This is a genomic window from Halomonas sp. LBP4 (assembly GCF_003202205.1).
In the GTDB taxonomy this organism is placed as follows: domain Bacteria; phylum Pseudomonadota; class Gammaproteobacteria; order Pseudomonadales; family Halomonadaceae; genus Halomonas; species Halomonas flagellata.
In genome coordinates, this window is the sequence record NZ_PDOG01000004.1 from 209,087 (window position 1) to 322,430 (window position 113,344).

Annotated in this window: 108 protein-coding genes and 1 pseudogene (2 of these 109 cut by a window edge); 44 read left to right on the top strand and 65 right to left on the bottom strand. The window is 67.8% G+C overall.

Translation table 11 applies throughout. The features are described 5' to 3' along the window. Both CR157_RS14370 and hmpA read left to right on the top strand, forming a co-directional pair. On the top strand, positions 1-1,058 hold the 3' portion of the coding sequence (locus CR157_RS14370) for a cytochrome D1 domain-containing protein (RefSeq protein WP_110284216.1). It extends 160 nt beyond the left edge of the window; only the last 1,058 of its 1,218 coding nucleotides appear in the window; the start codon falls outside the window, past its left edge; its stop codon occupies positions 1,056-1,058. 102 nt (positions 1,059-1,160) lie between these two features. Beyond that, positions 1,161-2,330 (top strand): NO-inducible flavohemoprotein, encoded by a 1,170-nt coding sequence (hmpA, locus tag CR157_RS14375; RefSeq protein WP_110284217.1) that lies wholly within the window; start codon positions 1,161-1,163, stop codon positions 2,328-2,330. Between the two features lie 82 nt (positions 2,331-2,412). Here hmpA and CR157_RS14380 read toward each other — a convergent pair whose 3' ends face one another. The 5 genes from CR157_RS14380 to CR157_RS14400 all read right to left on the bottom strand — a co-directional run bounded on the left by CR157_RS14380 (position 2,413) and on the right by CR157_RS14400 (position 8,929). Beyond that, positions 2,413-2,805: a ribonucleotide reductase subunit alpha gene (locus tag CR157_RS14380; RefSeq protein ID WP_110284218.1), complete on the bottom strand. Its 393-nt coding sequence runs from the start codon at positions 2,803-2,805 to the stop codon at positions 2,413-2,415. 106 nt (positions 2,806-2,911) lie between these two features. Next, complete coding sequence (locus CR157_RS14385) at positions 2,912-6,004, bottom strand: efflux RND transporter permease subunit (protein WP_110284219.1); 3,093 nt, start codon at positions 6,002-6,004, stop codon at positions 2,912-2,914. Beyond that, positions 6,001-7,368, bottom strand: a complete 1,368-nt coding sequence (locus tag CR157_RS14390; RefSeq protein WP_110284220.1) for an efflux RND transporter periplasmic adaptor subunit — start codon at positions 7,366-7,368, stop codon at positions 6,001-6,003. Before CR157_RS14390 ends, CR157_RS14385 begins: the two co-directional genes overlap by 4 nt. Next, on the bottom strand, positions 7,365-7,982 hold the full coding sequence (locus CR157_RS14395) for a TetR/AcrR family transcriptional regulator (RefSeq protein ID WP_110284221.1): 618 nt from the start codon (positions 7,980-7,982) through the stop codon (positions 7,365-7,367). The genes CR157_RS14390 and CR157_RS14395 overlap by 4 nt, the downstream gene beginning before the upstream one ends. Positions 7,983-8,500: 518 nt before the next feature. Beyond that, positions 8,501-8,929, bottom strand: a complete 429-nt coding sequence (locus tag CR157_RS14400) for a globin (RefSeq protein WP_110284222.1) — start codon at positions 8,927-8,929, stop codon at positions 8,501-8,503. Positions 8,930-9,127: 198 nt separating this feature from the next. On the opposite strand from CR157_RS14400, the gene ubiU reads away from it, so the two are divergent. The 7 genes and pseudogenes from ubiU to CR157_RS14435 all read left to right on the top strand — a co-directional run bounded on the left by ubiU (position 9,128) and on the right by CR157_RS14435 (position 15,775). Beyond that, a complete protein-coding gene (gene ubiU, locus CR157_RS14405) occupies positions 9,128-10,123 on the top strand; it encodes a ubiquinone anaerobic biosynthesis protein UbiU (protein ID WP_110284223.1) in 996 nt (331 codons plus the stop codon). 8 nt (positions 10,124-10,131) lie between these two features. Beyond that, the gene (locus CR157_RS14410) at positions 10,132-11,043 is read left to right on the top strand and encodes a U32 family peptidase (protein WP_110284224.1); all 912 of its coding nucleotides are present in this window, start codon (positions 10,132-10,134) and stop codon (positions 11,041-11,043) included. A 182-nt stretch (positions 11,044-11,225) separates the two neighbouring features. Further along, positions 11,226-13,190: pseudogene (locus tag CR157_RS14415) on the top strand (ribonucleoside triphosphate reductase). Between the two features lie 46 nt (positions 13,191-13,236). Then, positions 13,237-13,953: an anaerobic ribonucleoside-triphosphate reductase activating protein gene (locus tag CR157_RS14425; RefSeq protein ID WP_110284226.1), complete on the top strand. Its 717-nt coding sequence runs from the start codon at positions 13,237-13,239 to the stop codon at positions 13,951-13,953. 101 nt (positions 13,954-14,054) lie between these two features. Then, positions 14,055-14,186 carry a hypothetical protein gene (locus CR157_RS23075; RefSeq protein WP_258364181.1) on the top strand — a complete coding sequence of 44 codons (132 nt, stop codon included), beginning with the start codon at positions 14,055-14,057 and terminating at the stop codon, positions 14,184-14,186. Beyond that, entirely contained in the window at positions 14,183-14,929 is a 747-nt protein-coding gene (locus CR157_RS14430) for an anaerobic ribonucleoside-triphosphate reductase activating protein (RefSeq protein WP_110284227.1), read from the top strand. The genes CR157_RS23075 and CR157_RS14430 overlap by 4 nt, the downstream gene beginning before the upstream one ends. A gap of 90 nt (positions 14,930-15,019) precedes the next feature. After that, on the top strand, positions 15,020-15,775 hold the full coding sequence (locus CR157_RS14435) for a glutathione S-transferase family protein (protein WP_110284228.1): 756 nt from the start codon (positions 15,020-15,022) through the stop codon (positions 15,773-15,775). 20 nt (positions 15,776-15,795) lie between these two features. Here CR157_RS14435 and CR157_RS14440 read toward each other — a convergent pair whose 3' ends face one another. The 5 genes from CR157_RS14440 to hemN all read right to left on the bottom strand — a co-directional run bounded on the left by CR157_RS14440 (position 15,796) and on the right by hemN (position 20,959). Beyond that, a complete protein-coding gene (locus CR157_RS14440) occupies positions 15,796-16,539 on the bottom strand; it encodes a ribonucleoside-diphosphate reductase (protein WP_110284229.1) in 744 nt (247 codons plus the stop codon). 75 nt (positions 16,540-16,614) lie between these two features. Next, entirely contained in the window at positions 16,615-18,726 is a 2,112-nt protein-coding gene (locus CR157_RS14445; RefSeq protein WP_110284230.1) for an adenosylcobalamin-dependent ribonucleoside-diphosphate reductase, read from the bottom strand. Between the two features lie 33 nt (positions 18,727-18,759). After that, the gene (ubiT, locus tag CR157_RS14450; RefSeq protein WP_110284231.1) at positions 18,760-19,245 is read right to left on the bottom strand and encodes a ubiquinone anaerobic biosynthesis accessory factor UbiT; all 486 of its coding nucleotides are present in this window, start codon (positions 19,243-19,245) and stop codon (positions 18,760-18,762) included. 207 nt (positions 19,246-19,452) lie between these two features. Further along, the gene (locus CR157_RS14455) at positions 19,453-19,638 is read right to left on the bottom strand and encodes a helix-turn-helix domain-containing protein (protein WP_110284232.1); all 186 of its coding nucleotides are present in this window, start codon (positions 19,636-19,638) and stop codon (positions 19,453-19,455) included. Further along, positions 19,574-20,959: an oxygen-independent coproporphyrinogen III oxidase gene (hemN, locus tag CR157_RS14460; protein ID WP_110284233.1), complete on the bottom strand. Its 1,386-nt coding sequence runs from the start codon at positions 20,957-20,959 to the stop codon at positions 19,574-19,576. Before hemN ends, CR157_RS14455 begins: the two co-directional genes overlap by 65 nt. A gap of 434 nt (positions 20,960-21,393) precedes the next feature. Between hemN and CR157_RS14465 the strand changes: the two genes are divergently transcribed. The 9 genes from CR157_RS14465 to CR157_RS14505 all read left to right on the top strand — a co-directional run bounded on the left by CR157_RS14465 (position 21,394) and on the right by CR157_RS14505 (position 31,011). Further along, positions 21,394-21,837 carry an Rrf2 family transcriptional regulator gene (locus CR157_RS14465; protein ID WP_110284234.1) on the top strand — a complete coding sequence of 148 codons (444 nt, stop codon included), beginning with the start codon at positions 21,394-21,396 and terminating at the stop codon, positions 21,835-21,837. Positions 21,838-21,974: 137 nt separating this feature from the next. Next, positions 21,975-22,286 carry a c-type cytochrome gene (locus CR157_RS14470; RefSeq protein WP_240567768.1) on the top strand — a complete coding sequence of 104 codons (312 nt, stop codon included), beginning with the start codon at positions 21,975-21,977 and terminating at the stop codon, positions 22,284-22,286. 333 nt (positions 22,287-22,619) lie between these two features. Continuing rightward, positions 22,620-24,764 (top strand): transcriptional regulator NosR, encoded by a 2,145-nt coding sequence (gene nosR, locus CR157_RS14475; protein WP_110284236.1) that lies wholly within the window; start codon positions 22,620-22,622, stop codon positions 24,762-24,764. A 3-nt stretch (positions 24,765-24,767) separates the two neighbouring features. Then, positions 24,768-26,645: a TAT-dependent nitrous-oxide reductase gene (gene nosZ, locus CR157_RS14480; RefSeq protein ID WP_110284237.1), complete on the top strand. Its 1,878-nt coding sequence runs from the start codon at positions 24,768-24,770 to the stop codon at positions 26,643-26,645. A 50-nt stretch (positions 26,646-26,695) separates the two neighbouring features. Then, positions 26,696-28,009, top strand: coding sequence for a nitrous oxide reductase family maturation protein NosD (locus tag CR157_RS14485; protein ID WP_110284238.1), 1,314 nt, complete (start codon positions 26,696-26,698; stop codon positions 28,007-28,009). After that, on the top strand, positions 28,006-28,941 hold the full coding sequence (locus tag CR157_RS14490; RefSeq protein ID WP_110284239.1) for an ABC transporter ATP-binding protein: 936 nt from the start codon (positions 28,006-28,008) through the stop codon (positions 28,939-28,941). Before CR157_RS14485 ends, CR157_RS14490 begins: the two co-directional genes overlap by 4 nt. Then, positions 28,938-29,762, top strand: coding sequence for an ABC transporter permease (locus CR157_RS14495; RefSeq protein WP_110284240.1), 825 nt, complete (start codon positions 28,938-28,940; stop codon positions 29,760-29,762). The genes CR157_RS14490 and CR157_RS14495 overlap by 4 nt, the downstream gene beginning before the upstream one ends. A 32-nt stretch (positions 29,763-29,794) precedes the next feature. Continuing rightward, on the top strand, positions 29,795-30,334 hold the full coding sequence (locus tag CR157_RS14500) for a nitrous oxide reductase accessory protein NosL (protein WP_110284241.1): 540 nt from the start codon (positions 29,795-29,797) through the stop codon (positions 30,332-30,334). Between the two features lie 95 nt (positions 30,335-30,429). Further along, a complete protein-coding gene (locus CR157_RS14505) occupies positions 30,430-31,011 on the top strand; it encodes a hypothetical protein (protein ID WP_110284242.1) in 582 nt (193 codons plus the stop codon). A 40-nt stretch (positions 31,012-31,051) separates the two neighbouring features. On the opposite strand, the gene CR157_RS14510 is transcribed toward CR157_RS14505, so the two are convergent. Beyond that, positions 31,052-32,872 (bottom strand): putative bifunctional diguanylate cyclase/phosphodiesterase, encoded by a 1,821-nt coding sequence (locus CR157_RS14510; protein WP_110284243.1) that lies wholly within the window; start codon positions 32,870-32,872, stop codon positions 31,052-31,054. 385 nt (positions 32,873-33,257) lie between these two features. On the opposite strand from CR157_RS14510, the gene CR157_RS14515 reads away from it, so the two are divergent. Together CR157_RS14515 and CR157_RS14520 are read left to right on the top strand one after the other, a co-directional pair. After that, positions 33,258-33,863 (top strand): histidine phosphatase family protein, encoded by a 606-nt coding sequence (locus CR157_RS14515; protein ID WP_258364182.1) that lies wholly within the window; start codon positions 33,258-33,260, stop codon positions 33,861-33,863. Between the two features lie 37 nt (positions 33,864-33,900). Then, positions 33,901-34,266, top strand: a complete 366-nt coding sequence (locus CR157_RS14520; RefSeq protein ID WP_110284244.1) for a DUF6164 family protein — start codon at positions 33,901-33,903, stop codon at positions 34,264-34,266. Between the two features lie 56 nt (positions 34,267-34,322). Here the strand turns inward: CR157_RS14520 and CR157_RS14525 are convergent, their stop codons facing one another. Continuing rightward, positions 34,323-35,027 (bottom strand): OmpA/MotB family protein, encoded by a 705-nt coding sequence (locus tag CR157_RS14525; RefSeq protein WP_110284245.1) that lies wholly within the window; start codon positions 35,025-35,027, stop codon positions 34,323-34,325. Then, positions 35,020-35,835, bottom strand: a complete 816-nt coding sequence (locus tag CR157_RS14530) for a motility protein A (protein WP_110284246.1) — start codon at positions 35,833-35,835, stop codon at positions 35,020-35,022. Before CR157_RS14530 ends, CR157_RS14525 begins: the two co-directional genes overlap by 8 nt. A gap of 194 nt (positions 35,836-36,029) precedes the next feature. Between CR157_RS14530 and CR157_RS14535 the strand changes: the two genes are divergently transcribed. Beyond that, positions 36,030-37,229: an EAL and HDOD domain-containing protein gene (locus CR157_RS14535; protein WP_110284247.1), complete on the top strand. Its 1,200-nt coding sequence runs from the start codon at positions 36,030-36,032 to the stop codon at positions 37,227-37,229. 69 nt (positions 37,230-37,298) lie between these two features. On the opposite strand, the gene CR157_RS14540 is transcribed toward CR157_RS14535, so the two are convergent. The 33 genes from CR157_RS14540 to CR157_RS14695 form a co-directional block, all read right to left on the bottom strand. Further along, the gene (locus CR157_RS14540) at positions 37,299-37,997 is read right to left on the bottom strand and encodes an RNA polymerase sigma factor FliA (RefSeq protein WP_110284248.1); all 699 of its coding nucleotides are present in this window, start codon (positions 37,995-37,997) and stop codon (positions 37,299-37,301) included. Between the two features lie 57 nt (positions 37,998-38,054). Further along, positions 38,055-38,480 carry a flagellar protein FlhE gene (locus CR157_RS14545; protein WP_110284249.1) on the bottom strand — a complete coding sequence of 142 codons (426 nt, stop codon included), beginning with the start codon at positions 38,478-38,480 and terminating at the stop codon, positions 38,055-38,057. Next, on the bottom strand, positions 38,477-39,025 hold the full coding sequence (locus tag CR157_RS14550) for a hypothetical protein (RefSeq protein ID WP_110284250.1): 549 nt from the start codon (positions 39,023-39,025) through the stop codon (positions 38,477-38,479). The genes CR157_RS14545 and CR157_RS14550 overlap by 4 nt, the downstream gene beginning before the upstream one ends. Further along, positions 39,022-41,190, bottom strand: a complete 2,169-nt coding sequence (gene flhF, locus CR157_RS14555) for a flagellar biosynthesis protein FlhF (protein WP_110284251.1) — start codon at positions 41,188-41,190, stop codon at positions 39,022-39,024. Before flhF ends, CR157_RS14550 begins: the two co-directional genes overlap by 4 nt. Positions 41,191-41,212: 22 nt before the next feature. Further along, on the bottom strand, positions 41,213-43,294 hold the full coding sequence (flhA, locus tag CR157_RS14560; protein ID WP_110284252.1) for a flagellar biosynthesis protein FlhA: 2,082 nt from the start codon (positions 43,292-43,294) through the stop codon (positions 41,213-41,215). Then, positions 43,291-44,448 (bottom strand): flagellar biosynthesis protein FlhB, encoded by a 1,158-nt coding sequence (flhB, locus tag CR157_RS14565; RefSeq protein WP_110284253.1) that lies wholly within the window; start codon positions 44,446-44,448, stop codon positions 43,291-43,293. Before flhB ends, flhA begins: the two co-directional genes overlap by 4 nt. A 125-nt stretch (positions 44,449-44,573) precedes the next feature. Further along, positions 44,574-45,263, bottom strand: a complete 690-nt coding sequence (cheZ, locus tag CR157_RS14570; RefSeq protein WP_110284254.1) for a protein phosphatase CheZ — start codon at positions 45,261-45,263, stop codon at positions 44,574-44,576. Positions 45,264-45,300: 37 nt separating this feature from the next. Continuing rightward, positions 45,301-45,690 carry a chemotaxis response regulator CheY gene (gene cheY / locus CR157_RS14575; protein ID WP_110284255.1) on the bottom strand — a complete coding sequence of 130 codons (390 nt, stop codon included), beginning with the start codon at positions 45,688-45,690 and terminating at the stop codon, positions 45,301-45,303. 76 nt (positions 45,691-45,766) lie between these two features. Next, positions 45,767-47,470, bottom strand: coding sequence for a methyl-accepting chemotaxis protein (locus tag CR157_RS14580; protein WP_110284256.1), 1,704 nt, complete (start codon positions 47,468-47,470; stop codon positions 45,767-45,769). A 111-nt stretch (positions 47,471-47,581) separates the two neighbouring features. Further along, positions 47,582-48,643 carry a protein-glutamate methylesterase/protein-glutamine glutaminase gene (locus CR157_RS14585; protein ID WP_110284257.1) on the bottom strand — a complete coding sequence of 354 codons (1,062 nt, stop codon included), beginning with the start codon at positions 48,641-48,643 and terminating at the stop codon, positions 47,582-47,584. 122 nt (positions 48,644-48,765) lie between these two features. Continuing rightward, on the bottom strand, positions 48,766-49,635 hold the full coding sequence (locus CR157_RS14590; RefSeq protein WP_373681021.1) for a CheR family methyltransferase: 870 nt from the start codon (positions 49,633-49,635) through the stop codon (positions 48,766-48,768). Continuing rightward, a complete protein-coding gene (locus CR157_RS14595) occupies positions 49,632-51,815 on the bottom strand; it encodes a methyl-accepting chemotaxis protein (RefSeq protein ID WP_110284258.1) in 2,184 nt (727 codons plus the stop codon). The genes CR157_RS14590 and CR157_RS14595 overlap by 4 nt, the downstream gene beginning before the upstream one ends. Beyond that, entirely contained in the window at positions 51,805-53,178 is a 1,374-nt protein-coding gene (locus CR157_RS14600) for a methyl-accepting chemotaxis protein (protein WP_373681022.1), read from the bottom strand. Before CR157_RS14600 ends, CR157_RS14595 begins: the two co-directional genes overlap by 11 nt. A gap of 133 nt (positions 53,179-53,311) precedes the next feature. Continuing rightward, on the bottom strand, positions 53,312-54,979 hold the full coding sequence (locus CR157_RS14605; RefSeq protein WP_258364183.1) for a methyl-accepting chemotaxis protein: 1,668 nt from the start codon (positions 54,977-54,979) through the stop codon (positions 53,312-53,314). 98 nt (positions 54,980-55,077) lie between these two features. Beyond that, entirely contained in the window at positions 55,078-55,572 is a 495-nt protein-coding gene (locus CR157_RS14610) for a chemotaxis protein CheW (protein WP_110284261.1), read from the bottom strand. Then, positions 55,569-57,659 (bottom strand): chemotaxis protein CheA, encoded by a 2,091-nt coding sequence (gene cheA, locus CR157_RS14615; RefSeq protein ID WP_110284262.1) that lies wholly within the window; start codon positions 57,657-57,659, stop codon positions 55,569-55,571. The genes CR157_RS14610 and cheA overlap by 4 nt, the downstream gene beginning before the upstream one ends. A 33-nt stretch (positions 57,660-57,692) precedes the next feature. Continuing rightward, entirely contained in the window at positions 57,693-58,652 is a 960-nt protein-coding gene (gene motB / locus CR157_RS14620) for a flagellar motor protein MotB (RefSeq protein WP_110284263.1), read from the bottom strand. Further along, complete coding sequence (motA, locus tag CR157_RS14625) at positions 58,649-59,521, bottom strand: flagellar motor stator protein MotA (protein ID WP_110284264.1); 873 nt, start codon at positions 59,519-59,521, stop codon at positions 58,649-58,651. Before motA ends, motB begins: the two co-directional genes overlap by 4 nt. Before the next feature lie 216 nt (positions 59,522-59,737). Next, a complete protein-coding gene (gene flhC / locus CR157_RS14630) occupies positions 59,738-60,316 on the bottom strand; it encodes a flagellar transcriptional regulator FlhC (RefSeq protein ID WP_110284265.1) in 579 nt (192 codons plus the stop codon). Between the two features lie 3 nt (positions 60,317-60,319). Then, the gene (gene flhD / locus CR157_RS14635) at positions 60,320-60,637 is read right to left on the bottom strand and encodes a flagellar transcriptional regulator FlhD (protein ID WP_110284266.1); all 318 of its coding nucleotides are present in this window, start codon (positions 60,635-60,637) and stop codon (positions 60,320-60,322) included. 326 nt (positions 60,638-60,963) lie between these two features. Beyond that, positions 60,964-61,251: an EscU/YscU/HrcU family type III secretion system export apparatus switch protein gene (locus CR157_RS14640; protein WP_110284586.1), complete on the bottom strand. Its 288-nt coding sequence runs from the start codon at positions 61,249-61,251 to the stop codon at positions 60,964-60,966. Beyond that, positions 61,248-62,468 (bottom strand): flagellar hook-length control protein FliK, encoded by a 1,221-nt coding sequence (locus CR157_RS14645; RefSeq protein ID WP_110284267.1) that lies wholly within the window; start codon positions 62,466-62,468, stop codon positions 61,248-61,250. Before CR157_RS14645 ends, CR157_RS14640 begins: the two co-directional genes overlap by 4 nt. Continuing rightward, a complete protein-coding gene (locus CR157_RS14650; protein ID WP_110284268.1) occupies positions 62,465-62,863 on the bottom strand; it encodes a flagellar protein FliT in 399 nt (132 codons plus the stop codon). The genes CR157_RS14645 and CR157_RS14650 overlap by 4 nt, the downstream gene beginning before the upstream one ends. A 2-nt stretch (positions 62,864-62,865) precedes the next feature. Further along, positions 62,866-63,285 carry a flagellar export chaperone FliS gene (gene fliS, locus CR157_RS14655; protein ID WP_110284587.1) on the bottom strand — a complete coding sequence of 140 codons (420 nt, stop codon included), beginning with the start codon at positions 63,283-63,285 and terminating at the stop codon, positions 62,866-62,868. A gap of 284 nt (positions 63,286-63,569) precedes the next feature. Then, positions 63,570-65,252, bottom strand: a complete 1,683-nt coding sequence (locus CR157_RS14660; protein WP_110284269.1) for an HD domain-containing phosphohydrolase — start codon at positions 65,250-65,252, stop codon at positions 63,570-63,572. 176 nt (positions 65,253-65,428) lie between these two features. Beyond that, a complete protein-coding gene (gene cysC, locus CR157_RS14665; protein WP_110284270.1) occupies positions 65,429-66,055 on the bottom strand; it encodes an adenylyl-sulfate kinase in 627 nt (208 codons plus the stop codon). Beyond that, the gene (locus tag CR157_RS14670; protein WP_181422074.1) at positions 66,052-66,351 is read right to left on the bottom strand and encodes a hypothetical protein; all 300 of its coding nucleotides are present in this window, start codon (positions 66,349-66,351) and stop codon (positions 66,052-66,054) included. Before CR157_RS14670 ends, cysC begins: the two co-directional genes overlap by 4 nt. A gap of 35 nt (positions 66,352-66,386) precedes the next feature. Then, positions 66,387-67,208, bottom strand: a complete 822-nt coding sequence (locus tag CR157_RS22295; RefSeq protein WP_146218696.1) for a hypothetical protein — start codon at positions 67,206-67,208, stop codon at positions 66,387-66,389. Continuing rightward, positions 67,205-67,777: an acyltransferase gene (locus CR157_RS14675; RefSeq protein WP_110284272.1), complete on the bottom strand. Its 573-nt coding sequence runs from the start codon at positions 67,775-67,777 to the stop codon at positions 67,205-67,207. Before CR157_RS14675 ends, CR157_RS22295 begins: the two co-directional genes overlap by 4 nt. Positions 67,778-67,799: 22 nt before the next feature. Then, on the bottom strand, positions 67,800-70,703 hold the full coding sequence (locus CR157_RS14680) for an O-linked N-acetylglucosamine transferase family protein (protein WP_181422075.1): 2,904 nt from the start codon (positions 70,701-70,703) through the stop codon (positions 67,800-67,802). A 216-nt stretch (positions 70,704-70,919) separates the two neighbouring features. Beyond that, complete coding sequence (locus CR157_RS14685; RefSeq protein WP_110284274.1) at positions 70,920-71,741, bottom strand: flagellin N-terminal helical domain-containing protein; 822 nt, start codon at positions 71,739-71,741, stop codon at positions 70,920-70,922. A 268-nt stretch (positions 71,742-72,009) separates the two neighbouring features. After that, the gene (fliD, locus tag CR157_RS14690) at positions 72,010-73,368 is read right to left on the bottom strand and encodes a flagellar filament capping protein FliD (RefSeq protein WP_110284275.1); all 1,359 of its coding nucleotides are present in this window, start codon (positions 73,366-73,368) and stop codon (positions 72,010-72,012) included. 410 nt (positions 73,369-73,778) lie between these two features. After that, positions 73,779-74,279, bottom strand: a complete 501-nt coding sequence (locus tag CR157_RS14695; protein ID WP_258364184.1) for an EAL domain-containing protein — start codon at positions 74,277-74,279, stop codon at positions 73,779-73,781. Between the two features lie 127 nt (positions 74,280-74,406). On the opposite strand from CR157_RS14695, the gene CR157_RS14700 reads away from it, so the two are divergent. Together CR157_RS14700 and CR157_RS14705 are read left to right on the top strand one after the other, a co-directional pair. After that, positions 74,407-74,931: a hypothetical protein gene (locus CR157_RS14700; RefSeq protein WP_110284276.1), complete on the top strand. Its 525-nt coding sequence runs from the start codon at positions 74,407-74,409 to the stop codon at positions 74,929-74,931. A gap of 91 nt (positions 74,932-75,022) precedes the next feature. After that, positions 75,023-75,391: a flagellar protein FlaG gene (locus CR157_RS14705; RefSeq protein WP_110284277.1), complete on the top strand. Its 369-nt coding sequence runs from the start codon at positions 75,023-75,025 to the stop codon at positions 75,389-75,391. 57 nt (positions 75,392-75,448) lie between these two features. On the opposite strand, the gene fliE is transcribed toward CR157_RS14705, so the two are convergent. Next, entirely contained in the window at positions 75,449-75,778 is a 330-nt protein-coding gene (fliE, locus tag CR157_RS14710; protein ID WP_110284278.1) for a flagellar hook-basal body complex protein FliE, read from the bottom strand. Between the two features lie 258 nt (positions 75,779-76,036). On the opposite strand from fliE, the gene fliF reads away from it, so the two are divergent. From fliF to fliR, 13 genes are all read left to right on the top strand, one after another. Next, positions 76,037-77,761: a flagellar basal-body MS-ring/collar protein FliF gene (gene fliF, locus CR157_RS14715; RefSeq protein WP_110284588.1), complete on the top strand. Its 1,725-nt coding sequence runs from the start codon at positions 76,037-76,039 to the stop codon at positions 77,759-77,761. Further along, positions 77,754-78,755, top strand: coding sequence for a flagellar motor switch protein FliG (gene fliG, locus CR157_RS14720; protein WP_110284279.1), 1,002 nt, complete (start codon positions 77,754-77,756; stop codon positions 78,753-78,755). The genes fliF and fliG overlap by 8 nt, the downstream gene beginning before the upstream one ends. After that, entirely contained in the window at positions 78,748-79,506 is a 759-nt protein-coding gene (gene fliH, locus CR157_RS14725) for a flagellar assembly protein FliH (protein ID WP_110284280.1), read from the top strand. Before fliG ends, fliH begins: the two co-directional genes overlap by 8 nt. Continuing rightward, positions 79,503-80,897, top strand: coding sequence for a flagellar protein export ATPase FliI (gene fliI / locus CR157_RS14730; RefSeq protein WP_110284281.1), 1,395 nt, complete (start codon positions 79,503-79,505; stop codon positions 80,895-80,897). Before fliH ends, fliI begins: the two co-directional genes overlap by 4 nt. Beyond that, positions 80,894-81,355, top strand: a complete 462-nt coding sequence (fliJ, locus tag CR157_RS14735) for a flagellar export protein FliJ (RefSeq protein WP_110284282.1) — start codon at positions 80,894-80,896, stop codon at positions 81,353-81,355. Before fliI ends, fliJ begins: the two co-directional genes overlap by 4 nt. A gap of 18 nt (positions 81,356-81,373) precedes the next feature. After that, a complete protein-coding gene (locus CR157_RS14740; protein WP_110284283.1) occupies positions 81,374-82,681 on the top strand; it encodes a flagellar hook-length control protein FliK in 1,308 nt (435 codons plus the stop codon). 141 nt (positions 82,682-82,822) lie between these two features. Then, positions 82,823-83,296 carry a flagellar basal body-associated protein FliL gene (gene fliL, locus CR157_RS14745; RefSeq protein WP_110284284.1) on the top strand — a complete coding sequence of 158 codons (474 nt, stop codon included), beginning with the start codon at positions 82,823-82,825 and terminating at the stop codon, positions 83,294-83,296. Between the two features lie 21 nt (positions 83,297-83,317). Next, positions 83,318-84,364 (top strand): flagellar motor switch protein FliM, encoded by a 1,047-nt coding sequence (fliM, locus tag CR157_RS14750; protein WP_110284285.1) that lies wholly within the window; start codon positions 83,318-83,320, stop codon positions 84,362-84,364. Further along, a complete protein-coding gene (gene fliN, locus CR157_RS14755; RefSeq protein WP_110284286.1) occupies positions 84,357-84,875 on the top strand; it encodes a flagellar motor switch protein FliN in 519 nt (172 codons plus the stop codon). The genes fliM and fliN overlap by 8 nt, the downstream gene beginning before the upstream one ends. 5 nt (positions 84,876-84,880) lie before the next feature. Beyond that, the gene (fliO, locus tag CR157_RS14760; RefSeq protein WP_110284287.1) at positions 84,881-85,315 is read left to right on the top strand and encodes a flagellar biosynthetic protein FliO; all 435 of its coding nucleotides are present in this window, start codon (positions 84,881-84,883) and stop codon (positions 85,313-85,315) included. Between the two features lie 17 nt (positions 85,316-85,332). Further along, positions 85,333-86,064, top strand: coding sequence for a flagellar type III secretion system pore protein FliP (gene fliP, locus CR157_RS14765; protein WP_306766786.1), 732 nt, complete (start codon positions 85,333-85,335; stop codon positions 86,062-86,064). Positions 86,065-86,077: 13 nt separating this feature from the next. Then, entirely contained in the window at positions 86,078-86,347 is a 270-nt protein-coding gene (fliQ, locus tag CR157_RS14770) for a flagellar biosynthesis protein FliQ (RefSeq protein ID WP_110284289.1), read from the top strand. Between the two features lie 16 nt (positions 86,348-86,363). Beyond that, positions 86,364-87,164, top strand: a complete 801-nt coding sequence (fliR, locus tag CR157_RS14775) for a flagellar biosynthetic protein FliR (protein ID WP_110284290.1) — start codon at positions 86,364-86,366, stop codon at positions 87,162-87,164. Positions 87,165-87,259: 95 nt separating this feature from the next. Here the strand turns inward: fliR and flgL are convergent, their stop codons facing one another. From flgL to flgB, 11 genes are all read right to left on the bottom strand, one after another. Further along, complete coding sequence (gene flgL, locus CR157_RS14780) at positions 87,260-88,477, bottom strand: flagellar hook-associated protein FlgL (protein WP_110284291.1); 1,218 nt, start codon at positions 88,475-88,477, stop codon at positions 87,260-87,262. A gap of 18 nt (positions 88,478-88,495) precedes the next feature. Further along, a complete protein-coding gene (gene flgK / locus CR157_RS14785; RefSeq protein WP_110284292.1) occupies positions 88,496-90,184 on the bottom strand; it encodes a flagellar hook-associated protein FlgK in 1,689 nt (562 codons plus the stop codon). An 83-nt stretch (positions 90,185-90,267) separates the two neighbouring features. Continuing rightward, complete coding sequence (gene flgJ, locus CR157_RS14790) at positions 90,268-91,392, bottom strand: flagellar assembly peptidoglycan hydrolase FlgJ (protein WP_110284293.1); 1,125 nt, start codon at positions 91,390-91,392, stop codon at positions 90,268-90,270. Continuing rightward, positions 91,392-92,528 (bottom strand): flagellar basal body P-ring protein FlgI, encoded by a 1,137-nt coding sequence (locus CR157_RS14795; RefSeq protein ID WP_110284294.1) that lies wholly within the window; start codon positions 92,526-92,528, stop codon positions 91,392-91,394. The genes flgJ and CR157_RS14795 overlap by 1 nt, the downstream gene beginning before the upstream one ends. Positions 92,529-92,539: 11 nt before the next feature. Next, entirely contained in the window at positions 92,540-93,223 is a 684-nt protein-coding gene (locus CR157_RS14800; RefSeq protein ID WP_110284295.1) for a flagellar basal body L-ring protein FlgH, read from the bottom strand. 25 nt (positions 93,224-93,248) lie between these two features. Further along, positions 93,249-94,031, bottom strand: coding sequence for a flagellar basal-body rod protein FlgG (gene flgG / locus CR157_RS14805; protein WP_110284296.1), 783 nt, complete (start codon positions 94,029-94,031; stop codon positions 93,249-93,251). Positions 94,032-94,059: 28 nt separating this feature from the next. Further along, positions 94,060-94,815, bottom strand: coding sequence for a flagellar basal body rod protein FlgF (locus CR157_RS14810; RefSeq protein WP_110284297.1), 756 nt, complete (start codon positions 94,813-94,815; stop codon positions 94,060-94,062). Positions 94,816-94,839: 24 nt separating this feature from the next. After that, positions 94,840-96,096 carry a flagellar hook protein FlgE gene (gene flgE, locus CR157_RS14815; protein WP_110284298.1) on the bottom strand — a complete coding sequence of 419 codons (1,257 nt, stop codon included), beginning with the start codon at positions 96,094-96,096 and terminating at the stop codon, positions 94,840-94,842. A gap of 62 nt (positions 96,097-96,158) precedes the next feature. Further along, the gene (flgD, locus tag CR157_RS14820) at positions 96,159-96,851 is read right to left on the bottom strand and encodes a flagellar hook assembly protein FlgD (RefSeq protein ID WP_110284299.1); all 693 of its coding nucleotides are present in this window, start codon (positions 96,849-96,851) and stop codon (positions 96,159-96,161) included. A gap of 5 nt (positions 96,852-96,856) precedes the next feature. After that, positions 96,857-97,261 (bottom strand): flagellar basal body rod protein FlgC, encoded by a 405-nt coding sequence (gene flgC / locus CR157_RS14825; protein ID WP_110284300.1) that lies wholly within the window; start codon positions 97,259-97,261, stop codon positions 96,857-96,859. Positions 97,262-97,273: 12 nt separating this feature from the next. After that, on the bottom strand, positions 97,274-97,687 hold the full coding sequence (gene flgB / locus CR157_RS14830) for a flagellar basal body rod protein FlgB (RefSeq protein ID WP_110284301.1): 414 nt from the start codon (positions 97,685-97,687) through the stop codon (positions 97,274-97,276). Positions 97,688-97,855: 168 nt separating this feature from the next. On the opposite strand from flgB, the gene flgA reads away from it, so the two are divergent. The 3 genes from flgA to CR157_RS14845 all read left to right on the top strand — a co-directional run bounded on the left by flgA (position 97,856) and on the right by CR157_RS14845 (position 99,445). After that, complete coding sequence (gene flgA, locus CR157_RS14835; protein WP_110284302.1) at positions 97,856-98,569, top strand: flagellar basal body P-ring formation chaperone FlgA; 714 nt, start codon at positions 97,856-97,858, stop codon at positions 98,567-98,569. 142 nt (positions 98,570-98,711) lie between these two features. After that, positions 98,712-98,999, top strand: a complete 288-nt coding sequence (gene flgM, locus CR157_RS14840; protein WP_110284303.1) for a flagellar biosynthesis anti-sigma factor FlgM — start codon at positions 98,712-98,714, stop codon at positions 98,997-98,999. Continuing rightward, a complete protein-coding gene (locus CR157_RS14845) occupies positions 98,996-99,445 on the top strand; it encodes a flagella synthesis protein FlgN (protein ID WP_110284304.1) in 450 nt (149 codons plus the stop codon). Before flgM ends, CR157_RS14845 begins: the two co-directional genes overlap by 4 nt. Positions 99,446-99,492: 47 nt before the next feature. On the opposite strand, the gene CR157_RS14850 is transcribed toward CR157_RS14845, so the two are convergent. From CR157_RS14850 to CR157_RS14870, 5 genes are all read right to left on the bottom strand, one after another. Next, positions 99,493-101,187 carry an EAL domain-containing protein gene (locus tag CR157_RS14850; RefSeq protein ID WP_110284305.1) on the bottom strand — a complete coding sequence of 565 codons (1,695 nt, stop codon included), beginning with the start codon at positions 101,185-101,187 and terminating at the stop codon, positions 99,493-99,495. Between the two features lie 175 nt (positions 101,188-101,362). Continuing rightward, the gene (gene ahpF, locus CR157_RS14855) at positions 101,363-102,919 is read right to left on the bottom strand and encodes an alkyl hydroperoxide reductase subunit F (protein ID WP_110284306.1); all 1,557 of its coding nucleotides are present in this window, start codon (positions 102,917-102,919) and stop codon (positions 101,363-101,365) included. A gap of 322 nt (positions 102,920-103,241) precedes the next feature. Further along, positions 103,242-103,805: an alkyl hydroperoxide reductase subunit C gene (gene ahpC, locus CR157_RS14860; protein ID WP_110284307.1), complete on the bottom strand. Its 564-nt coding sequence runs from the start codon at positions 103,803-103,805 to the stop codon at positions 103,242-103,244. A 405-nt stretch (positions 103,806-104,210) separates the two neighbouring features. Next, entirely contained in the window at positions 104,211-105,536 is a 1,326-nt protein-coding gene (locus tag CR157_RS14865; RefSeq protein WP_110284308.1) for a four-carbon acid sugar kinase family protein, read from the bottom strand. A gap of 25 nt (positions 105,537-105,561) precedes the next feature. Continuing rightward, positions 105,562-106,608 (bottom strand): LacI family DNA-binding transcriptional regulator, encoded by a 1,047-nt coding sequence (locus tag CR157_RS14870; protein ID WP_110284309.1) that lies wholly within the window; start codon positions 106,606-106,608, stop codon positions 105,562-105,564. A gap of 136 nt (positions 106,609-106,744) precedes the next feature. Between CR157_RS14870 and CR157_RS14875 the strand changes: the two genes are divergently transcribed. The 5 genes from CR157_RS14875 to CR157_RS14895 all read left to right on the top strand — a co-directional run bounded on the left by CR157_RS14875 (position 106,745) and on the right by CR157_RS14895 (position 111,940). Next, positions 106,745-108,034, top strand: coding sequence for a ribulose-bisphosphate carboxylase large subunit family protein (locus CR157_RS14875; protein WP_110284310.1), 1,290 nt, complete (start codon positions 106,745-106,747; stop codon positions 108,032-108,034). A 49-nt stretch (positions 108,035-108,083) separates the two neighbouring features. Beyond that, the gene (locus CR157_RS14880) at positions 108,084-109,058 is read left to right on the top strand and encodes a TRAP transporter substrate-binding protein (RefSeq protein ID WP_110284311.1); all 975 of its coding nucleotides are present in this window, start codon (positions 108,084-108,086) and stop codon (positions 109,056-109,058) included. A gap of 75 nt (positions 109,059-109,133) precedes the next feature. Continuing rightward, positions 109,134-109,649, top strand: a complete 516-nt coding sequence (locus tag CR157_RS14885; RefSeq protein WP_258364185.1) for a TRAP transporter small permease — start codon at positions 109,134-109,136, stop codon at positions 109,647-109,649. Between the two features lie 2 nt (positions 109,650-109,651). Next, positions 109,652-110,944: a TRAP transporter large permease gene (locus CR157_RS14890; protein ID WP_110284312.1), complete on the top strand. Its 1,293-nt coding sequence runs from the start codon at positions 109,652-109,654 to the stop codon at positions 110,942-110,944. A 42-nt stretch (positions 110,945-110,986) separates the two neighbouring features. Then, positions 110,987-111,940, top strand: a complete 954-nt coding sequence (locus CR157_RS14895) for an NAD-dependent epimerase/dehydratase family protein (protein ID WP_110284313.1) — start codon at positions 110,987-110,989, stop codon at positions 111,938-111,940. A 108-nt stretch (positions 111,941-112,048) separates the two neighbouring features. On the opposite strand, the gene CR157_RS14900 is transcribed toward CR157_RS14895, so the two are convergent. Next, positions 112,049-112,819 (bottom strand): copper resistance protein B, encoded by a 771-nt coding sequence (locus CR157_RS14900; RefSeq protein ID WP_110284314.1) that lies wholly within the window; start codon positions 112,817-112,819, stop codon positions 112,049-112,051. A gap of 9 nt (positions 112,820-112,828) precedes the next feature. Continuing rightward, positions 112,829-113,344: the final stretch of a copper resistance system multicopper oxidase gene (locus tag CR157_RS14905; protein ID WP_110284315.1), read on the bottom strand. The gene runs 1,299 nt beyond the window's last position; only the last 516 of its 1,815 coding nucleotides appear in the window; its start codon lies beyond the right edge, outside the window — the gene reads right to left on this strand; its stop codon occupies positions 112,829-112,831.

The window sequence follows — 113,344 nt, forward strand, 5'->3', positions numbered from 1 at the left end:
TGGTCGACACCACCCGCAAGGCGGTGCTGCGCCATGTCGAGGGCTTCGGGGATCTCTCCCACGCCTCGGTGAAGTTCTCCCGCGACGCCCGTCACGCCTTCGTCTTCGGCCGCGACGGTGGCCTGACCCGGCTCGACCTGCTCACCGGCGAGGTCGACGGGCGCATCATCCAGTCGGGCAACAGCATCGGTGGTGCCATCTCCCAGGACGGCCGCTACGTCGCCGTGGCCAACTATGAGCCGGGCGGGGTGAAGGTCTTCGATACCGCGACCCTGGAGCTGATGGTCGACCTGCCGGCCACCTTCGAGAAGCCCGACGGCACCACCGACCGGGCCAAGGTGGTGGGCCTGGTGGATGCCCCCGGCAACCGCTTCGTGTTCAGCCTGTTCGAGGCCGGCGAGATATGGCTGCTGGACCTGTCCGGCGACGAACCGGCGCTGGAGAAACACCGCGCCGTGGGTAGCCTGCCCTATGACGCCCTGATCACGCCCAGCGGCCGCTACTACATCGCCGGCCTGTTCGGCGAGGATGGCATGGCCCTGCTCGACCTCTGGCACCCGGAGGCAGGGGCACAGCGCATCCTGCCGGACTACGGCCGCGGCGAGGAGCGCCTGCCGGTCTACAAGATGCCGCACCTGGAGGGCTGGGCCATGGCCGGCGACCGGGCCTACTTCCCGGCGGTGGGCCGCCACGAGGTGCTGGTGGCCGACACCCGTGACTGGACACTGACTGATCGCATCGAGGTCCAGGGCCAGCCGGTCTTCGTGATGAGCCGCCCCGACGAGCAGCAGGTGTGGGTCACCTTCGCCCATCCACACAACGACGTGGTCCAGGTGATCGACACCCGCCACCACGAGGTGATCGAGACCCTCTCGCCGGGCGAGTCGATCCTGCACACGGAGTTCACCCCCCGTGGCGAGCACATCTGGATCTCGGCCCGGGACAGCGGCCACGTCAAGGTCTACGACACCCGCACCTTCGAGGAGCTGGCGATCCTGCCGGCCGAGTCGCCCAGCGGCATCTTCTTCACCCACCGGGCCCACCGCATCGGGCTATAACGCCGAGTGCGACGAGTTGTCGCACCCGCGAGGGGATGATATCCGCCATGCCCAGATATAAGATGTATTTTCAATGAATCTTACAAGATCCCCGAGGAGCCCATGCTGACCCAGGACCAGGAACGACTGATCGCCGCCACCGCCCCCGTGGTGGCCGACCACCTCGACGCCATCACCCAGCGCTTCTATCCGTTGATGTTCGACCGCTACCCCGAGGTCAAGCCGCTGTTCAACGACGCCCACCAGCAGAGCGGTGGTCAGCCCCGCGCCCTGGCCGGTGCGGTGCTGGCCTATGTGCAACTGCGCTCAGACCCGCGGAAGGCCCGCGACACCCTGGCCACGGTGGTCAGCAAGCACGTCTCCCTGGACATCCGGCCCGAGCAGTACCCCATCGTCGGCGAGTGCCTGATGGCCGCCATCGGCGAGGTGCTGGGCGAGGCGGTGACCCCGGAGATCGCCGCGGCCTGGAGCGCGCTCTACGAGGAGCTCGCCGGCCTGCTGATCGAGCTGGAGGATCATCGTTACCGGGAATTCGCGCAGCGTCCGGGCGGCTGGCGCGGCAAGCGGCGCTTCCGTATCGCCGCGACCCGGCAGGAGAGCGCGGTGATCCGTTCCTTCGTGCTGGAGCCCGAGGATGGCGGTGCCGTCGCCGACCATCAGCCCGGCCAGTACATCGGCGTGCGTCTGGTCATCGACGGCGAGCCCGTCCATCGCCACTACAGCCTGTCGGATGCCCCCAACGGCAGGAGCTATCGCCTCTCCATCAAGCGCGAGCCGGACGGCCGGGCGAGCCGCCACTTCCACGACGTCCTGCAGGTGGGCGACACCCTGGAGCTCCTGCCCCCCGCCGGGGACCTGACCCTGGCGGAGGGGCACGAGCCGCTGCTGCTGGCCAGCGGCGGCGTCGGCCAGACCCCCATGCTGCCCCTGGCGCGCCATGCCCTGGCCCGGGGGCGCCGGGTGGTCTACCTGCACGCCGCCCTGGACGCCGAGCACCACGCCTTCGCCGACGAGGTCGCGGCCCTGGCGGCCGAGCATCCCGGGCGGCTGCAGACGGTGACGGTGCACGAGCGTGGCGATGGCGCCGACCACAGCGGCCGGGTCGACCGCGAGCTGCTGGCCCGTGTCCTGCCCGAGGGGGCGCACTGCTACTTCGTCGGCCCCCAGGGGTTCATGAGTGCCGTGGACCGCGCCCTGGCCGAACTGGGCGTGCCCGACGAGCGCCGCCACTACGAGCACTTCGGCCCCTCACGCCCCCTCGACGCGGCCTGATCGACTCCCGACGGCATACGCACGGGGCCCGGACGCATGGCGCCCGGGCCCCGTGCTTCTTGGCACCGGGTGAACGCCCGGTTCACTGGAACCCCACCACCTCTCCCGCCCGGTCGAATGCCAGGAACTGATCGACGCTGCCCATCTTCAGCGACTCCACCATGCGCTGGAGGTGCCGTTCGGCGAGTTCCGGCCCACCCTGGTCGGCCATGGCCGCCACGAAGACGATGTCCCACTCGACACTGGTCGCTTCCGACTCCGCCACCAGCGCCGCCATGTCGCTGAGCTCGTCGGGCGTCTTGTCGACGCAGAGCATCGGGGTCAGCACCCCGCCCTCGCCCTGCTCGAAGCGGCGACGCTGCTCCTCGCTGGGGTGGTCCGGCAGTTCGGCGCGGGTACAGACGAACAGCAGGCGCTGCGGATCGGGTTGACGACGCGCCTCCTCGAGCAGGTCGGCAAAGCTGGAAATGGCCACGGGGCCTCCTTCGGCTGATGGCAAGGGGGAAAATGGCAGCGTAACGGCCCGCCCCCCTTCGCGGGAAGGGAAAAGTCGGGAAGGGCCGGCCGGGAGGGGCCGGCGATCAACGCTGCGGCTGTCGCGTCCACCCCCGGTCGTCGAGCAGCACGTAGAGCGCCGGAATCACCACCAGCACCAGCACGGTGGAGGTGAGCAGGCCGAACACCACCGAGATCACCAGTGGCTTGATGGCCGCCGCCTGGGTGCTGGTCTCCGCCAGCAGCGGCAGCAGCCCGGCGATGGTAGTGGAGGACGAGATCAGGATGGCACGCAGCCGGTCGCGACTGGCCTGGCCGGCGGCGGCCACCGCATCGAGCCCCGCCTCGCGATGCTCCTTGGTGAAGAGGATCAGCAGGATGGCGTTGTTGACCACGATGCCGGCCAGGGACGCCGCGCCAACCAGCGAGGGCATCGACAGGTAGTAGCCCATGATCACATGGCCCCAGATGGCACCGAGGAAGGCCAGCGGAATCGCGGCCATCACGATCAGCGGCTCCACATAGCTGCGGAACTGGAAGGAGAGGATCACGAAGATGCCGACCAGCCCGGCCAGCAGGCTGCGCGCGATGGAACCGCCGGTCTCGGCGGCGCTGGCCACCTGCCCCTCGAAGCTCACCTCGGCCCCGGGGTGGCGGGTACGGAAGTCCTCCAGCCAGCCGCCCCGCAGGTCGTCGACGATCGCCTGGCCACTGGAGAGCCTCGCATCCACGTTGGCCTCCACGGTTACCGTGCGCCGCCCGTCGATGCGGGTGATGCGTGCCCACTCGCGGCGCTCGGCCACCTCGGTCACCACCGAGAGCGGCACCCGGCTGCCATCGGGCAGGGCGATGGTCTGGTCGAGCAGGTCGTCGAGGCTGTCGCGGTCTTCCGCGGCCTGACGCACCAGGATCTCGATGTCCCGGTCGCCGATGCGCTGGGTGTCGGCGATCTCGCCGAGCAGCGCCGCCCGCAGCTGGGAGGCCACCTCCTCGGCGGTCAATCCCAGGCCGTGGGCGCCCTCGGCCAGGGCGAAGGAGCGCTGGGGCTTGCCCGGACGCAGGTCGTCGATGATGTTGTAGACGGCGCGGTAGCCGGCCAGGTGCTCGCCCAGCTCCCGCGCCGCGGCGCCGAGGGCCTCCAGGTCCTCGCCCTGCAGGCGTACCTCCACCGGCAACCCGGCGGGCCCGAGCCCCGGCTCCTGGATGATCAGGCTCTGCAGGCCGCCGATCCGGCCGATCTCCTCGCGCCAGGCCTCGGTCAGTTCGTCCAGGGCGACCCGCCGGCGCTCGGCGGTGAGCAGGTCGACCATCACCGTGGCCACATGGGCCCCGGCTTCGCGGGCGCTGGGGTTGTGGTTGAAGCGCACCTGGATCGCCTCGACCAGGGGGGCGCCGCCGGGCTGGTCGGGGGTGAGGCGCTCGTCGAGGCGCCACATCGCCGCCTCGACCCGCTCGGCCACCGCCTCGGTGCGCGCCAGGGGCGTGCCCTGGGGCAGCAGGATACGCGCCTCCAGCACGTCGCCGTCGATGTCGGGAATCGCCTCGCGGCCGATATGGCCGCCGGCCATGAAGCCGACCGACCCCAGCAGCATCGCCAGCACACCGCCCAATACCGCATGGCGCCAGCGGATCGCGGCGTCGGTGACACGCCCCACCCGCTTGCGGAACCCGGTGAAGCCGCGCTCGAAGGCGGTGCGGAAACGCGAGTCATGCCCCTCGCCCAACCGCGAGATGCTGCCCTTCAGGTGATGCGGCAGGATCCAGAAGGCCTCGACCAGGCTGGCGGCCAGGGCGGCGATCAGCACCACCGGCAGCACCTCGAGCACCGCTCCCAGCTCGCCGGCGAGGAACGACAGGGGCGCGAACACCGCCACCGTGGTGAGAAACGACGACAGCACCCCGGGCAGCACCTGGCGGGTTCCCGCCACCACCGCCTCGAGCGGCGAGGCGCTCTCCAGGGCGTGGGCGGCGACGTTGTCGGTGATGACGATGGCGTCGTCCATGACGATGCCGATGGCCATCAGCAGCGCCACCAGGGTGATCATGTTGAGCGACAACCCGGTCAGGCCCATCACCAGGAAGGCCCCCATGAAGGCGGCCGGCAGCCCCAGTACCGCCCACAGGGCCAGCCGTGGCCGGAAGAACAGGCTCATCACCAGCAGCACCAGCGCCAGGCCCAGCAGGCCGTTGCTTACCAGCATCCGCAGCCGGTCGCGCACGATGCCGGTCATGTCCCGGGTCAGGTCGAGCCGGACCCCGCCGTCCCAGCGCGCCCGCTCGGCCTCGACCAGGGCGGTGAGGTCATCCATCACGTCCAGGGCATCGTCGCGCAGGGTCTTGCTCACCTCCAGCACCAGGGCGGGCTCGCCGTTGAAGCGGATCCGCTCCTCGGGATGCTCGCCGACTTCCGTCAGGGTGGCGATGTCGCCCAGGGTCAGCTCCCCGCCCGCCGCGTCGGAGACCACCACCAGGCTCTCCAGCTCGCGCAGCGAACGCCGCTGGTCGGTGAAGCGCAGCAGGATGTCGCGGTCGCGGGTCTCCAGGGTGCCCAGCGGCATGTCGAGGCTCTGCCGCGCCACCCGTGCCGCCAGCTCGCGGGCCGAGAGGCCATGCTGGCCGAGCACGTCGCGGGGCACCTCGACCTGCCACTGTCGCTGCGACATGCCCTGGATGGCCACGCCCGCCACCCCGGGCAGGGTCATCAGCCGCTCCTCGAGGGCCAGGGCATAGTCCTCCAGCTGGATCAGGGGCATGTCGCCCCGGACCGCCACCGCCGCCACCAGGTCGCTGCGGTGCCGCTCGCGCACCACCGGACGCTCGGCGCGGGCCGGCAGGTCGGTGATGGCATCGACCTCGGTATCCAGGTCATTGATGAAGCGGATCGCGTCGCCGCCGGCCTCCATGGTCGCCGTGGCGCTGGCCAGGTTGTCCTGGGCCACGCAGGCGAACTCGTCGAGGAAATCGATGCCCTTGATCGCATCGTGCAGCCGACGGCAGACGGCGTCCTCGACATCGGCGGCGCTGGCACCGCGATAGACCACCTCGATGCTCGCCTCGACGGCGCGGAAGTCGGGAAAGGTCTCGCGCTTGAGCCCGGGGGCGACGAACAGGCCGGCGGCCAGCAGCAGGAGCAGCAGCAGGTTGGCGGCGGTGGGATGGCCGGCGAACCAGCGGATCATGGCCGCTCTCCCGCGGCCAGCGCCCGCAGCCGTTGCGCCAGGGCATCATCATACCGCGGCGCCAGCGCCATGCCGGCGATCGCCGGCTGCAGGTCATCGACGATCACCCGTTCCCTCGGCGCGAGCCCCGCCGCGATCACCGTCAGGTCGTGCTGCTCGAAGGCGACCTCGACCGGGCGACGCTCCAGCCGGTCGTCGCCGTTCGCCAGGTAGACCTCGCCGCGATGCACCGCCGCGGCCGGCACCACCAGCCTGGGAGTGGCGTCGGCGGCCCACAGCGTCACCCGGGTGTACATGTCGCGCAGCAGCGGGGGTCGATCGGGTGGCCGGGCATCGCGATAGGGATGATCGACCTGCACCACCACCCGGGCGGTACGGGTGGCGGGATCCAGGCCACTGGCCACCCGCACCACGCGCCCCGTCCAGGCCACGTCCCCGGTCCCGACCAGTTCCACCTCGGCGCGAATCTCCGAGAAGTCCAGCCGCTCGCCGAGATCCAGGGCCCCCTCGGGCAGTTCCGGGAATGACACGACGCCCAGCAGCCGTCGCATCTGGGCGAAGGGCACATGCGCCTCGACCTCGGCGGCCGCCAGGTTGTCGGCCTGGAACAGTCGCTGGCCGGCCCCCACGAACTGGTGCATCTCCACCTCGACCTCACCGAGGCGCAGGTCATAGGGCGCCACGAAGCGGGTGTCCTCGAGGTCGCGTCGGGCCTGGGCCAGGCGCGTGCTGGCCCGCTCCACCTGGGCCCGATGCGACTGGCCGCGTGCGGGGACCAGCGCCAGCTGGTTCTCCAGCGACGCCACGGCCTGGCGCTGGGCCAGGGTCGCGCGGCGCTGCTCGTCGAGCTGGGAGCGCGAGACGGCGTTGCGGGCCGCCAGCCGCTCGAGACGCGCCAGCTCCTGCTCGGTCAGGCCGAGCCGCTCCCGCTCGAGCGTCAGCAGGCGGCGGGTGTTCTCCTCCTCCGTCTCGAGCAGCGTCTGCTCGGCGGCCAGCGTGGCCAGCTCGGCCTCGGCCTCGGCGATGGCCAGCTCATAGCGGGAGGGGTCCAGCGCCACCAGCAGGGTGCCTTCGCGCAGCAGGGTACCGCTGTCGAGTCCCGGATGGCGCTCCACCACCCGGCCGGCCACGTTGGCCACCGCCTGCCAGGTCTCGGTGGGGCGGGCCACGCCGTGGCCGCGGGCCTCGAGGCGGAAGTCCAGGGGCCGGGCCTCGACAATCCTGACCGGGGTGGCGGAGGTCGTCGCCTCCTGACGCTCGGGGGCCTGGCGGTTGGCCACGAACAGCACGGCCAGGCCGATGCCCAGCGCCAGCCCGGCCAGCACCATGACGGCGCGGCCCAGGCGACGGAGTCGGGGGGTCATGTCCGCGCCTCCCCGTCGGCGGCGATGCCGTGGCGATAGATCGCGAAGACACGCGGCGCCTGGTCGAGGGTGCCCGTGACCTCGCCGGCCATCAGCGACTGGATCACCAGCCCCTGGATGGTGCCGATGAACTGCATCGTCGCGGCCTCGAGATCCAGCCCCTCGCGCAGCTCGCCCGTGGCGCGCGCCTGCTCGAGCAGGCCGGCGATCCGCTCGCGGTAGCGAAACAGCAGCGACCGCACCATGCGCCGTGCCGGCGTGGGGCGGGCATGCTGCAGCTGTCCCAGCAGCAGCCGCGGCACCCCGGGATGCTCGGCGATGAAGGCGACATGGGCCATGAACATGGCCTCCAGCGCCTCGAGGGGGGTGTCGGCACGGGCCGCCGCGGCGTCCACCCGCTGCATCACCCGCGTGCCGACCCAGTCCACCACCGCCTCCCAGATGGCGTCCTTGCTCGGGAAGTGGCGGAACAGCGCCCCCTGGGTGACGCCCATCTGCCTGGCGATCTCGCCGGTGGTGAGCGTCGCCGGCTCGTCGCGGGCACACAGCGCGATGACCGTCTCCACGGTGCGCTCGCGGCGCGCCTCGGCGGTGAGGTGACGTTTCGCTGGCATGCTCGTCTCGCCAAAAGATAGTAATTGATTACTATCTTATGCCAGGTCTCCCTCGCGCGCCAGCGGCCAAGACCTGACGCGGTCGACCAGAAACACCAGCGCCATCCTCATCCGCTCATCCGGCTGCTGGTTGGCCAGGGCCCGTGTACTGGCCGAACAGCCGATCATGGAAGTCGTGAAGCCATTCGAGCAGATCTTTCACCTGTCGAAAGGCCATCTCGCACTTACTGCGGTGGGTATCGCATCACTGCGGTCAGCTGCCACGCACCAGCAGCATCGCCTTGATCTGGTCGATGGCACGCATGGGGTTGAGCTCCTTGGGGCAGCCCCAGCTTCCAGTGGCTCTACCGGAAGATCGCCGATCACCACACCGGGTTGCGCCTGGGCCACGACGAACAGGCCGACTTCTGCCCGCTCTGCGATGCCAGGCCGGCCCACTCTTCTTGATTCAGCCATCAAATGAATCCACCGCATCGGCTCCCCATGGGCACCGCCCATGGGGGGCTCGTTGCACGGGTCTAATCGGAGCGGACACCCCGGTCGTAATGGAACGTCATGAAGACGATGCCCGGCGTCATCACCAGCCGCCAAGCCAGCTCCACCTCGTCATCGAACTGCTCGTCGAAGGTTCGAACCGTGTCGATCAGGGTCTCTAGCCAGAGGTCATACAGCCCGGGACGTATGTCGAGGTGCGCGCGATCGTGGCTGATCGCCACCTCCTGCAGGTAGTAGTCGGCATGGCTCGACGCGTAGAACGCCAGAAGGTGATAGAAGGCCTTTTTCAGCATGGCTTGCTGGCGAGCCATGTCGGTATGGCGAAACTTCTCTGCGACCTCGGGGGAAGCCGCGAGAAAGCGCTCATAGAAGGCCACGAAGAACGCCCGTCCCTCGACCTCTCGGCTCAGTACCCGCACGTAACTCGCGTCGAACAGGCGTTCAATGTCCATGACCACCCCGCATGGTGCGCGTGTCTATACCAAGACTAGGCCAGAGGCTCCCGCAAGGCCTCGTCGGGAGTCCTCCTCATGGCCCCGGCATGACCTGGATCACGCCAATCGTGAATGCCTCCTCACCATGACGCCAGTCAAGGGCCAGGCAAGGATGGTCGACTAGCATGGTCGGGTTTTCATCGACAGGAGTCCGCCATGGAGCTCGTCTGCCCCGCCGGCAACCTGCCCGCCCTGAAGCGCGCCGTGGACGAAGGGGCCGATGCCGTCTACTTCGGCTTCCAGAACACCACCAACGCCCGCCAGTTCGCCGGGCTCAACTTCACCGACAGGCGCGCCCGGGAAGGCATCGACTATGCCCACGCCCGCGACAAGCGGGTGTTCTGCGCCATCAACACCTATCCACAGCCCGACGGCTGGGAGCTGTGGACCCGCGCCGTGGACCAGGCCGTCGAGCTCGGCGTCGATGCCCTGATCCTGGCCGACATGGGCCTGCTCGACTACGCCGCCCGCCGCCATCCCTCCCTTCCCCGGCACCTGTCGGTGCAGGGCTCGGCCACCAGCCATGAGGCGTTGCGCTTCTACCACGAACAGTTCGGCATCCGGCGCGCCGTGCTGCCGCGGGTGCTGTCGATCACCCAGGTGCGCGACCTGGCCAGGCAGAGCCCGGTGGAGCTCGAGGTGTTCGCCTTCGGCAGCCTGTGCATCATGGCCGAGGGGCGCTGCTACCTGTCGTCCTATCTCACCGGCGAGTCGCCCAACACCCGCGGCGTCTGCTCGCCGGCGGCCCAGGTGCGCTGGGAGGAGACTCCCGAGGGGCTGGAGTCGCGCCTGGGCGGCGTGCTGATCGACCGCTACGCCGAGGGCGAACGGGCCGGCTACCCGACGCTGTGCAAGGGGCGCTTCGAAGTCGGCGGCGAGACCTACCACGCCATCGAGGAGCCCACCAGCCTCAACACCCTGGCGCTGCTCCCGGAGCTCGCCGAGCTCGGCATCAGCGCGGTGAAGATCGAGGGCCGCCAGCGCAGCCCCGCCTATGTGTCGAAGGTCGCCGGCATCTGGCGCCAGGCGCTCGACCGCCTGGAGCGTAGCCCCGAACGCTTCCACCCCGACCCCGCCTGGATGGCCGGCCTCGGCGAGGTCTCCGAGGGCGCCACCACCACCCTGGGCGCCTACGAGCGCCGCTGGAAATAGGAGGCCCCATGCCAACCCCCGACACCCTCAAGCTGTCGCTGGGCCCGGTGCTCTTCTACTGGACCCGCGAGCGCTACGCCGACTTCTACCGCGAGGCCGCCGACTGGCCGATCGAGATCGTCACCCTCGGCGAATCGGTCTGCTCGCGGCGCCGCGACATGAAGCTCGACGACTGGCTGGGCATCGGCCGCGAGCTGGCCCAGAGCGGCAAGAAGGTGGTGCTGGCGAGCCAGACCCTGATCGAGTCCGAGGCCGACCTGCGCGACCTGCGCCGGCTGTGCCACAACGGCGAATTCACCGTCGAGGCCAATGACCAGAGCGCGGTGCAGCGGCTCTCGGCGGCCGGCCTGCCCTTCGTCGCCGGGGCGGCGCTCAACCTCTACAACCCGGCGACCCTGGCCGTGCTGGCCCGCGCCGGCATGCAGTGCTGGCAGGCCCCGGTGGAGATGTCCCGCGCCGACCTGGCGCGGCTGCTCGACGACTGCCGCGACCAGGGCCTCGAGCAGCCCTGCGAGGTGTTCGCCTACGGCCACCTGCCGCTGGCCTGGTCGTCGCGCTGCTTCACCGCGCGCCGCCACCAGAAGCCCAAGGACCGCTGCCGGTTCGTCTGCCAGCAGTACCCCGAGGGCCTGGCGCTGCGCTCCCAGGAATCCCGCGAGGTGTTTACCCTCAACGGCATCCAGACCCTCTCCGGCGCCTGCCAGGACCTGCGCCACGAGATCCCGGGCATGGCCGGGATGGGCGTCGGGGTCGCACGGCTGAGCCCACGCGCCGAGGGCATGGCCGAGGTGGTCACCGCCTTCGATGCAGCCCGGCGCGGTGCGCTTCCGCCCCCCGACCCGCTGGCCCTGGTCGACGCCGAGATCTGCGACGGCTACTGGCATGGCCGTCCCGGCATGGACTACACCCGCGCCGGCTGATCCCGGCCAACGGCACGGCCAGCCTCTTACGGGCTCTACCTCGGGTGGAGCCCATTTCGTTGGTGACGCAACCCACCCACATCCTTACCCGCCCTTTTTCTGACCTGGGTCATCTCCCGCCATCTCGTCAGTCCCCAACCTGTAAAACACAATATATAGTGTCTTATAGTTCAAAATATGGCATATATAGGGAGATCGCAGTGCCCCCCTCTACTAACGGTCAAACTGAAAAGCACCGCCTCGCTGTCGCCGCCACGGTCGACGAGTACCTCGAGCGCACCGACTGGCGCGTCCACGCCAACGCCAACCAGGGCTACTCCCTGGGCGGGCTGATCCTCAACGTCTCGGGCAAGCTGATCGCCAACTACTGGCTCGACGAGGTCTACCCCGCCGCGGTGGGCGAGGCACATCGCCGGGGCGACCTGCATATCCACGACCTCGACATGCTGTGCGGCTACTGCGCCGGCTGGTCGCTGCGCACCCTGCTGATCGAGGGCTTCAACGGCGTGCCCGGCCGCGCCGAGAGTGACCCGCCCCGACACTTCACCAGCGCCCTGGGCCAGATGGTCAACTTCCTCGGTACCCTGCAGAACGAGTGGGCCGGCGCCCAGGCCTTCAGCTCCTTCGATACCTACCTGGCGCCCTATGTGCGCAAGGAGGCACTGGACTACCCGGCGGTGAAACAGGCCATCCAGGAGTTCATCTACAACCTCAACGTGCCCTCGCGCTGGGGCAGCCAGACGCCCTTCACCAACCTGACCTTCGACTGGGTCTGCCCGGAGGATCTGCGCCGGCAGGTGCCGGTCATCGGCGGCGAGGAGCAGCCCTTCGCCTACGGCGAGCTAAAGGCCGAGATGGACCTGATCAACCGCGCCTACCTGGAGGTGATGGAGGCCGGCGATCGCCAGGGGCGAGTCTTCACCTTCCCGATCCCCACCTACAACATCACCCGCGACTTCGACTGGGAGAGCGACAATGCCGAGCGACTCTTCGCGCTGACCGCCAAGTACGGCCTGCCCTACTTCCAGAACTTCCTCAACTCCGACCTGGAGCCGCACATGGTGCGCTCCATGTGCTGCCGCCTGCAGCTCGACCTCGGCGAGCTGCTCAAGCGCGGCAACGGCCTGTTCGGCAGCGCCGAGCAGACCGGCTCGCTGGGGGTGGTGACGATCAACTGCGCGCGGCTGGGCCATCGCTTCGCCGGCGACCGCACGGGGCTGCTCGACGAGCTCGACCGGCTGCTGGCGCTGGGCCGCGACAGCCTGGAACTCAAGCGGGAACGCATCCAGGCGTGGATGGACGGCGGCCTCTACCCCTTCACCCGGCGCTACCTCGGCACCCTGCGCAACCACTTCTCGACCCTCGGCGTGAACGGCCTCAACGAGATGGTCCGCAACTTCAGCGACGACACCCATGACATCGCCGACCCGGAAGGGCAGCAACTGGCCCTGGAGGTGCTCGACCACGTACGCGGGCGGATGCAGGAGTACCAGGAGCAGACCGGGCACCTCTACAATCTGGAGGCCACCCCGGCCGAGGGCACCACCTACCGCTTCGCCCGGGAGGACCGCGCTCGTTACCCCGGCATCCTCCAGGCCGGCACGCCGGAGGCGCCCTACTACACCAACTCCAGCCAGTTGCCGGTGGGTCACACCGACGACCCCTTCGAGGCGCTGATCCACCAGGACCCACTGCAGACCCGCTACACCGGCGGCACCGTGCTGCATCTCTACATGCGCGAGAAGCTGTCCAGCGCTGCGGCCTGCCGGACCCTGGTGCGCACCGCCCTGTCCCGTTTCCGCCTGCCCTACCTGACCGTGACACCGACCTTCTCGATCTGTCCGGTACACGGCTACCTGGCCGGCGAACACGAATTCTGCCCCAGGTGCGACGACGCCCTGCTGGCAGAGCAGGCCTCGACGGCCGATGCCACGGCCTGAGGCGCCATTCCCCCCCACCCCCGAAGCACGAAGGAGCATCACATGAGCCAAGCACACCACGACACCCTGCCCACCGAGCGTCGCCAGCGCTGCGAGGTCTGGACCCGGGTGATGGGCTACCACCGCCCGGTCAGCCAGTTCAACCTCGGCAAGCGCGCCGAGCATCGCGAGCGCCGCCACTTCACCGAGCAGGCCTCGAGCCACTGACCCGCAACGCCGGGCATCCACGGATGCCCGGCCCGGACACCTCGCCATGCCCAGCTCCCGCCTCCACCTGCCCGTGGCCGGCCTGACGCCCATGACCACCCTCGACTACCCGGGCCACCTGGCCTGCGTGGTCTTCCTGCAGGGCTGCCCGCTGCGCTGCGGCTATTGCCACAACCCTCAGATGCTCGCCCCGCGACGCGGCGATCCGCAGGAGTGGCAGGCGGTCCGCGACTTCCTGGCGCGTCGCCGCAGCCTGCTCGAGGCCGTGGTGTTCAGCGGCGGCGAGCCGACCCAGCACCCCGACCTGCCCGCGGCCATCGCCCAGGCCAGCGCCATGGGCTTCAAGGTCGGGCTCCACACCGCCGGGGTCTACCCCCATCGCCTGGCCGAGCTGCTGCCCTGGCTCGACTGGGTGGGGCTGGACGTCAAGGGCGACGCCGAGGCCTTCGACCGGATCTGCGGCCGCCCCGGCCTCCAGGCGGCACACGGGCGCAGCCTGGCCCTGCTGCTGGCGAACGGGGTGGACCTGGAGTGCCGCACCACCGTGCACTGGCGCGATTTCGACCTGGCGGCGGTGAAGCGGCTGGCACTGAGCCTGGCCGAGTGCGGCGTGACCCGCTATGCGCTGCAGATCGCCCGCCCCGGGCAGAGCCTCGACGGCGCCTACGCCGCACCGGTCCCGGGCGCCCCGGGCATGGCGGCCCTGGACGCGCTCGTCGAGAGCCTGCGGCCCGCCTTCGAGAGCCTGATCCTGCGCCGCTGAGCCACCGCCGGCCGCCCGAACCCGCCTCGCCATGACCCGCGTCAAGGCCGCCGGCGAATGGTCGACTAGCATGGTGGGGTTTTCATCGAGAGGAGTCCGCCATGGAGCTCGTCTGCCCCGCCGGCAACCTGCCCGCCCTGAAGCACGCCGTGGACCAGGCCGCCGAGATCTGCGACGGCTACTGGCACGGCCGCCCGGGCATGGACCACAGCCGAGCGGGGAACGTCATATGAGCGCCCGGATCATCCCCCTCGCCCCCGAGTCGCCCCCGGCGATCCGCCTGCCGGTAGCAGGTTTCACCGCCCTGGACACCCGAGCCTTTCCGGGCCGGCGTGCCGCCGTGGTCTATCTGCAGGGCTGCCCGCTACAGTGCGGCTACTGCGAAACCGGCGAGATGTCCACCCCGCGCCGCGGCGAGCCCGGCGAGTGGGAGGGCCTCCAGGCCCTGCTGGCCGCCGGCAGCGGTCAGATCGATGCGGTGGTGTTCAGCGGCGGCGAGCCGACCCTGCACGCCGACCTGCCGGCCGCCGCCGAGGCCTGTCGGGCGCTGGGCCTGGCGGTGGGGCTGCACACCGCCGGCCCCTATCCCGAGCGGCTCGAGGCCCTGCTGCCACAACTCGATTGGGTGGCGCTGGACACCAAGGGGCGCGGTGCCGACTTCGACCGCATCGCCGGCCGCGAGCGGATCTGGCAACGCCACGCCCGGAGCCTCTCGCTGCTGCTGGAGGGCGATACCCCCTTCGAGTGCCGCACCACGGTGCACTGGCGCGACTTCAGCCTCGAGGCCCTGGAGCGACTGGCCTATACCCTGGCCGACTGCGGCGTGCGCCACTACGCCATCCAGCTGGCCCGCCTCGAGCGCTGCCGTGATCCCGACTACTGCCGGCCGGTGGCCGATGCCCCCTCCCGGGAGACCCTGGAGACCCTGGTCCGGCGGCTGCGGCCCCACTTCGCGCATATCGAGCTGCGCGGCTAGCCAGCGGCAAGGGGGCCACGCCGGCGGGGCGCCGGGACCGCACCTATGCTATTGGGTCCATCGAGAGGAAAAGGCGTCGGAGATACCGTCATGTCCCATTCCAGCGAAGGACAGGCCCCGTCTTACCGGCTGTTCTACTCACCGGACAGCGCCAACCTGGTGATCCGCATGGTGCTGGAGGAGGTGGGCGCCCGCTACCGCGACGTGCGCATCGACCGCGCCAGGGGTGGCCTCGACGATCCGGCCTTTCGTGCCCTGAATCCCCAGGGGCTGCTACCGGTCCTGGTGGACGAGACCAGCGGGGTCCCCCTGTTCGAGACCGGGGCCATCCTGCTGCACCTGTGCGAGCGGCATGCCAGCCTTGCGATCACGGATCCGGCGCAACGAGGGGCCTTCCTGGCCTGGCTGTTCTTCCTCTCCAACACCCTGCACGCCGACCTGCGGCTGCGCTTCTACACCTGGCGCTATGCCGAAGGCAAGGCGGAGATCCCGCACCTTAGAGATATGCTGAGTCGCCGCATTCAGCAGCATCTGCAACTGCTCGAGGCCGTGGCCGCCCATGGCCAGGGAGCGGGGTTGCTACCGAGCGGCCCCAGCGTGCTCGACCCCTACCTGGCCTGCCTGATTCGCTGGATGCAGCTCTACCCCCTCGACGCCCCCCTCGGTGGCATCGCCCGGGACGAGTACCCCCATCTCGTCCAGCTGTTGAGGCGGCTGGAAGGCCGACCGGCCATCCGCCGCGCGGCGACAGCCGAGGGCATCGAGGGACGCCTGTTTCTCACCCCCGACTATCCTCGCGGTGACCCGTGCCGACTCGTAGGTCACGCCCCGAACCAAATCGACTGAGCCACGCGCTGGCCGAGGCCTTAGCCGCACTTCGACCAGCCGCAGCCGGCGTAGCAGGTGGGGCAGCCGTCCATCATGATCAGCTCGCCGTTGCACTCGGGGCAGTACCCGACCACGGTGGGCTTGCCGCTCTTGTCGTGGGCCTCGCGCTCGGCGTGGGCGATCTCCTCGGGGGTCGGCGGCTGCCAGGCATGGCCGCTGGCCAGCCGCTGGGCGTAGCGGCTGGCCAGGTCCTCCACCGGCACCTGGTTGCCGTCGATGTCGAGGAAGCCGCGGCGGTAGAGGATCTGCTGGATCGACCAGGCGATGGCCGCGACCTCGGAGTCGTGGAACATCGGCTTGCCCCAGCGGTTCATGCCGCAGCGCACCAGGCCCTTGTCCCAGGCCACCTTGCGCAGGTCGGCCACCGCCTGGGTGACGTAGCCGCCGCGGGCGGCCAGCGACAGGCTGCGCATGGTGGCGGTGATCCACTGGTGCTCGCTGGAGAGCTGGCCGGAGGGGAAGAAGAACTCCACCGGGCGCTCGATCACCACCCGCTTGCCGCCCAGCACGCCCTCCACCGGCATGAAGGAGACCAGCAGGTAGACCTTCTTGCGGCCCTCGGCGCCGACATAGGAGATCTTCTCCGACACGGCCTCCAGGGTGCCCTCGGGACGCGACGGGATGCGCACCGTGAGCGGGTTCTCGTCGGCGAGCGGCGGCGCTTCCTCGACCGCCTTCTTGACGCTGTAGGAGACGATCTTCGAGGTGATTTCGACGGCCATCAGCGGGCTCCTCCGGAAAGTTGTTGGGTGGCGCAATGCTTCCATCGCTCGGGGCTGATCCGGCATAAGCCTGGCTTACCACTTGCCATAGGTGCCCTCTTTCAAGGCGTCATAGAGGTTCGCCGCGTTGTGCTCCTCGCCGTCGTAGATCACCTTCTCGTCGCCCTTGAGCTCCAGGGTCTCGCCGTTCTCCAGCTCGAAGACGTAGGTGGTGTTCTTGAGGTCCTCCTCGCGCACCAGCACGCCCTGGAAGGCCTCGGGGTTGAAGCGGAAGGTGGTGCAGCCCTTGAGCTGGCTGTCGTAAGCGTCGAGGTAGAGGCCCTTGAAGTCGTCGAAGGCAAAGTCGGTGGGCACGTTCACCGTCTTGGAGATCGCCGAATCGACCCAGGCCTGGGCCGCCGCCTGCACCGCCACGTGCTGCTTCGGGGACACCGCATCGGCGGTGATGAAGTAGTCGGGCAGATCGCTCTCCACCGCGTCGGCGGCGATGAAGTGGCGGTAGGCGGCCAACTCGAAGGAGCACACTTCCACTTGCTCCTTGGTCTTCTTGCCCGCCTGGATGACGTTGCGGAAGTAACGGTGCGAGAACGATGGCTCGATGCCGTTGGAGGCGTTGTTGCCCAGGGACAGCGAGATGGTGCCGGTCGGTGCGATGGACGAATGGTGGGTGAAGCGTGCGCCGTGCTCGGAGAGTGCGGCGACCAGTTCCGGCTCCACCTCGGCGATCTTCTGCATGTAGCGGCTGTAGCGGGCATGCAGCAGGCGGCCCGGCACCTTGTCGCCCACCTCGTAACCGTCCTTGGCCAGCTCGGGGCGTTCGCGCAGCATCTTCGGGGTGATCTCGAAGTCATCGGCCAGTATCGGCGCCATGCCCTTCTCGCGGGAGAGCTCGAGGGCCTGTTTCCAGCCCTCCACCGCCATCACCTTGCTCACCTCCTCGGTGAAGGCCAGCGACTCCGGCGAGCCGTAGGGAATCTTGAGCATGGTCAGGGTCGAACCCAGCCCCAGAAAGCCCATGCCGTGGCGCCGCTTGGCCTCGATCTCGCGACGCTGGCCGGCGAGCGGCAGGCTGCTGATCTCCACCACGTTGTCGAGCATGCGGGTGAAGATCGCCACCACCTTGCGGTAGCGCTCCCAGTCGAAGCGCGGCGTCTTGCCGAAGGGCTCGATGACGAAGCGGGTCAGGTTCACCGACCCCAGCAGGCAGGCGCCCTCGGGCGGCAATGGCTGTTCGCCACAGGGGTTGGTCGCGCGGATCTCCTCGCAGAACCAGTTGTTGTTCATGCGGTTGACCTGGTCGATCAGGATGAAGCCCGGCTCGGCGAAGTCGTAGGTCGAGCGCATGATGGTGTTCCACAGCTCTCGGGCCTTGATCACCTCGACGATGCGGCAGGCCACGCGCCCCTCGTCGTCGAGGGTGTAGCCCTCCTCGATCACCGGCCAGTCGCGATAGATGAGCTCGTCGGGGCCCACGTCCTCCTTCTCGCCGGGGTGCAGCGGGAAGGCCAGCGGCCAGTCGGCGTCGCTCCTGACCGCCTCCATGAACTCGTCGGTGATCAGCAGGCTCAGGTTGAACTGGCGCAGCCGGCCGGCCTCGCGCTTGGCCTCGATGAACTGGCGGACGTCGGGATGGCCCACGTCGAAGGTGGCCATCTGGGCGCCGCGGCGCCCGCCGGCGGAGGCCACCGTGAAGCACATCTTGTCGTAGATATCCATGAACGCCAGCGGGCCGTTGGTGCCGGCCCCGGCGCCGAACACGAAGGCGCCCCTGTGGCGCAGGGTGGAAAAGTCATAGCCGATTCCCGCTCCGCTTTTTAACGTCATGCCGGCATCCACCACCGCGGAGAGGATGTCGTGCATGGAGTCGCGGATGGTGCGCGACACCGTGCAATTGATCAGGCTCACCGCCGGCTTGTAGTCGTCGGCGCCGGCGTTGGACATGATCCGCCCGGCCGGAATGGCGCCGTTCTCCAGCGCCCAGCGGAACTTCGGCAGCCACTCGTCGGCCTGGTCGCCCTCCACCGCGGCCAGGGCGCGGGCCACCCGCTCCCAGGTGGCCGCCACGTCCTTGTCCACCGGGCGCCCGTGGCGATCCTTGAGCCGGTACTTGGAATCCCAGATATCACGGGAGGGAACCTGCATCGGTACCTCGTTGGATGTCTTGACGGCCTTGGCGGAAGTGCTCATTCAGGGTCTCCAGAGAAGTCTAGGATAACGGGGTCAGTGATCGCGATGCGCCAACCGCTCGAGTCGCAGCAGCCATTCGCCCAGGCGACCCTGGGCCAGGCCCTCCTCGCGGCCGTCGAGCAGGTTCTTGACCGTCAGGCCCAGCTCGGTGTCGCCCTCGATCAGCAGGCGACGCTGGAAGAACAGGGCATCGGGGTCCTCGCGACGGGTGGCCAGGCAGAGGAACTCGCGCCAGCCGCCGTGGATGGTCGCCTCGCCGGCCCCGCGGCAGAGCACCAGGCGGCCCGCCTCGAGCCCCAGGGTCAGCACCACCCCCAGGTCGTCGACGGCCAGGCTGACCCGGCGCCCCTCGAGGGCATCGAACTCGCCTTCCGCCAGCGGCTCGGCGAAGGTGCGATTGAGCAACGGCTCCACCAGGCAACGCTTGACGGCGATGGGCACCCTCGGGTCGAGGGCACGGATCAGGCGGCTCGGGGCGGGTGGGCGCGGCAGTGACAGGGACGGGAAAGGCAGGGACATGCTAACTCTCCTGGTGACGTCGATGCGGCCGGGGCCGCCGAACCGCTCATCCTAGGCGTCATGAAAGACGTTCGTACTGACATGCATCAAGCCCTGGCCGGTGCGACCACTCGCACGGCCCGATACCATATATAGATCATTCGACCGCAGAAAGCACAAGATGTCGTTGAGCTTGACCATCAACGCTGCGACGGCCTACCGCTGTCGTCAGCGCTTGATGCCCGGCCGGCGGGCCAGCTTGTGCAGGTTGCTCGGGTCCATGGCGAGCCGCCGCGCGGCCGCCGCCCAGTTGCCCCGGCAGGCGGCCAGGGCAGCGTGAATCGCCTGATCAGACCGTGCGGGAATAGCGCCCCGCGCTGCGTGCCAGATAGGCATCGAAGGCCATGGCGGCATTGCGCATCATCAGTCGCCCGGCGGGCAGCACCTCGATCTCGCCCTCGCGGATCGCCAGCAGGCCGTCGGCGGCCATCTCCTCGAGTTCGGCGAGGGCGTCGGCGAAGTAGTCGCGGAAGACGATGCCGTGGGCGGCCTCGATCGTGGCGAAGTCGATGCGGCCGTGGCACATCAGGGCGTTGATCACGTCGCGACGCAGGCGGTCGTCGTCGTTGAGGCGATAGCCGCGCATCACCGGCAGCCGGCCCTCCGCCAGGCGGTGCTGGTACTGGGCGGTCTCCTTGACGTTCTGGCTGTAGCTGTCACCGACCTTGCCGATGGAGGTGATGCCCAGGCCAATCAGGTCGCAGTCGGCGTGGGTCGAGTAGCCCTGGAAGTTGCGCTGCAGGGTGCCGTTCTCGCGCGCCAGGGAGAGCTCGTCCTCGGGCAGGGCGAAGTGGTCCATGCCGATATAGACATAGCCGGCCGCGGACAGCCGGCGGATGGTCAGCTCCAGCAATTCCAGCTTGCGCTCCGGGGGCGGCATGTCCTCGGGGCGGATCAGCCGCTGGGCCTTGAACAGCTCGGGCAGGTGGGCATAGCTGTAGGCGGCGATGCGGTCGGGCCGCAGGGCGATGATCTTGTCCAGGGTGACGTCAAAGCTCGCCACCGTCTGCAGCGGCAGGCCATAGATCAGGTCGACGCTGACCGACTGGAAGCCGGCCTCGCGGGCCGCCTGCACCAGGGCCACCACCTGCTCCTCGCTCTGGATGCGATTGACGGCCTGCTGGACGTCAGCATCGAAGTCCTGCACGCCGAAGCTCAGGCGGTTGAAGCCCAGGGCACGCAGCTCATGGATCTGCTCGGGGGTGACGGTGCGCGGATCCACCTCCAGGGAGAACTCGCGCGCTTCCGGTGGCGCGAAGTGGAAGGCCGCGTCCAGTGCCTCCATCAGCTCGCCCAGCTGGGCGTTGCTCAGGTAGGTGGGGGTGCCGCCGCCCAGGTGCAGCTGGGTCATGCGCCGCGAGGCGTCGAACAGCGCGGCCTGGACCCGGATCTCCTGCTTGAGCCACTCGAGGTACTCGGCGGCCCGCTCGGTGTTGTGGGTGATGATCTTGTTGCAGGCGCAGTAGTAGCACAGGCTCTTGCAGAACGGGATGTGCACGTAGACCGACAGCGGCTTGGGCGACTCGGCCCGGTTGCTGCGCTCCGCCGCCGCGCGGTAGTCATCCTCGGCGAAGGCCGCATGGAACTGGGGCGCCGTGGGGTAGGAGGTGTAGCGCGGCCCCGGGCGGTCGTACTTCTCCACCAGGGGGCGGTTGAACGGGAGATCCTGTGGCATGTCGTGAAGCGGCCTCTTGAAGCCTGTATTCAAGCAAGAACGGGGGCAGGGCCCGCGGGCCCCGCCGAATGAGGGAAGTATGCCATCCGCCATCCGCGGCGTCGGTACCCTTCAAGAGGTAGCTGACCCAGGTCAAAGGAGGGAGGGCATGAGGAGATCAAGCGTTGACAACCTCCCTTAACATTCATGTAAATTACATTTTATGATATCGCCCGAAGGGCACCATACGGCCGACCAGGGTGGTTTCACGACTCGCCTGGAGCGGGCTGGCCCTGACGGCCGCGACCTGCTTCTGCTGTGGAGTGGGCGCCTCGTGCTGATGCGACCCGATGCCGCACCCCTGCCCGCCATGGGCACTCGGGAACTGGTAAACTGAACAGACGTTGACCCATCGTTATCGACCGCTACCCAGCCACGAGGCGCCGGATCCTGCCATGCACCTGACTCGCTTTACCGACTACTCGCTGCGCGTGCTGATCTTCCTGGCCGTCAAGGGCGAGGAACGCTCCACGATCCAGGAGATCGCCGAGCGCTTCGAGGTCTCTCACAATCACCTGATGAAGGTGGTGCAGGAGCTCAGCCACAAGGGCTACATCACGGCCATTCGCGGCAAGAACGGTGGCCTGCTGCTCAAGAAGGCACCGGAAACGATCACCCTCGGCGCCCTGGTCCGCGATACCGAGCACGACCTGCAGCTGGTGGAGTGCTTCGGCGACCATAACGAGTGCCTGATCACTCCGGCGTGTCGCCTCAAGCCGATCCTGGCCGAGGCCCTGAAGGCCTTTCTCGACGTGCTCGACCAGTACACCCTGGCCGACATGCTGGGGCCACAGCGTCCCGAGCTCGCCCAGTTGCTGCGTATCGAACCGGCGTCGTGAACATGGCTGGTGCGCTGAGGCGGGCTTATGCTGACACAGGTCAGTACCCCACCATCGGCCCACTGGCACCATGGGACCCTTCGGCCCGGAACCCCGGGTCTCTTCAAGCCGGCAAGAACGCGTCATGGAGATTGGTTATGAAAAGACTGGCCGCCGCCACCCTCACCGGCATTGCCGCCCTGGCATTCTCGGCCTTCGCCCAGGCGGAGCCCGACGGCGAGGCGATCTACAACCAGGCCTGCATGGCCTGCCACATGACCGGCGCCGCCGGCGCGCCCATCAAGGACGACGAGGAGGCCTGGGCGCCTCGCCTGGAGAAGGGCATGGAGACCCTCTACGACCACGCCATCAACGGCTTCCAGGCCATGCCGCCCAAGGGTGGGCAGATGAACCTGAGTGACGAGGAGGTCAAGGCGGCGGTCGACTTCATGCTCGAGCCGGTCCTCTGACACCGAGCCACCCAGCAGGCCCGGCAGGACCAACCGCCGATGTGACGAGGCGTCATGCGGCATTCGCGGCATGGCGCCCCGTCGTTCTTCTCTCTTGAAGCCCCCTACCCTCACACCCTCCCCCCGCGTCTTCGATTTCGACGCTCCTACCTCATTGGGGTTACTCCCACAGGCTTGATCCACGTCCCCGGCGACATGACCCATGTCAATTCGAGCCCATGGGCCAGCTGGCATGATAGAGCCAATTGCAAAAGATTCATTTCATGTGCCTGTTGACGAAACGCTGCCCTCCCGCAGGCACCACGCCACAGGTACGGAAACAAGGACCGCCCCATGTCCACCCGGCGCACCCTCACCTCCCTGGCCCTCACCTGGCTGCTCGGCCTGCTGCTGCTCGTCGCCATGCCGACCGCACAGGCCATCGAGCTCGAGCAGGTGAGGCCGGGCTTCCCCGAGGCGACCCGCCTGGTCGGTGCCGAGGGCGAGCTCCCGACGTCGGCCGTTCATGCCGATGACCGCCTGCTCGGCTATGTCTTCGAGACGGTGGACATCGCGCCGATCCCCGCCTACTCCGGCAAGCCCGTGAACCTGCTGGTGGGCATCGATCTCGAGGGCAGGATCCGCCTGGCCAGCATCCTCGGCCACGAGGAGCCGATCATGCTGGTCGGCATCCCCGAACACCGGCTGGCAGGCTTCGCGGATGCCCATGTGCCCCATCATGTGAATGACCGCCTCAAGATCGGCGACAACCTCGACGCCATCTCCGGTGCCACCGTCACGGTCATCGTGGTCAACGAGACCATCATGCGTACCGCTCGCCGGGTGGCCGCCGAACAGGGACTGATCGCCGATCCCTCGGCCACGCCGCCGGCCCGGGTCCTGCCCGAGGTCTTCGAGCCCGCCGACTGGGAGACCCTCACCGGCGACGGCACCATTCGCCGACGGCACCTGACCCATGGCGAGATCGACGAGGCCTTCGTCGGCACGCCCGCCGAGGACTACCTGCGCACGCCCGAACCGGCCGACAAGACCTTCATCGAGCTGTTCTACACCTACCTGAACCCGCCGACGGCCGGCCGCAACCTGCTCGGCGACACCGCCTACGAGCAGCTCATGGCCGGGCTCGACGAGGACGAGCACGCCATCGCCGTCATGGCTCGCGGCGACTACTCCTTCAAGGGCTCGGGCTATGTGCGCGGCGGCATCTTCGACCGCCTCGAGCTGTCCCAGGGCAACACCACCGTCAGCTTCCACGACAGCGACCACAGCCGCCTGGGCAGCCTGGGTATCGAGGGAGCGCCGTCGTTCGACGAGCGCGACATCTTCATCGTTCGCAACGATGCCGCCTTCGATCCCGGCCGGCCCTGGCAGCTGGAACTGCTGGTGCGCCGTGCCTCGGGCCCGCTGGACACCGAGTTCACCCGCTTCAGCGCCGACTACAGCGTACCGGAGGCCTACATCACACGCCCGGAACCGCCGGTGGAGGAGCCGCTATGGGTCCAGGTGTGGCGCGACAAGGCCTTCCAGATCGCCGTGCTGGCCGCCGGCCTGCTGGTGCTGACGGTGATCATGCTGTTCCAGGACGTGCTGGCGCGTCATCCGAAGATCCTGCGTCCGCTTCGGCTGGGCTTTCTGGTCTACACCCTGGGGTTCATCGGCTGGTATTCGCTGGCCCAGCTGTCGGTGGTCAATATCCTGACCTTCACCAACTCGTTGATCAGCGGCTTCAGCTGGGAGTCGTTCCTGATCGACCCGCTGCTGTTCATCCTCTGGTCGTTCGTCGCGGTGACCCTGCTGCTGTGGGGGCGCGGGGTGTTCTGCGGCTGGCTGTGCCCGTTCGGCGCCCTGCAGGACCTGGTCAACCAGGTCGCGCGCAAGCTCGGCGTGCAGCAGCTCGAGGTGCCCTTCGGCCTCCACGAACGGCTGTGGGCGATCAAGTACATCATCCTGCTGGCGCTGTTCGCCGTCTCGCTGCACTCGTTGGGCACCGCCGAGCGCTATGCCGAGGTGGAGCCCTTCAAGACCGCCATCACCCTGCGCTTCCAGCGCGACTGGGGCTTCTTGCTTTATGCCGTGGCGCTGGTGGCGATCTCGGCGGTCAACCACAAGGCCTACTGCCGCTATGTCTGCCCACTGGGGGCCGGCCTGGCCATCCCCGCCCGCCTGCGCCTGTTCGACTGGCTCAAGCGTCACCGCGGCAGCTGCGGCACGCCCTGCCAGATCTGCGCCAACGAGTGCGAAGTGGGCGCCATCCACCCCGACGGCCGCATCAATGCCAACGAGTGCCACTACTGTCTCGACTGCCAGGTGACCTATCACGACGACCGGCGGTGCCCGCCCATGATCAAGCGCCGCAAGCGCTTCGAGAAGGCGGCCCGGGTGTCCTCGGGAGGCACGGCCGTCGCGACCTTCCCGGCCACTGCTGCCCGTGGCAGCAAGGCCAGCCTGCAACGCATTCCCACTCACAACGAGGAATGAACCATGAGTGACAAGAAGGACACGATCCAGAACCTCGGCCGCCGCCACTTCCTGCGCAACAGCGCCGTGACGGGAGTCGCCGGTGCCGGGCTGGCCGGCGGCTTCGGCGCGGGTGCCCTGATCGGCAGTCGGCCGGCCCGGGCCGCCGCCACCGGCGACGCCGCCATAGCCCCCGGCGAGCTCGACGAGTACTACGGTTTCTGGAGTGGCGGCCACTCCGGCGAGGTGCGCGTGCTGGGCGTACCCTCGATGCGCGAACTGATGCGCATCCCGGTCTTCAATACCGACAGCGCCACCGGCTACGGCATCAGCAACGAGTCGAAGCGCGTCCTGGGCGACTCGTCGCGCTTCCTCAACGGCGACTCCCACCACCCGCACATCTCGATGACCGACGGCCGCTACGATGGCAAGTACCTGTTCATCAACGACAAGGCCAATACCCGAGTGGCGCGCATCCGTCTCGACATCATGAAGACGGACAGGATCACCACCATTCCCAACGTCCAGGCCATCCACGGGCTGCGCCTGCAGAAGGTTCCCCACACCAAGTACGTGTTCTGCAACGCCGAACTGCCGATCCCGCAGATCAACGACGGCCGCGACCTGGAGAACCCCGACAACTACTGGACCATGTTCAATGCCGTGGATGCCGAGAGCATGGAGGTGGCCTGGCAGGTGATCGTCGACGGCAACCTGGACAACACCGATGCCGACTACACCGGTCGCTTCGTCGCCGCCACCTGTTACAACTCGGAAAAGGGCATGACGCTCGCCGACACCATGCGCGCCGAGCGTGACTGGGTGGTGGTGTTCGATGTCGAGGCGATCGAGGCCGCCGTGGCCGCCGGCGAGTACGAGGCCCTGGGCGACGCCCCGGTGCCGGTGCTCGACGGGCGCAAGGGCTCGGCGCTGACCCGCTACATCCCGGTACCCAAGAACCCCCACGGCCTGAATACCTCGCCGGACGGCAAGTACTTCATCGCCAACGGCAAGCTCTCGCCGACCTGTACGGTGATCGCCATCGACCGGCTGCCCGAGCTGTTCGACGACGCCATCGAGCCGCGCGACGCCGTGGTCGCCGAGCCGGAACTGGGCCTCGGGCCGCTGCATACCACCTTCGACGGCCGCGGCAACGCCTATACGACCCTGTTCATCGACAGCCAGGTGGCCAAGTGGAACATCGAGGACGCCATCCGCGCCTACAACGGCGAGGAGGTCAACTACCTGCGCCAGAAGCTCGACGTCCACTATCAGCCCGGCCACAACCACGCCAGCCTCACCGAATCGCGGGATGCCGACGGCAAGTGGCTGGTGGTGCTCTCCAAGTTCTCCAAGGACCGCTTCCTGCCGGTGGGCCCGCTGCACCCGGAGAACGACCAATTGATCGACATCTCCGGCGAGGAGATGCGCCTGGTGCATGACGGCCCCACCTACGCCGAACCCCACGACTGCATCCTGGTGCGCGCCGACCAGCTCTCGCCGAGCCGGATATGGAGCCGTGACGACCCCTACTTCGCCGAGACCGTGGCCATGGCCGAGGCCGACGGCATCACCCTGGAGCGCGACAGCAAGGTCATCCGTGACGGCAATCGGGTCCGCGTCTACATGACCTCGGTGGCACCGAACTTCGGGCTCACCGAGTTCAAGGTCAAGCAGGGCGACGAGGTCACCGTGGTGATCACCAACCTCGACCAGGTCGAGGACCTGACCCACGGCTTCTGCATGGTCAACCATGGCGCCCAGATGGAGATCGCCCCCCAGCAGACCGCCAGCGTCACCTTCATCGCCGACAAGCCCGGGGTGCACTGGTACTACTGCAACTGGTTCTGCCACGCCATGCACATGGAGATGACCGGCCGCATGCTGGTCGAGAAGGCCTGACGGCCCACCGGGGCCGGGCGGATGCCCGGCTCCGTCACCCGGAGACACCCATGACCCGACGACCGATTCTCGGCGTCCTGACCTTGATTCTTGCCGCCTGGCTGCTGTGGCCGCCGGGGGCACTGCTGGCCGCCGACTGGACGGCCAGCCCGGGCGAATCATTGCAGCCGCTGGTCGAACGGGCCGGCGATGGCGATCGCCTGATACTGCCCGCGGGCCGCTATCCCGGCCCGCTGACGATCGACCGCTCCCTGTCCGTCGTGGCCGAAAGCGGCGCCGTGATCGATGGCGGCGCCCAGGGGCATGCCGTGACCCTGGCCGCCCCCGACATCCTGATGGAAGGCCTGCGAATCGAGAACTGGGGCGATGACCTCACCGCCATGGACGCCGGCATCTTCGTCGACCGCAGCGCCACCGGCAGCGTGATCCGCGACAACGACCTGCAGGGCCCCGGTTTCGGCATCCGGCTGGACGCCGTGCGCGGGGTGCGGGTCCTCGACAACCGCATTCGCGGCGACGCCGGCCGGCGCTCGCAGGATCGCGGCAACGGCATCCACCTCTTCAACGTCGAGGAGGTCCTGGTGGCCGGCAACGACATCCGCCGGACCCGCGACGGCATCTATATCGACACCAGTCGCCACAGCATCCTGCGCGGCAACCGCCTGGAGGAGCTGCGCTACGGCGTGCACTACATGTACGCCTTCGACAATCGCCTGGAGGGCAACGTCACCCGCAACACCCGTACCGGCTACGCCCTGATGCAGTCCAAGCGGCTCACGGTCCTCGACAACCGTTCGGTGAACGACGAGAACTACGGCATCCTGATGAACAACATCACCGACTCACGGTTGCGCGGCAACCGCGTCGAGGGGATCCGGCAACCGCTGGATGCCGCGGGCCAGGGCTTGGTCAGCGGCGGTGAAGGCAAGGCGATCTTCATCTACAACTCGCAGTTCAACCACTTCGAGGCCAACCGCTTCACCAACAGCGATATCGGCATCCATCTCACCGCCGGCTCCGAGGACAACGTGCTGGTGGGCAACGCCTTCGTCGCCAACCGCCAGCAGGTGATGTACGTGGCCACCCGCCCCCAGGAGTGGTCGGCGGACGGCCGCGGCAACTACTGGAGCGACTACCTGGGCTGGGACCTGGCCGGTGACGGCATCGGTGACACCGCCTTCGAACCCAACGATGCCGTGGACCGGCTGCTGTGGCGCTACCCTGCCGCCCGGCTGCTGATGAGCAGTCCCGCCGTGGTGGCACTGCGCTGGGTACAGCGCCAGTTTCCCATCTTCCGCGCCCAGGGCGTGCGCGACAGCGCCCCCCTGATGCGCGCCCCCGACCTTGGAGGCCTCCGCCCATGAACCCGGTGATCGACTGCCGCGGCCTGACCCTGCGCCACGGTCCCCTCACCCGCCTCGACGGCCTGGACCTCCAGGTGCAGGAGGGTGAGGTGCTGGCCCTGCTCGGCCACAACGGGGCCGGCAAGACCACCACCATGAAGCTGTTCCTGGGGCTGCTCTCGCCCAGTGCCGGCACCCTCTCGGTGCTCGGCGGCGCCCCCGACGGCCCCCACGCCGAGACCCTGCGCCGCCGGCTGGGCTACCTGCCCGAGAACGTCAGCTTCTACGAGCAGCTGACCGGCCGCGAGGTGCTGACCTATTTCGCCCGGCTCAAGCGGGTCGGCCGGCGCCAGGTCGACGCCCTGCTCGCGCGGGTCGGCCTCGGCGAGGCCGCGCGCCGCCGGGTCAGGACCTACTCCAAGGGCATGCGCCAGCGCCTCGGCCTGGCCCAGGCGCTGCTCGGCGAGCCCCGGCTGCTGCTGCTCGACGAACCCACCACCGGGCTCGACCCCGCCGCCACCCGCGACTTCTACGAGACGGTGAGCGAGCTGCGCGAGGGCGGCTGCACGGTGCTGCTGTCGTCCCACGTCCTGCCCGGCGTCGAACCCTACATCGACCGCGCCCTGATCCTCGGTGCCGGGCGCCGCCTGGCCCTGGGTAGCCTCGACGAGCTGCGCCATGAGGCCGCGCTGCCGCTGACCATCCGCGCCCGGGGACGCTGGCCCGGGGTCGACTGGTCCCGGGGCTGGGACGACGCGGACGTCACGCCGCGCCACCTCAACGGCCGGGCCCTGGAGCTCGGCGTGCACCCCGCTGCCAAGATGACGGCGCTGCGCCGCCTGAGCGCCACGCCGGGCGTCGAGGATATCGAGGTGCTGCCGCCGACCCTCGAGCATCTCTACGCCCACTTCTCCACGGGGGCCAGCCCCCAGGCATCGGGAGACGCCCCATGAACGCCACCCTGATCGTCGCCCGCAAGGAGTTCCAGGACGGCCTGCGCAACCGCTGGGTGCTGGCCATCGCCCTGATCCTGGCCGCCCTGGCGGTGGGCATCGCCTGGTTCGGCGCCGCCGCCAGCGGCGGCCTGGGCTTCACCTCGCTGGCCACCACCCTGGTCAGCCTGTCGACCCTGGCGGTGTTCCTGATCCCGCTGATCGCCCTGCTGCTGGCCTTTGATGCCGTGGTCGGCGAACAGGAGGCCGGCACCCTGCTGCTGCTGCTCACCTACCCGCTGAGTCGCACAGCGCTGCTTCTCGGCAAGTTCCTCGGCCACGGCCTGATCCTCGGCGCAGCCACGGCGCTGGGCTTCGGCATTGCCGGGGGGGTGATCGCCGTCGGCGCCGAGGGCGTCGATCTCCGCGAGCTCGCCGCCAGCCTGGGCCGGCTGATTCTCAGCAGCGTGCTGCTGGGCTGGGTGTTCCTCGCCTTCGCCTACCTGATCAGCGTCTGGGTCGGCGAGAAGGCGCGAGCCGCCGGCCTGGCGCTGGGCGTGTGGTTCCTGTTCGTACTGGTCTTCGACCTGGGGCTGCTGGCGCTGCTGGTCAGCGTGGACAGCGGCGCCGACTGGCTGCCCTGGCTGCTGCTGCTCAACCCCACCGACGGCTTCCGGCTGATCAACATGGTCGGCTTCGATGCCGCCCAGGCCCACACCGGCGTCACCGCCATCGCCCAGGGCGGCGCCTTCCAGGTCGGCTGGCTGCTGCTGGTGCTGGTCGGCTGGATCGCCGCCCCCCTGGGGCTGGCCATCCTGCGCTTCCGTCACCACACGGCCTGAACCCCGGCCTCGTTTCTTACAGGAGTCTGCCCATGATACGTCCCTTCCCCGCCGCGCCGCTGCTGGTCCTGTCACTGCTGCTGGCCGGCTGCGGCAGCGAGCCCGACGGCGCCGCCCTGGCGTCGGCCCAGCCCATCGGCGACGGCGACAGCTGCCATGTCTGCGGCATGCTGATCGAGGAGTTCCCCGGGCCCAAGGGGCAGGCCTACCTCGACCGCGACACGGCGCCGCGCAAGTTCTGCTCCACCACCGAGCTGTTCGCCTTCCTGCTGCAGCCGGAGAACGAGACCCGCCTCTCCCACGCCTATGTGCATGACGTGGCTGCCGCGCCCTGGGCCACGCCGGACGACGAGGCCTTCATCCCGGCCAGCGAGGCCTGGTACGTGGTCGAGCACGAACGCCGCGGCAGCATGGGGCACACCCTGGCCTCGTTCCGCAAGCGCCGGCATGCCGAGGCCTTCCGCGACACCCACGGCGGCCGGGTGCTGGCCTTCGAGGAGATCGACCTGGCACTGCTCGCCGACCTCGGCAGCCGCGCAATGCCGGGCACGTCGGGACACGGGCGCCATTGAGCCCATCCTCACGCCGAAACGCCCACCGGGACAGCCCCAGCGGGCTCTGCTAGCATCCGGGGTTCGTCTCCACGCCACCCAGGATGCTGCTGCCGATGTCATCGCCGGTCACCCGCCTCGCTCGCCTGCTGCCCGCCCTGCTGCTCGCGCTGGGCCTGGCCGCCCCGGTCCAGGCCACCACCTTCAACACCGGCAACGTCGAGGCCCATGGTGCCTGGCACTCGTTGACCCTGACGCTGGGCGAGGAGCGCCACTTCCGCGCCATGGAAGGGCAGAGCTACAGCGATTCCCTGCTCAGCGTCAACGTGACGCCGGGGGTCTGCGACCTTCCCTGGCTGGAGCTGCGGGTCGAACTCGACGAGCACCAGGCCGAGGACCGCACGGTCAACCGGGTACCCGCCGACCTGCGGGTCGACCACGAGACCATCCACAGCGGCCGGGCCGAGTTCGTCATCGAGCGCGGCGACAGCGGCTTCTACGTACACTTCTTCCTGGAGGAGCAGCCGCTGCTGCTCGAGGAGATGCGCAGCGGCGAGACCCTGCACCTGCGCCTGATGCGAGCCGAGGACGACCCCTGGTTCATGACCTTCGACCTCGACGGTGCCGACGCGGCGATTGACCGGATGTTGCGCCGCTGCGAGGCTGCCTCCCCCAACGCGAAGGGACTCGACGGCTAGCCCTGCCCGCCGTGACGGCGCCGGCTCCCCCAAGCATGGACTAGGGCCGAGGGGCCTCAAGGCCAGCCACCGGCCGAGGGTGCGCCGTCAACGACAGCTCCTCGACGGAGACCGGACGGCCGAACAGGTAGCCCTGGAAGGCCCGGCAGCCCTGCGCGGCCAGCCAGTGCCGGTGGGCCTCGCTCTCCACCCCCTCGGCGATCACCTCGAGTTCCAGGCTGCGGGCCAGGGTGATGATGGTGGTGACGATGGTGGCATCGGTGGGGTCATCGAGCAGGTCGCGCACGAAGGACTGGTCGATCTTCAGCTGGTCCAGCGGCAGCCGCTTGAGGTAGGCCAGCGACGAGTAGCCGGTGCCGAAGTCATCCAGGGCGAAGCCGATGCCCAGCGACTTGAGTCGCTGCATCTTGTACCGGGTGTCCTCGCTGTCTTCCAGGAAGAGGGTCTCGGTCAGCTCCAGCTTGAGTCGCTCGGGCCGCGCCCCGGTGGCGGCGAGGATCCGCTCGAGCCGGTCGACGAAGTCCGGCGCCCGGAACTGGTCGCGGCTGACGTTCACCGCCATGGTCAGGTGCTCGGTGGCCGGCGTCGCGGCCCACTTGGCGAGCTGCCGGCAGGCGGTCTCCAGCACCCAGAACCCCATCGGCACGATCAGGCCGTTCTCCTCGGCGACGGGAATGAACACCCCCGGCGACACCAGGCCCCGCTCGGGGTGCTCCCAGCGCAGCAGCGCCTCGACGCCGGTGATCTGCCCCTCGCCATCGACCTGGACCTGATAGAAGAGCCGCAGCAGGCCATCGGCGAGGGCCTGTCGCAGGTCGGCCTCGAGGCTGGCCCGCTCCATCACCCTGGCCTGCATGGCCGGGTCGAAGAAGCACAGGGCGTGTCGCCCCGCCGCCTTGGCCTGGTACATGGCCAGATCGGCCTGCTGGAGGATATCGTTCACCGTGGCATGGCCGTCGGTGAACAAGGTGATGCCGATGCTGCCGCTCACCTGGCAGCGCATCTCGCCCAGCATGCAGGGCGCCACCAGGCTCGCCAGCAGCTTCTCGCCCACCCGCTCGGCCACCATGGCGGCCTCGTCGGCCTCCAGGCCCAGGTCGTGCAGCATCACCACGAACTCGTCGCCGCCCAGGCGGGCGATGGTGTCGGTCTCGCGGGTGATGGCGGTGAGTCGCTCGGCGATGATCAGCAGCAGCTCGTCGCCGCGATGATGCCCCAGGCTGTCGTTGATGGTCTTGAAGTTGTCCAGGTCGATGAACATCACCGCCCCGTACTCGCCGCTGCGCCGGCTATCCTTCAATGCCGACTCCAGCCGATCGACCAGCAACCGTCGATTGGGCAGGCTGGTCAGGGGATCATAGAAGGCCAGCTGATGGATCTCCTCCTCGGCGGCCTTGCGCTCGGTGATGTCGCTCAGGGTGGCCACGTAGTTGGTGACCCGCCCCTGCTCGTCCTTCACCGCGCTGATGGTCAGCCACTGGGGATGGATCTCGCCGTTGCGACGACGATTCCAGACCTCACCCTGCCAGCTCCCCTTGTCGCCGATGGCATGCCACATGCGCTGGTAGAAGAGGTCATCATGGCGTCCGGAGTTGAGGATACGCGGGCTGTGGCCGACGATCTCCTCGGCGGCGTAGCCGGTGATCTGTCGGAAGGTCGCGTTGATCTGCAGGATCCGCCCCTCGGCATCGGTGATGAACATGCCCAGGTGGGTCTCGAAGGCCATGGCGGCAATGCGCAACTGGGCCTCCTGGCCCTGGCGGCGGGCCAGCTCCCGCTGCCGTTTGGCAATGGCCTGCCAGCGGGACCAGCGTCGCCGCCTAGCGCCCTGCCTCGATACCCCGCCATCCCGTGTCGTCATTGCCGCACATGCCCCCGATTCGTGCTCGCCCTGCACGACGGGGCCCGGTGGCCCTCTGGTGCATCACGGCGTATCGGCCCGCCGGGCCGGAAACTCGAGCCTCCCTTCCTCGCGGATATCCCTCCATGGCAGGCCCCCATTATGCCAGCATGAGCGCCCATCACGAACGAGATTTCCTCCCCCGGGTACGACACACCGGCCAGGGTAGCGGTCAGACCCTTGCCGGTGCGGTGCTTCCCGGGTCCTGGAGCCTGATCATGGCGGGTCTCGCTTCGACTTGCAGTTATCATGGGAAGAGAGAAACACTGAGCGAAACCGAACCCCATATGGATAATATGAGATGTTGTTGATATAACGAACTCAATCCAAGTGTTGTGACGATAGCATGCCAACCGATTTCCTCAACGCTCGCGGGGCCTGGCGCAACCGCTACCTGCTGATGCGCCACGGCCATAGTCGGGCCAACGAGCAGGGCCTGATCATCAGCGACCCACGCCACGGCCTGGCCGACTACGGTCTCTCTGCCGAGGGCGAGGCGCAGCTCGCCCGGCTCGTCGACGACTGGGCCTGGCCCGCCCCCACCCTCGTCCTCCACTCGGACTTCCTGCGCACCACCCAGACCGCTGGCCGGGTGGCCGAGCATTTCGGCCTCTCGCCCAGCCCCGAGCCGCGCCTGCGCGAGCGCCACTTCGGCGAGTTCGAGTCCCGTTCCGCCGACCGCTACCTTGAGGTCTGGGCGCTGGACGAGCGGGACCCGGCCCACCGGACCCATGGCGTCGAGCCGGTGGCCACGGTGGCCGCGCGGATGCAGGCGGTGATCGAGGAGCTGGAGCGTACCGTCACCGGCATGACGATCCTGCTGGTGAGCCACGGCGATCCGTTGCAGATCCTGCTCACCGCCCTGGAGGGACGACCGTTGAACCGGCACCGGGACCGCCCGCCGTTGCTGCCGGCGAGCATCACCCCGCTGGGCGACGCCCCCGTGGCATAATGGGCACCCAGCTTCCATCGGCGCCGGGAGAGCGATCGTGACGGTACTGCTGTTTCGGCTGAACAACGTGCCCGACGAGGAGGCCGAGGAGGTACGCCGGCTGCTCGACGAACACGGCTTCGATACCTACGAGACCCGCGCCGGCTTCTGGGGACTGGGGGTCGCGGCGATCTGGCTGCGCGACGAAGCCCAGCGGGAGGCGGCCCGCGAGGTGATCGACCGCTACCAGCAGGCGCTGGGGGAACGGATGCGGCGCGAGCACCACGAGCTCGACGCCCGCGGCCAGGCCCCCACCCTGTGGCGCCGCCTGCTGCACCACCCCTTCCGGGTGCTGCTGCTCACCGCCGCGGCCCTGGGCATCCTGGCCCTTTCCCTGCTTCCCTTCCTGGGGCTGATCGACTGACCCGCCCTGTCCCCAGCCCGGGCAGAGCGGCTCATGCTCTCTCCTCGTCTCTGTCATCAGCCCTGCTTGAGTAGCAGCTCCACCCGTCGGTTGGCGGCCCGCCCCTCGGCACTGGCGTTGCTTTCGAGCGGCCGGGTGTCGGCATAGCCGATGGCCCGCAGCCGCGCCGGCGGCACCCCCTGTTCGGCAAGGTAACGCAATACGGCGATGGCCCGCCCGGTGGAGAGCTCCCAGTTCGAGGGGAAGCGTGCCGTGGTGATGGGAATAGCGTCGGTATGCCCCTCCACCGAGACCTGGCCATCGAAGTCGGCCAGGGTGGCGACCAGGCCCCGCAGGATCTCGCGGCCGCCGGTGGTGAGTTCCGCCTGGCCACTGGAGAACAGCAGGTTGTCGTCGATGCGCAGGGTGACGCCCCGATTCCCCTCGGCGACGCTGACCCCCTCGATCTCGAGGCCACGGAAACGCGGCTTGAGGCCCTCGTGGCGCGGCTTGAGCCCCGATGCCGTCGACCCCGACATCGCCCCCGGGCCGCCGGCCAGCGCGAGGGCGGCCGACTCGGCCCGCGGCGACACCTGTCGCCTCGCCTCGCCGCCGTGCTCGCTGCCGGTGACCCTCAGGCCGTTGCCGGCCAGCGACAGCAGCAGCACGAACAGCGTGATCAGCAGGGTGAGCACGTCGAGGTAGCTCACCAGCCAGCCTTCGCCATCGTCGCCGCCCGACGCCTCCGGCAGCAGCGACTCCCGGGCGTGCCGGTCAAGCATGTTGGCCGGCCTCGCCGCCGCCCGGCCGCGGCCTGCCGGGCTCGCGGATCTCGTCATGGTAGTTGGCCACGAAGGAGTTGAGGGTTTCCTCGATGAAGGAGGGCAGGCGGCGCTTGGTGATCAGCGAGATCCCCTCCAGCACCATGTTCATGGCGATCAGCCGCTCCTCGGTGCGTCGCTCGAGCTTCACCGCGATGGGCTTGAACACCAGGTTGGCGAGCAGGATGCCGTAGAAGGTGGTCAGCAGGGCCACCGCCATGCGCGGGCCGATCACGTGCAGGTCCCCGGCCTCCATCACCTCGAGCATGTTGACCAGCCCCACCAGGGTACCGATCATGCCGAACGCCGGGGCATAGGTGGCCATGGTGCGGAAGATCTGTGCCTCGGCCTGCTCCCGGGCCTTGAGCCGGGCGATGCGCCAGCGCAGCAGGTCGAAGATCTCCTGCTCCCGGGTATTGGCGATCACCAGTTGGATACCGGTACGCAGGAAGGGGTTGCGGGTGTGCTCCAGGGCCTCCTCCACGGCACGCACGTCGCCCTTGAACCACAGCCGCGACATGTCCACCAGCTCCTTGATGTCGTCGCGGGTATAGGTATTCTCGCGGCGGAACACCAGCCCCACCAGGCGGACCACCCGCACCACCTCCTTGAGCGGATAGCTGATGAAGGTGGCGGCCATGGTGCCGGCCAGCACGATGGCCAGGCCGGGGAGGTTGAGGAAGCTCTGGGGCGACTCGGCGGTGAAGAGCAGGACGCTGGCCAGCAGCACGCAGCTGACGAAGATACCGATGAGCGTCGACGGGTTCATGCGCGGCTCCTTGCCGGTAAGGGGAGGCTTGATAGGGATATCGGCCGCCACGGGCCGGGCTTTAGTCGGGGCGCCCGACCGCGGACAAGCGACGGGGCGCAATGATACTCTTTGTTACATCGCCTGCCGGTCACCGGGCCAGCCCCACCACGATCACGACACACGGCAGGCATCATGTCGCAGGGAGCCATACCATGTCAGGACAGAGGGAAGCCGACGCCTTCGCCATCGCGCTGCAGCCCATCCACGACGCCGATTACCGCCATGTCGCCGACCGCCTGCTCTACCGCCATCACGGCGAGGGCCTCGACGACCCGGTCGCCGCCACCGCCCGGGCCCTGGCCACCGCCATCTACGAGCTGGATGAGGGCAAGCGGCTCGGCCCCCGGGAGCTGATCATCGACCTGCCCGCCGAGTGGCTGGAGCGCGCCGACCTGCTGCCCTCGCCGGCCCGGCAGGTGATCATCGGCCTGCCGCGCGCCCTGTTCCTGACGCCCGCGCTGGTGGGCACCCTCGAGCAGCTACGCGAGCGCGGCTATCGGCTGCTGATGCCCGCCTCCAGCCTGCAGGGCGACGGTCGGGCGTTCGCCCCGCTGGTCGACCTGATCCGCCTGCGTCGCCCCGACGAGCTCGACGGCGACCAGTTGCGTGCCCATCGCCAGCGCGGCGCCCGGCTGCTGGCCGAGGAGATCCGCGATCCCGAGCGGCTCGAGCACTTCCGCGCCCTCGACTGCCACTACTTCGACGGCCGCTACCTGGCCGAGCCGGCCTTCTACGCCGCCCGGCCCCGCGGCCGTCACGGCAACCGCGCGGCCCAGCTGCGCCTGGTCAACGAGCTCTACCGCGAGGATGCCGACCTGCACCGCCTCTTCGAACTGCTGATCCAGATGCCCCACCTCCATGTGGCGATCCTGCGCCGGGCCAACTCCAGCCAGTTCGGCCAGGGCGCACGGCAGAGCGATCTCAAGCGGGCCATGCAGGTCATCGGCCTCAACGAGCTGCGCCGGCTGGTGATGACGCTGTCGCTGGCCAGCGATCTGCCATCGTCGAAGCTCAAGGTGCGCATGGCACTGATCCGCGCCTTCATGTGCCGCAACCTGGCCACGCCCTTCAGCAACATCGATCCCGAGAACGCCTTCGCCACCGGGCTCTTCTCGATGATGGGCCCGCTGCTCGACGAGGCCCAGGACGCCCTGCTCGCGGAGCTGCCGCTGCCCGCCGCCGTCGCCCGGGCCCTGACCGACCGCGAGGGCCACCTCGGCGCCCTGCTGACCCTCTGCGAGGAGCACGAGCACCAGGTCGCCGACGGCGGCGCCACGGCCAGCACCGACCGGCTGCAGCAGTGCTACCTGGATGCCCTCGACCAGACCGATGCGCTGATGAGCCGCCTCTGAAGAGCTCGTTTGAGCTCGTTTGGGGTCAGACCCCAAAGGGAATTTAAGGGTCTGACCCCATAGGGCCCCTCAATCGTCGCGCAGCCGCGCCCGCAGCCGGCTCACCGCCTGGCCGTGGAGCTGGCAGACCCGCGACTCGGTCACCCCCAGCACGGCGCCGATCTCCTTGAGGTTGAGCTCCTCCTGGTAGTAGAGCGCCATCAGCAGCTTCTCCCGCTCGGGCAGCGCCTCGATCGCCTCGACCAGGCGTCGCCGCTGCTCGCCGTCGACCAGGGCGGTGAAGGGCGACGCCAGCGGGTCGGGGCCGCGCGGTTCCGCCCCCTCCGCCACCAGCGCCTCGAAGGGCAGCAGCTGGCCGTTGTTGGTATCGCTGAGCAGCTGGCGGTAGTCGGCCAGGTCCATCTCCAGCTCGGCGGCGATCTCGTGCTCCTCGGCCGGCCGCCCCAGGCGCTGCTCGAGGCGCCGCACCGCCTCGTCCACCGCCCGGGCGTTGCGCCGCACGCTGCGCGGCAGCCAGTCGCGACTGCGCAGCTCGTCGAGCATGGCACCCCGGATGCGCTGGCTGGCGAAGGTCGCGAAGCTTGCCCCCTGGCTGGCGTCGAAGCGCCCCATGGCCTCCAGCAGGCCCATGGTGCCGGCCTGGATCAGGTCATCCAGCTCGATGCTCGCCGGCAGCCTGACCTGCAGCGCCAGCGCCTGACGCCGCACCTGCGGCAGGTACTGCGTCAGCAGCTCGTGCTGGTCGATCTTGCCCTTTGCGGTATACATCCCCTTCGACTGCCCCCGTCAGGACCTTCCCTCAGCGATAGTTCTTAACGATGGTGCTCAGCGATAGTTGACGATCACCTGCAGCCCCTGCACCGCCACCGCCTGTCGCTGGACCGGCGCCAGGGCGAAGCGGAAGTGCAGCGGCGCGTCTGCCGGCAGCCCGGCCAGGGCACGGCTGCGGCCCTGCGCCGCCCCCAGCGCCATGCACCCCTCGGCGTGACAGAGCCTGGCCTGCACCGATGCGCCGGGCGGCAGCCGGAACCGCCAGCCGACGCTGTCGATCGTCCCGCCCGACACCGCCGCCGGCGGTGGCAGCGTCGCCGACGCCACCTCGCGTTCGACCAGCGCCACCCGCACCCCCGGCGCCGTGGCCACCCAGCTACCGGCGGCGAGCGCCGGCCCGACGGTCAGCGCCATGACCAGTGCCAATGCCGGACCGAGCGCCACCCCCAGGCTGGCCAGTTTCCCCCCCGCGCCGCTCATGCCAGCACCACCAACTCGATGCCCAGATAGGCCGCGGCGGCCTGCTGCAGGTTGTCGAGCAGCCCATGGCGCGAGATGCCGGGCGGATGCACCGCCAGCAGACGCCGCGGACCGGGGCGCTCGGCGAGCCGAATCAGCACCCGCCAGGCACGGCGGAAGGCTTCGGCGTCGCCCTCCACCCACAGCGCCCAGCGCGGTTGCTGGGCGGCCAGCAGCGCCAGGTGGGGGCTCGTGACCCCGACGGGCACCACCTGCCAGGCCGCCGGGTCCCCCACCCAGCGACGCCCCTGGGCGGCCCAGTAGTCGATCAGGGCGCCGACCCGCCTGGCCTGCCGCGGGGAGCCGTCGGGCAAGCCCACCACCATCAGGGTGACCGGCGACGAAGCCCGCGTGACGGCCGGCGAGGGCGGCCGAGCGATCGGTGCTGACGGCCCGGCCACCGCCAGCTCGCACAACATCTCGGCCACGTGCCGCGGGCAGCCCGCCTCGTTCGGTGGCGCGCTGGACGCCCACTGCCGCAAGCCGTCGGCCTGATCGGCACTCATCCGTCGAGCCCCTCCAGCCCCGCCGCCCCCAGCTGGCGAATGGCGTCACGCGCCACGCCGAGATAGAGCAGCGCCTCGAGCAGCGTCTCGGCGCTGCGTCGGCGACGGCCACCGAGCAGGCCCAGCAGCTCGGCGCGCAGGTCCATGGCCCACTCCGCCTCGCTGCGCTCCAGCTGGCCGGCCACCGCGGCCAGGCCGGCGGCGATCGACAGCCGCAGCGCCGGCATCAGCGCCGGGTAGGCGTCCTCGAGCCGCCGGTGGGCCCGACGGGTCAGCCGCGGCAGCGCCTCGGCGTCAAGCTGGCCGAGCAGCCACTCCACCGCCTCGTCGCCCAGCCACTCCGGCGCCAGCCAGCAGCGACGCCCCAACCGACGGCCGCTCTCGCGCTCCTCCAGGTCGGCGAACCAGGCCCGCAGTGGCGCCGTCGTGGTCTCATCGCTCAGCGAGAGCCGCGCCAGCCGAATCCTGGTCTCGCGTCCCTTCAGCCGGCGAATCGGCTCGGCCAGGGGGGCGGCCAGGTCGGCGAGAGTGCCGAGGGCGTGACGCTCGCCCGCGTGGGCCACCCGCTGGGTGGCCCGGGCCTGGGCGACCCAGACACCGTCACGGGCCGCCAGCCACGCTCGGGCCTCGTCGTCGGGCGGTGTCGGCAACAGGTGGACGGCAGCCCCATGGGTTCGCTCGGCCCAGTCGAGCCGTGCCGCCTGGCCGGCCGGCTGGCGATGCTGGGGCAGCGGCAGGGCCGACCAGCCGCCTGCGGCGTCGAGCGGCAGATCGGGCGGCGACCAGTCGCCGCCGCGCACCCGGGCACGCGGCGTCCAGAGCATGCCGTGGGCACGCACATCTGCGGCCTCGAGCAGGGCATCGAGCCGCTCGCCCTGCAGGCTCGTCGGCAGCGCCGAGAGCGCCCAGGCCGCCTCGAGAGCGGCGAAGCCGGTGATGTGCCGGCGCAGGCCGGCGAGCACCGTCGCCAGCCGTCGCCCCTGGCCGAGCAGCTCCCGGGCACCGCCCGCGGAGGCCGGTTCCGGCGCCGGGGCGGCACGGCGGGCCGCCAGCGCCTGGCCCACCAGGTCGGCGGCGTCGGCGACCGCCAGGTCCTCCGGCACTCGCTGGCCATGGGCCACGAACAACAGCCGCAGGCCATGACGCATCAGGGCGTCGAGCAGCGGCCCCGTGCGCCCCGCCTCGTCCTGCTTGCTGATCACGCAGTCGTCCAGGGAGGCGCCGGCGGCGCGGGCCGCCTGGCGGTAGTTGGTGATCACCTCCTCCAGGGTCTCCGGCTGGCTGGCGGCGTTGAGCAGCAGCACCAGGCGGACCGCCACCGGTCCGCCCTGCAGCCGTGCCACCTGCTCGATGATGCGCCGGTCGCGCTGGCTCATGCCCACGGTATCGATGATCACGAAGCGCTTGTCGGCCAGCCGCGCCAGCAGCTCGTCCAGCGGCTGCTCGGCGTCCAGGGCATGCATGGGAATGTCGAGCAGCCCGGCGTAGATGCGCAGCTGCTCATGGGCGCCGATGCGGAAGCTGTCGGTGGTGACCAGCGCCACCTGGTCGGGACCGTGGCGCATCACGTAGCGGGCCGCCAGCTTGGCGGTGGTGGTGGTCTTGCCGACCCCGGTCGGTCCCACCAGGGCCAGGATACCCCCCTGATCGAGCAGCGACGCCTCGTCGTCGAGCACCGCCAGGCGCGCACTCAGCTGGCGGCCCAGCCAGGCCAGCAGGCGCTTCTCGCCGGCGTCCTGCAGCTCCTGCGGCAGGCCGGCGAGCAGTTCCTCGATGATGGCCCGGCCGAAGCCGGCCTCGGCCAGCCATTGCGCCAATTGCTCGCGACGGCCCGCTTCGGGGGCCTGCTCGGCCCGGGACCGGGCCAGCAGGGCGCGCATGTCCTGCATCTCCCTGAGCAGCTGCGCGCTCGTGGCCTGGAAGGCCTCGGCGCCGCTCGCCGGCGGCGAGACCGGTCGCCGCGGAGCGGCCTCGGACAACGGGGCGGGCCGGGAATCGGCGGCGCTACCGGCCATGGCCTCGGCGACCTGGTCGGCCAGGGCGAGGATCTCCACCCCGGTCTCGGTGCGGCGGTTGGCCAGGATCAGGGCATCATCGCCCAGGGCGGCACGCACCTGGCGCATCGCCTCGCGGCTGCTGGCCCCAGTGAATCGCATCACGCTCATCTACTCAGTCTCCTTCCACCTGTCAGCGCCCCCCCACCAGCTGGGTGACCCGCAGGGTCCGGTCGTCGGGAATCTCGGCCTGGGACATCACCACCAGGTGGCGCAGCCGTCGGCGCAGGAAGCGCGCCAGCACCGGGCGCAGGGCGTGCTGCACCACCAGTACCGGTGGTTCGCCGCTCGCCTCCTGCCGCTCGAGGGCCTGTTCGGCCTGGGTCATCAGGGTCTCGGCCAGGCCCGGCTCCAGCGCGCCGCTGCCGTTCATGGCCTGCATCAGCACCTGCTCGAGCTGCGCCTCCAGGCCGATCACCCTGAGCTCGCCGTCACCGGGGAACCACTGCTGGACGATGCTGCGGCCCAGGGCGATCCGCACCAGGGCGGTCAGCTCGCCGGCGTCCTGCTGCTGGCCGGCATGCTCGGCCAGGGTGTCGAGGATGGAGCGCAGGTCGCGGATCGAGACGTCCTCGTCGAGCAGGTTCTGCAGGATGCGCTGGAACACGGTGAGCGAGATCGCCTTGGGCACCACCTCCTCCACCAGGCTCTTCTGCTCCTCGCCGAGCTTGTCGAGCAGCTTCTGCACCTCCGCACGCCCCAGCATCTCGGCGGCGTGCTGGTGCAGCAGGTGATTGAGATGGGTGGCCACCACGGTGCTGGCATCCACCACCGTGTAGCCGTAGACCTGGGCGTGCTCGCGCTGGCCGCTGTCGATCCATACCGCCGGCAGGCCGAAGGCCGGGTCCCGGGTCGGGGTGCCCGAGAGCTCGCCCGATACCTGGCCCGGGTCGATCGCCAGCCACTTGCCGGGATAGGCCTCGGCGCGGCCGATCTCGGCACCCTTGAGGGTGATCACATAGGTGTTGGGCCCGAGTTCCAGGTTGTCGCGGATATGCACCACCGGCGGCAGGAAGCCCACCTCCTGGGCGAACTTCTTGCGCACGCTCTTGATGCGGCCGAGCAGCTCGCCCTCCTGACGCTGGTCGACCAGCGGGATCAACCGGTGTCCCACCTCGAGGCCCAGGGTATCGACCAGTTGGACGTCGTCCCAGCTCGCCTCGGGCGCCTCCGGCGCCGGCAGCGGTTCGGCGGCGAGCTCCTCCTGGACCTGGCGCTGCTCCTTCTGGCGGATCAGCCACCAGGCCAGGCCGCCGAGCAGCACGGTGAAGATCAGGAACACGACATTGGGCATGCCCGGCACCAGCCCCAGCAGCCCCATGACCGCCGCCGCCAGTATCATCACCTGGGGGTTGACGAACAGCTGGCTGATCATCTGCTGGCCGACGTCCTGGTCGGTGTTGACCCGGGAGACGGTGACGCCGGCGGCGGTGGAGATCACCAGCGCCGGGATCTGCGCCACCAGGCCGTCGCCGATGGTCATCAGGGTGTAGGTGCGCGCGGCGCTGCCGAAGTCCATGCCGTGCTGCAGCATGCCGATCAGCAGCCCGCCGATGATGTTGACCACCATGATCACCAGGCCGGCCATGGCGTCGCCGCGCACGAACTTGCTGGCACCGTCCATGGAGCCGTAGAAGTCGGCCTCCTGGGCCACCTCGCCACGGCGCTGCCGGGCGTCGTCCTCGCCGATCAGCCCGGCATTGAGGTCGGCGTCGATGGCCATCTGCTTGCCGGGCATGGCGTCGAGCATGAAGCGCGCGCCCACCTCGGCGATGCGCCCGGCGCCCTTGGTGATGACCATGAAGTTGATGACGATCAGGATCAGGAACACCACCAGGCCCACGGCGAAGTTGCCGCCGACCAGGAACTGGCCGAACGCCTCGATCACCTTGCCGGCGGCAGCGCCGCCCTGGTGGCCCTCCATCAGGATGACCCGGGTGGAGGCCACGTTGAGCGACAGCCGCAGCAGGGTGGTGAACAGCAGCACCGCCGGGAAAGCGGCGAAATCCAGCGGCTTCTGGGTGAACATGCTGACCAGCAGCACCATCACCGCCAGGGCGATGTTGAAGGTGAAGAACAGATCCAGCGCGAAGGGCGGCAGCGGCAGGATCAGCATCGACATGACCAGCAGGATCAGCAGCGGCCCGGCCAGCAGCTTCATGCGCACGTCGCCCATCCAGTCGCGGCGTCCCAGATAGTCTCCCCAGGCCTTCATGCGTCAGCCTCGCGGTGGCGGCCCGGCATCGCCAGGGAGTCCGGTACCGGCAGGTCCTCGGGTGTCGGTGGCACCTCGCCCCCCTCCTGTGACACCCGCCGCAGCCGGAAGGCCCAGGCCAGGACCTCCGCCACGGCGGTATAGAGTGCTTCGGGGACCTCGGCGTCGAGGTCCACGTGGTGGTAGAGCGCGCGGGCCAGCGGCGGCGCCTCGAGCCGCGGCACCGTGTGTTCCTCGCCCAGTTCGCGGATCCGCGCGGCCACCTGGTCGGCACCCTTGGCGACTACCCGGGGCGCCGCCATGCCGGTCTCCTCGTACTTCAGCGCCACGGCGTAGTGGGTGGGGTTGGTGATGATCACGTCCGCCTCGGGCACCTGGCTCATCATCCGTCCCCGGGCCATGGCCTGCTGCTGCTGGCGGATCCGCGCCTTCACATGGGGGTCACCCTCCGACTCCTTGTGCTCGCGCTTGACCTCCTCCTTGCTCATGCGCAGTTTCTTGGCATGGCTCCAGAGCTGGTAGGGCACGTCGATCAGGATCACCACCAGCAGGGTCAACACCATCAGCCCGGAGGCCAGGGCCGCCAGCTCCATGGCACTGGCCAGGGCCTGCTGGATCGGCTGGTCCATCAGGCTCATGAAGGTACCGCGGTTGAGCCACAGGAAGGCCCCCGCCACGCTGCCCACCAGCAGCGACTTGGCGATCGCCTTGGCCAGCTCCACCAGCGCCTGGACGCCGAAGATGCGCTTGAGCCCCTTCAGCGGGTTGAGCTTCGACAGTTGCGGCTTCAATGACTTGGCCGAGACCAGCCAGCCGCCGAGCAGCGCCGGGGCCGCCAGCGTCACCACGGTGAGCAGCAGGAACAGCGGCAGCATCGCCAGCAGCGTCCGTTCCCCGAGGTCCAGGGCGTGGCTGAGCATCGGCGTGGTTTCCAGCGCATGGCGCCGCTCGAACAGGAAGGCCTGCTCCATCACCAGGCCCAGCTGGTCGTAGAGCATCGCGCCCATGGCCCACAGCCCGCCCACGCCGCCGAGCAGCAGCATGAAGGTGGTCAACTCGCGGGAACGGGCGACCTGGCCATCCTCGCGCGCCTTCTCCAGGCGGCGTGGCGTGGCCTCTTCGGTCTTTTCCTGATCGCTGCTCTCGTCGGCCATGGCCAGTCATCGGGACACTCGTGTGGACCCTGGCCATTGTGGTGACTGGAGGGAAGGGGCGATACGTCGATAAGCGCCGATAATCGTGTCCTGTTCACGACTATCGACGGCAGGGAAGGTGTCGGTCAGAAACCCAGTTGGTCGAGCAGGTCATCGACTTGGTCCTGGCTGCTCACCACGTCGGCGGCCTCCGGCTTGATCTGGGGGCCGTTGAGCAGGCCCTCCTCGCGCTTGCGGGCGTCGGACTGGCGCTGGCCGTCGGCGCGGCGCTGCATGTCGTTGCGCTTCTCGCCCTCGGGCACGCTGTCGATCAGCACCTGCACCAGCTGGGTCTCGATCTCGCGGATGACGTCCATCATCTTCTTGATCACCTGGCCGGTCAGGTCCTGGAAGTCCTGGGCCATCATGATCTCGAGCAGCTCCTTGCTGGTGGCCTGGGCCTGCTCCGGCACCTCGGCCAGGTACGCGCGGGTCTCGGTGACCAGCTCACGGGCCTCGTCGAGCGCCTTGGGCTCGGCGAACCACTCGGCCCAGCGCCTGTCCAGCTGCTCGGCCCTCTCGCTGAGACGGTCCTGCAATGGCTGGGCGCGGTCGATGGCATTGAGCGCCCGCTCGGCGGCCTGCTCGGTCATGGCGCCCACGTAGTTGAGGCGGTCCCGGGCATCGGGAATCGCCTCGGCGGCCCGCTCGATCTCCTTGTCGAGCCCCAGCTCGCGCATACTCTCGCGCAGCATGCGGGTCAGGTGCCCGATGCGCTGCACCAGGTCGTCGCTGGCCGCCGCCTTGGCGATATCGGGCTGCTCGTTCGTGCTCATGATTCGGTCTCCTTCGCCCCGGGTCGTCCCGGCGGCCTCACATGCCCAGTTTTTCGAAGATCTTGTTGAGCTTCTCTTCCAGGGTGGCGGCGGTGAAGGGCTTGACCACATAGCCGTTGGCACCGGCCTGGGCCGCGGCGATGATGTTCTCCTTCTTGGCCTCGGCGGTCACCATCAGCACCGGCAGGTGCTTGAGGCCGTCATCGGCGCGGATCTGCTTGAGCATCTCCAGGCCGTCGAGGTTGGGCATGTTCCAGTCGGAAACCACGAACTCGAAGCCGCCGGCCCTGAGCTTGGCCAGGGCGTCCTGACCGTCCTCGGCTTCCTCCACGTTGGTGAAGCCGAGCTCCTTGAGCAGGCTGCGCACGATGCGGCGCATGGTCGGAAAGTCATCCACCACCAGGATGCTCATGTTCTTGTCTGCCATCGGGATTCCTCTATCGATTCACGGCATTCGGGATGACCGGCGGCCGGGCCACCGGTCAGGTTCGGTAGATATCGCGTCAGAACTCTTCCCACTCGTCCTCGGTGACCGCCTCGCGGCGTGCCGGACGAGGGGCCGGCGCCTGCCGGCCGGCGGGCGGCTGGCTGGCCTGCGGCAGCGCGGCGGGGGAGCGGTCGGCCTGCGGCAGCGAGGGCTGGCTCGCCATCCCGGCCAGGCGGAACACCGCCACGGCCTGCTCCAGGCGGCTCGCCTGCTCCTCCAGCGAGGCCGCGGCGGCCGAGGCCTGTTGCACCAGGGCGGCGTTCTGCTGGGTCACCTGGTCCATCTGTCCCACCGCCTGGCTGACCTGCTCGATGCCGTCGCTCTGCTCCTGGGAGGCGGCGGAGATCTCATCCATGATGTCGGTGACCCGCCGTACCGCGGTGACCACCTCGTCCATGGTCGTGCCGGCCTGCTCGACCAGCGTCGAGCCCTCCTGCACCTGGGCCACCGAGCCCTCGATCAGCGCCTTGATCTCCTTGGCGGCATCGGCGCTGCGACTGGCCAGGTTGCGCACCTCGCCGGCCACCACCGCGAAGCCGCGGCCCTGCTCGCCGGCCCGGGCCGCCTCGACGGAAGCGTTGAGCGCCAGGATATTGGTCTGGAAGGCGATCGAGTCGATCACCCCGGTGATGTCGGCGATCTTCTGCGAGCTGGTGGAAATGCCATGCATGGTCTTGACCACGCGCTCGACCACCTCGCCGCCACGCTCGGCGGTCGAGGAGGCGTCCAGCGCCAGGCCGCTGGCCTGGCGGGCGTTGTCGGCGTTCTGCTTCACGGTGGCGGTGAGCTGCTCCATGCTCGCCGCGGTCTCCTCGAGCGAGGCCGCCTGCTGCTCGGTGCGCGAGGACAGGTCGACGTTGCCGCCGGCGATCTCTCGGCTGCCGACATGGATCGAACCGCTGCTGCCGCGTACGTCGCTGACGATCCGCGTCAGGCTCTGCTGCATGTCGCGCATCGCGGCGAACAGCTTGCCGATCTCATTGCGGCCGAGCACCTGGATCTCCCGGGAGAGGTCCGCCTGGGCGATGGCCTCGAGGCTCTCCACCGCCGCATCCAGCGGGCGGATGACGATACTACGCAGCCCCAGGTAGATCAGCACCACCAGCAGGCCGATCAGCGCCAGCACCCCCAGCCCGATCCATTCGAAGCGTTGGGCCTGGTCGTGGAAGTCGGCCACCATGGCCTCGGAACTCGCGAACCCGTACCTGACGAAGGCCGTCATGCTGTCCGCCAGTGCCGCCGAGGGCGCCTCGAGCTCCTCTCGCAGCAGGTTGAAGACCGGGGGGTCGAGCTGCTCGAGGCTGTCGAGCTGCTGGCGGACCAGGGCGAGCACGGCATGGAAGTCGTCGCCGAGGGGCTCGGCCAGGGCCTGGCCCTGCTCGGACTTGGGCACGCTCGCGAAGTGCTCGAAGCGCCGCTCGGCACGCTCGAGTCGATCCGCCGCCGCGGCGATCTGCGCGTTGGCCTCGTCCATGCTACCGATCATGATCAGGTTGGCGGCAGCCTCGAGACTGAACCGGGCCTGGCTGAGCAGGGCCTCGGCGCGGTTGACCTCGTTGAGCTGCTCGGTGCTGACCCGGTTGAGGGTGGTCAGCGTGCGGTCGCCGTGGCGCTCCGCCATGAAGCCCAGCGCGGCGATCACCGCGATGAACGCCACGAAGCAGGCCAGGACGGCGACCGTCGCCGCATGGATGCTGATATTGCGCAGTAATCGTGTCATGCCGGCGCTTCCTTCATTATCGAAATCATGAGTGTCATCGGTTCCGCTCGGCTCCCTGCCCCCTCGGATCGTCCCTGTGCCTGCTGCGGCCCCGCTACTCGCTCGGCGGCCTCACACACGCTGGGCACGGCCGGAGGCCGCCACCAGCGCCATCAGCCGCGGCGCGACGTCGTCGAGCGCCACCACCTCGCCGGCCCCGCCCAGGGCGATGGCCTCACGCGGCATGCCGAACACCACGCAGCTGGCCTCGTCCTGGGCGAGGGTCGGGGCACCGGCCTGGTGCATCTCGACCAGGCCCGCGGCGCCGTCCTTGCCCATGCCGGTGAGCAGCACGCCGATGGCGTTGCGCCCGGCCTGGGTCGCCGCCGAGTGGAAGAGCACGTCCACCGAGGGGCGGTGCCGGTTGACCGGTGGCCCGTCGTCCAGCCGCGCCACGTAGTTGGCGCCGCTGCGCGCCAGCTTCAGGTGGGCATCCCCCGGGGCGATGTAGGCGTGGCCCGGCAGGACCCGTTCGCCGTCCTCGGCCTCCTTGACGCTGATCTGGCACAGCCGGTCGAGCCGCTCGGCGAAGGAGCGGGTGAAGCCCCCCGGCATGTGCTGGGTGATCAGGATCGCCGGGCTGTTGGCCGGCAGCGGCTCCAGCACCCGACGGATCGCCTCGGTGCCGCCGGTGGAGGCGCCGATGATGACCAGCTTCTCGCTGGACACCAGCGGCGCCTCGAGGCGCACCGGCGGCGGGGCGTCGCGGCGGGTCGCCTGGCGCGGCCGCGAGCGTGAGGCGGCGCGGATCTTCTCGGCGATCTCCTCGGCGTACTCGAGCATGCCACTGCGGATGCCCAGCGAGGGCTTGGCGACGAAGTCCAGCGCGCCCAGCTCCAGGGCCCGCAGGGTCACCTCGGAGCCGGCCTGGGTCAGCGAGGAGACCATCAGCACCGGCATCGGGCGCAGCCGCATCAGGCGCTCGAGGAAATCGAGCCCGTCCATGCGCGGCATCTCCACGTCCAGGGTCAGCACATCGGGGTTGTGCCGCTTGATCAGGTCCCGGGCGGCAATGGGGTCCGGCGCCACCGCCACCACTTCCATGTCCGGCTGGCTGTTGATGATCTCGCTGAGCAGGTCACGAATCAGCGCCGAGTCGTCGACGCACAGCACCCTTATCCTGGCTGCACTCAAGGCAGGCCTCCTCATCCCTTCGGCGCGACGGCGCTGGATGGCACCGCCTCGAGTTCTGGCTTCATGTTCTTCTATCGGCGCCAGGCCCCCGAACTTTAGGCGGCCCGTGCCAGGCTTTCCCTTCAGGCCAGCGTGTAGACCGTCTGCCCCCGCAGCCGGAACGCCTGGCTGATATAGGAGAAGTTCTCGGAATGGCCGGCGAACAGCAGGCCGTCGGGCTTGAGCAGCGGGGCGAAACGCTCGAGGATCCGCGCCTGGGTCTCCTTGTCGAAGTAGATCATCACGTTGCGACAGAAGATGGCGTCGAAGGGCCCCTTGAGGGCCCAGCCGGGGGCCAGCAGGTTGAGCGACTCGAACGCCACCATGGCCCGGATGTCGGGCCGCACCCTGGCCAGTCCCGCCTGGCGCCCCGTGCCCTTCTGGAAGAAGCGCTTGACCCTCGCCTCCTCCAGCTTGTGCACCTGCTCCAGGGGATAGGTCCCGGCCCGCGCCCGGGCCAGGGCGTCGCTGTCGATGTCGGTACCGATCACCGTGGCCTCCCGGGGTCGGGGGCCCAGGGTCTCGGCCAGGGTCATGGCGATGGAGTAGGGCTCCTCACCGGTGGAGGCCGCCGCGCTCCAGATCCGCACCGGCCCCGGCCGGCCGCGCAGGTGCTCGGCCAGCAGCGGGAAGTGGTGCGCCTCGCGGAAGAAGGCCGTGAGGTTGGTGGTCAGGGCATTGGTGAAGGCCTCCCACTCGCGGGCCTCGGGCTGGCGCTCGAGCCGCGCCAGGTAGTCGCCAAAGCGGGTCAGGCCGTGATGGCGCAGGCGCTTGGCGAGCCGGCTATAGACCATCTCGCGCTTGTGCTCGGCCAGCACGATGCCGGCACGCCGGTAGATCAGCTCGCGAATCCGCGCGAAGTCGGCATCGGTCAGCTCCAGGTCCCGCTCCAGGCCCCCGGAGGACGACCAGCCGCCGGCGGTGAAAGCCGGTGGTTCCCGTGGTTCGATCAAAACTCCTCCCACTCCTCAACGTCGGCGGCCTGGTGACGCACCGGCTGCCGCGACTCGGCCTGGCCGGATGCGGGCAGGGCCGGCCGGCCGGTGCCATCGGCGCCCTTGTCGGCGGCCCGGGCGTGCTGCGCCTCGAGGCTCGGCGCCCGCTCCATGCCGGCGCCGCGCAGGCGGAAGGCCGACACGGCGATCGACAGCAGCTGCGCCTGGCGCTCCAGCTCGGCCGCGGCCCGGGCGCTGGCCTGGACCCGTGCGGCGTTCTGCTGGGTGACCTGGTCCATCTCGGTGATGGCCTGGTTGATCTGGCCGATGCCGCCGCTCTGCTCCTCGGAGGCCGCGGTGATCTCGCCCATGATGTCGTTGACCCGGGTGGTCGCCGACACCACCTCGGCGATGGCTCCCTCCGCCCGCGTCACCACCTCGGCGCCGGTACCGATCTCCCGGGAGGAGTCGTCGATCAGCGTGCGGATCTCCTTGGCGGCGTCGGCACTGCGCCCGGCCAGGTTGCGGACCTCGCCGGCCACCACGGCGAAGCCGCGGCCCTGCTCGCCGGCCCGGGCCGCCTCGACGGAGGCGTTGAGTGCCAGGATGTTGGTCTGGAAGGCGATGGAGTCGATGACGTCGATGATCTCGGTCATCCTGCGCGAGCTCTCGGTGATGCGTCCCATGGTCGCCACCACCTCCTGCATCAGCTCGCCGGTCTCGCGGACCCGGCCGGCGTTCTCGGTGGCCAGGCCGCTGGCCTGGCGGGCGTTGTCGGTGTTCTGCTCCACGGTGGTGGTCATCTCCTCCATGCTCGAGGCGGTCTGCTGCAGCGACGCCGCCTGCTGCTCGGTGCGCGAGGAGAGGTCGTCGTTGCCGACGGCGATGTCGCGGGCCGCCGGGGTCACCACCTGGATGCCGCCATGGACGTCGCCGACGATGCTGCCGAGGCTCTTGCGCATGATGTCCAGGGCCCCCAGCAGCCGGCCGACCTCGTCGCGACGGCGCGCCGGCACCCGGGCCGCCAGGTTGCCGGCGGCGATCTGAAGGGTGAAGGCCATGGCGTCGCGCAGCGGCCGGGCCACCGCCCGCAGCGTCATGACGCCCAGCACGACCAGCAGCAGCAGGCCGGCGGCCAGCCCCCCGGCCTGGGCCAGCAGCATCTGCCGCTGGCCGGCCTCGGCGGCGGCGGCCATCGCCTCGGCGGCCTGACGCTTGCGCTCGATGAGTTCGTTGGCCGTCGCCACCAGCTCCCCCGACGACTCCAGCAGCGGCGCCAGCTGTTTGTTGAGCGCCATCAGCGCATCGAAGGACTCGCCGGTGAGCGAGGCGGCCATCGGCAGCAGTCCGTCCTGCATGAAGGCATCCAGTGCCTCGCCGAAGGCACGGGTCTCGGGCGCCTGGTTGACTTCGCGGGCCATGAAGTCGGCCCAGATCGCCTCGAGCCGCTCGACGGTCTGCTGCAGATCGGCGGCGCGCTCCTCGCGCGCGCTCATCACCGACCTGCGGTCCTGGCGCGACAGGCTCTGCGGCGCCTCGGCCACCAGTTGACCGATCTGCTGCAGACGCACCACGTCCTCGAGGCCGTCGCGATTGAGCTCCGCCAGCCGCTCGCCGGACACCTGGAGGCTGAACAGCCCCATGCCGCCGCTGGCCAGCAGCAGCAGCGCCGCCACCCCGACCATCAGGGAGATCCGCGCGCGCATGGTGGAAAAATTGAGACGCGCCAGGGCCCCGCGCAGCCCGCGACGGCGCAGTTGGCCGCGCTCCAGGCGCAGGTGCTTGCCCTTGCCGGCGCGGATCCGGGCATAGGCATCCTCGGCCCGCTCGATCGCCTCGCGGCTGGCCTTGACCCGCACCGAGGCGTAGCCGACCACCTCGCCCTCCTCGACGATGGGGGTGACGTTGGCGTCGACCCAGTAGTGGTCGCCGTTCTTGCGCCGGTTCTTGACCAGCCCGCGCCAGCTCTCGCCGGCGGCGAGGGTCTCCCAGAGGTTGGCGAAGGCCTCCGGCGGCATATCCGGGTGGCGCACCAGGTTGTGGGGCGCCCCGATCAGTTCGTCGTGGCTGAAGCCGCTGACCTCGGCGAAGGCCGGGTTGGCGTAGGTGATCCGCCCCTTGAGGTCGGTACGGGAGATCAGGAAGTGATCGTCCTCGAGCTGGTACTCCTGCCGGGTGACAGGTTGATTATCGCGCATCGTCATTTCCCCTGGTGGCGGCTGTCGGCGCCGCTCTTGTCGATGGGTTGTCGTTAGGATGGTCGTGGCCGAGGCGGCCGGCGGGTTCCTGGCGTGCCCCGTCCCTCCGCGACGGCATCAGGGACGGCATCCAGCGGGCCAGGTCGCCGGTATCGTCGCTACCGCCCCCGGCCAGGCGGAAGCCGGCCACGGCCCCCTTGAGTCGCTCCGCCTCGGCCTCCACCTGGTGGGCCGCGGCGGCGGCCTGTTGCACCAGCGCGGCGTTCTGCTGGGTCACCTGGTCCATCTGCGCCACGGCCAGGTTGACCTGGTCGATACCGTGGCTCTGTTCCTGGGAGGCGGAGGCGATCTCGTCCATGATGTCGCTCACCTTCTGCACCGCGGCGACGATCTCGCCCATGGTCTGGCCGGCCCTGTCGGCTCGCGCGGTGCCGGTCTCGACCCGGGCCACCGAGGCCTCGATCAGGCCGCGGATCTCGCGGGCGGCATCGGCCGAACGCCCGGCCAGATTGCGCACCTCGCCGGCCACCACGGCGAAGCCGCGCCCCTGCTCGCCGGCCCGGGCGGCCTCGACGGAAGCGTTGAGCGCCAGGATATTGGTCTGGAAGGCGATGGAATCGATCACCTTGATGATCTCGGTGATCTGCTGCGAGCTCTGGCGGATCTCGTGCATGGTGGTGACCACCTCGCCCACCACCTCACCGCCCGCCCCGGCGGTACGCGAGGCCTCCACGGCCAGCTGGTTGGCATGATGGGCATTGTCGGCGTTCTGCTTCACCGTGGAGGAGAGCTCCTCCATGCTCGAGGCGGTCTCCTCCAGGGAGGCGGCCTGCTGTTCGGTCCGCGCCGAGAGGTCGCTGTTGCCGTGGGCGATGCGCTGCGAGCCGCGGTAGATGGCGTCGCTGCTTCCGCGCACCGTTCCCACGGTCCGCGACAGGCTCTGCTGCATCTTTTCCACCGCAGCGTAGAGCCGGCCGATCTCATTGTCGCCGAGATGCTCGATCGGCACCGCGAGGTCGCCGCCGGCCATGGTGTCGAAGTGTGCCACCACCCGCGAGAGCGGCCGGATCACGTTGACGGTGACGCCCCAGACCACGGTCAATGTGGTCAGTACCGCGAGCAGCAGCACGGCGACGATGGCCAGGCGCAGGGCGTCCGCCGCCGCGGCGAAGGCCTGCTGCTGCAGCGCGCCGGCCTCGCCGGCATGGGGGGCCATCTCGGCGACCGCCTGACGTCCCTGCTCGAGCACGTAGAGGCCCAACCCGCTGAGCGCCAGGATCAGGACGAAGAAGGTTCCCAGCACCAGGAACCAGCTCAGCCGCACCGTCATGTTATCGAGAACCCGCTTCACCCATCGCTTCACGCTGCCACCCCGTCTGTGAAATTCCCTGCTTCTGCCACGGTCGAGCCTTGGCACCCTTCGGATTCGGGGAGGGCCCGGCTCTCGCGGCCGGTTCCCCTCCCCCGACGCCAGGGGGCGTCATGACATGGCCGGGTCAGGCCTCGACCGGCGCCTGGCTCTCCTGCACTTCCCGAGACGCCCCGGGCGCCGCCAGGGCGGGGTGCCGGGCCTCGCCCGAGCCTGCTGCCGCCCGCTGGCCGGCAGCGACACGGAAGCGCTCGACATGTGCACGCAGGCGCTGGCCCTGGTCGGCCAGGCGCTGCGAGGCGACGGTGTGCTCTTCGACCAGGCCGGCGTTCTGCTGGGTCATGCGATCCATCTGGGAGACCGCCTCGTTGACCTGCTCGATGCCGTGGCTCTGCTCCCGGGAGGCGGCGGAGATCTCGTCGACCAGGGTGCTCAACTGGGTGATCTCCCGGGCGATACCGGCGATGATCCCGCCGGTCTCCTCCACCTGGCGGGTGCCCTCGACGACCTGGTTGTCCGAGGTCCCGATCAAGCCCTTGATCTCCTGGGCGGCCTCGGCGCTGCGACTGGCCAGCTTGCGCACCTCCTCGGCGACCACGGCGAAACCGCGGCCATGCTCGCCGGCCCTGGCGGCCTCGACGGAGGCGTTGAGCGCCAGGATGTTGGTCTGGAAGGCAATGGCGTCGATGGTCTCGACGATGGTGGTCATCTGGCCGGCGCTCTCGTTGATCGCCGACATGGAGTCGATCACGCTGGTCATGGCCTGGCGGCCCCGCTCGGCGCTCTGCGCCGCGCTGCCGGCCAGTTCACGGGCCTGCTCGCCGTGTTCGGCGTTCTGCTTCACGGTGGCGGTCAGCTGCTCCATGCTCGAGGCGGTCTCGGCGAGCGACGCCGCCTGCTGCTCGGTGCGGGTGGCCAGCTCGTCGTTGCCCGCGGCGAGTTCCGCCACGGCGTGGTTGAGCTCGTCGGCGCTGTGGTGGATCTCGCCGATGGTCGAGGCCAGCGAAGCGCGCATGCGGTCGATGTCGTAGAGCAGGCTCTGCCGGTCGCCCGCACTCAGGCGCACGTCACGGGTCAGATCGCCATCGGCGATATGGCTGACCACCTCGGCGGCATAGCGCGGGTCGCCGCCCAGACGGCGGGAGATATCGCGGATCGCGAGCCCCATCAGTCCCGTCAGCGGCAGGCCCACCGCCAGCAGTGCGAGCAGGTTGCCGACCAGCGAGGAGAGGAAGGCGGCGTCGATGTCATCGATGTAGACCCCGGTGCCCACCACCCAGCCCCAGGGCGCGTAGAAGGCATGGGAGGAGGACTTCTCCGCCAGGCCGCCCTGCGCCTCGTGGGCCCAGAGATAGTCGACGAAGCCATCGTCGTGCCGCACGGACTCGAGGAACTCCCGGAACAGGTAGCGCCCCTCGTCGTTCTGGAAGTCGCCGACGGAGGTGCCTACCGGCAGGCGCGGATGGGCCAGCAGCTCGTAGTCCTCGTTGAAGACATAGAGGTAGCCGCGGCCTTGGTCATAGGTCATGTCGCGGACCATGGCCGCCGCCAGGGTCCTGGCCTCGGCCTCGTCGAGCTCGCCACTCTCGACCCGCTCGGCCTGGCCGGCGATGGCGTTCATCGCCATGTCGATGGTGTCGCCGAGCGCCGCCTTGCGCTCGCTGAGCATGGTTTGCCGGTTCTCCCAGGCGCCCCAGCCGACCAGCAGCAGCATGGCCAGCCAGATGATGCCCAGCAGTCCCCACAGTCTTTTCGTTGTCGACGGTCCCTTCATGGCGTCCTCGGTCGTACTCATCTGGTGTTGTGGTGGTATCGGTGCGTCCCGCCTCGCACCGGCACTCATGGCTGGACATCGGCCCGTGCCGCCGGTGCTTGAGGCCGGTGGGGGCCGGCTCACTCGCCGGCGTGCTCGACCAGCGCCATCTCCTCGCTGGTCAGCAGCTTGTCGATGTCCACCAGCACCAGCATGCGGTCCTCCAGGCTGCCCAGGCCGCTGAGGAAGTCCGACGACAGGGTCACCCCGAACTCCGGGGCCGGCTTGATCTGGTCCGGCGACAGGGTCATGACGTCGGAAACGCCGTCGACCACGATGCCCACGATCCGATCCTGGACGTTGACCACGATCACCACGGTCTGGCCACCGTACTCGACCTTGTCGAGGTGGAACTTGATGCGCAGGTCGACGATCGGCACGATCACGCCGCGCAGGTTGGTGACGCCCTTGATGAAGTCCGGGGCATTGGCGATCCGCGTGACGTTCTCGTAGCCGCGGATCTCCTGCACCTTGAGGATATCGACGGCGTACTCCTCCTCGCCCAGCGAGAACACCAGGAACTCACGGTGGTGGGCGTCGGCCGCGGTCAGGGCCGCATCGGTCATCTGGTTCATGATGATGTCTCCAGCGCGTTGTCGGATAAGGCTTCGAGAGAGTGGGCGGCACGCCCGGGACGACGCGCCTCCTTCTTGGTCCGGCTGAGGCGGTGCAGGCCGGTGATGTCGAGGATCAGGGCCACGCTGCCGTCCCCCAGGATGGTCGCCGCCGATACCCCCGGCACCTTGCGATAGTTGGTCTCCAGGTTCTTCACCACCACCTGCTGCTGGCCGACCAGGTCGTCCACCAGCAAGGCGTAGCGGCGTCCCTCGCCCTGCACGATCACCGCAATGGTCTCGGTCAACTCGGTCCTCGCGCCGGGCACGTCCAGGGCCTCGTGGACCGCCACCACCGGCAGGTACTCGTCGCGCACCTTGAGCACCACGTCGTCGCCGGCCATGGCGTAGAGGTCCTCCCTGGCCGGCTGCAGCGACTCGAGCACCGCCGACAGCGGCAGGATGAACACCTCGTTGCCCACCTTGATCGACATGCCGTCGAGGATCGCCAGGGTCAGCGGCAGCACGATACGGATCGTCGTCCCCTCACCGGGCGTCGACATGATCTGCACATGCCCGCCCATGCCCTGGATGTTGCGCTTGACCACGTCCATGCCGACGCCGCGACCGGAGACGTCGGTGACCTCCCTGGCGGTGGAGAAGCCGGGGGCGAAGATCAGCTGCCACACCTCGTCGTCGCTCATGGTGTCCGCGACGTTCAGGCCGTTCTCGCGGGCCTTGGCCAGCAGCCTGTCGCGGTTGAGGCCCGCTCCGTCGTCGATCACCTCGATGAGGATGTTGCCGCCCTGGTGCCGGGCCGAGAGCGTGAGCCTGCCGGTGCGCGGCTTGCCCGCGGCCTCGCGCACCTCCGGCGGCTCGATGCCGTGGTCGAGGCTGTTGCGCACCAGGTGGGTGAGGGGGTCGATGATGCGCTCGGTGAGGCTCTTGTCGAGCTCGGTGGACTCGCCCTCGGTGATCAGCTCGATCTCCTTGCCGAGCTTGCTCGAGGTCTCGCGCACGACACGGGGAAAGCGACTGAAGACGAAGTCCATGGGGATCATGCGGATCGACATCACCGCTTCCTGCAGGTCCCGGGCGTTGCGCTGCAGCAGGTTCATGCCGTTGACCAGCGAGCCGTTGGTCACGCCGTCGAGTTCGCCGACGGTCTGGTCGAGCATCGACTGGGTGATGATCAGCTCGCCCACCAGGTTGATGATCTGGTCCACCTTGTCCACCGAGACACGGATCGAGGTCGACTCGCCGGCGCCCTTGGCCTTCGACTTGGCCGCCGGCTTCTGTGTCGGTGCCGACCGGGTCACGGCGGTGGCTGCCGGTCCGCCGGACGCCGGCTCGGCAGCCACCGGGGCAGCCGGCGCCTGCGGCGCCGCGGCGGTCGTCGAGGACTCACCGCCGGCCGCGCGCACCTCGACCTGCTCCGGCTCGACGATGAAGCACATCACCGCCTCGATGTCATCGGCGCTGGCCGTGGTCTCGAGCGTCACCTCGTAGCGGGCCGCGTCGCCGGACTGGTCGCGCACCTCGCCGAGCTGGCCGAGCTCCTCGACCAGCAACTGGCGGTTCGCGTCGTTTACCCCCAGCAGGGCCACGATCAGGTGGCCGGAGGCGGTGGCAGCCCCCGCTTCCGGCTCGACCACGGGCGTCGGCTCGGGCGCCTTGGCCGCCGTCGGTGCAGGCGCCCCGCCGCCGTCGAGATCCTGGCCGATCTCCTCCAGCGCCAGCTGCTGCAGGGTCCGGCAGATGCGCTCGAAGGCCTCCTGGTCCGGCTCGTTGCCGTTGCGATAGGCATCCAGCTGGTCGTGAAGCATGTCCTTGGTTTCCAGAAAGGTGTCGACGATGTCACGCCGCAGGGCGAGCTCCCCGCGGCGGGTATGGTCGAGCAGGTTCTCGAACAGGTGGGTCGTCTTCTGCAGCACGTCGAAGCCGAAGGTGCCGGCGCCACCCTTGATCGAGTGCGCGGCGCGGAAGATCGCATTGAGCTGTTCGGCGTCCGGCTCCTCGACATCCAGTTCCAGGAGGTAGCGCTCCATGTCGGCGAGCAGCTCTTCGGCTTCCTCGAAGAAGGTGTCGTAGAAATCGGTGATATCCATCCGCGTTTTCCACCCTGGAGTTGTTGACGGGGCTCAGCGCCCCTGTTCGCCATCGAGGGCCTGGCGCAGGCTGTCGGTGAATCGCTCCACCGGCGCCGGGTCGATGGGACTGGTGTCTCGCCGCCTCAGCAGCGACGGCATGCCGGGGCCGTCCAGCAGGCTGGGCGAGCGGATCCGCTCGCTCACCTGCGGGAAGAGCACCAGCAGTTCGATGCGTCGGTTGATCGGGTCGACCGGGGCGGTATCCGGCATCGGCACCCGGTCGGCGAAGCCCGACACCCGCAGCAGCTTGTCCGGTTCCAGCCCGCCCGCCACCAGCTCGCGGCGCGAGGCGTTGGCCCGACCGCTGGCGAGCTCCCAGTTGCCGTAGCCCCGGTAGCCGTTGAGATAGGCCAGGCTGTCGGTATGGCCGCTGAGGCTCAGGTCATTGGGCAGCTCGTTGAGCAGCGGGGCGATGGTGCGCAGCAGGTCGCGCATGTAGGGCGCCACCCGGTCGCTGCCGAGATCGAACATCGGCCGCTGGTCGGTATCCAGCAGCTGGATCCTCAGCCCCTCCTGGGTCAGGTCGAAGCGCAGCTGCGGCCTCAGCTGGCGCAGCTCGGGATCGGCCTCGATCACCGTCTCGATGCGCCGCTGCAGGTCCATGAAGAAGCGCCGCTGCTCGTCGCTGGGGCGGGTCTGGGTGCGCATGTCGATGCGCGCCCGCTCGCCGTCGGTGTGGGCCGGATCCGGCCCGCCCCCGGGAATCGGCCGGGTGCTGCCGGTGATCCGCTCCCCGCCGGTGATGGCACCGACCAGCGGAGTACTGAAATAGTCGGCGACTCCCTCGCGCTGCTCCGGCGACGCCGCGGCGAGGATCCACATCACCAGGAACAGCGCCATCAGCGCCGTCATGAAGTCGGCCAGGGCGATCTTCCAGCTGCCGCCATGGTGGTGGTTGACCACCTTCTTGCGGCGGATGATGATCGGCCGCCGCTCCCCCGCCGTACTCATGCGCTACCCGCACCCGACCTGGCGTTGCGTACGTACTCCTCGAGCTCGCTGAAGCCGGGGCGTTCGGCGGTGTGCAGGGCCTTGCGGCCAAACTCCACCGCCAACTGCGGGGCATAGCCGTGCAGGCTGGCCAGCAGGGTGACCCGAATGCACTGCAGCATCTTCTCCGCCTCCTTGGCCTGGCGTTCGATACGGCTGGCCACCGGACTGATGAAGCCGTAGCCCAGCAGGATTCCCAGGAAGGTGCCGACCAGGGCGTGGGCAATCATCACGCCCATCTCGTCGGGAGCGGCATCGGCGGTGCTCAGGGCCCGTACCACCCCCATGACCGCCGCTACGATGCCGAAGGCGGGCATGGCGTCGCCGACCTTGGCAATGGCATCGGCAGGCACATGCGCCTCCTGCTCGAAGGCCTCGATCTCATGCAGCATCAGTTCGTCGATCTCCATGGGGTCCATGCTGCCGCTGACCATCAGGCGCAGGTAGTCGGTGAGGAAGTTCATGATCATGGGGTCGGCGAGCACCTGGGGGTGCTCGTTGAACAGCGTGCTCTCCGCGGGGTTGTCGATGTCCCGCTCGATCCCCAGCATGCCCTCGCGGCGGATCTTGGAGAGCAGCTTGAACTGCAGCGCCATCAGCTCCATGTAGAGCGCCTTGTTGTACTTCTTGGAGCGCCGCAGTCGCGGGAAGATGCGGAAAGTGGCCTTGATCGCCTTGCCGTTGTTGGAGGCGATGAAGGCGCCGATGCCGGCCCCGCCGATCATCAGGAACTCGGTGGGCTGGTAGAGCGGGCCCAGGCTACCGCCGGCCAGCACGAAGCCACCGAACACGCAGAGGATGACGACGATATATCCAAGGGGTATCAGCACTGCCGGTATCCTTTTCTCACAACGTTTTTCGCCCCACGGCTGGCGTTACACCATCGACGTCCCCGCGGCTCGACGCACGCGCTCGGCAGCGGGAGCGTCATCTCCGTTATCGGCAGCACCGAGAGGGACTTGAGGAAGAGGGCGGAAAAAATCGGCAGGGGCCGCCCCTGAACGACAGACGCCCCACGAAGGGGCGTCCGGTGGAATCGGCAGAGATCAGGCCTGGTGGCGAACGCCAGGTTCCCGGGCACTGTCGGCGGCCACGGCCGAGGCCTGCTGCCGCTTGCGGGTCTTGCCGGCCCGGGAGGGGGGCTGGCAGATGCCGCACACATAGTCGTGCGCGGGGCTGTGGGCGTGGGCGACGAAGTGACCGCCACAGCGGGCGCACTCCGAGAGCTGCAGCAGGTCGCTCTCGAAGAAGCGCACCAGGGTCCAGGCCCGGGTCAGCCCCAGCACTGCCTCGACGCCGTCGATCTGCACCTGTTCCCGGTAGAGCCGGAAGGCCCGCACGAAGGCCTCCATGCGCTCGCAGCCATGATCTTCCCGCAACCGCGAGTAGATGTTGTAGAACAGCGAGGAGTGGATATTGGGCAACCAGGTGATGAACCAGTCGGTGGAGAACGGCAGCATGCCCTTGGGCGGCGACATGCCGCGGACTTCCTTGTAGAGCTTGATCAGCCGGGCACGGCTGATGTCGGTTTCGGTTTCCAGCACCTGCAGCCGGGCCCCGAGCTCGATCAGCTCGATGGCCAGCTGCACCTGCTCCATTTCGGCGACCAGACTCTTCTGTGACATGGGTCAGGCTCCCACGGCCAGCTCTTCCTGACGGCAGGCCATCAGCAGGGACGCGTGGAAGTGGGAGAGACCCTGTTCGCGCTGATTGTGGGTCACCTGGCGTAGCCGCTCGGCGCTGTCATGGCCGAAGTGACACAGCAACTGGTTGGTCCGCGCCAGCTTCGCCAGCTGTCGGGCATTGAGCGACAGCAGTAGCTCCGCCATCTTGTCATCGATCTTGAGGCGGAACATCGCCGAGGTACGGTCGCCGTGCAGCATGCGCTGCGCGAGCAGAAGGTAGGCGAGGTTGAGTTCCTCGATCTCGTCCAGAATATCGTTCATGGCTCCCTAATTCCCTGCGCCAAGGTGGGCCCGCGTGCAGAGGGTGACACCCAAGGTTATTGTTTTTTTCCGCCCGGCCATGCTCTTCCGGCTTGGTCATCGTCGCGGACGTCAGTTCGCTGACAAATTGTGAACATTTATTGCCGGCTTGCAATCGTCCGAAATGCTACAGTCAGGAAACGAAAAAATCCGAGCCGGGACTGGTCAGAAAAAACATGAGAAAAATCATGCTACTGGCGTAGCGGAATCGAGTTAGCGTCTATCTTGCAACAAAGTAAAGTTTGATTTTTTACAAAAAAATATCATTTTTTTACAAAAGCAAACTGCTATCCAGCCCCTTTCCCCGCTTCATCGGCGATCTCGCGCACCCAGACCAGCAACTCGGCGATGACCCGGTAGAGATTCGGCGGAATCCGCTCGTCGAGATCCAGGCGCATCAACAGCGCCACCAGCTCCGGTGCGTCATGCACATGGATGCCCTGGCGCCGCGCCTCGGCCATGATGCGCTCGGCGAGCTCGCCATAGCCCTTGGCCACCACCCGCGGAGCATCGTCATCGTCACGGTAGGCCAGCGCCACGGCACGCTTGCGTCGCTCCTGCGGCTTGTCGCTCATGGCGCCCCCCCTGGGCCGGCCGGCCTGACGCACACCCTGACATCCTCCAGGCCGCAGGCCTCGAGGCGAGGCGTCAGCCGAGCGATGCCCTGTTCGAGTTCACGCAGCACGCCGGCCTCGTGGGCCCTGAGAGCGAGATCCAGCCGTTCGCCACGCAGCCAGAGGTCGACGCCCACCTCTCCCAGGCCGGCCACCTGCAGCGTCATGGCGGAACGCCAACCCTGCGATTCGTGCTCCTGCCGGCTGGCTTCGTCGTCCGGCGCCTCCTCGCCCTCCCGTTCCCCCGGGGGCAGGTGTACCACCAGCGCCATGAAGATGCCCGTCCAGATGTCGCCTTCCCAGCGCAGCACCGGCATGGCCAGCATCTCCAACTGATGGCGCACGATACCCTGCAGGCTCTCGTGCAACGGTTCCCGCGCCACGCGAACCGGCCGGCTTGTCGCCTCGTCCGACAACGGCTGCCCCGCGTCCGGCGCGCTGGGTTCGCGCCCGGCGACACCCGTGGCGGCCGTCGCAGTGAAGGTCGTTCCGGCCGGTGGCGGCGACGGAGGCGTCGCCACTCCGGCCGCCACCGGCCCGGCGCCGCGCTCGATGCCGGCCGGTGCTTCGCCTCCCCGCGTCCGGCCCGTCTCGGGCAGCGGCATATTCGCCTGCAGGGGAGCCAGCCTCTCGCGGGCGGCGGCAGGCGAGGCGGGGGAGAAGCGCTGGGTGCGCCACATCTGGGGTTCGCGCTGCAGTTGCCCGCGGGGCAGCTCGCCGCGGAACCAGCGTGCCAGATGGGATTCGTAGAACAGGCCGCTGTCACGCACGCTGCCCTGCAGGCGCTCCGCCAGCCGGGACGGCCGGGCTTCCCCGTCGGTGACCAACGGGAGGGGGGGGCGCACCACCGAGGGGGGAGCGGGAAAGCGAATCAGCAGATCGGCGATGGAGCGCGCCGAGGGACTGAAGTGGGTCTGGGTCGAAGGCGGCGTCGCCTCGCCGGCGGGCCGGGGCCCGGCAGGCGCGCCCTCCCCCGGCCGTGCCGTACGGGCGACTTCCGACAGGGGAGAGGAAGAGGCGCGGGCATCGAGCCGGGAATCGCTGTGCAGTGCCCGGGGAGCCTCGGAGGGGGCGACCGGCTTGACCGGCTCGTTGAGCGCCTTGGGCGGCGGGGTGTCGACCCGCTTGCCGAGCACCTGGTGCAACAGGGTGTCGATGAGAAGGTTGATCCCACTCACGACGGCTTCTTGGTGAAGCGCTGCTCGGCATCTATCGTCTGCGGCCCGTAGGTGCGCGACAGGGCCAGCTGCCGCCGCCCACTGCCGATCAGGCGATCGAGCTCGTCACGGCGCGCGACGAGGCGCTGACGGATCTCGAGATCCTGCTCGAGGATGCGCTCGAGCAGCTTGACCTTGCGCTCGCCCCCTTCGTCATCGAGGGGCAGCTCGGCATCCAGACGGCTGATGTGCTCGACCTGCACCACGTACTGCGTCTCCAGGTCGACAAGCGCCTCCCAGTCGGCATCCCGGGCCGAATCGAGCATACGCGAGGAGCGGTCGAGCAACGCCTCGTAGGCGCCGAGCAGGACCTGCTGGGCATCGGGGCCCCCGGGGGGTCTCTGGTGATGTCTCATCGTCAGCCCCCTGCTGCCTGGTCGCCGATCTCGCGCCAGGCGGATGCCACGTCGTCGAGCAACGCCTCGGCCTGGGTCAGGCTCTGCTCGTCGTTGTGCAGGTTGGCGGCCAGCAGCAGCCGTGAGATGTAGTCGTAGAGCGAGGCCAGCCGCTCGGCGATCTCGCCGCCCTGCTCGGCGTCGAGCGCCGCCATCAGGCCGTTGTTGACGATATCCAGGGCCTTGGAGATCGTCTTGCCCTTCTCCGCCGCATTGCCGGCCTGCATATGGAGGCGGGCGGCCCGGATCGAGGCCTGGGCCCCGTCGAAGAGCATCACGATCAACTGGTGGGGGCTGGCGGCCATGACCCCGCTCTCGACCCCGACCCGGGCATAGGCACCGGCTCCGCGGCCGTAGCCCGCCGCTCCACGCATGGCACTCATGGTCATCTCACTCCTGTCGTATCCCTCGGGTCGGGCTCATGCGGGCGGCACCGACTGGGCCCCGATCACTTCTTGCGCCCGAGCTGGGCATTCATCATGTCGAACTGCTGGGTCAGGCAGGCGCTAGTCCGGTTCATGCTGGCGATCATCGCATCAGGCTGACCGCATTACGCATCCTTTACGATCCAGCCAGTCTGCCAGACACTTCGCCGGATATTGCGACGAAAAGCCCCTGCCCGAAGGGTTATTTCCTTCTATCGGCGGGTGGCCGCAGGACTTTAGGCTCAGGTGGAAACCGGCACTTCGGCCACCGGAGGCCCCAGCCTCGCCAGCCGCTCGCCCTGCAGCACCTCGCCGAGCGATGCGCCCGGGGGCGCGGCCTCCCCGGCGAGCTGCACCCGGGCCGGCTGCCCGCGTTCGTCCAGGCCCTGCACCCAGCCCAGCTCGCCGCCCTCGAAACGCACCAGCGAGCCGATCGGCAGCAGGCCGAAGTGCCGGATGTAGCGTTTCACCCAACGCGGGTCGAAACGAGCGGGATGGCCGAGCAGATGACGATAGATATCGGCGATGCCCCAGGCGGGGCGATCCGCCCGATTGCGGCGCATGGCCTCCACGACGTCCACCACCATGGCCAGGCGCGTCAGCTCGTGAAGCCGCTCGCCGGACAACCCCCGGGGGTAGCCGCTGCCGTCGAGGCGTTCGTTGATGCGCTCCACCACGGCCTCCACCACGCCGCCGGCGAGCCACTGACAGTGCTCGAGACGCGGCCGCAGCAGCGCCACATGTGCGTGCAGCTGCGCTCGCTGGTCCCGATCGAGCCGGGGCGCCTCGAGCAGCGCCTTCGGCAGCAGCGCCTTGCCCAGATCGTGCACCATGGCACAGGCGACCATCGCCTTGCGCACATCACGGGGCATGGAGACGGTCGCGGCGAGGTCGAGCAGGTGCACCGCCACGGCGAGGCCATGGCGCACCATCACGGTTTCATACAGCATGCAGCGGGGAGCGAACAGCAACCCCTCGCGATCCTCGTCATGCAGCGCCAGCAGCCGATCGGCATGGCGCGAGAGCTGCACCGAATCCAGCGCGCGGCCCTGCTGGAGCTCGAGGAGCTGGGCATCCAGATAGCCGGCCACCTTGGCGAGCCGCCTGGCCATGGGCGTGGCATGGGCCTGTACATTGCGCCGACCCACTGGCGGCGGGGCCGAAGGCTCGGCCTGGAACAGCGGCGACGGCAGCAGCGAGGCATCCGCCTCCTTGGACAGGCGGGTTGCCTCCCGCTCGATCTCGCGCACGAAGAACCACAGCTGGCGCTCCTGCGCCCCGCTGGGCGCGACGAACCGGAAACCGGCCCGCACCGCCTGGCGCTCGGTATCGGCCACGTGATGACGCGGGTTCGCCCGGATCACGAAGCGGGTGCCGTTGGGAAAACAGAGCTCGACCTCCAGCGGCAGGGCCGAGGCCAGCCGGCTCGCCGCCCCGAGGGGCAGCTCCAGCTGGCAGCCCTCCAGCGACAGGTCCTTGAGATCGCCCTGGATCGACGCCTCGGCCTCACCGCCGCGCAGGATGGCCCCCACCTCCATGCCCAGCCGCAGCCTGGCACGGAAGGACTCGCGGCGCTGCAGGACGTCCAGACTGAGCGGATAGGGGCACTGGCACTGCAGGCGCCCCTCCGTCTCGAAGCATTTGCCCATCACCAGCGGCGGGGTACGCAACATCTTGTCGCGCGCCTGGCCCAACAGGCGGAAGGGCTGGCCGCGTTTGAGCGCCCCGGCGACCTCGCGGATGGCGCTGATGTCGAGCAGCAGGTGGTCGCCCGGCTGCTGCGCCTCGACCAGCACCGGCAGGGGCTTGCCACCCGATGCGTCGAACTGCAGGGAGGCGCCGCCCGGTTCGCTCAGCGCCTCGAGCAGCGCCTCGATCTCTGCCGGGCTCTCCACCCGGATATATCCTGCCTGCGGTCGTGTCATCCCAGCCTCTACCTGCCCCATGTGACGAGTCCAGCCTTGCCGAACTGAGATCGGCCTTCACGTACCATCGGCCATTGCGGCAGGAACTTGAGCTTGGATGATGCACTTGCCAATAAGTTTGCTGGGCTCGATGTTGGGATTGAAGATCTGGCGCCTCGGCCAGGCCCGCGGTACAGCTACACCACCAGCTTCAATAGCTCGTCTACGAGCTGCCCTTTCAAGCAGTTGCTGGCATCGATGACAACGTCCGGATTCAACGGAGGCTCATAAGGGCTATTGATTCCGGTAAAGTCCTGGATCTTTCCCACCCGGGCCTTTTTGTAGAGCCCTTTCGGGTCGCGCTGCTCGCATACTTCAAGTGGCGTAGCGACATGCACTTCAACAAACTCACCTTCGGAAAACAAGTCACGCGCGTTCTGGCGGTCTTCACGAAACGGCGATATGAAAGCCGTAATCACAATCAACCCGGCCTCGGTAAAAAGACGCGCCACTTCACCGATTCGGCGGATGTTCTCGGCGCGATCAGCCGCACTCATGCCGAGATCACGACACAAGCCGTGGCGAACGTTGTCGCCATCCAGGAGCATGGTGTGATAACCCAAGCGGTTCAATCGCACCTCTAGCTCATTCGCTAGGGTGGACTTCCCTGATCCAGAGAGCCCGGTGAACCACACGCACTTGCCTTTGTGTCCCTTGCCCCCCTCTCGCATTGCCTGGTTGACGCTGGCGGGATTCCAAACCACGTTCGCCTTGCATGCCGGGTGGCTCGGTCGAGAGGCGGGATCCTCCGCATCTCGGATCATCCCCGTGCCCACCGTGACATTGGCGAAGCGGTCATGGCGATGAAGCTGCCGGTGTCAGGGTGGCGCTTGGGCAGGTGCTCCACGTTCAGGCGAATGGTAAACAGCTCAAGCTCCAGGGCAGCGCGCTGCTCCTCGCGACGGGCACGCTCGCGAGGATCGCTGGCCGCCTCAATCACCGTATCGAAGGTATTATTGACCAATGCCTCTATCGTATGAAGGCGCGGAAGAACCTCGTGGATCAGGGCATGGGCGGTAATATATAGATAATAGTTCCTATAACCTACCCACTCATCCACGACCCTACAAATAGCACCCATTGATACCGAAGCCATCATCGAAATACTTTTTTAACACCATCATCCAAAAACAATGAATCAAGGGCCTTTTCAACAAACACAGGGTCGAAAAATGCCACTCTATTCAAGACTTCGGCTTCCTCTTCAAGAAATGAAAGAGCTTCAGGATATCGCCCTTTCACTTTATTGGGATTATGATGCACAGACGCAATTCCTTTATGATGCTCTTCAGCCACCTCTCTATCTGAAACGCTCAAACCAAAAAAGGCACCTACTTCCATCACATTGTCAAAATCATGGAAATCATTGGCTGTCAGCCAGCGATATTTTCCACCTTCATTATCGTAAATACTCGCTGCTTGTATTTGCCTCGCATAAGAATCAAGCACCCCCCAGTAGCAAAGCTGGTAGTCCGTCAAGCTTTCTGGCTCGTGAACTGGGAGACTTCCAGGAACACGAGGATCCGCCGAAAAATGCCTTCCCCTTTGCGTTCGCATTGGTGTACTCCCCCTCTCAAAAAGGCTGGATGCTGTTTTTCTGAAATCTCTATTCAAAAGTAGCAACCCAGGCATTATTCCCAGGCGGAGCAATGGGATCAAAAAGCCTTTACCAAAAACATTGCTCGTCTCTACATAATGACCTTCAGGATAACCATTGATATGATCAATCTTTTTTTCCAAGAAAGTAATGGCACGTTCGGGATCCTCTTTGACCAGAGGGAACACAGTGGCATAATTTGGCTCTGGTTCATGAAGGGAACGTGTATCATCAAATATCCTGAAGACTTCCGTCAAGAATGTTGTACCTGTTCTCCCATGAGTCACGGTAAAAATTAGATTCTTATTGGAAGAAGTCATAACGGCTCTCCCGTAATCTTTTTCACGGGCTTGGCAGGGCGGCCAGCAACGATAGTATTAGCGGGGACATCTCCCACAACAAGGCTACCCGCCGCAACAACAGCATTTTCCCCTATCACTGCCGGACCTAGTACGGTAGAGCCGGACCCCACCCACACTCCTCTCTTGACATGGATATCGCGCCCAGTGTCGGGCACCGCTGCAAGTCGCTCTTTCCCTGTCTTTTGATAGTCATGCGTTCCAGTAAGAAGCATACAACGATGACCGAAGAAACACTCCTCTTCTACTGTTACGTGCCCGGAACGAGTATTTATCAGAAGGTCATTAACAGATATCGTTGCTCTATCCAGATGCACCCGACTCTTATCCCCCCAAATACGAACCTGCCTGAGCTCATACTCAGCGATATAGGGCATCAAAAGCTTTGCCAAAACCGAGAGCTCTTGCTTCTTTGCCGTTCTCAACAAGCTCAAGAATTCGCTTTCCTGCCCCTCTGTAACTTTTTCCTCCTTCAGAGGAGGTGCTTTTTTAACCACCTTTTCTTTTTCCAAGTTGGCAACAGGTATCATAGCCAGCCCTCAAAAATATTTATTAGCAGCCATTCATCAGCCGATCAATATCTTGACTGATCGTATCGTCAAGTTCACATGACAACCGATCTTCCCCTTGAGCATATTGATATCCTATTGGCTCACTCTCGAAACCGTTTACTCCTGCAATGCCTTCAGCTATCAGATATCGTTCTGCTCTTTCGGGTTCCACGCTCGCTATCACCGAATAGGTGAAATCCTTTACGCCATATACCGTATGCAGTAAAAATGCCAGCTTGACCCGCTGATCATCACTCAGCACGGCTATACGCTCATGGCTGGGTAGAAACAACGCATCGGCACTCTCCAACTCGGTAGCCTGATACTGTTGCAAATCATCACGTGTCGGAAGGTAACTACGGTAGGCCAGATCGTTCAAGCGATAGAAACGAAAGCCATGCCGAGACATCCAGTGGCTAACTTCGGCAAGATTGGGCTGTCGTTCATGCGTCGGCTGAAAAGCGATACGTGCTTGGATCAGCAGGGTATCACGCAACGCTTGCGAGGCATGCTCCAGCACTTTCAGACCCTCATGATTGGCATCCAGAGCCAGTAAGTCGATGTTGGGAAGCCCCTCGATGCTATCGAGGGCGATCGTGGGAATCTGGTGCTGCTCGATATTGAGGTCGCCATCCAGTGGCGGAAGGGATGTGGGCTCAGCTCCCTCGGCGATATATAAGGTTGCAGGCTCGCCATCACCTAGACTGGTAGTGGGGAAGTACTGAATCTCGCCATACTGGGCCAGATGATCCACGGTCTCCAGTTTGCCCCCAGGGTCGAAGCTCAGCATCACGATACGCCCACTACCGAGCAACTCTCTTGCATCCGGGCGTGAGGCCAAAACGGCGCCATTGTCCACGGCGAGTACCGGGCTCTCCAGCTGCCAATCGAAACCATCACTGGGTAGCGCCAGGGCCAGCTTGACCGGTGCCTCCTCATCGGCGAACTGGGCCGCTCCGCTCTTGCTGAAGGTCAGTGCCTCAGGCACCTTGCCTTCGCAGTGGCGCTGCCAGATGGCGCGGAGCGCCGTGGTCAGGTGATTGGCGAAACGGGGACCATCACAGATGGGGGAGTCCATCAGGATGGTACGCAGGGATGCCCGGATGACCGCCAGGCTGGGCAGGTCGCTGGCCAGTTCCTTGGCCCGTCTGCGGAAGTCTTCCCAGCTATCGGTCACCAATTCGGGAAGCCCGGCATTGACCAGGTGGGTGGCGCTATGGCGCCCAGCGAAGGTGGGGCCGACCCGGGTCACAACCGGTACCCCCATCATCAGGGCCTCGCAGGTGGTCAGCCCCCCGGAGTAGGGCCAGGTATCCAGGGCGATATCGATGCGCTGGTAGGTGGCCATGAATTCTCGATGCTGAGCAGGCCCTTCCAGAATCAGGCGATCGCTACTTATTCCGTGCTCGGCAAGAGTACCGAAAACCTTATTACGATAACGCTTGCTCTCGAATTGAACCCCTCTTAGCAACAGCTTGCTACCCGGGATCTCATGAAGGAGTACGGCCCACTCTGCCAACATCGGCGGCGATAGCTTGGCCGGGTTGTTCAAGCAACCAAAAGTGATGTAACCGTTTCTCAGTGCCGGAAGAGAATTCCCTGGGGGGGCATCTTCGGGAACATGGTAACAGATATAGTCATCGGGAAGACGAATCAAGCTTTCCGTATAAAGCGAGTCGATGCCATCGGGGGCCTCGATACTATCGCCAAGCAGATAGTCGATGCAGCTTAACCCAGTAGTATTTATCAGGCTGCCTACCCACTTGACGATCAGTGGAGCAGGTTCACGAGCCAGGGTATCGCAACGCGATCCCTCACCGGCACCGTTCATATCGATCAGGATATCGATGCCATCATCGCGAAACTTCCGATCCAGCTGGCTATCGCCGAGTCCTTCGATCACCTCCCAGCGGTGTACCACCCGCTGAATTTTTTGGGTCAGCTCATCGACTACCTGACTGGTGCTATAGGCAATCAATTCGAACTGCTCGGCCGCCAAGTTCTCTAGTGCCGGAAGTATCATCTGCCCCACCGGGTGCATTCTGAAACCGCCGGAGAGCAAGCCAATGCGCAGCTTCTTCGCGGGATCCTTCAACGTATCGGCGCGCCCCGAGGGAGACGGTTTGGCAAAGCGTTTTTCCCACTCAAGCGCCTTGACGAAGATATCTTCGGCACTATATTCCGGATTATAGTGTGCCGTCATCAGGAGATTCGAATGAACCTGGCCATTCGAGGGGTCTAACTCCAGCTCCTTCGCAAAATGTGCCTCGGCTTTCTTATAGCTACCCTCCCTGACATAGAGGGTGGCGATATGGTTGTGCACCCCAATGTGCTTCGGGTTGACTGCCAGCAGTCTCTCCAAGGTCTCCAGGGCATCATCATGGCGCTTGAGCTGGTCGAGGATGCGCGCTCTCCATAGCAGCGCCTCTTCATGACGGGCATCCAGCGCCAGGGCACGGTCGTTAACCTCAAGAGCCTTACGGTTATTGCCCAGTTGATGACAGGCACGGCTTAACCATACTAAGGCCACTAGGTGGGCCGGCGTAGCCTCGACGACCTCCTCCAGAGCCGTCACCGCGGCAGCGGCCCTCCCCGCCAGCACCTGATACTGGGCCAGTTTCAGCAGTTGGGCGGCACCTGGCGTCGCCACCAGTTCCACCACCCTTGCCATGGCATCACTGGCATCGTCAAATCGCTCTAACCGCCCCAGCACATTGGCATAGAGCTCATGGGCCTGGGCGGCGCCTGGATAGCGTTGCACCATGGCTTCGGCCAACCGCAGCGCTCGAGAGTAACCCCCTCCTTGAAACGCCATATCGAAGGCGCTGAGTTGAGCGGTCGGTAAGGTGTTACCGGCCTCGGGAGCGCGCGTAGTGGAGCGTCGACGAGCATGTTTCTTGGCCATGGCAAGGGCACCTTGACAGTCGGATACGATGATAATTGCCAAGGATAGCGATTCTTGCGGTGGGGGGATGGTGGCAAATAGCCTCTCACTACCCCTCATTTCTTCTCTTAGGAGGTGGCCTAGTCACCCGTGCCCACAACGAAGCGAGGCTGGCCAGAAGGCCAGCCTCGAGGCAAGGAGTGCGCGGCGCAATCCTTGCTGCCAAGCGGTTGCGTCTTAGCCCAGCAGGGAAAGCACCGTCTGCGGGGTCTGGTTGGCCTGTGCCAGCATGGAAGTACCCGCCTGCTGCAGGATATTCGCACGGGTCATATTGGAGACCTCGACCGCGAAGTCGGCATCCTCGATCCGCGAGCGGGCCTCGGTGAGGTTGGTGGTATTGGTGGTCAGGTTCTCGATCACCGAATCGAAGCGGTTCAGGGTCGCACCCAGGGTCGCCCGGTTGTCATCGATGGTCTGAAGAGCCGTATCAACGGAGTCGATGGCAGTCTGAGCCGCTGTAAAGGAAGAAACATCCAATGCACCAACACCCAGAGTCGCTGCAGTTGCATCAACAGTTGCCACAGCGATGTCATCAACACCGGCAGTGGTATTGGCACCCACCTGAATGTTCAGCGTTGCAACAGCATTCAGCAGAGCGGTATCGTTGAAGGTGGTCGCACCGGCCACACGATCGATCTCTGCGACACGCTCATCGATCTCGAGCTGGATGGAAGCCCGGTCTTCGGTAGAGTTGGTATCGTTGGCCGCCTGCACCGCCAGCTCACGGATACGCTGCAGGTTGTCGCTGATCTGGTTCAGGCCGCCTTCCATGGTCTGCGTAAGGGAGATGCCATCGTTGGCATTACGCTCGGCCTGCTGCATGCCCCTGATCTGGGCGGTCATACGGTTGGCGATGGCCTGGCCGGCGGCATCGTCGGCGGCGCTGTTGATACGCAGACCGGAGGAAAGGCGTTCCTGGGCCTTGGCCAACATGGACTGGGAGGACTTCAGGTTGTTCTGGCCGATCAGGGCGGTGATATTGGTATTGATCACGGACATGGTGTCATTCCTTCTTCGTTAAGGGCTCCATTGGCCGCCCCGAGCCTTGCAACGGCGGGGCCTGCCGCAACGGCGCCGTTGGCCGTTACCCTAGTTAACGGCCAGGCCGGGCAGGACTTTAGGGGCTGGATGAATTTTTTTCGTATCCCCCAGAGGCGATGCCCAGCCCGGCACTGGCCCCAGCTGACACCAAGCGCGCCACCTTCGCTCCAATACGAAAGCGGGCCCGAATCGACGGGCCCGCGTAAAGGAAATCGCTCAGGAAGGACTAAGAATCGTTCTGAAAATTCAGTGAACTAAGCTGCTGCGTCAGGAAATCGTTGATGGAGTTCATTTGCGCCAGCATGGCATCCAGTTGCCCAAACTGTTGGCGCAAACGATCGACGGTGCGTTCGATGCGCACCTCGGTGCGGTCGAAGCGCTCCTCGAGCCGCCCCACTCGCCCTTCGGAACTGTCGATGGAACGCTTGAGAATCCCGTCACTGTCCAGCACCTGACCCAGGGTCGCCTCCAGGCGTCCGGCCATACCGGCCTCATCGCTATCGCCGGCGAAGAAGTCGGCCAGGGCCTGGGGATTACTGGCGATCGCCTCATCGAGCTTGGTCTCGTCGAGCTCCAGGCGCCCCTCGGGGGTCAACGAGATGCCCAGTTGAGAGAAGAGCTCGATGTCTCCCCCCTCCACCAAGTCGCCAAGATCACGACTAAGGCGCGACTCGATGGTGCGCACGGTACGATCGCCGACCAGCTCGCCGGCGGTCTCCGGATCACCGGTCACCGCCGTCATCCGCCCGATGGTGGACTTCATCTCGTTATAGGCAGAAACGAACTCGCCGACGGCTTCCTTGAGGGACTCACTGTCCTGCTCGATCACCACCGTGGCCGTTTTGCCTTCGGCACTGGCATCCAATGTGAGGGTCACCCCCTGGATGGCATCTTCCACGGTATTGGACGTGCTGGTGATCTCGATGCCGTTGATGTTCAGCAGGGCATCACGCCCCAGCTGCTGGGTGCTGGCATCCGCTTCCAGGGTGGCGTCAGTGAAGTTGGTGAAGGTCATGTCGGTAATCCCGGCATCCTCGCCGGTTTCCTTCGAGGTCAGCACCAGACGGTGGCCCTCCCCATCGTTGATGATCGAGGCATTGACGCCGGCATCCGGGTCATCGTTGATGGTATCGCGGATCTCCGCCAGGGTAGCGTCTTGAGCCAGTGCCACGCTGTGGGTTGAGCCATCGCCGAAGGTAAGGTCGATGCTGGCGTCGGCATCGGTCAGGGTGGCTTCCAGATCGGTCACCCGCGTACTGGCCAGGCTGCCGGCACGGGCAGTCTGAGTCACCGTGACCTCATAGCTCCCGGCAGTCGCCTCGGCGCTCGCCGTGGCACTGATGCCGTCCCCCTGCACGCTGGCGCTCAGAGCGGTGTAGAGCGAGGTGTCGTTGAGCTTGGCCACGGCGTCCTGGAACTTGTCCAAGCCGGACTGCAGGCGCCCATAGGCCGAGATCTTGGCCTGCTCCTGGGCCTTCTGCTGAGTAATGGGCTGCAGCTTCTGGCGCTCGGCAGCGCTCAGCTGATTGAGCAAGCCAGTCAGGTCGAGCCCGGAGCCAACTCCGAGAGAGGAAATACTTGCCATATGCTCGCCTCCTTGAACGGTGGTAGTAAACCAAGGTCACCTACTCTATCGGCCTCTTCCGAGGCAACTTTAGGGAAACGCTCCATCAGAATCCTCACCCATACCGAATATGATGCCGCCTTGCACTGTCGGGTGAATTGGCCTCCTCTCCCTGGGGCCACGGCGATCACCGCCACGGTAGCGATGAGGATGCGAAGACGCAGGGAGGTAGGCATGGACACTCTCTCAGGCAGGGAAGTCGAGCAAGGGGCGGCACGCGGGTGCTACGCGCCGTCCCGACGCCATATCGGCGGCCTCGCCTACGACTTTAGGATGCAGGGCTCATTCCCTGGCGATAGCCGCGCCCTCCCACGCCACCAGGGCCCGTAGCCATCGCCGCTCGAACCCGGCGGCGTCGACCGGACGCCCGGTCAGGTAGCCCTGGAGCAGACCGACGGGATAGCGAGAGAGTGCCTGGCGCTGGGCTTCGGTCTCCATCCCTTCGGCGACCACGCGCAGGCCCAGCTCTCGCGCCAGGCCCGGAGCTGGGCCGCCACCAGCCGCATCAGTCGCTGGCCCAGGGGGATGATCAGTCCCGAGCGCTCCGCCAGGGGGATGAACTCCCTTGGGGAGACCGCACCGAACCCCGGCGGGCTCCAGCGCAGCAGCGCCTCGGCGCCATGCACCTCGCCGCTGTCGCGCTCGACCAGCGGTTGATAGTGCACCTCCAGCCCCTCACCGCTCTCCATGCACCCCACCCGGAACTCATGGCCACCCATCGAGAAGGGCTCGCTGACCTCCTCGATCCGCCGCCGCGCCACCCGGGTCACCGCATCCAGGGCGTCGAACTCGGGCAGCAGCACGAGGAACTCGTCGCCGCCCTCGCAGGCCGGCCGCTTGCCTGACCACCGGCTGACAGTCAGTCGGCCCAAACCGGACAACGCTTGATGCCACTCGACCAGCGGTGGAATTAAAGATGCCGCGCCACTGGCCGATAGCCAAGGAACCAATAACAAACGCGATCCCCGGATGGCTTAACCCACAGGTGAGGACGCAGCGATGACCCGCATGGAGACCTTCCCCACGGCATCGGACATGAACGTCGTCGACAGGCTCAATCTGGCACTGAAGCGGCTGGGTGAGCGCGACGCGGCCCTGCTGGACGACGAGGCGAGCGAACGGAGTATCGCCTGTCGCCTGGCCTGCCACCTGCAACCGCTGTTCCCCGACTGGGACGTCGACTGCGAGTTCAACTGCTGGGTCGACCCCAGGCAGCGCAAGGGTAACCTGGTGGTCGCCACCACCAGCGATGCCACCGAGGCGCGCACCATCTTTCCCGACCTGCTGATCCACCGCCGTGGCCACGACGAGCGCCTGGCGGTGATCGAGCTGCACAAGAGCACCCTGCAGCAGTCACGCCACCGGGAGCTCAAGAAGCTTCGCCAGTGCCAGTCGCGGCTCGGCTGCCGGCATGCCTTGCTGATCGAGGTCGGCGTCGGCGAGGCCCGCGGCGAGCACCGGCTGGAAGCCCTCTCGGCCGGCACCGGCATTAAAGCCCCGGCCCGGCGTGCCGATAATCGCTAGTGACTGTCACTCGTGACGGAATCTATCAGGGTCGCCGCGGCCGGTACCGGCGCGGCCTCATCACGACAGCAAGCACCAAAGGAAGCCGGCCATGAGCTCACCGCTGACCGACGCGACATCCGCTCCCTCGACCTCGCCCTTCAACGACCTGACGCCACGCCAACAGGTCGAGAGGGTACTCGCCAACCTGCCTACCGCCGGCGGCGCCCTGGCCCAGGCCGAGAGCAGCAGCGTGGCGCTGGGCAGGGGCGAGCTGGTCGAACCGATCCAGCGTATCAACGAGGTGATGCGTCACTACGGGGTGCAGTTCGAGCTGGCGGAGCACGAGTCGCGGGTGGTGACCCGCATCGTCGACCGCGAGAGCGGCGAGGTGATCCGCCAGATTCCCGCCGAGGAGGTGCTGAAGATCGCCGAGCGGCTGCAGGAGGTCCAGGGCCGGCTGGTCGACCTGGAAGCATGACACTGGTGTCGACCCGAGTGTATTTCCGTCGCGAGCGATGAGAGGCAGCAGGAAAGACTAAACCTGCATGTTCATCACGTCCTTGTACGCCGTCACCAGGCGGTTGCGCACCTGAACCCCCATCTGGAAGGCCACGCTGGCCTTCTGCATGTCGACCATCAGGTCGTTGAGCTCGACATCAGGGTCGCCGGCCTGGAAGGCCTCGGCCTTGGCCGCCGAGGCCTGCTGCAGGCGGTTGATGCGCTGGATCGAGGCCTGCAGCTCACCGGCGAAGCCGCCCGCCCCCACCGCCGTGGCTACCTGCTGGCCCTTGGGCGGCTGACCGGCGGCCTGGGTCGCCAGCGACTGCATCTGGGTCAGTGCCGACTGAATCGCGGGTGAACTCATGGAAACCCCTCGCCTGTGACGGTAAAAACAGTGCTGCCAAGGCTACCAACCCCGGCGGGAAACCATGCCCCCAAATGGGCACGAAAAGACGGGCTTTTCCGCGGTTCACGCTCGACGCTGCCGCGGATAATGGCGTCCATCAGAGTTCCGCCTGTTCGACCGGGCGGCCAACCGCGATGAATGGACGCAGGACATGCCTTCTTCTTCGATGACCGTGGGACCCGGGATCCACTGCACCCCCTCAGTGAGGTGGTGCACATGAGCAATGGTGCCTCGGCCACCGGCTCCCAGGACGCCTCCCGGCAGCAGGACACTCCCCGCCAGGCGGGCCTCGAGCGCCTGATGGCCCAGCTGCGCGCCAATCCGCTGATCCCGTTGATGATCGCCGGGGCCGCCTCGATCGCCATCGTGGTGGCACTGCTGATGTGGGCGCGCAGCCCCGAGTACCGGGTGCTCTACAGCAACCTCACCGAGGCCGATGGCGGCCGCATCATCGGTGAGCTGGACAACCGTGGCGTTCCCTACCGCTTCAGCCAGGGCGGCCAGGCACTGCTGGTGCCCGGCGACCAGGTCCACGGCCTGCGCCTGCAGCTGGCCGAGCAGGGCCTGCCGCGGGGCGGCAACGTCGGTTTCGAGCTGATGGATGGCCAGGCCTTCGGCATCAGCCAGTTCGCCGAACAGGTCAACTTCCAGCGCGGCCTGGAGGGTGAGCTGGCACGCTCCATGGAGTCCCTGGGGCCGGTGGAGCGCGCCCGGGTGCACCTCGCCCTGGCCAAGCAGTCGGTGTTCGTGCGCGACCGGGAACCGGCCAAGGCCTCGGTGATCCTCACCCTGCACGGCGGCCGGGTGATGAGCGAGGGCCAGGTCAATGCCATCGTCCACATGGTCTCCAGCAGCGTGCCGGAGCTGGCCGCCGATGACGTCACGGTGGTCGACCAGAACGGCCGCCTGCTGTCGATGCAGGGTGCCAAGGGCCGCGACCTGGACGGCACCCAGCTCGACTACATCAACGAGGTCGAGCGCTCCTACCAGCGGCGCATCGAGAACATCCTGGTGCCGATCCTCGGCCGCGACAACGTCCGCGCCCAGGTGGCGGCACAGATCGACTTCTCCCGTCGCGAGGAGACCTCGGAGCGCTACGGCCCCAACCAGCCCCCCAACGAGGCCGCGGTGCGCAGCCGCCAGTCGAGCCTCTCCTACAACGGCGGCGACGACCTGGCCCAGGGCATTCCCGGGGCCCTGAGCAACACCCCGCCCGGCACGGCGCCGTCGCCCATCGAGCGGCCCGAAGGCGAGGAGGGCGAAGAGGGCGACGCCGCCGGGCTCCAGGCCCTCAACAACCTGCGCCGGGACGACGTCACCAACTATGAGGTCGACCGCAGCGTGGCCCACGTGGAGCACCGCCTGGGCCAGGTGGAGCGGCTCTCGGCGGCGGTGGTGGTCAACTTCCGCGACGACCTCGACGAGAACGGCGAGCCGGTCCGCACGGCCCTCGCCCCCGAGGAGATCGCCCAGATCGAGCGCCTGGTGCGCCAGGCCATGGGCTTCTCGGCAGCCCGCGGCGACGAGGTCGAGGTGGTCAACAGCCCCTTCAGCCGCGTCGACGAGCGCGGGGAGACCCCGGAGTGGTGGCAATCACCGCAGGTCCACCAGCTGGCGCTCACCCTGGGACGCTACCTGCTGGTGGCGCTGGCCGCCCTGCTGCTCTACCTGCTGATCCTGCGCCCCTTGATCAAGCGCCACACCCAGGCACCGGTGACCCTGCCTCAGCCGGCCCCCACCCTGCGGGCCCAGGTCGGCGGTAGCGACGATGAGGACCCCGCGGCCACGGGGGACGAAGAGGACACCTACGCGCCGCCGCGCCGGCGCAAGCGCAAGTCCTCGGCCTATGAACAGAACCTCAGCGACCTGCGCGAGATGGCCCATGAAGACCCGCGCATGGTCGCCATGATCGTTCGCAGCTGGATGAACAAGCATGACTAAGGCCCAGACGAGCGGCGCACGACGCAGCGCCATCCTGCTGCTGGCCCTCGACGAGGACAGCGCGGCGGAGGTCTTCAAGTACCTCTCGGCCGGCGAGATCCAGGACATCAGCGCCGAGATGGCCCGCCTCGACCAGGTCTCCCACGAGGAGATGCAACAGGTGCTCACCGAGTTCCACGCCGAGACCGAGGAGTTCATCGCGCTGAACCTCAACTCCAGCGAGCACATCCGCTCGGTGCTGACCAAGGCGTTGGGCAGCGAGCGCGCCTCCAGCCTGATCGAGGATGTCCTCGAGACCTCCGGCGCCAGCTCCGGCATCGATGCCCTGAACCTGATGGAGGCCCCGCTGGTGGCCGAGCTGATCCGCGACGAGCACCCGCAGATCATCGCCACCGTGCTGATCCACCTGGAGCGCCACCAGGCCGCCGCCGTGCTCGAGCTGTTCGACGACAAGCTGCGCAACGACGTGGTGCTGCGCATCGCCACCTTCAGCGGGGTGCAGCCGGCGGCCCTGCAGGAGCTCACCGAGGTGCTCTCGGGGATGCTCGACGGCCAGAACCTCAAGCGCAGCAAGATGGGCGGCGTGAGGACCGCGGCCGAGATCCTCAACCTGATGAACTCCAGCCAGGAGGAGGCCGTCATCGAGACGGTTCGCGCCCACAACGAGGACCTGGCACAGAGGGTCATCGACGAGATGTTCCTGTTCGAGAACCTGCTCGACCTGGACGATCGCAGCATCCAGCTGGTGCTCAAGGAGATCGACACCAACTCCCTGGTGGTCGCCCTCAAGGGCGCCCCCGAGGCGCTCATGGACAAGTTCCTGCGCAACATGTCCCAACGCGCCGCCGACCTGGTGCGCGAGGACATGGAGGCCCGCGGGCCGATCCGCGTCTCCCAGGTGGAGGCCGAGCAGAAGGCGATCCTGCAGGTCGTGCGGCGCCTCGCCGACACCGGCGAGATCGTGCTGCGCGGCGGGGACGACACCTATGTCTGATCTGCACCGCGGCGATACCGCCCGCCAGCCGCTCCGCGACGACGAAGTCGCCTGGCGCCGCTGGGAGATGGACGAGCTGGTCGGTCGGCGCGAGGAAGCCGCCAGGGACGATGGCCCCTCGCCGAGCGAGACCGCCCGGCGCAAGGCGGCCTTCCAGCGACAGGCCGAACTGCGCGCCCTGCGCGAGCAGGTGAGCCGGGAGGCCCGCGAGCAGGGCCACCGCGAGGGATTCACGGCCGGCCATGCCGAAGGGCTCGCCCAGGGGCTGGCCGAGGGCCGCGAACAGGCCCGCGCCGAGTTCGAGCGCGAGGTACGCGAGACCCTGGCTCCGCTGCTGTCGCTGGCCGAGCAGTTCGGCGAGGCCCTGGCCCGGCTCGACGAGGCGGTGGCCGGCGAGCTGGTCGAGCTGGCACTCGCCACCGGACGCCAGCTCGCCGGCGAGGCCCTCAAGGCGCGCCCGCGCCAGGTCCTGGAGACCGTCCGCGCCCTGCTGCACTCCGAGCCGGCCATGACCGGCAAGCCACGCCTGTGGCTGCACCCGCTGGACCACCGGCTGGTCGAGGAGCATCTCGGCCACGAGCTGGAGGCGGCCGGCTGGACGCTGCAGCCCGACGACCAGCTCCGCCGCGGCGGCTGCCGCGTCACCAGCGCCAGCGGCGAGCTCGACGCCACCTGGGAGAGCCGCTGGCAGGCGGTGAAGGGCCAGGTGCGCCGGCGGCGCCCCGCCGACGGCAACGGGAGCGCCACGTGAGCGCCGCGACCCCGGCCAACCCGCACCATCGGCGCTGGCAGGCGTCGCTGCACAAGGTGCGCGCGCGCATCGAGACGGTCCCGCCCTTCCGCGCCAGCGGCCGGGTGGTGCGCGCCACCGGCATGGTGATCGAAGCCATCGGCCTGCAGGCCCCACTGGGCAGCGCCTGCCGCATCGAACTCCCGACGCCCTACCGCCACGAGGCGACGCGCCATGCCGAGGCCCAGGTAGTGGGTTTCGCCGGCGAGCGCCTGTTCCTGATGCCGCTGGCCGAGATCACCGGCCTGCTGCCCGGCGCCCGGGTCTTCCCGCTGGGCGGAGGCAACGGCCACGGCACCCGCCGCTTCCCGCTCGGCGACGCCCTGCTGGGCCGCGTGGTCGACGGCAACGGCGAGCCGCTCGACGGCCAGCCCCCCCTCGACGAGGTGCCCCACGCCCCCCTGCAGACCCCGCCGCTCAACCCCCTCTCCCGCGCCCCCATCGAGCGCCAGATCGACGTCGGCATCCGTGCCATCAACGCCCTGCTCGCCGTCGGTCGCGGCCAGCGCATGGGGCTGTTCGCCGGCTCCGGCGTCGGCAAGTCGGTGCTGCTCGGCATGATGGCCCGCTTCACCCGGGCCGACGTCATCGTGGTGGGGCTGATCGGCGAGCGTGGCCGCGAGGTACAGGACTTCATCGACAACATCCTGGGGCCGGAGGGCCGCCGACGCGCCGTGGTGGTCGCCGCCCCCGCCGACACCTCGCCGCTACAGCGGCTGCAGGGCGCGGCCTATGCCACGCGGCTGGCGGAAGGCTTCCGCGACGAGGGCCGAGACGTGCTGCTGATCATGGATTCGCTGACCCGCTACGCCATGGCCCAGCGCGAGATCGCCCTGGCCATCGGCGAGCCACCGGCCACCAAGGGCTATCCGCCCTCGGTGTTCGCCAAGCTGCCGAGCCTGGTGGAGCGGGCCGGCAACGCCGAGCGCGGCGGCGGCTCGATCACCGCCTTCTACACCGTGCTGACCGAAGGCGACGACCAGCAGGACCCCATCGCCGATTCCGCCCGCGCGATCCTCGACGGCCATATCGTGCTGTCGCGGGAGCTGGCGGAGGCCGGACACTACCCGGCCATCGACATCGAGGCCTCGATCAGCCGCGCCATGACCGCCATCGTCGACGACGGTCAGTTGCAGCTCGCCCAGCGCTTCAAGCGGCTGTTCTCCCGCTACCAGCGCAACCGCGACCTGATCAGCGTCGGCGCCTACAGCCCCGGGCACGACCCGCAGCTCGACGAGGCCGTCCAGTACTACCCGGAGCTGGAGGCCTTCCTGCAACAGCGCATCGACGACTGCGCCTCCCTGGAGGCTTCGCACCGGGGGCTCGCCAGCGCACTCGGAGGGACACGATGAGCACCGCATCCACACCGCTCGAGACCCTGGTCGACCTGGCCCGGGAGGCCCGCGACCAGGCCGGCCAGGCGCTCGCCGGCGAACGCGCAAGCGAACGGCAGGTGGCGGGCCAGCTGGAATCGCTGGGCCGCTATCGGCTGGAGTACGCCCAACGCCTGCAGCAGGCCATGCGCGAGGGCATCGACCCGGCCATCATGCGCAACTACCAGCGCTTCCTCGACTCCCTCGACGATGCCCTGGCCCGCGCCCGCCAGGCGCTGGCCGCCCAGCAGCAGCGCGTCGGCCAGCGCCAGGCCCAGTGGCAGCAGGAGCAGCGCAAGCTCTCCTCCTACGACACCCTGGTCTCCCGCCGGGCGATGCAGCAGAACCTGAAGGAGCAGCGCCGGGAGCTGCGCGCCAGCGACGACCTGGTCAACGGTCGCCTGATCCGCGAACGCCACGCCTCGAGCGCCCCCTGATTCCGCCGGAGAACCGACATGGACATTCCGCTGTTACTCGCATCTGCCCCGGGCCAGGGCCCGACCCCCGCCGGTCCGTCGAACCCCGGCGCCAAGGGCGACTTCGCCCTGGCGCTGACCCGTGCCGGCAAGCCGGGCGCCGACGCCCAGGCACTCACCGCGCGCGGCCAGCCGGCCACCGAGGCCGGACGGTACCTGGGCGTGGCGGCTGGCGGCGAATTCGACCTCGCCCCGGGCAGCCGGGAGGTGATGATGCAGGCCCTTGGCGAGGGCACGCCGGCGGAAGGTGGCGATGCCCGGCTGGCCGAGATCGCCGAGCGCCTGGCGCTGATCGAAGGTGCCGGCCGCGACGACGCAACGCTGCCGGCCGATGACCTGGCCGAGCGGGCGCTCGACACCGAGGCACTCGCCCTCCGGATAGCCGCCATAGAAGCCGCCGAGGTCCCGCCGGAGGCGGCGCCCGGCCACCCGCCCGAAACGGTTCTGGCCGACACCGGCGCCTGGCCGACCCTGGCCGGCCAGGCCCTGCAGAACGCGCCGAGCGACGCCCCCCGGGCCGAAGCGCGGCCGGCGATGCGCACCGAGCGCCACGACTCCATGGCCGGCGAGCCGCCGCGTCCCGAACGTCAGGCCGCTCCGCAGGCCCTGGAGACGATCCGTGCGGCCAGCGAGCGCGGCGCAGCCCCGCGTCCCGAGCCGTTACCCTCCGCGCAGTCCACCGCACAGGCCACCGCACAGGCCGCCCGGGGTGACACCCTGCCGACGGCCGCCGAGTCTCGCAGCGCCGAGCCAAGAGGCGAGAGCTTCGCCGCCCTGCTGGGTGGCCAGCCGTCCGTGGCCGCCGCTGCCGGCACGCCCGGTGCCGCCCCCATCGCCCTGCCGGCACCGCTCGCCAGCCCTGCCTGGCCCCAACAGTTCACGCAGCAGGTCGGCCAGCAACTGGTGATGCTCGGCCAACGCGGCGGCGAGCAGCGCATCGAGCTGCACCTCAACCCGGCGGAACTGGGCCCCCTGACGGTCTCGCTGAAGGTGAGCGAGCAGGCCGCCCAGGCCCAGTTCCTGTCGGCCCACGCGCCGGTGAGGAGCGCCGTGGAGCAGGCGATTCCCCAGCTGCGCGAGGCGCTGGCCGAGCAGGGCATCAGCCTCGGCGAGGCGTCGGTGGGCGAACAGTCGCGTGACGGGGCCGCGCGCGACTTCGCCGGTCGCGGCATGGCCGGCGGCGGATTGGCAGTCGAGCCGGGCGACGAGAGCGAGGGCCCCGGCGCCTCAGCCCCGCCGGTGGCGGCCGATATCGCTCTCGCCGGCCGGGTGGATCTCTACGCCTGACGATATCCCGAACGGCGCCACCCGGCACCACGCAAAAAGCCAAGATAGGCCCTTTCCCGAGGCCTGTTCGTTTCATGGTGCCACGGCCTGCGTCCGCATACTGGGCAGGCTGGCACCACAACCCTCTGGATAGGTAAGGCAATGGCGACATCGAAGGGTGGCTCCAGAAAGCTGCTGTGGCTCATGGTGATCCTGGTGATCCTCTCCTCCTCCGTGGCGGCGGCGGTGATCTACCTGGTGCTCGACCAGCGCGATGGCGCCGTCCTGGCATCGACCGAGGCCGTGCCGGAACGGCGGGCGCCGATCTTCGTCAAGATCGACCCCTTCACGGTCAACCTGGCCGACGACGCCTACGGCTCGCGCCTGCTCTATGCCGGGCTGTCGCTGAAGGTGGGCGACGAGGAGACCCGGGAGATCCTCGAGGAGCACATGCCCCAGGTACGCAGCCGCCTGCTGATGATGTTCGCCGGCAAGCAGGCCGGCGACCTGACCGACCCCGGCAGCAAGCAGCGCCTCGGCGACCAGGTGATGGCGGTGCTGGACCCGCCGATGACCGACCATCAGCCCGAATTGGTGATCGAAGACGTGCTCTTTACCGAGTTCATCGTGCAATAACCCTCGGGGAACCGATCCTTCATGTCCCAAGACGATCTGCTGTCGCAGGAAGAGATCGACGCCCTGCTCAAGGGCGTCAGCGGCGAGGAGGAGTCCACCACCGGCGCCGGCGGCGACGACTCGCGTATCCGCCCCTATGACCCGGCCACCCAGCACCGGGTCATCCGCGAGCGCCTGCACGCCCTGGACATCATCAACGAGCGCTTCGCCCGTCACTTCCGCATGGGGCTGTTCAACCTGCTGCGGCGCAGCGCCGACATCACCGTGGATGCGGTGCGCTACCAGAGTTACAGCGACTTCTCGCGCAACGTGCCGGTACCGACCAACATCAACATCATCGCCATGAAGCCGCTACGCGGCTCGGCCTTGATCGTGTTTCCGCCGAGCCTGGTGTTCATGGTGGTGGACAACCTCTTCGGCGGCGACGGTCGCTTCCTGACCAAGTCGGAAGGCCGCGAGTTCACCAACACCGAGCAGCGCATCATCATGCGCCTGCTCAACCTGGCCATCGACGCCTACAGCGAGTCGTGGAAGTCGGTCTACCCGCTGGAGATCGGCTACCTGCGCTCGGAGATGCAGTCGAAGTTCGCCAACATCACCAACTCGCCCAACGAGATCGTGGTGACCACCTCCTTCAACCTGGAAGTCGGCAACCTCGCCAGCAATTTCCAGATCTGCATGCCCTACTCGATGATCGAGCCGCTGCGCGACCTGCTGGCCAACCCGCTCAACGACGGCCATCACGATCCGGACGGCAGCTGGGCGAAGCGCATGGCCGGCGAGATCCGCCACTCGGAGGTGGAGCTGGTCGCCGACTTCACCACCATTCCCACCCGTATCGCCCACGTCATGGCGCTCAAGGTGGGCGACATCCTGCCCCTGGAGCTGCCGGAAGCCATCATCGCCCGGGTCGACGGGGTGCCGGTGATGGAGTGCGACTACGGCAGCCAGCACGAGCAACGGGCCCTGCGGGTGATCCGCATGATCGACCACGCCCCGACCGCTGCGTCGTCCGACGCCTTCGTCAAGGGGTCGGCGCCGCCATCCAAGGAACCCAAGAATGACTGATCCCAAGAAGCCCGATCAGAGCATCGACGACGCCTGGGCCGATGCCATGTTCGAACAAGAAAACGCCGAACAGCACGAAGCCGAACGACAGGGCGACGACGAGGACCCCTGGGCCGCGGCCATGGCCGAACAGGCCGCCTCGGCGTCGGGCGACGACGGCCCGGACGAGGAGCCCGAACCCGCCAGGGCCAAGGCCGCCGGCGAGAGCGTCTTCCGTCCCCTCGAGCAGGGCGGCGGCAGCGCCGCGGCGCGCGACCTGGAGATGATCATGGACATTCCGGTCAAGCTCGCCGTCGAGCTCGGCCGCACCCGGATCACCATCAAGCAGCTGCTCGAGCTGGCCCAGGGCTCGGTGATCGAGCTCGACGGCCTGGCCGGCGAGCCCATGGACATCCTGATCAACGGCTACCTGATCGCCCAGGGCGAGGTGGTGGTCGTCGACGACAAGTACGGCATCCGCATCACCGAGATCATCACCCCCTCCGAGCGCGTGCAGAAACTGAACCGTTGACCGCCATGAACGATACCCCCCGCGACGCCGGCACCGGCGGCCTCGACGCCCTGGCCGCCGGCGACGCCCTGATCGGCCTGGCCACCCTGGGCAAGACCGCCGCCGCCCTGGCGCTGATCGTGGTGATCATTGTCGTCGCCAGCGCCGTGCTGAAGCGCGTCGGGGTGAACCGCCAGGCGCACGGCGGCCGCCTGAGGGTGGTCGGCGGCACCAGCGTGGGCAATCGCGAGCGGGTGGTGATCGTCCAGGTGGAAGAGACCTGGCTGGTGCTCGGCGTGGGCGGCGGCCAGGTCAGCAAGCTCCACGAGCTCCCCGCCCCGGCGCCGATCGGCGAGACGACGACCGGCGGCGGGCCGGCCTTCGCCGAGGGCGACAGCTTCGCCAGGCGCTTCGCCAAGGCGCTGAAACACAACAGCGGCCTGGGGCGAGACAGATCGTGAGCCGCCGCCTTCTTCGCCTGACGGCGGGACTCGCGGTCCTGCTGCTGTCGCTACCCGACGCGGCCCTGGCCCAGCAGCTCCCCGGCATCGTCAGCCAGCCGCTGGCGGACGGCGGCCAGCAGTGGTCGCTCTCGCTGCAGACCCTGCTGCTGCTCAGCGCCATGGCCTTCCTGCCGGCCCTGCTGCTGATGATGACCGGCTTCACCCGCATCATCATCGTGCTGAGCCTGCTGCGCACCGCCATGGGCACCCAGGCCACGCCGCCCAACCAGGTGCTGCTGGGGCTGGCACTGTTCCTCACCTTCTTCGTCATGGCGCCGGTGTTCAACCTGGTCTACGAGACCGCCTGGCTGCCGCTCACCGCCGAGCAGATCGACTTCGAGCAGTTCCTGCAGCTGGCCCAGGAGCCCTTCCGCGAGTTCATGCTGGGCCAGGTCCGCGAGCCCGACCTGGCGCTGTTCGCCCGCCTCGCCGACGTCGGCCCGATGCAGGGGCCCGAGGACGTGCCGCTGCGCATCCTGGTGCCGGCCTTCGTCACCAGCGAGCTGAAGACCGCCTTCCAGATCGGCTTCACCATCTTCATCCCCTTCCTGATCATCGACCTGGTGGTGGCCAGCACCCTGATGTCGCTGGGCATGATGATGGTGCCCCCGGTCACCATCTCGCTGCCCTTCAAGCTGATGCTGTTTGTGCTGGTCGACGGCTGGCAGCTGATCGTGGGCTCGATGGCGGAGAGTTTCTTCCTATGACCGGGAGCGACGCATGACCCCCGAAACGGTGATGGGCCTGGCCTACCAGGGCATGAAGGTGACCCTCTTCCTCGGCGGCCCGCTGCTGCTCACCGCCCTGGTGACCGGCCTCATCGTCAGCCTGTTCCAGGCCGCCACCCAGATCAACGAGATGACCCTGTCGTTCATCCCCAAGATCCTCGGGGTATTCGTCGTGCTGGTGCTCACCGGCCCCTGGCTGCTCAAGCTGATCACCGACTTCACCCGCGAGCTGTTCATGAACATCCCGCTGATGGTGTCGTGATGCCGAGGGGCCGCTGATGGTGGACGTCACCTTCGCCCAACTGCAGGGCTGGCTGGTGGCCTTCCTGTGGCCCTTCGCCCGGCTCACCGCCTTCCTGGCGGCCGCGCCGCTGTGGGGGCACTCCAGCGTCCCCAACCAGGCCAAGGTGGGCCTGGCCGCCCTGGTGGCCGTGGTGATCGCCCCCACCCTGCCGACGCCGCCCACCGCCGCGGTGCTCTCCTGGGCGGGAGTCGGCATCATGGTCGAGCAGGTGCTGATCGGCATCGCCATGGGGCTGGTGATGCGCGTCACCTTCGCCGTGGTGCAGGCCACCGGCGAGTTCATCGGCCTGCAGATGGGCCTGGCCTTCGCCACCTTCTTCGACCCCGGCAGCGGCACCAACATGGTGGTGCTGTCGCGCTTCCTCTACATGATCACGCTGCTGATGTTCCTGGCCTTCGACGGCCACCTGATCGTGCTGGAGATCCTGGCGACCAGCTTCGTGACCCTGCCGATCGGCCTGGGCGGCTTCAATCCCGGCGCCTTCGAGATGCTGGCCCGCTACGGCAGCACCATCTTCGTCTCCGGGATGCTGCTGGCCCTGCCGCTGGTGGGCGCGCTGCTGATCATCAACCTGGCGCTGGGCATCCTCAACCGCTCGGCGCCCCAGTTGACGGTGTTCAATATCGGCTTTCCCACCTCACTGACCGTGGGCCTGGCGCTGATGATGGTGCTGATGATCGACATCGGTCGTTTCCTGCAGGGGCTGTTCGCCCAGGGCATCGACTTCCTGCGCCAGCTGCTCGACGCCCTGGCACCGCTCTCGGGCGTCGGCTGAGCGCAAAAAAAAACCGCCCGGGACGCGAACCAGGGCGGGACAAGCGGTCATGGCGGGAGGTAGCGATACCACGACCGGGAGAGAGCAATGCGCGGTCAGCGCAGAAAGTCGAAGAGCGACAGCCCCTTGATATCGACGAAGGCCTTCTGGGCCGCCTGCAGCCCCACCTGGCGCAGGCTGTACTCGGAGATCGCCTCGGCGTAGTCCAGGTCGACCAGGTCCGACAGCGTCTGCTCGAAGTTCATCATGCGGTTGCCGCCCACGGCATCCACCACGTCGAGTTCGTTGAGCCGTGCCCCCACCGAGGCGCGTACGGTAAGCACGTTGTCGAGGCCGTTGTCGAGCTCGCGCATCACGGTGTTGAGGGTGTTGCGCAGCTCGGCCTTCTCGGCCGGGGTGGCGGCGGGGTTCTCCAGCACCGCCAGGGCCTTCTCGAAGGACTCGAACAGGTCGGTGTTCATCGCCTCGGCCTGGCCGACGCGAAACTCGTCGCCGACCGCCGGATCGCCTTCCAGGGTAATGCTCAGCCCGCCGAAGGCGATCGGCTGGCCGTCGACATGGGCACCGCCGGCCACCACGCTGCCATCGGAGGCCGTCACCTCGAAGATCGGGTTGCCGCCGCCGTCCTCGTCGAAGACCAGGGTATAGGTGTCGCCGAAGCCGGGATCCGCGGGATCGGTGACCTGGGGCCCCCCCTTGAAGGTGACATTGCCCGCGTTGTCGCCGGCCTCGGCGATATACCTCGCTCCGATGGCCACGCCCTGGAAGATCCTCGCTCCGTTGTCGGCCACCGGCATCAGCCGCGAGGCGTCGATGCGCTGGGCGCGGGTGTTCTGGTCGCCGATGTATTCGACGTTGCCGTCGCCATTGCGGATGAAGGGCGGGCTGTCGTCCTTGTAACCCCCGAACAGGTAGCGGCCGTTGCCGTCGGTGGCATTGGCCTGGCCGATCAGGGTCTCGTAGATGCCGCGCAGCTCCGAGGCCACCGACTGGCGATCGGCGTCGCTCAGGGTGTCGCTGGCGGCCTGGACCAGCAGCGTCTTGCCGCCGGCGATGGCATCGCTGACGCTGTTGAGCACGCTCTCGGACTGGGAGAGGGCATTGCGCGCGCTGACCCGGGCGTCGGCGTACTGCTGGGTGACGGTCTGGGCCTGGGAGACCCCCACCGCCCGGGAAGCGGCCTGGGGGTCGTCGGAGGGATTGACCACCCGGCGGCCGCTGGCGATCTGCTGGCCCACCTTGAGGAAGTCGCCCTGCTGGCGGTTCATGGAGGTCACGCTCTGGTCGAACATGGTGACGGTGCTGATACGCATCGTGTGACTCCCTCAGGATCAGTTGCGCAGGCCGAGGATGGTGTCGAACACCGTGGAGGCGGTGTCGATCACCCGGGCATTGGCGGAATAGAACTGCTGGTAACGCAGCAGGTTGGCGGCCTCCTCGTCGAGGTTGACCCCGGACTCGGACTGCTGAACGGCCTCGAGCTGGTCGGTCAGGCCCTGGCGCGCCTCGAGGTTGACCTGCACGATATTGGTCCGATTGCCGACGTCGCTGACCATGCCGGCATAGGCCTGGCTCAGCGAGGCCCGGCCACTCACCAGCAGCTCGTCCTGCAGGCCCTGAAGCGCCAGGGCATTGCGGTTGTCGCCGGTGCCGGTGAAGACCCAGTCCGCCGGATCATCGTCGGGATTGGCCGGCTGGGCCGCGGCGATCTTGTCCAGGTCGCGGATATTGCTCTGCATGTCGGCCGCGGCGCGGCGAGTCGGCTGGATCTCGAAGCGGTCGTTGACCAGCAGGTTGGCCGCATCGTCGAAGGTCAGCACCACACCACCGAAGCTCAGCTCACCCTCGGCCGGATCGAAACTCACCTCGTCGGCATCCAGGGCCTGGCCATTGTCCTGGCGGATCACCTGGAAGTCCTCGGGAGCCCCTGCCGGCGCATTGACCACACGCACCGTATAGTCGGTGGCCCGCAGCCGATCGATATTCCCCGTATCGAAGCGGGTGGCGCCGATCTCCGCCGTGCCGCCATTGCGATCATGGGAGTAGGCGCGCGGCGTACCGATGGAGAAGACGTCGCCGCCCTGCTCGCCGTTGAGGTCCATGCCCCTGGCATGCTGCTCGTTGACCCCCACCGCCAGCGACACCGCCAGCTGGCCGATCTGGCTCTGGGTCTTGTCCAGGGTCTCGGCACGGAAGTCCATCAGCCCGCCCAGGGTGCCGCCCTTGACGGTGCTCTCCGGCAGGGCGACCAGGTTGCCGCCCGAGTCGCGATAGCCGAGCACGGTGCGCTGCGGATCGCCGGGGGCGTCCATGGCCTCGAGGCGGTAGTGGTCGGTGCCGGACACCAGCGGCTGGCCATTGGGCAGGCTGATGTTGTAGGTCTTGCCGTCCTGGACGTTGAGGCGCACGTCCATGCGCTCGCTGAGTTCGTGCACCAGTTGGTCGCGCTGGTTGAGCAGGCCATTGGGCGCCTCGCCCTGACGGGCACGCGCCAGGGCGATCTCGCGGTTGAGGGTGGTGAGCTGCTCGGTGGTGTTGTTGATTTGGGTGACCTCGTCGGCGATCCGGCCGTTGAGGCCCGCCTGCATGTCCTGCAGGTAGCCGTCGAAGGCGCGGAACTGGGCGGTCAGGGTGTCGGCGGTGCCGAGCACGCCCTGACGGGCCGCCGGGTCGGAGGGGGTGCCGGCCAGGTCTTCCAGCGCCGAGAAGAAGTTCTGCATCAGCGGCGCCAGCCCGGCCTCGCGGTCGGCCAGCAGGCTGTCGATCTGGCTGACCTGGCCCTGGTAGGCGGCCAGCGCACTGGAGCTGCTGGTGGCCGCATTCAGCTGGTCGGCCACGTAACGGTTGAACTGACGCTGGATGTCGTTGACCCGCACCCCACCGTCGGCACGGCTCTCCCCCAGGAGCACCAGTTCCCGGTTGTAGCCCGGCGTATAGACGTTGCTGATGTTGTTGCTGGTGGTGTTCAGGGCGTTCTGGGCGGCGTTGAGGCCGCTGAGCCCGATGGAAAAGATGCTCATGCTGTCGTGTCCTTAGGCCAATGCTTCCCTTATCGGCCATGCCGGGAGGAACTTGAGGCCACCGCCGCGCCTCTCGACCGGGCTCAATAGCTGAAGAAGACCAGCGACTCGCCGCCGCGGGGCTCCACCGCCTCCAGGGTGTCCATCACCGCGATCAGCTTGTCGGCGTAGGCCGGATCGGTGGCATAGCCACCGGCCTGCAGTTCCCGCGCCGCCTGCTCGGCATCGGGCGCGGCGGTCACCCGGGCGTAGCGCGGGTTGTCGCCGATCAGCCGGGCATGGTCGGTGAAGGCCGCCTCGAAGGAGTCGTAGACGCGGAAGCTGTCGATGACCTTCGTGCGCCGGCCATCCAGATACTCGTGGGTGGTGACCTCGGTGGTGGGTCCCTGCCAGCCGCTGCCGGCCTTGATGCCGAACAGGTTGTGGCTGTTGCCGCCCTCGCGGGTGGCGATCTCGTGGCGCCCCCAGCCGGTCTCCAGCGCCGCCTGGGCGAGGATCAGCTCGGCCGGCACGCCGGTGGTGCGACTGGCCGCCCGGGCCGGGCCGGAAAGCCGGTCGAGGAAGGCCTGCACATGGTCGGGCGCTGCGCCGTCGCTGCCGCCGGCACGGGTCGCCTGGCCTGTGGCCGTGACGGCGTCGCGGTCGGCCGCGGCGGCCCGCTCGCCGGCCGGCACCGCGGCCAGCCGCTCCATAAAGCCGGCGGAGGCCGTCTCGAGCTCGTCCAGGAAGCTCTCCGGCCTGGCGATCGCCTCGGCCACCCGGGCCTTCTCGGCGGCCTCGACCGGCTCGGGCTCGTCATCGGCCGCCTGGGGGCGCAGGGCGTCCCGCAGTGGTCGCGGCGCACCACGGGGGATGCCGGCGATCAAGTCGTCGATATCGCTGCCCTGCTGTTGCCGCGCCGGCACCATGCCGCTGCCCTCGAGCTGGGCCACCAGGCTGTCGGCCAGGCCGATGCCCCGGGTCGCCATGGTCTGGGACCATTGCTGGTCGAGCAGCGACTGGTAGAACGCGGTCTGCTTGCTGTCGATCAGCCCGGTGGTGGGCACGGCGTCGCGCATGCTCTTGAGCATCATCTGGATGAACAGCGCCTCGAACTGCTGGGCGGCGCCCCGCACGCCCGCCGACGGGTCCTGGCGGGCGCTGTGCTTGAGCCGCTGCAGGCCCTGCATGTCGAGGGCGAACCGGCTGCCGACGTCCTCCATGCCCATCACAGGACCTCCAGGTCGGCACGCAGGGAGCCGGCGGCCTTGAGCGCCTCGAGGATCGCCATCAGGTCGTCGGGCGTGGCGCCGAGCGCATTCAGGGCGTTGACCACATCGACCAGGTCGGCGCCCTCCACCACCCGCAGGTAGGCGTCCTGCTGCTGGATCTCGATGTCGCTGTCGGGAATCACCACCGTCGCGCCCTCGCTGAAGGGCGCCGGCTGGCTGACGCCGAAGCGGGTGTCGATGACGATGGAGAGGTTGCCGTGGGCCACCGCGGCGCGATGCAGGGTGACGGCGCTGTTCATCACCACCGAGCCGGTGCGCGAGTTGAACACCACCCTGGCCGGCGCCTCGGTGGGCGTGACCCGGATGTTCTCCACCCGGGCCATGAAGTTGACCCGCGAATTGTCGTTGGCCGGCCCGTCCAGGGCGATCACCCGGCCGTTGCGTGCCGCCGCCACCGGACGGCCGAATTCGCTGTTGATGGCGCTCACCACGCGCTGGGCGGTGCCGAAGTCGGCCTCCTTGAGCTCCAGCTCGAGCAGGCCGCCGTTGGCCCCCAGGTCCACCGGCACCTCGCGCTCGACCATGGCACCGCCGGCGATGCGCCCACCGGCCTGCTGGTTGATCTGCACGCTGCTGCCGCCAGCCTCGGCCCCCGCACCGGCCACCACCAGGTTGCCCTGGGCGATGGCGTAGGTGTCACTGTCGGCGCCCTTCAGCGGGGTCATCAGCAGGGTACCGCCGCGCAGGCTGCGGGCGTTGCCCACCGAGGAGACGTTGACGTCGAGCCGCTGGCCGGGCCGCGAGAAGGGCGGGAGGTCGGCGGTGACCATCACCGCCGCCACGTTGCGCAGCTGCATGTTGGTGCCCGGCGGCACGGTGATGCCGAGCTGGGAGAGCATGTTGGTCAGGCTCTGGCCGGTGAAGGGCGCCTGCATGGTCTGGTCGCCGGTGCCGTCGAGCCCCACCACCAGGCCGTAGCCCACCAGGACGTTGTCGCGCACGCCGGCGAAGTTGGCCAGCTCGCGGATCCGCTCGGCCTGGGCCGGCAGCGCCAGCAGGGCGGCCAGCAGCAGGATGAGCAGCCGCGTAACGAGGAGGGAGGAAGCGGTCTTGATGGCTCTACTCGTGCTCATGCTGACCCCGGTCAGAAAGGCGAGACATTGAGGAAGAAGCGTTGCAGCCAGCCCAGGTGCTGCGCCTCGTTGATGTAGCCGTCGCCCACATACTCGATGCGCGCATCGGCCACCAAGGTGGAGGGCACGGTGTTCTGGCCGGTAATGGTGCGCGGGTCGACCACCCCGGAGAAGCGGATGAATTCCGCCCCCTGGTTGATGGCGATCTGCTTCTCGCCGCGCACCCGCAGGTTGCCGTTGTGCATCACTTCGAGCACCGAGACGGTGATGGTGCCGGTGAAGCTGTTGTTGGCCTCGGAACCACCGCCGCCGATGAAGTCGCTGGCCCCGTCGAGGTCGAAGCCGAACTCGGCGAGCCGCTCCATGGCGTCGGGCAGATCGGCGAAGGAGAGACTGGCCGAGCCGTTGCGGTTCATGTTCGACCGCGAGTTCTTGCTGGCGCTGACCTGCTCGTCGAGCACGATGGTCAGGATTTCACCGGCCATGTGTGGGCGACGATCCTCGAACAGTGGCTGGTAGCCACGCTGGGCCTGATAGATCGAGCCGTTGGCCAGCGATGCCGGGCGATCGGGGATGGCGATCTGCTCCTGCTCGCCGACCACCGAGGCCCGCGGAATCTGGGCGCAGCCGCCCAGTATCAGCATGGCCAGCGCCAGCAGCAGCGTCGCCGGACGCAGGGGAATCCACCGTCTCATCACACTCTCTCCCGGCCGGGCGGCCTTACAGCTGCGCCAGGCGTGCCAGCATCTCGTCGCTGGTCTGCACCGCCTTGCTGTTGATCTCGTAGGCCCGCTGGGTCTGGATCATGCTGACCATCTCCTCCACCACATTGACGTTGGAGGTCTCCGCGTACTCATGGAACAACCGCCCCGCGCCGTTCATGCCCGGCATGGTCTCGTTGCGCGGGCCCGAGGAGGTGGTCTCCCGGTAGAGGTTGCCGCCGATGCTCTCGAGACCGGTGGGGTTGACGAAGGTGGAGATGGAGATCTGCCCCACCTCCAGCGACTGGGTGGTGCCCGGCTGGGTCACCGAGACGATGCCATCCTCGCCGACCGACACCGAGAGGGCGTTGTCGGGAATGATGATCGCCGGCTCCAGCGGGTAGCCGTTGGCGGTGACCATCTGGCCGTTCTCGTCGAGCTGGAAGCTGCCGTCGCGGGTGTAGGCGGTGGAGCCGTCGGGCATCAGCACCTGGAAGAAGCCGTTGCCGTTGATCGCCAGGTCGCGGGAGTTGCCGGTGTGCTCGAGCCCGCCCTGGGTATGCAGCCGCTCGGTGGCCACCGGGCGCACGCCGGTGCCGACCTGCATGCCGGACGGCAGGCGGTTCTGCACGTCGTTCTGGGCACCGGGCTGGCGCAGGTTCTGGTAGAGCAGGTCCTCGAACACCGCCCGCGAGCGCTTGAAGCCGTTGGTGCTGACGTTGGCCAGGTTGTTGGAGATGACGTCCAGCTTGACCTGCTGGGATTCCAGGCCGGTCTTGGCCGTCCAGAGTGACTTGATCATGTCGGGATTTCCTCGTGCCGGGGGCGCATCAGCCCTGGATCGACAACAGGTGGTTGGCGCGCTGGGCGTTCTCGTCGGCGGTGCCGATGACTTTCATCTGCATCTCGTAGCGGCGGGCCACGTCGATCATCGACACCATGGCCTCGATGGCGCTGACGTTGCTGCCCTCCAGGGCGCCACTGGCGACCCTGGCATTCTCGTCGGCGGGCAGCGCCGCCACGTCGCCTTCCGGTCCCGGTGCCGGGCGGAACAGGCCATCCTCGCCGCGCAGCAGCGACTCGTCGGGAGTGACCAGCTTCAGGCGACCGACATCCACCAGGGCGTCAGGATCCTCGCCGGGGCCGATGGCGCTGAGGGTGCCGTCGGCGCCCACCGAGACGCTCGAGCCCAGCGGCACGATGATCGGTCCGCCCTCGCCGATCACCGGGCGTCCGGCGATCATCAGCAGGCCATCGCCGTCCACCTGCAGGTCGCCACGGCGGGTGTAGGCCTCGCCGCCATCCGGCGCCTGCACGGCGATCCAGGCATTGCCCTCGAGCGCCACGTCGAGCTCGCGACCGGTGGTGGTCATCGGCCCGGGGGTGAAGTCGCTCCCCGGGGTCGAGGCCACCACCGAAGTCCGGGTGGCCAGCGCCGCCTCGCCCTGCACCGGCACCGCGCGCATGGCGTGCAGCTGGGCACGGAAGCCGGCGGTGTCGACGTTGGCCAGGTTGTGGCTGACCACCGACTGCTGGTCCATGCTCTGCTTGGCGCCGCTCATGGCGGTGTAGAGAATACGATCCATGGTTCAGGCTCCCGGTCAGACGCCTCAGCGCAGGTTGATGGCGGTCTGCAGGACCTCGTCCTCGGTCTTGATGGTCTGGGAATTGGCCTGGTAGGCGCGTTGGGTAACGATCATGTCGACCAGTTCCCTGGCCATGTCGACGTTGGAGGTCTCGATGGCATTCGACTCGATCAAACCCAGCAGCCCGCTACCCGGCGCGCCGACCAGCTCCTGCCCGGAAGCGGCGGACGCGGTCCAGGCGTTGTCGCCCGCCGGTTTCAGCCCTTCGGGGTTGCGGAAGGAGGCCAGGGCGATCTGGCCGGCCGGGCGCGACTGCTCGTTGGCGTAGTTGCGCATGATGGTGCCGTCGCCCTGGATGGTGATCCCCACCAGCGCCCCGGAGGTGTAGCCGTTCTGGGTCAGGGAACTGGTGGTGGACTCATTGCCGAACTGGGTGGAGCCGGCCAGATCGAGGTCGAACTCCAGGTCTTCAGGATCCCCCCCCATGGAAGCGGAGTTGAACAGGATTTGCGGGATATTGCCTGGCACGGCAGCGCCCCCGCTATCGGTTATTGCATCCAAGGTACCGTTCTGGTTGAACGCGACGGTAAAGTCATTGGCCTGGGTTTCGTCATAAGCGCCATCCATCACCACCTTGGCATCCCAGGTATTGGAGCCGGTCTTTTCGTAATAGACGGCGATATTGCGCGGATTGCCCAGCGAATCGAAGGTGGTGAAGTTATTGGAATAGTGGTAGTCCAGCGTCTGGGTACCACCACCTAGCTCATTGACCTCCACTTGGCTGAGTTCGTCCCCCACTACCTCGCGGGAATCGAGGTTGAGGGTCGTCGCCACGTCGGTGGTGGCACTCGCCGGCATCTCATCAGCCGAGACATTCAACACCCGGGGCTGGCCGCCGGTCTGCACCTCGCCGGCGGCGTTCAGGCCGTAGCCCATGATGCGCGCGCCGGTGGCGCTCTCGAGAAAACCATCCGGCGTCATGCTGAGCTGGCCGTTGCGCGAATAGACGATCTCGCCGCCCTGCTCGAAGCGATAGAATCCCTGGCCGCTGATCGCCAGATCGAGCTCGCGGTTGGTGGCCTCGATATTGCCTGCGTTGAAGTTCTGCAACGTGGCCGAAACACGCGTGCCTAGACCAACCCTGGAGCTGGCGAAGACATCGGCGAATTGCGAATTGGAGGCCTTGAAGCCAACGGTCTGCGAGTTGGCGATGTTGTTGCCCAACACGCCCAGTTTCGACGCCGCGGCATTCAGGCCGCTGAGTGCTTGTGAAAAGCCCATGTCTGGTTCCTCTGCCTACTGGCTTGACTTGGTGGTGGTGCAGTTGCGATGGCGGATGCGAATCACAGGATCTGCCTGACCTGGTCGAGGGCGACCTGGCCATAGACGGCGCCCAGGTCGAGACGCACGCCGCCGTCGTCATCGGACGGCGTCACCCCACTGACCACGGCAAAGTTGAGGGTCTCGACGTCCAGGCTGTCGTCACCCCGGGTGGCCTCGATGCCGACCCGGTAGGCGCCCGGCACGGCGGATTCGCCCTCGCTGGTCTTGCCGTCCCAGCTGAACGACTCCACCCCGGCCTTGGCCGGGCCGATGTCGTAGCGGTTGATCACCTGACCATCGGCATTGGTGATGGTCACCTGGACGTTGTCGGCGGATTCCCCGAGCTCGATGCCGAAGGGCGTGGTATGCACCTGCCCTTCGGCATCGGTCTCGAGCAGGACCCGGTCGCCCGGCACCAGCACGCCCTGGCCGATCAGCGCCGTGGCCTGGAGGGTCTGGCCGGCATCGATCTGGCTGGTGATGCCGCTCAGGGTCTCGTTGAGCTCCTCGATCCCGCTGACGGTATTGACCTGGGCCAGCTGGGAGGTCATCTCGCTGTTCTCCATGGGATTCAGCGGGTCCTGGTTCTGCAGCTGGGTGATCAGCAGGGTCATGAAGTTGTCGCGCAGCTCGGCCGACTGGCTGGCATCCACGCTGCCGGAGGCGCCGGCATTCATGCGGCCGATGACACTGGAATCGATGGTGGTGGTCATGGCGGTCAGCCCTCGCCCAGGGTCAGGGTCTTCAGCATCATCTGCTTGCTGGTGTTCATGACCTCGACGTTGGCCTGGTAGGAACGCGAGGCGGAGATCATGTTGACCATCTCGTGCACCGGCTCGACATTGGGCATGGCCACGTAGCCCTCGTCATCGGCGAGCGGGTGCTCGGGGCGGTACTCCATGCGCATCGGCGAGGGATCCTCGACCACCTCGCGTACCCCGACGCCACCGATCCCCTGGGCGGCGGCACGGCTCTCGAACATCACCTGCTTGGCGCGGTAGGCCTCCCCGTCCGGCCCGGCCACGCTGTCGGCGTTGGCCAGGTTGCTGGCGGTGACGTTCATGCGCTGCGACTGGGCGCTCATCGCCGAGCCGGCGATATCGAACACGGAAAACATCGACATGGGTGAGGCTCCTTATTCGGGCTGCATGGCCGTCTTGAGGCCCTGGATGCGGCTGTTGAGGATGGTCAGGCCGGCCTGGTAGCGCACCGCATTGTCGGCGAACTGGGTGCGCTCGCGATCCATGTCCACGGTGTTGCCGTCGAGGCTGGGCTGGTCGGGCACGCGGTAGAGCAGGCCGCCGCTGGCCGGGGCGATCCCCTGGCCGGCGATGTGCCCCTCGGCGGTGCGGGAGAGCGCCAGCCCCTTGCCGCCGCTGCGCCCATGCTCCACGGCCTTCTTCAGCTCGCTGGCGAAGTCCATGTCTCGCGCCTTGTAGCCCGGCGTGTCGGCGTTGGCGATGTTGCTGGCCAGCACCTTGTGGCGCTGCTGGCGCAGCCCCAGGGCCTGCTGATGGACGTTGAAGGCGGCTTCGAGCTGATCGATCACGACGGCGCTCCCCCTGAATACGGAATTCGTTGACGATGGAGAATAGCCAGCCCGGCGTCATCCCAAAGGAACGAACAGTCCCGCTTTCCGCGTCCATTTCGACTCTTTCGCTTTCGTCCGCCCCGCTAGAATGCTCCTAGCGTCCCATCCGACCCTCGCGAGCGCGCCATGCCCGATGCTTCTTCCCACCGCCCAAGCCCCCTCTCCACGAGGCTCCTCGGCACCTGCCTGGCGCTGGCGTGGCTGTTCGTGCCTCAGCCGACCCTGGCGGGCGATGCCCTGATGACCGGAGTGCATGCCTTCCTCTATGAGCAGGCGCAGGGGCATGGCGAGGAAGTGGTCATCGAGGTGCGTCCGCCGTCCGCCCACCTGCCGCCCTGCGAGGCGCCGCAGCCGTTCCTGACCCATGCCTCCCGGCCGGTGCTCGGCCGGGTGTCGGTGGGCGTGCGCTGCGGCGAGGAAGGCCGCCAGGTGCGCTACCTGCAGGCGGAAGTGGGCGTGATCGGCGACTATCCGGTCGCGGCACGCGACATCGCGCCGGGCACCACGATCACCGACGAGCTGCTGGAGACCCGCCGCGGCGACCTGAGCCGACTGCCGCGCCAGGCGGTAGTCGACGAGGCGGAAGTCCTCGGCCAGGTCGCCCAGCGCCGGCTGGCCAGCGGCTCGCCTCTGCAGGCCCACCAGTTCCAGGCCCGGCCACTGGTCGAACGCGGCCAGCAGGTGACGGTCGAAGCGCAGGGAGCGAGTTTTCGCGTGACCCGCGAAGGCGAGGCCCTGGAGCCCGGGGGGGAAGGCGAGCGAGTGAGGGTGCGCTTTGCCAACCGCGACCTGATCACCGCCACGGTCGTCGGTGACGCCCGGCTCGCCGTGGACTTCTGAGTTCCTAGCCATATAGCGTCGGCAGGCCTAAAGTTTCCGTCGAGACGGCCGATAGTCCGGTCAAGCACCCAGACACTCACGTCCTGGACTCACTCTCTGGACTCACTTTCTGGACAAAGGCACCGGTCACGAGGCAACCATCTTGAAGATCGACAACCAGAACCCGCTGATCCGCCCCGGCCAGCCCCAGCCGCGCGACGAGCCCCAGAAGGTCAGGAGCGCAAGCCAGGCGAGCGGCCAGGATGCCGGTCCGGCGGCGGCGACCCACCTGAACCGGCATGCGGCCGACGGCAGCCAGGACATCGACACCGCGCGGGTCGAGGAGATTCGCGAGGCGATCCGCGAGGGGCGCCTCGAGATCCGCGCCGACCGGATCGCCGACGGCCTGATCGCCAATGTGCGCGAGATGCTGGGGAAAGACGAGGCATGAGCCTGGCGCGGCTGCTGAACGACCAGCAGGGACGCCTCGCGGCCCTCGTCACCCTGCTCGAGGAGGAGCTCGAGGCGCTGACCGCCGGGCAGATCGACGGCAGCCGGCTCGAGCGGATCGCCACGGAGAAACAGGCCTTGCTGGCCGAGCTCGAGGGCATGGAGCAGCTGCGCCGCCAGGTGCAGCGGCGCCTGGGCTACCGCGACGGCCACGAGGGCGCCCGGGCAGCCGCCCGGGATGCCGATTGCCTGGCGGGCTGGGAGGCCACCCTGGGCGCGACCGAGCGGGCCGACCGCCTCAATCGCCTGGCCGGCCAGCTGCTGGGCATGCGCCTGGCGCACAACCAGCGCATGCTCGACTTCATCCATGAGGTGTCGGAAAAGACCCTCTACGACCCCCGCGGTCGCACCGGCCGCCAGCCCGGGCGCCTCAACGCCTCGGCCTGACCGCCCCGCTCCTCCGACCACTCATCCTCGGCCGGCGGCACGCCCCGTCACTGCTGTGAAGTTGCGTGCCAGGCCGCCAGTTCGGCGACGCCCAGCGGCGGCGAGAACAGATTGCCCTGCACCAGCGCGAAGCCCAGCCCGCGAACCGCTTCCAGCTGAGCGTGGGTCTCCACCCCCACCACCACGGTCCGCAGCCCCAGTGCCGCCAGGCACGGCGCCAGCGCCGCCAGGGCACGATCGGCATTGGGGCCGCGGCCGACCCCGCTGACCAGCCGCCGACTGACCTTGGCCCGCGTGACCGGCAGCGCCGAGAGCTGGAGCAGGTCGAGGGGGTCGCAACCCAGCTCGTCGGCTACCAGGGCGACGCCCAACTGCTCGAGCCGCTTGAGCAGGTGGGCATGTGCCTTGCCCCTGGCCGCCAGGCCGGCGCCCTCGATCTCCAGCGAGAGCCAGGCGAGATCCTCCGCCTGCTGGCGCAGGAAGTGATCCAGGGGGCGGCTGTCGAAGACCGACTGCTCCAGCATCGCCGCATCGAGGTTCACCGACATCCCGAGGGTCGCCAGCGCCGAGCCCTCCTCCTGCCACTGCCGATGCTGGAGGATGACCCGCTCCAGCACCCAGCGATCCAACCGGATCAGTTGGCCCATCTCGGCGACCTCGGGCAGGAAGTCTCGCGGATCCAGCAGGCCGCAGCGAGGGTGCTGCCAGCGCACCAGCGCCTCGAGTCCCCGGCAGGTTCCATCGATGGAATCGACCTGGGGCTGGTAGACGATATGGAAGTGCTTGCTCGGCGACAGCAAGGCCTCCTGAAGCTGGCGACGGACGGCCTCCTGCTCCTCGAGGCGGCGCCGCAGACGGGCATCGACGAAGTCGTGGCGACCGTGCCCCGCCTTGCCGGCCCGGGATAGCGCCTCCTGGGCCCGCTTCATCAGTTCCTCCTCACTCTCGCCGTCCTCGGGGTAGCGGGCGATGCCGATGGAGGTGGTCAGCAGCAGCGGCCGGCCGGCGGCATCGAAGGGGGCATCCATCGCCTCGAGGAAGCGCTGGGCGGTGGTCTGGAGACCCAGCACAGAGACCGGATGCTCGATCAGTACCCCCCAGCGCGCCCTGCCCAGCAACGCCACGCTGTCCTCGCTGCGGAATGTCCGCTCGAGGCGACGAGCCACCTGGCGCTCCAGTTCCCGGGCGACCGCCGGCCCGACGCGCCCGGGCAGCGTCTGGTGGTCATCGAGCTCGATCAACAGCAGGGCGAGCCCCTGGTCGAGGCGGTCGGCCCGCTCCATGGCGTGGATCAGGCGATCCCGGAAGAGCCAGGCGCTGGCCAGGCCGGTGAGGGCATGTTGGCCGGGCACCGCGGCCATGACCTCGTCCAGCGCCACCAGGGTCAGCAATCTCGAATTCCCTTCGTCGACCGGCTGCACGGCGACCAGCAGCTCCCGGGAAACGCCCGCGGGGGCGTCGCGCCCGAGGGAATGCCATGTCGGCACCACGTCATCGGCCTCGTCGGCCGCCAGTGCCTCGGCCACCGGCAGCAGCTCGGCCACCGGCCGCCCGCGGGCGGCCCGCAGCGGCAGGCCGGCCAGGGCGCAGAACCGCGAGTTGGCGGCCTGGAGCAGGCCACGCCCATCGACCACGGCCAGGCCCACCGGCGCCCGTTCGAAGGCCAGTGCCGACTGCCCCGCCGGATGCGCCGTCACGCGCCGGCCGGGAGAGAATGAAGGGGGTCCCGATGGCGGCTCCATGGTGGTCTCCTGAAACGGCTGGACTTGTCCTAACTATACCTAGATTGGCTCCGATACTGAAAACTGGACTGTAAATTTCATCTCTTGATGACTCGGCCCGGTCCACGAACGCAAGCGCCCCCGCCGGCGTGGCCGGCGGGGGCCTGGCTGCCCCGGGGCAGCGGATCGGTACGTGTCAGCTTCGAATGAGATGGTCGAAGGCGCCCAGCGCGGCCCTGGAGCCCTCGCCCATGGCGATGACGATCTGCTTGTAGGGCACGGTGGTGACGTCGCCGGCGGCGAAGACGCCCGGTATCGAGGTCATGCCGCGCTCGTCGGTGATGATCTCGCCGCGCCCGGAGAGCTCCACCGGGGAGCCCTCGAGCCACTCGGTGTTGGGCACCAGGCCGATCTGCACGAAGACGCCCTCCAGGTCGATCGTCCTCGCCTCGCCCGTGGCCCGCTCTTCAAAGATCAGGCCGTTGACCCGGGTGCCGTCGCCCTTGACCTCGGTGGTCTTCGCCCCCTTGATCACGGTGACGTTGGGCAGGCTGGCCAGCTTCTTCTGCAGCACCGCATCGGCACGCAGCTCGTCCATGAACTCGATCAGGGTGACCTCGGCGACCAGGCCGGCCAGGTCGATGGCCGCCTCGACGCCGGAGTTGCCGCCCCCGATCACCGCCACGCGCTTGCCCTTGAACAGCGGACCGTCGCAGTGCGGGCAGTAGGCCACGCCGCGGTTGCGGTACTCCTCCTCGCCGGGCACGCCCATCTGGCGCCAGCGGGCACCGGTGGCCAGGATCAGCGTCCTGCTCTTGAGGCTGGCGCCGGAGGCGAACCGCACCTCATGCTCGCCGCCGGGCCGGGCGGCCGGGACCAGCTCGACGGCCCGCTGCAGGTTCATGATGTCGACGTCGTACTGCTTGACGTGCTCCTCCAGGGCCGCGGCCAGCTTGGGCCCTTCGGTCTCCTGCACGGAGATGAAGTTCTCGATCGCCAGGGTGTCGAGCACCTGGCCGCCGAAGCGCTCGGCGGCGACCCCCGTGCGGATGCCCTTGCGGGCGGCGTAGATGGCCGACGCGGCGCCGGCGGGGCCGCCGCCCACCACCAGCACGTCGAAGGCGTCCTTGTCGCTGAGCCTGACCGCCTCGCGCTCGGCGGCACCGGTATCGACCTTGGCCAGGATCTGCTCGAGGCTCATGCGCCCCTGGTCGAAGGGCTCGCCGTTGAGGTAGAGGCTCGGCACCGACATCACCTGGCGCTCTTCCACCTCATCCTGGAACAAGGCGCCGTCGATGGCGACGTGGTGGACGCCGGGGTTGAGGATCGCCATCAGGTTCAGCGCCTGCACCACGTCCGGGCAGTTCTGGCAGGAGAGCGAGAAGTAGGTCTCGAAGCGCAGCTCGCCCTCGAGGCCCTTGATCTGGTCGATCACCTCTCGGCTCGCCTTGGGCGGATGACCGCCGACCTGCAGCAGCGCCAGCACCAGGGAGGTGAACTCGTGGCCCATGGGGAGGCCGGCGAAGACTAGGCCGGTATCTTCCTCCGGGCGATTGAGGGCGAAGGAGGGCTTGCGGGCGTCCTCGCCGTCGGTACGCAGGGTGATCTTGTCGCACAGGCCGGCGATATCGGTCAGCAGACCATGCAGTTCCTGTGACTTGGCGCCATCATCGAGGGAGGCGACGATCTCGAATGGCTGCGTGACCTTTTCCAGATAGCCTTTGAGCTGGCTTTTCAGATTGTCGTCCAACATGACAGCGGGTTCCTTCATGTTCGGGTGTCAGGCGTCACGACCCGCCCATGACGACGACCGCGGGGGTGTCGCGCAAACGGCATCGGGACTCGAAAGGGGTACCCGGGCGGGATCCACCCGGGTAAGGACGGGCGAGGCCGGGGGACGGCCTCGCTTTGATTCTACGTAGGAAACAGCTGATTCATGTCGCGAGCGAAGAGAGGTTGGCCGCCGCCGGAGCGCAGAAACCGGAGCCTATGCGGTACTAGGTGAGGATTTCGAGCACCGCCGGTGGCCATCCCTTCACAAAAGAACTCGAGCGCAGCAATGAATCAGCGTTTCCTTAGATCTTGCCGACCAGGTCCAGGGACGGCGCCAGCGTGGCTTCGCCTTCCTGCCACTTGGCGGGGCAGACTTCGTTCGGGTTGGCGGCCACGTACTGGGCGGCCTTGACCTTGCGCAGCAGCTCCTCGGCGTTGCGGCCGATGTTGCCGGCGTTGATCTCGACGATCTGGATCTTGCCTTCCGGATCGATCACGAAGGTGCCACGCTCGGCCAGGCCGGCGTCCTCGATCAGCACCTCGAAGTTACGCGAGATGGCCAGGGTCGGGTCGGCCAGCATCGGGTACTGGATCTTGTTGATGGTCTCGGAGCTGTCGTGCCACGCCTTGTGGGTGAAGTGGGTGTCGGTGGAGACGCCGTAGATCTCGACGCCCAGCTTCTTGAACTCCTCGTAGTTGTCTGCCAGGTCACCCAGCTCGGTGGGGCAGACGAAGGTGAAGTCGGCCGGATAGAAGAAGAAGATGTTCCACTTGCCCTTCAGGCTCTCTTCGGTGACGTCGATGAACTCGCCATTGTGGAACGCGGTGGCTTTGAACGGCTTGACTTCGGTGTTGATCAGGGACATCCGTGGATAACTCCTTGATGGGTGGGTGGTGAATCTGGATACAGGGGCCATGGTACCCCTTGTCGGCCGATTGGCTAAATTGAATGGCGACATGGGGGCGATAGGAGGCGCCTATGCTGCCATTACCTGGCAAAAGCCGACACACACGGGCCTCGCACGCATCGTGGTACCCTGGAGATGCATGGGCCGGGATTCTCGACTTTCGTGGAGGGCTCGAAGCTATCAGCAGGTAGCGCAGAAATCCAGACCCGCGCCTCGAGAAACCAAGCGACACCGCAACCCGACGGAGGCAAGGAAAACACCCAGCGTGACCGGCTGGTGCACAATATCGTCAGCCACCACAAGGGCGTCAGGTCAGCCTCTCGTGTCATTCACGGGGAGTGGCGTCTCGCAAGCGAGAGCTATTCAGTGCCCCTGTGTGCCGCGTTTCACCCGCGTAAAGAAATCCTTGCCGCCGATCTGACCGCCCTTGAGCACCACCTCCAGCCCGTCGATCGGCGAACCGGTGGCGACCAGGCGACACAGGTGGCCGCCCTGGGCCTCGTCGAAGGCCACCAGCTCCAGTGCCTCGGCGCCGACTTGGCGCATGGCATGGCTCGAGGTATCGCCACCGGCGAAGACCACCCGGTGAAGGTCGCCGGCATCCCGCACCTCGCGGGTCAGGCGAGCGAAGACCTCGCCCACGGCCGTCGCCAGACGCTCGGTGGAGAGGTCGGCGACCACATCTGCCTCACCGCGCGAGGTCGCCACGGCGACATCACGGCCCTCGCCGAACAGCGCCGCCACCTGGCCGGCCAACCGCCTGGCCAGGCCCGGTGCATCGCGTAGGGCCTCCTCGGGCGGCAGCGACAGGATCGCCCCGCCCCGGGACTCGAAGTGCGCCAACTGGCCGCGGGTCTGCGGCGAACAACTGCCGGACAGCACCAGCAGCCGGGCCACGCCGGGGTAGGTGGTCGGCAACGGCTGCCGCTCCGCCGTATCGCGGGTCACCACGCGCCCCACGGCATCGGCCAGCCCCTGGGCGGCCACCGCCAGCGTGGGTCGCCGGTCGGCCAGGCGCAGGATCAACTCGGCGGCATGCTGCAGTTCGGCCTGGTCGGTGGCGTCGAGGACCGCGAAGCGCTCCGCCTCGGCGGCTGACCACAACGCCTGCCAGCCACCGTCCGGCGCACGATAGTCGAGCAGCGTCACCGCCGCCGCCGGAATGGCTGTCTGGGCCGCCAGGTGCCGGCGCAGGTCCGCCTCGGTCATCGGCGTCGAGGGGTGGTGGGCCATGGCCGGGTTCTGGTCGAGCCGGCAGATCTCGCCCTGGTAGCGCGTGAACAGGTGGGAGAACGCCGTGAATCGCCCGAAGGCCGGGGTGGCGGGCAGCACCGGCAGGGCACAGCCTGGCCAGCGCCGCCTGGCCAGTTCCATGACATGGCCAATGCTGCCCACCGTCGGCGACGAATCGAAGGTCGAACACACCTTGAACTGCTTGATCCGGGGATCCAGCGCTTCGATCAGCGCCAGGGCCGGCTCGACCTCTCGGGTCATCGCCGCCGGGGCCAGGCCCCGGGCCGTTCCCGCCAGCCCCACCACATCGAGTTCGGGAGCCATCTCCAGGATGGTGTCGCGGTTGGCGCTGGAGAAGAACAGCCGGCCACGCAGGCCATGGCGGCCGAACTGCGCCAGGTTCTCCGTCGAGCCGGTGAAATCGTCGCCATAGAAAGCCGCCAGTAGTCGCTGCATGGTCTCGCCTCCTTCGGGCACGGGTTCAGGTGCTCTCGCGCACGGTCAGTTCATAGCCGATGTCGACCCGCGGCAAGGCGGGCGACCGGCCCTCCAGGCGGGCCAGCAACAGCTTGGCCGCTTCGACGCCCATCTCGAAGCGTGGCACCGTCACGGTGGTCAGGCGAGGGGTCAGGTGCTCCCCCAGTGACAGGCCCAGATAGCCGCCGATGGCGATATCCTCCGGCACCCGCATCCCGCGCCGATTGGCTTCCAGGATCGCCCCGGCGGCCAGGTTGTCGTTGGCGAAGTGCAGCGCCTCGAGATCGGGACGCGCCTCCAGCGCCTCGAGGAACAGCTGCCGGCCCACTTCATACGAGGAGGGCTCGTCTTGCTGGAACAGCAGCTCGCTCTCCACCCCGGCCTCCAGTAGTACCCGGCGATGCCCCTCGTAACGCTGCCTGGCCCGATAGTCGCGTGCCATGCCGGTGCCCAGGAAGGCGATGCGCCGATAGCCCCGCTCCAACAGGTGCAGCGCCATGCAGGCCCCTACCTCGGCGTTATCCACACCCACGTTCATGTCGATGCTGGCATCGCCGAGCTCCATGATCTCGACCACCGGGCGCCCCCAGGCCTTCAGGCGACGCACGGTGCTCTCGTGATGCCGCAGCCCGGTCAGGATCACCCCGGAGGGCGAGTAGCCCAGCACCGAGTCAAGCAACGCTGACTCACGGTCCAGGTCGAAATCGGACGAGCCCAGCAGCACCTGGTAGCCGGCGGCTTCCAGGGTCTGCTGGATGCCGTGGATCACCTCGATGAAGGTCAGGATCGACAGCGACGGCACCACCACCGGAATCACCCGGGTGCCCGCCGAGGCCAGCCCGCCGGCGATCAGGTTCGGCACATAGCCCAGCGTCTCCACCGCCTGGTCGATGCGTTCGCGCAGGCGGGCCGAGACCTTCTCCGGGGTGTTCAGAGCGCGCGACACCGTGATCGGGGCGACCCCCGCCTGTTTGGCCACGTCCTCGATGGTCACGCGGTTGTCGCCGCGATGACGGCGCCGTTCCCGAACGCCCGCCTTGTCGATCGCCATGCCCACGTCCTCATCCAGCCGGGTTGCGTTCCTTTCAGTCTATCCTAGAATGAAAAATATGGTAGCGCTACCAAATAACCCGTGCTAGCTTTCTAACCACAACAACAGACCGGCTTCACCCGGCAGGAGCACACCAATGGCATCACCCCAGGCCCGACCTGGCCTGCCCAGGATCCGCGCCAGCTATCGCATCGAGACGCCGCTCGACCCCGAGCGCGCCGCCGCGGCCATGGCCGGCGAGCAGTCCTCCGGCACCTTCCTCAAGCTCGCCGGTGAGACCGATGCATTGCGTGAACGCCACGCTGCGCGGGTCGAGTCGGTGGCCCTCCTCGCCACCGTGGACACGCCATCCCTGCCCGGTTCGCTGACTGGCGATGCCTATCATCGGGCCAATGTCACCCTGTCCTGGCCGCAGGAGAACATCGGCGCCAGCCTGCCCAATCTGCTCGCCACGGTGCTGGGCAACCTCACCGAGCTGCGCGAACTCTCCGGCATCCGGCTGACGGACGTCGAGCTGCCGCGCGACTTCATCGAGGCCTTCCCGGGGCCGCAGTTCTCCATCGCCGGCACGCGGCGCCTCGCCGGGGTCGACCACGGCCCGCTGATCGGCACCATCATCAAGCCCAGCGTGGGCCTGTCGCCCGAGGAAACGGCGGACCTGGTCCGCCAACTGATCGAGGCGGGCATCGACTTCATCAAGGACGACGAGCTGATCGCCGATCCCCCCTACTCGCCGCTGGCCGAGCGTGTCCCGGCGGTCATGCGGGTCATCGAGGAGCACGCCCAGCGCACCGGGCGCAAGCCGATGTATGCCTTCAACATCACCGGTGATATCGACGAGATGCGCCGGCGCCACGACTTGGTTCGGGCCCATGGCGGCACCTGCGTCATGGCCAGCGTCAACTGGATCGGCATGGCCTCGCTGGTGGCGCTGCGTCGTCACGCGGAGCTGCCGATCCATGGCCATCGCAACGGCTGGGGCCTGTTCTATCGCCATCCGCAAATCGGCATCGACTATCGCGCCTACCAGGCCCTGCTGCGCCTGGCGGGGGCCGACCATCTGCACGTCAACGGGCTGGGCAGCAAGTTCGCCGAGGCCGATGCCTCGGTAATCGACTCGGCCCGCGCCTGCCTCACCCCGTTGCTCGAGGCACCGGGCCGGGACGACCGCGCCTTGCCGGTGTTCTCCTCGGCGCAGACGGTCCACCAGGCGCCCCCTACCTTCGCGGCGCTGAAGTCGACCGACCTCATCTTCACGTGCGGGGGCGGCATCATGGGCCATCCCGACGGGGTGGCCGCCGGCTGCCGCAGCCTTCGCGCCGCCTGGGAGGCCACCGCCAGCGGTGTGACCCTGGAAGACCATGCCAGACAGGAACCCGACCTCGCCGTCGCGTTGCGGGCCTATCAAAGCCCGTTTTCAGGATGAAGAAGCAACGACACGCCACCCAAGCTCGAACCGCACAGGGGTACTCAAGATGAAGACAATAACAGCAAGCGGCATCGTCCTCGCCGGCCTCGCCTCCCTCGCCACCGCGGCGAATGCCTCGGCCGCGGAGCTGGCCATCGCCATCCACGTCGAGCCCTCGCACGCCATGTTCAAGGTCGGCGAGCGGCTCAAGGAAAGCATCGAGGAGCAGACCAACGGCGAGTTCTCGATCACCCTGCTGGGCACCGAGGTGGGTGGCGAACGCGACCACCTCGAGGGTGCCAGCTACGGCGAATACGACATCGCCCTGGGGGGCTCGATGCCCATGACGCTGTATGCCGAGGAGTTCTCCGCCGCCGATCTACCGTTCGTCTACGGCTCCAGCGGGGAGGCCAGGGAAGTCTACGAAGGGGAAACCGGCGAGCTACTCAACGAGCAGTTGGTTACCAATGGCAACATGCGCCTGGTCGGGCTTTCCGCGCGCAACCCGCGCAACCTGACCTCCAACTTCGCGGTCGAGGCACCGGAGGACGTCGAGGGCGTACGCATGCGCGTTCCCGAGATCGCCCCCTGGCTCCAGATCTGGGAGGAGATCGGCGCCCTGCCCAGCCCCATCGCCTGGCCCGAGGTCTACACCTCGCTGCAGACCGGGGTGATCGAGATGCAGGAAAACCCGGTCGACCTGATCCATGCCGGCAAGATCTACGAGGTGCAGAGCCACATCAATCGCACCGAGCACGTCTACTCCTTCTTCCACTGGCTGATGAACGAGGACTTCTACCAGGGGCTGTCCGACGACGATCGCGAGATCATCCTCGGCGCCATCGAGGAGGCCACCACCTGGGGTAACGAGATGGTCGCCGATGGCCAGGCCGACCTCTACCAGCAGCTCCAGGAACTCGGCATGACGGTCGTCGAGCCGGACGTGGCCGCCTTCCGCAGTGCCGCCGAGCCCGCCATCCGCGACATCGCCGAAAGCTATCACCCCGCGGTACGCGACTACGTCCTGTCACTGGTCGAATGAACGGCAGGGCGATCCGCCGCCACCGGCGGATCGCCCCCTCCTCACCACTGCGAACCACATCCCTCGGAGGCGCCCGTGAAAACCGCGGAACGCATTACCCGTGCCCTCGACCTGTTCTGGCGATTGCTGACCGGTGTCGTCATGACCGCCTTCGCCCTGATGCTGGCCATCATGGCCATCCAGGTCATCTCGCGCTACGCCCTGGGCATTGCGGTGTCCTGGACCGACGAGGCCTCGCGCTACCTGTTCCTGGCCGAGATCTTCCTGGGCTCCGTGCTCGCCTTGCGTTACCAGGAGCACATTCGCATCACCATCGTCACCGACATCATGAGTCCGTCCCTTCGCAACATCGCCGCCAGTGTGGCGGACGTGATCTGCGTGCTGGTGCTGCTGATGCTGGTGGTCGGCGCCTGGAACATGATGGACCGCACGGCCGGCATCATGGCCAGCACCTTCCAGATGAGCTTTTCCTATATCTACCTCATCCAGCTGATTTCCGCGCTGCTGATGATCGGGCTGCTGCTCGACGACCTCTACCAGCGCATCGTCGTCAGCCGCCGGCCCTCCACCGAAAACGGCAGGAGTGATTGACCATGGAAGTTTTCGTCATCATGTTCGTCGGCTTGATCATCCTGCTGATGATCGGCGTTCCCGTGGCCTTCGCCATGATCGCCTCCTCGGCCCTGGTACTGGGCTATACCCGCGGCTTCGATGCCATCCCCATGGAGATGATCTCCCAGCGTACGCTCTACGGGGTCAACAGCTTCACCCTGCTGGCCATCCCCGCCTTCCTGCTCATCGGGCGGCTGATGAACAGTGCCGGCATCTCGGACCGCGTGTTCGACGTCGCCCGCACCATGGTCGGCCACCTCAAGGGCGGCCTGGGCCACGTCAACATCGTCGCCAGCATGCTGTTCGCCGGGATGTCGGGCTCGGCGGTCGCCGATGCCGGGGGGCTCGGCGCGCTCGAGATCAAGGCCATGGAGGACGACGGCTACCCGACCGGCTTCAGCGCCGCGGTCACCGCCAGCTCGGCGACCATCGGCCCGATCATTCCGCCCAGCATCCCCGCGGTCATCTACGGGGCCCTGGCCAATGCCTCGATTGCCGCAATCTTCCTGGCCTCCATCATTCCCGGGCTGTTCATGGGGCTGGGCCTGATGGTGATGGTCGCCATCATCTCCCATCGCCGCGGCTTCCCCACCCGAGCCAGGGCGCGCCTGAGCGAATTCACCCTCGCCATCACGCGAGGCCTGCTGCCGATGCTGACACCCCTGATCATCATCGTGGGCATCCTGTCGGGCGTGTTCACCCCCACCGAGGCCTCAGTGGTCGCGCTGCTCTACTGCATGATCATCTCGTTTCTGGTCTACCGCTCGATCAGCTTCCGGGAATTCCTGGAGATCCTGCGCGCCACCGCCATCGACACCGCGGCCCTGCTGTTCATCATCGCCGGCAGTGCCCTGTACAGCTGGGTGTTGGCACGCTACCAGGTCACCGCCCTGGTGGCGGACTTCCTGCTCGCGACCATCACCGACCCGCTGGCACTGCTGCTGCTACTCGCGCTTTTCATCCTGCTGATCGGGCTGTTCATCGATTCGGTACCGGCACTGTTCCTGCTGACGCCGCTGTTGGTGCCGGTGGTGGTGCAATACGGTATCGATCCCGTGCATTTCGGCGTGGTGATGATCTTCACCCTGATGATCGGGTTGATCACGCCGCCGGTCGGCACCGTGCTGTTCACGATACAGAAGATCACCGGCATGTCCTTTGCGGGCCTGGTGCGGGAAACCATGCCGTTCTATATCCCGCTGTTCGTGGTACTGCTGATCATCATCTGTTTTCCGGCAATCGTCATGTTCCTGCCCGACCTGGTACTCAACTAGGGCAGGCAACGCCTGTCCGCGACAATCAAGGAGATTCACATCATGTCCGTTCTGATCACGGGGGGGCTCGGCCACGTCGGCTCCTGGGTGGCCTACCAACTGGCCAAGCAAGGCAAGCAGGTCATCATCGCCGACATGGCCGCCGGCCACTTCGATCGGCTGGGGCTCGACTACCTGGAGGAGGTGCGCGACCAGCTGGTGCTGGAAAGCGTCGACGTGCTCGACTACCACAGCATGTTCGAGCTGATGCTGCGCCATCGCGACGACCTCGAAGGGGTGATCCACGGCGTCTCGGTCATCGCCGGGCCGCACTTCCAGCAGCGTCCCTTCAAGCACATCTCGATCAATGCCACCGGCACCCTGAACGTGCTCGAGATCTGTCGCATCCTGGGCATCGACAAGGTCGTCAACATGAGCTCCGGCGCCGTCTACGGCGATGCTCCCGGGCCGCAGAGCGAAGCGACCCCCTACAAGGCCACCGATCTCTACGGCGCCACCAAGATCGCCGGCGAGCTCTACGGGCTGCAATACAGCGACACCTACGGCATGGACGTGCGCAACGCGCGGCTGTTCTTCGTCTACGGCCCGGGCAAGCGCCCCTCGCACATGCACCTGGTCTACCAGGCGATGTTCGGCCCGCTGGAAGGGCTCGACGACATCCAGGCGCCCAACGGCTCCGAGCAGGCCCTGGACTGGACCCATGTCCACGACACGGCGGCCGGGATCGTCAAGTTGTTCGAGAAGGAGAGCGTCACCCACCGCAACTTCAACATCTCCAGCGGTGTCACCGTCGATCACCTGCAGATCGTCGAACATGTGGCGGATATCATCGGCAAGCGGTCCAACGTCCAGCTCGGCCCCGGCCCCTTCGTGGTCAGGGGAGCGCCGCTGGATATCTCGCTGGCCCAACGAGAGCTCGGTTTCACACCTCAGTACACGGATATACGTACAGGTATTCAAGACTACTGGCAGTGGTTGAAGGCCAACACTCCTTGAGAGGTGGTACTGACATCGGGAAAAGTGCTAGTCCGTGTATCGATTTTTTAAGCTCAAAGCAGCAAGGTGCTTGAATAGCCCCCAGATCAGAACCGGAAGACACCACCGCTACAACATCAGCCTGACACCGGCCACGACCCCGGTGTCTTCCGTGGGGTCGCCCTGGACCCGGGCCAGGTCGGCGGTATCGCCGTAGCGTTTTTCCCAGTAAGCGCCGAGGTAAGGGGCAAACTTGCGGCTGATCTCGTAGCGCAACCGCAGGCCGGCCCGTACCGAGTTGAGCCCCTCTCCCACACCGAACTCCTCGACCTCGCTGCCCGCCACGACGATCTCGGTGCGTGGCTGCAGGAAGAGCCGCTGCGTCAGGCGTACGTCATGCTCGGCCTCGAGGGCCGCCGAAACATCGCCTTCGTCGCTGACCCTCAGGGCAAGATCGGTTTCGATACGGTAGGGGGCCAAGCCCTGCAGGCCGATCACACCGAAATAGCGCTCGGGGTGATCGTCCGAGGCAATGCCGCCTTGATAGCCGATGCCGCCCTGGAGCTCCCAGAAGTCGTCGATCAGGCGGCTGTAGAGCAGGTCGAGGGATTCGAACTCGGCATCCTCGCCATCGCCCTGCACGTTCTCGCCCTCGCCCTTGAGGTAGACGCGATGGACATCGCCGCCATACCAGGCATTGAAGTCCCAGACCCAGGCCTCGTCTCCCTTGTCGGGGACGACATACTCGAGGCGCTCGACGAGCACCGCGCCCGTGAGGTGCTCCTCCATCGGCGATGGCCAGTCGGCCGGGGCATCATAGCCATCCTCGGCGTGAACCCCGGTCATCGTCAGCATGGCAAGGGCGGCGCAGCTAACGGGCAATGCAGTCCTGGTTTTCATGCAGGCTCCTTATGAGACCTTGACGACCCGGAACATGCCGGCATCCATGTGGTAGAGAAGATGACAGTGGAACGCCCAACTGCCTTCGGCATCGGCGGTGATCAGGGCGGACACCCGTTCCCCCGGCTTGACGTTCAGGGTGTGCTTGCGGGGAATCAGTTCACCGGCACCGTTTTCCAGTTCCATCCACATGCCGTGGAGATGGATGGGATGCTCCATCATGGTGTCGTTGACCAGGATCAGGCGCAGGCGCTCGTCCTTGTGGAAATGGATGGGGCCAGAGACCTCGCTGAATTTCTTGCCGTCGAAGGACCACATATAGCGTTCCATGTTGCCGGTCAGGTGGAGCTCCAGTTCACGCCCGGGCGGACGCCGGTCGGGCCACGGCGTGAAGGCCTTGAGGTCGCGATATACCAGCACGCGGCGTTCGTCAGGATCGATGCCGATACCGGCCTGGTCGTATTGGGAGCCGGGCTGGGCGGCGCCGGCGGGGAGCATGGCGCCCTCCCCCTCTCCCGACGACGA

Excerpts from the sequence above, each read along its gene's own strand:
- hmpA (WP_110284217.1), top strand. The coding sequence starts at position 1,161 with ATGCTGACCCAGGACCAGGAACGACTGATCGCCGCCACCGCCCCCGTG.
- CR157_RS14385 (WP_110284219.1), bottom strand. The coding sequence starts at position 6,004 with ATGATCCGCTGGTTCGCCGGCCATCCCACCGCCGCCAACCTGCTGCTG.
- CR157_RS14390 (WP_110284220.1), bottom strand. The coding sequence starts at position 7,368 with ATGACCCCCCGACTCCGTCGCCTGGGCCGCGCCGTCATGGTGCTGGCC.
- CR157_RS14395 (WP_110284221.1), bottom strand. The coding sequence starts at position 7,982 with ATGCCAGCGAAACGTCACCTCACCGCCGAGGCGCGCCGCGAGCGCACC.
- CR157_RS14400 (WP_110284222.1), bottom strand. The coding sequence starts at position 8,929 with ATGGACATTGAACGCCTGTTCGACGCGAGTTACGTGCGGGTACTGAGC.
- ubiU (WP_110284223.1), top strand. The coding sequence starts at position 9,128 with ATGGAGCTCGTCTGCCCCGCCGGCAACCTGCCCGCCCTGAAGCGCGCC.
- CR157_RS14410 (WP_110284224.1), top strand. The coding sequence starts at position 10,132 with ATGCCAACCCCCGACACCCTCAAGCTGTCGCTGGGCCCGGTGCTCTTC.
- CR157_RS14425 (WP_110284226.1), top strand. The coding sequence starts at position 13,237 with ATGCCCAGCTCCCGCCTCCACCTGCCCGTGGCCGGCCTGACGCCCATG.
- CR157_RS23075 (WP_258364181.1), top strand. The coding sequence starts at position 14,055 with ATGGAGCTCGTCTGCCCCGCCGGCAACCTGCCCGCCCTGAAGCACGCC.
- CR157_RS14430 (WP_110284227.1), top strand. The coding sequence starts at position 14,183 with ATGAGCGCCCGGATCATCCCCCTCGCCCCCGAGTCGCCCCCGGCGATC.
- CR157_RS14435 (WP_110284228.1), top strand. The coding sequence starts at position 15,020 with ATGTCCCATTCCAGCGAAGGACAGGCCCCGTCTTACCGGCTGTTCTAC.
- CR157_RS14440 (WP_110284229.1), bottom strand. The coding sequence starts at position 16,539 with ATGGCCGTCGAAATCACCTCGAAGATCGTCTCCTACAGCGTCAAGAAG.
- CR157_RS14445 (WP_110284230.1), bottom strand. The coding sequence starts at position 18,726 with ATGAGCACTTCCGCCAAGGCCGTCAAGACATCCAACGAGGTACCGATG.
- ubiT (WP_110284231.1), bottom strand. The coding sequence starts at position 19,245 with ATGTCCCTGCCTTTCCCGTCCCTGTCACTGCCGCGCCCACCCGCCCCG.
- CR157_RS14455 (WP_110284232.1), bottom strand. The coding sequence starts at position 19,638 with ATGCCGCCATGGCCTTCGATGCCTATCTGGCACGCAGCGCGGGGCGCT.
- hemN (WP_110284233.1), bottom strand. The coding sequence starts at position 20,959 with ATGCCACAGGATCTCCCGTTCAACCGCCCCCTGGTGGAGAAGTACGAC.
- CR157_RS14465 (WP_110284234.1), top strand. The coding sequence starts at position 21,394 with ATGCACCTGACTCGCTTTACCGACTACTCGCTGCGCGTGCTGATCTTC.
- CR157_RS14470 (WP_240567768.1), top strand. The coding sequence starts at position 21,975 with ATGAAAAGACTGGCCGCCGCCACCCTCACCGGCATTGCCGCCCTGGCA.
- nosR (WP_110284236.1), top strand. The coding sequence starts at position 22,620 with ATGTCCACCCGGCGCACCCTCACCTCCCTGGCCCTCACCTGGCTGCTC.
- nosZ (WP_110284237.1), top strand. The coding sequence starts at position 24,768 with ATGAGTGACAAGAAGGACACGATCCAGAACCTCGGCCGCCGCCACTTC.
- CR157_RS14485 (WP_110284238.1), top strand. The coding sequence starts at position 26,696 with ATGACCCGACGACCGATTCTCGGCGTCCTGACCTTGATTCTTGCCGCC.
- CR157_RS14490 (WP_110284239.1), top strand. The coding sequence starts at position 28,006 with ATGAACCCGGTGATCGACTGCCGCGGCCTGACCCTGCGCCACGGTCCC.
- CR157_RS14495 (WP_110284240.1), top strand. The coding sequence starts at position 28,938 with ATGAACGCCACCCTGATCGTCGCCCGCAAGGAGTTCCAGGACGGCCTG.
- CR157_RS14500 (WP_110284241.1), top strand. The coding sequence starts at position 29,795 with ATGATACGTCCCTTCCCCGCCGCGCCGCTGCTGGTCCTGTCACTGCTG.
- CR157_RS14505 (WP_110284242.1), top strand. The coding sequence starts at position 30,430 with ATGTCATCGCCGGTCACCCGCCTCGCTCGCCTGCTGCCCGCCCTGCTG.
- CR157_RS14510 (WP_110284243.1), bottom strand. The coding sequence starts at position 32,872 with ATGACGACACGGGATGGCGGGGTATCGAGGCAGGGCGCTAGGCGGCGA.
- CR157_RS14515 (WP_258364182.1), top strand. The coding sequence starts at position 33,258 with ATGCCAACCGATTTCCTCAACGCTCGCGGGGCCTGGCGCAACCGCTAC.
- CR157_RS14525 (WP_110284245.1), bottom strand. The coding sequence starts at position 35,027 with ATGCTTGACCGGCACGCCCGGGAGTCGCTGCTGCCGGAGGCGTCGGGC.
- CR157_RS14530 (WP_110284246.1), bottom strand. The coding sequence starts at position 35,835 with ATGAACCCGTCGACGCTCATCGGTATCTTCGTCAGCTGCGTGCTGCTG.
- CR157_RS14535 (WP_110284247.1), top strand. The coding sequence starts at position 36,030 with ATGTCAGGACAGAGGGAAGCCGACGCCTTCGCCATCGCGCTGCAGCCC.
- CR157_RS14540 (WP_110284248.1), bottom strand. The coding sequence starts at position 37,997 with ATGTATACCGCAAAGGGCAAGATCGACCAGCACGAGCTGCTGACGCAG.
- CR157_RS14545 (WP_110284249.1), bottom strand. The coding sequence starts at position 38,480 with ATGAGCGGCGCGGGGGGGAAACTGGCCAGCCTGGGGGTGGCGCTCGGT.
- CR157_RS14550 (WP_110284250.1), bottom strand. The coding sequence starts at position 39,025 with ATGAGTGCCGATCAGGCCGACGGCTTGCGGCAGTGGGCGTCCAGCGCG.
- flhF (WP_110284251.1), bottom strand. The coding sequence starts at position 41,190 with ATGAGCGTGATGCGATTCACTGGGGCCAGCAGCCGCGAGGCGATGCGC.
- flhA (WP_110284252.1), bottom strand. The coding sequence starts at position 43,294 with ATGAAGGCCTGGGGAGACTATCTGGGACGCCGCGACTGGATGGGCGAC.
- flhB (WP_110284253.1), bottom strand. The coding sequence starts at position 44,448 with ATGGCCGACGAGAGCAGCGATCAGGAAAAGACCGAAGAGGCCACGCCA.
- cheZ (WP_110284254.1), bottom strand. The coding sequence starts at position 45,263 with ATGAGCACGAACGAGCAGCCCGATATCGCCAAGGCGGCGGCCAGCGAC.
- cheY (WP_110284255.1), bottom strand. The coding sequence starts at position 45,690 with ATGGCAGACAAGAACATGAGCATCCTGGTGGTGGATGACTTTCCGACC.
- CR157_RS14580 (WP_110284256.1), bottom strand. The coding sequence starts at position 47,470 with ATGACACGATTACTGCGCAATATCAGCATCCATGCGGCGACGGTCGCC.
- CR157_RS14595 (WP_110284258.1), bottom strand. The coding sequence starts at position 51,815 with ATGCGCGATAATCAACCTGTCACCCGGCAGGAGTACCAGCTCGAGGAC.
- CR157_RS14605 (WP_258364183.1), bottom strand. The coding sequence starts at position 54,979 with ATGAGTACGACCGAGGACGCCATGAAGGGACCGTCGACAACGAAAAGA.
- CR157_RS14610 (WP_110284261.1), bottom strand. The coding sequence starts at position 55,572 with ATGAACCAGATGACCGATGCGGCCCTGACCGCGGCCGACGCCCACCAC.
- cheA (WP_110284262.1), bottom strand. The coding sequence starts at position 57,659 with ATGGATATCACCGATTTCTACGACACCTTCTTCGAGGAAGCCGAAGAG.
- motB (WP_110284263.1), bottom strand. The coding sequence starts at position 58,652 with ATGAGTACGGCGGGGGAGCGGCGGCCGATCATCATCCGCCGCAAGAAG.
- flhC (WP_110284265.1), bottom strand. The coding sequence starts at position 60,316 with ATGTCACAGAAGAGTCTGGTCGCCGAAATGGAGCAGGTGCAGCTGGCC.
- flhD (WP_110284266.1), bottom strand. The coding sequence starts at position 60,637 with ATGAACGATATTCTGGACGAGATCGAGGAACTCAACCTCGCCTACCTT.
- CR157_RS14640 (WP_110284586.1), bottom strand. The coding sequence starts at position 61,251 with ATGAGCGACAAGCCGCAGGAGCGACGCAAGCGTGCCGTGGCGCTGGCC.
- CR157_RS14650 (WP_110284268.1), bottom strand. The coding sequence starts at position 62,863 with ATGAGACATCACCAGAGACCCCCCGGGGGCCCCGATGCCCAGCAGGTC.
- fliS (WP_110284587.1), bottom strand. The coding sequence starts at position 63,285 with ATGAGTGCCATGCGTGGAGCGGCGGGCTACGGCCGCGGAGCCGGTGCC.
- CR157_RS14660 (WP_110284269.1), bottom strand. The coding sequence starts at position 65,252 with ATGACACGACCGCAGGCAGGATATATCCGGGTGGAGAGCCCGGCAGAG.
- cysC (WP_110284270.1), bottom strand. The coding sequence starts at position 66,055 with ATGATCCGAGATGCGGAGGATCCCGCCTCTCGACCGAGCCACCCGGCA.
- CR157_RS22295 (WP_146218696.1), bottom strand. The coding sequence starts at position 67,208 with ATGACTTCTTCCAATAAGAATCTAATTTTTACCGTGACTCATGGGAGA.
- CR157_RS14675 (WP_110284272.1), bottom strand. The coding sequence starts at position 67,777 with ATGATACCTGTTGCCAACTTGGAAAAAGAAAAGGTGGTTAAAAAAGCA.
- CR157_RS14680 (WP_181422075.1), bottom strand. The coding sequence starts at position 70,703 with ATGGCCAAGAAACATGCTCGTCGACGCTCCACTACGCGCGCTCCCGAG.
- CR157_RS14685 (WP_110284274.1), bottom strand. The coding sequence starts at position 71,741 with ATGTCCGTGATCAATACCAATATCACCGCCCTGATCGGCCAGAACAAC.
- fliD (WP_110284275.1), bottom strand. The coding sequence starts at position 73,368 with ATGGCAAGTATTTCCTCTCTCGGAGTTGGCTCCGGGCTCGACCTGACT.
- CR157_RS14700 (WP_110284276.1), top strand. The coding sequence starts at position 74,407 with ATGACCCGCATGGAGACCTTCCCCACGGCATCGGACATGAACGTCGTC.
- CR157_RS14705 (WP_110284277.1), top strand. The coding sequence starts at position 75,023 with ATGAGCTCACCGCTGACCGACGCGACATCCGCTCCCTCGACCTCGCCC.
- fliE (WP_110284278.1), bottom strand. The coding sequence starts at position 75,778 with ATGAGTTCACCCGCGATTCAGTCGGCACTGACCCAGATGCAGTCGCTG.
- fliF (WP_110284588.1), top strand. The coding sequence starts at position 76,037 with ATGAGCAATGGTGCCTCGGCCACCGGCTCCCAGGACGCCTCCCGGCAG.
- fliG (WP_110284279.1), top strand. The coding sequence starts at position 77,754 with ATGACTAAGGCCCAGACGAGCGGCGCACGACGCAGCGCCATCCTGCTG.
- fliH (WP_110284280.1), top strand. The coding sequence starts at position 78,748 with ATGTCTGATCTGCACCGCGGCGATACCGCCCGCCAGCCGCTCCGCGAC.
- fliJ (WP_110284282.1), top strand. The coding sequence starts at position 80,894 with ATGAGCACCGCATCCACACCGCTCGAGACCCTGGTCGACCTGGCCCGG.
- CR157_RS14740 (WP_110284283.1), top strand. The coding sequence starts at position 81,374 with ATGGACATTCCGCTGTTACTCGCATCTGCCCCGGGCCAGGGCCCGACC.
- fliL (WP_110284284.1), top strand. The coding sequence starts at position 82,823 with ATGGCGACATCGAAGGGTGGCTCCAGAAAGCTGCTGTGGCTCATGGTG.
- fliM (WP_110284285.1), top strand. The coding sequence starts at position 83,318 with ATGTCCCAAGACGATCTGCTGTCGCAGGAAGAGATCGACGCCCTGCTC.
- fliN (WP_110284286.1), top strand. The coding sequence starts at position 84,357 with ATGACTGATCCCAAGAAGCCCGATCAGAGCATCGACGACGCCTGGGCC.
- fliO (WP_110284287.1), top strand. The coding sequence starts at position 84,881 with ATGAACGATACCCCCCGCGACGCCGGCACCGGCGGCCTCGACGCCCTG.
- fliQ (WP_110284289.1), top strand. The coding sequence starts at position 86,078 with ATGACCCCCGAAACGGTGATGGGCCTGGCCTACCAGGGCATGAAGGTG.
- fliR (WP_110284290.1), top strand. The coding sequence starts at position 86,364 with ATGGTGGACGTCACCTTCGCCCAACTGCAGGGCTGGCTGGTGGCCTTC.
- flgL (WP_110284291.1), bottom strand. The coding sequence starts at position 88,477 with ATGCGTATCAGCACCGTCACCATGTTCGACCAGAGCGTGACCTCCATG.
- flgK (WP_110284292.1), bottom strand. The coding sequence starts at position 90,184 with ATGAGCATCTTTTCCATCGGGCTCAGCGGCCTCAACGCCGCCCAGAAC.
- flgJ (WP_110284293.1), bottom strand. The coding sequence starts at position 91,392 with ATGGGCATGGAGGACGTCGGCAGCCGGTTCGCCCTCGACATGCAGGGC.
- CR157_RS14795 (WP_110284294.1), bottom strand. The coding sequence starts at position 92,528 with ATGAGCACGAGTAGAGCCATCAAGACCGCTTCCTCCCTCCTCGTTACG.
- CR157_RS14800 (WP_110284295.1), bottom strand. The coding sequence starts at position 93,223 with ATGAGACGGTGGATTCCCCTGCGTCCGGCGACGCTGCTGCTGGCGCTG.
- flgG (WP_110284296.1), bottom strand. The coding sequence starts at position 94,031 with ATGATCAAGTCACTCTGGACGGCCAAGACCGGCCTGGAATCCCAGCAG.
- CR157_RS14810 (WP_110284297.1), bottom strand. The coding sequence starts at position 94,815 with ATGGATCGTATTCTCTACACCGCCATGAGCGGCGCCAAGCAGAGCATG.
- flgE (WP_110284298.1), bottom strand. The coding sequence starts at position 96,096 with ATGGGCTTTTCACAAGCACTCAGCGGCCTGAATGCCGCGGCGTCGAAA.
- flgD (WP_110284299.1), bottom strand. The coding sequence starts at position 96,851 with ATGACCACCACCATCGATTCCAGTGTCATCGGCCGCATGAATGCCGGC.
- flgC (WP_110284300.1), bottom strand. The coding sequence starts at position 97,261 with ATGTCGATGTTTTCCGTGTTCGATATCGCCGGCTCGGCGATGAGCGCC.
- flgA (WP_110284302.1), top strand. The coding sequence starts at position 97,856 with ATGCCCGATGCTTCTTCCCACCGCCCAAGCCCCCTCTCCACGAGGCTC.
- CR157_RS14845 (WP_110284304.1), top strand. The coding sequence starts at position 98,996 with ATGAGCCTGGCGCGGCTGCTGAACGACCAGCAGGGACGCCTCGCGGCC.
- CR157_RS14850 (WP_110284305.1), bottom strand. The coding sequence starts at position 101,187 with ATGGAGCCGCCATCGGGACCCCCTTCATTCTCTCCCGGCCGGCGCGTG.
- ahpF (WP_110284306.1), bottom strand. The coding sequence starts at position 102,919 with ATGTTGGACGACAATCTGAAAAGCCAGCTCAAAGGCTATCTGGAAAAG.
- ahpC (WP_110284307.1), bottom strand. The coding sequence starts at position 103,805 with ATGTCCCTGATCAACACCGAAGTCAAGCCGTTCAAAGCCACCGCGTTC.
- CR157_RS14865 (WP_110284308.1), bottom strand. The coding sequence starts at position 105,536 with ATGCAGCGACTACTGGCGGCTTTCTATGGCGACGATTTCACCGGCTCG.
- CR157_RS14870 (WP_110284309.1), bottom strand. The coding sequence starts at position 106,608 with ATGGCGATCGACAAGGCGGGCGTTCGGGAACGGCGCCGTCATCGCGGC.
- CR157_RS14875 (WP_110284310.1), top strand. The coding sequence starts at position 106,745 with ATGGCATCACCCCAGGCCCGACCTGGCCTGCCCAGGATCCGCGCCAGC.
- CR157_RS14880 (WP_110284311.1), top strand. The coding sequence starts at position 108,084 with ATGAAGACAATAACAGCAAGCGGCATCGTCCTCGCCGGCCTCGCCTCC.
- CR157_RS14890 (WP_110284312.1), top strand. The coding sequence starts at position 109,652 with ATGGAAGTTTTCGTCATCATGTTCGTCGGCTTGATCATCCTGCTGATG.
- CR157_RS14895 (WP_110284313.1), top strand. The coding sequence starts at position 110,987 with ATGTCCGTTCTGATCACGGGGGGGCTCGGCCACGTCGGCTCCTGGGTG.
- CR157_RS14900 (WP_110284314.1), bottom strand. The coding sequence starts at position 112,819 with ATGAAAACCAGGACTGCATTGCCCGTTAGCTGCGCCGCCCTTGCCATG.